Source organism: Meridianimarinicoccus roseus (assembly GCF_003172915.1).
Classification (GTDB): Bacteria; Pseudomonadota; Alphaproteobacteria; order Rhodobacterales; family Rhodobacteraceae; genus Meridianimarinicoccus; species Meridianimarinicoccus roseus.
Genome location: NZ_QGKU01000047.1, coordinates 57,522 through 151,977, shown reverse-complemented (window position 1 = coordinate 151,977; position 94,456 = coordinate 57,522). Strand labels below are relative to the sequence as shown.

Sequence of the window (94,456 nt, the reverse complement as noted above, 5' to 3'; positions counted from 1 at the left end):
CATTTCGCACAGGGGCGGGTGTGATGACGAGGTTCTCAACTGAGAACCGACCTTGGTCCGGTGAGGCGCGGCACCATGGGCGCGTGACGGGGGCCGTCTGGGCAGTTCCCGCCGCCGCGGCCCGTTCCCGTCACGACCTGGTTTTCAGCTGAGATCCGGCCGAGCGGGGCGGTCGCGATGATGTTCTCAGCTGCGAACATTTCGCACAGGGGCGGGTGTGATGACGAGGTTCTCAACTGAGAACCGAGTTTGAAGCCTGATCTTCTGGAACAGAGTTCGCAACTGCGAACCGCGCGCCGGAAGATGACAGGCAAGCCTTTCCCTGTCCGATCCCTTCGCCGTTCGCGGGTACCAACGGCGTTTATACTGTCCGGCGTTCGAGGTCGTCGGGATCGAGTGGGTGTGGCGCAACGACGGCGCCGGGATCTGGACGCTGGTTCAGCTGCTCGGTGCGGATCTCGAGCATGAGATGTTCGAGAAGGATGATCCGAGAGGGCGGGTCACGGACCTCTAAATCAGACAACCAACAAGGTGACGCCGAAAGGGTGTGTGTAGCAAAAGCGGGAGCAAAGTGTGTAGCAAATGAGGCGCCCCGCATGTCTAAAATGAACGAAGCCCTTTGTTTTATTGAAGAATAATCCGACATTGAGGGGGTTTTGTGGTGCCCAGGAGAGGACTCGAACCTCCACGTCCATTCGGACACTAGCACCTGAAGCTAGCGCGTCTACCAATTCCGCCACCTGGGCCGGTGTCGTGAGGAGGGCGTGTATCGGCAGGCCGAAGGGGTGTCAACACGGTTTGCGCGCATTTTTCGCCGCGACGTGATGCGCCTTGTTCGGGGCTGGCCGGACCGTTATCAGCAGCACAGGTAAAGCGGAGGCCGTGATGTCGAAACTAGTCACCATCTTTGGCGGGTCCGGGTTCATCGGTCGCTACATCGCACGCCGCATGGCGAAAGAAGGCTGGCGGGTTCGGGTGGCCGTGCGCCGCCCCCACGAGGCAGGATTCGTGCGCCCCTACGGCGTCGTGGGCCAGGTTGAGCCGGTGTTCTGCAACATCCGGGACGACGCGTCGGTGCGCGGCGTTTTGGGGGGGGCGGACGCGGTGGTGAATTGCGTCGGCATCCTGAACGAATTCGGCAAGAACAGCTTCGAGGCGGTGCAGGCTTCCGGCGCAGAGCGCGTGGCGCGCCTGGCCGCAGAGGCGGGCATCACCCGCATGGTGCAGATCTCGGCCATCGGGGCGGATGCAGACAGCCGCAGTGCCTATGCAAGGACGAAGGCTGCGGGTGAGGCGGCGGTGCTGCGGCACCAGCCGGACGCGGTGATCTTGCGTCCGTCCATCGTGTTCGGCGCCGAGGACGAGTTTTTCAACCGTTTCGCGGCGATGTCGCGTCTTGGACCGGTGCTGCCGGTGGTCGGAGCGGACACGAAGTTCCAGCCGGTCTATGTGGACAACGTGGCCGAAGCAGCAGTGAAGGGCGTGCTGGGGCAGGCCGCTCCGGGCATCTACGAACTGGGTGGCCCCGACGTTATGAGCTTCCGCGCGCTGATGGCGATGATGTTGCAGGTGATCCGGCGCCGCAAACTGGTGCTGAACGTGCCATTCCCGGTCGCGCGTCTGATGGGTGGCGGGTTCGACCTGCTGCAGAAACTGTCGCTCGGGCTGATCGAAAACAAGATGATCACACGCGATCAGGTCGCCAACCTGCGCAACGACAATATCGTGGCCGAAGGGACGGCAGGCCTGTCCGATCTCGGGATCAGTCCGGTGTCGATGGGTGCTGTCCTGCCCGACTACCTGTGGCGGTTCCGCCCCGGCGGTCAGTACGCGGAAATGACCGAGTCGGCGCGGAACCTGCGCGGCTGAGGCCGCTGCCGCGCCGCACTAGAAATAGGCGACGCCAAGCAGGATAACGCCCAGCACCACGCGGTATATCACGTAGGGCGTGAAGCTGACCGACCGCAGCAGGCGCATCATGAGCGCCAGCGCCAGCAGGGCGGACACGAAGGCGAAGGCAGCAGCGATCAGTCCGTCCCGCGCCGCTCCTGCGTCGGCGTTGCCGATCACGTCCGCGCCCAGCAGTAGCCCGGCCATGGCGATGGTCGGGATCGACATCAGCATGGAAAGCCGCGCCGCGCCGTCCCGGCCATAGCCGAGCAGCCGCGCACCGGTGATGGTGATGCCCGATCTCGAGGTGCCGGGGATCAGCGCGATCACCTGCCAAAGCCCCATGATGATGGCGTGTTTCAGCGTCCAGTCGGTTGCGGCGCGGGTGTCCGCTCCGCGCTGGTCGGCGACATAGAGCACGATCCCGAACAGCAGCATCGTCCAGCCGATAACGGCGGTGGAGCGCATCGCCTCGTCGAGGCCGGACAGCTTCAGCGCCAGCCCCGCGATCACCACGGGCACCGTTGCCGCGATCAGGCACAGTGCAAGGAAAGCCCCCCGGGTATCGACTCGGCCCCGCAACAGGCGCAGGCTTCCGGCGGCGGCGTCGCGGACGTCAGACCAGAAATAGATCACCACCGCGAACAGCGTACCGACATGCACGGCGACGTCGATCACAAGGCCCTGGTCGGCCATGCCGGTGAGATTCGGCAGCAGGATAAGGTGGCCGGAGGAGGAGATTGGAAGAAACTCCGTGATTCCTTGAATCACGGCAACAAGAAACAGGTGGAACAGTGGCATTCTTGGGGGTCTCGAGGCTGGAAAGAAGAGGGATTTCGGTTGGTTGCGCATATTAAGTCAGTAATAGTTACCTTTTATTGCGCAGCTGCAGCATTGGCGGGATGAAAAAGGCAGGCAAACGCACAATATAGGTCATACTTTATGACTTTTCATTTCGGTCAGACGGCTCTACAAGGCGACAACCTGATTTGGAGGCGGAAATGGCCAAGCAGAAGATGCTTCAGTTCGTGTCTGTAGCACGGGAAATGCCGGACAAGCGTGCGCCCAATCTACGCAACACCGATTTCCACGAGATTTACGCCGAGTTCGCCCGCGAGAAGGCCGCGGAGCAGGCGGGCCGTTGCAGCCAGTGCGGCGTGCCCTATTGCCAAACGCACTGCCCGCTGCACAACAACATTCCCGACTGGCTGAACATGACGGCCACCGGCCGCCTGCGCGAAGCCTACGAGATCAGCCAGGAAACCAACACGTTCCCGGAAATCTGTGGCCGCATCTGCCCGCAGGACCGCCTTTGCGAAGGCAATTGCGTCATCGAGCAGTCGGGCCACGGCACCGTGACCATTGGTGCGGTGGAGAAATACATCACCGACACCGCGTTCGAGGAGGGCTGGGTCCAGCCGATCCGTCCCACGCAGGAGCGAGAGGAAAGCGTAGGCATCATCGGCGCGGGCCCTGGCGGGCTGGCGGCTGCGGATATGCTGCGCCGTGCGGGCATTCAGGTCACTGTCTATGACCGCTATGACCGCGGCGGCGGGCTTCTGACCTACGGCATCCCCGGCTTCAAGCTGGAGAAGGACGTCGTCATGAAGCGCATGGACCAGCTTGAGGATGGCGGCGTCCAGTTCCGGCTGAACTGCACCGTGGGCGAGGATATCAGCTTCTCGGCGATCCGGGGCGCACATGATGCTGTGCTGATCGCCACGGGCGTCTACAAAACCCGCGATCTTCAGGGGCCGGGCAGCGGCGCGGCCGGCATCGTGCGCGCCATCGATTACCTGACCGCAAGCAACCGCGTCGGATTCGGCGACACGGTGGCCGAGTTCGAAAGCGGCGAACTGAACGCGGCGGGCAAGAACGTCGTCGTGATCGGCGGCGGCGACACCGCGATGGACTGCGTGCGCACTGCCGTGCGGCAGGGCGCGGACAGCGTGAAGTGCCTGTATCGCCGCGACCGCGCCAACATGCCCGGCAGTCAGCGCGAGGTCGCCAATGCCGAGGAGGAGGGCGTCGAGTTCGTATGGCTGTCCGCACCCAAGGGCTTCACCGGCGACGCGGTGGACGGTGTGATCGTGCAGAAGATGCGCCTTGGCCAGCCCGATGCTACCGGTCGGCAGGTGCCCGAACTGATCGAGGGGTCGGACTACACCGAGAAGGCGGATCTTGTGATCAAGGCGTTGGGCTTCGAGCCGGAAGACCTGCCGGCGCTGTGGGGCGAACCGGAGCTGGAAGTGACCCGCTGGGGCACCATCAAGGCCGATTTCCGCACCCATGCCACCAGCATGGACGGGGTATATGCCGCGGGCGATATCGTGCGCGGCGCGTCGCTGGTGGTTTGGGCCATCCGTGACGGGCGCGAGGCTGCGCAGGCAATGCTGGAGCGGTTCGAAGCGCGCAGCGGCGCGATGGTGGCCGCCGAATAGACCGCAGGGTTCTTGTGAGAGTCCGGACCGGTCACCTGGGGCGGGGCATATGAGATGGGGGTCAGCACAGCTGGCCCTTCCGCAAGGATCGAAGGGAGCAAGAAATGGGAAGACCCCTTGTCGGACTGTTCGTCGCGGCTGCGCTGGCCGGCCCTGTGGCCGCCAGCGATGCCCCCTATGCCGGTCAGCAAACCCGCGGCATCGCCGCACTGAGCGACGCAGACATCGCCGCGATCGAGGCGGGCGAGGGCTGGGGCCTTGCGTTGCCCGCCGAACTGAACGGCTGGCCTGGCCCGGCGCATGTGCTGGAGATGGCAAGCGATCTGGCGCTGACCGAGCATCAGCACGCGGTCGTCACCCGCATTTTCGGGATCATGCGCGACGAGGCGCGCCGCGTCGGCGCGCGCTATATCGAGACGGAGCGCGCGCTTGACGCCGCATTCGAGGACCCGAGTTTCGACCCGGTGACACTGGCGGGGTTGACCGCGGCCTCGGCGAACGCGCTGGGAGAGCTTCGGACGATCCATCTGGCCGCGCATATCGAGACGCGGCAGGTGCTGAACCGGCACCAGATCATGACCTACAACACGCTGCGCGGCTACGCGGGCGACGGAGCGCATGGCGGCCATTCAAGCCACGGCGCGCAGTGAAAGGAACCAGCGACATGACAAAGTACGACGCGGCCTGGGTGGCCGAACATGAAGCACAGCGCGCCCTTCTGGCAGAACGCGGCCTTTACAGCCCCGAGGACGAACATTCGTCCTGCGGCGTGGGGTTGGTGGTGTCGATCGACGGCACCCCGTCGCGGAAGGTCGTGGAGTCCGGGATCACTGCGCTGAAGGCGATCTGGCACCGCGGCGCGGTCGATGCCGATGGCAAGACCGGCGACGGCGCGGGCATCCACGTTCAGATCCCGGTGCAGTTCTTCTATGATCAGGTGCGGCGCACCGGGCACGAGCCCGCGATGGACCAGATGATGGCCGTGGGCCAAGTCTTTCTGCCGCGCACCAATTTCGGCGCGCAGGAGACCTGCCGGACCATCGTGGAGGCCGAGGTCCTGCGCATGGGCTATTACATCTATGGCTGGCGGCACGTGCCGGTGGACATCTCGTGTCTGGGCGAGAAGGCCAATGCGACCCGCCCCGAGATCGAGCAGATCATCATCGCCAACAACAAGGGCGTGGACGAGGAGACGTTCGAGCGCGAGCTTTATGTCATTCGGCGCCGGATCGAGAAGGCGGCGACGCAGGCCAATGTTGCCGGGCTCTATATCTGTTCGCTGTCCTGCCGGTCGATCATCTACAAGGGGATGATGCTGGCCGAACAGGTCGCCGAGTTCTATCCCGACCTTACCGACGAGCGGTTCGAAAGCACCTTCGCGATCTACCATCAGCGTTATTCCACCAACACCTTCCCGCAGTGGTGGTTGGCGCAGCCGTTCCGGATGTTGGCCCATAACGGCGAGATCAACACGCTCAAGGGCAATATCAACTGGATGAAGTCCCACGAGATCCGCATGGCGCATTCGGCCTTCGGCGATCTCGCCGAGGACATCAAGCCGATCGTGCCGGGCGGGTCTTCGGACAGTGCTGCGCTGGATTCGGTGTTCGAGGTGCTGGTGCGCGCAGGACGTAACGCGCCGATGGCCAAGACCATGCTGGTGCCGGAATCCTGGTCCAAGCAGGCCGTGGAACTGCCGCCCGCGTGGCGCGACATGTATTCTTACTGCAATTCCGTGATGGAGCCATGGGACGGGCCCGCCGCGCTGGCGATGACAGACGGGCGCTGGGTGTGCGCCGGGCTCGACCGCAACGGGCTGCGCCCGATGCGCTATGTCGTGACGGGCGACGGGCTTCTGATCGCCGGGTCCGAGGCCGGGATGGTCCCGGTCAACGAGTCCGCCGTGGTCGAAAAGGGCGCGCTGGGTCCGGGGCAGATGATCGCCGTGGACACCAAGGAGGGCAAGCTGTTCCACGACGTGGAGATCAAGGACAAGCTCGCGGCGAGCCAGCCATTCGGCGAGTGGGTCGGCAAGATCAACGATCTGAACGAGGCGCTGGAGCGCTCCGAGGAAGTGGCGGGATACACCGGCGGAGAGTTGCGCAAGCGGCAGATCGCGGCGGGCTACACGCTGGAGGATCTGGAGCAGATCCTCGCGCCGATGGCGGAGGACGGCAAAGAGGCGATCGCGTCCATGGGCGATGACACGCCGTCGGCCGTGCTGTCCGAGAAGTACCGCCCGCTGAGCCATTTCTTCCGCCAGAACTTCAGCCAGGTGACCAACCCGCCGATCGACAGCCTGCGCGAGTTCCGCGTGATGAGCCTGAAGACACGGTTCGGCAACCTGAAGAACGTGCTGGACGAGGACAGCAGCCAGACCGAGATCCTGGTTCTGGACAGCCCGTTCCTGGGTAACGCCCAGTTCGAGGAGCTGAAGAAGCACTTCAACGCCCCGGTGGTGGAGATCGACTGCACCTTCGCCGTGGGCGCCGGACCCGACGCACTGAGCCGCGGGCTGCACCGTATCCGCGACGAGGCGGAGGATGCCGTAAGGTCGGGCGCGGGGCACCTGATCCTCTCGGACACGTCGCAGGGCGAGGACCGCGTGGCGATGCCGATGATCCTTGCGACCAGCGCGGTGCATTCGTGGCTCACGCGCAAGGGGCTGCGGACGTTCACGTCGCTGTGCGTGCGGTCGGCGGAATGCATCGACCCGCACTACTTCGCCGTTCTGATCGGCGCGGGCGCGACCGTGGTGAACGCCTATCTGGCCGAGGACAGCCTTGCCGACCGGATCGAGCGGGGTCTGCTGGACTGCACCCTGTCCGAGGCTGTGGCGCGCTATCGTGCCGCGATCGACGCGGGCCTTCTGAAGATCATGGCGAAGATGGGCATCTCGGTGATCAGCAGCTATCGCGGCGGGCTGAATTTCGAGGCCGTGGGCCTGAGCCGCGCGATGTGCGCGGAATACTTCCCCGGCATGCCAAGCCGGATCAGCGGCATCGGTGTGACAGGCATCCAGCGCAAGCTGGAGCAGGTGCACGAAGCGGGCTGGCGCGGCGGCAAGGACGTTCTGCCCATCGGCGGCTTCTACAAGGCGCGCCGGTCGGGCGAGACTCATGCCTGGGAAGCGCAGGCGATGCACATGATGCAGGCCGCCTGCGATCGCGCGTCCTTCGAGATGTGGAAGCAGTACAGCGCCAAGATGCGGTCGGCCCCGCCGATCCACCTGCGCGACCTGCTGGACATCAAGCCGATGGGACCCGCGATCCCGCTGGAGGAGGTGGAAAGCATCACCTCCATCCGCAAGCGGTTCGTCACGCCGGGCATGAGCCTTGGCGCGCTGAGCCCCGAGGCGCACAAGACCCTGAACGTCGCCATGAACCGCATCGGCGCGAAATCCGATAGCGGCGAAGGCGGCGAGGATCCGAAGCATTTCGTGCCCGAACCGAACGGCGACAATCCGTCGGCGAAGATCAAGCAGGTCGCATCGGGTAGGTTCGGCGTTACGGCCGAATACCTCAACCAGTGCGAAGAACTTGAGATCAAGGTCGCACAGGGTGCCAAGCCTGGCGAAGGCGGCCAGCTTCCCGGCATGAAGGTGACCGAACTGATCGCGAAGCTGCGCCATTCGACGCCGGGTGTGATGCTGATCAGCCCGCCGCCGCACCACGACATCTATTCGATCGAGGACCTCGCGCAGCTGATCTACGACCTCAAGCAGATCAACCCGCGCGCCAAGGTCACGGTGAAGCTGGTGGCGCAGTCGGGCGTCGGGACCATCGCGGCGGGCGTGGCCAAGGCCAAGGCCGACGTCATCCTGATCTCGGGCCACAATGGCGGCACCGGCGCATCGCCAGCGACCTCGATCAAGTATGCCGGCCTGCCCTGGGAAATGGGCCTGACCGAGGCGCACCAGGTGCTTTCGATGAACAATCTGCGCGATCGGGTCACGCTGCGCACCGACGGCGGGTTGCGCACCGGGCGCGACATCGTCATCGCCGCGATGATGGGGGCCGAGGAATACGGCATCGGTACCGCTGCGCTCATCGCGATGGGCTGCATCATGGTCCGCCAGTGCCAATCCAACACCTGCCCGGTGGGCGTGTGTACCCAAGACGAGAAGCTTCGCGACAAGTTCACCGGCACGGCGGACAAGGTGGTCAACCTCATCACCTTCTACGCGCAGGAAGTGCGCGAGATCATGGCGGGCATGGGGGTACGGTCGCTGGACGAGATCATCGGTCGGGCCGACCTGCTGAGCCAGGTCAGCCGCGGATCGTCGCATCTGGACGATCTGGACCTGAACCCGCTGCTCATCACCGTGGATGGCGCGAAGAATGTCCATTACGACCGCAACAAGGCGCGTAACCCGGTGCCCGATACCCTGGACGCCGAGATCGTCAAGGACGCCGCGCGCTTCCTGAAGGACGGCGAGAAAATGCAGCTGTCCTACGCGGTGCAGAACACCCTGCGCACCATCGGCACGCGCACGTCGAGCCACCTGGTCAAGGCGTTCGGCATGCGCAACAGCCTTCAGCCCGACCACCTCACGGTCAAGCTGACCGGCAGTGCGGGCCAGTCTCTGGGTGCGTTCCTCGCGCCCGGGATCAAGCTGGAAGTATCGGGTGACGCCAACGACTATGTCGGCAAGGGCCTTTCGGGTGGCACCATCGTGGTACGCCCACCGCAGGTCAGCCCTCTGAAGGCGGCGGAGAACACGATCATCGGCAACACCGTTCTCTACGGTGCGACCGAAGGGTTCCTGTTCGCCGCCGGACGCGCGGGAGAGCGGTTCGCGGTACGCAACTCGGGCGCCCATGTGGTCATCGAAGGCTGCGGGTCCAACGGCTGTGAATACATGACCGGCGGGGTCGCCGTGATCCTTGGCAGTGTCGGCGCGAATTTCGGCGCGGGCATGACCGGCGGGATGGCTTATCTTTACGACCCGGACGGTGCGGCGTGGAACATGATGAACCTGGAGACGCTGGTCACCTGCCCTGTGAGCGTGGCTCACTGGGAGGCGCAGTTGCATGGACTGATCGAACGGCACGCCGCCGAAACCGGCAGCCGCCGCGCTGCCGACATCCTGCAGAACTGGGAAGATGAGAAGGCGAACTTCCTTCAGATCTGTCCGAAGGAGATGCTGGACAAGCTGTCCCATCCGATCGGGATCGAGGACGCACGCGTTCCGGCAGAGTGACGGTTGGTCGCGGGGTGACCGGTCATGGTGCTGGGGCATGTCGCGCTCTACGGCAGCTTGCGGCGGGCGGTGTTTTCGCCCGCCGCACCATCACTTGACGGACTCGCCCGCCATGTGGGTGACTGCACGCTATGGGGTCGGCTGGTCGATCACGGCCCCTATCCGGGGTTCTTTCTCACCGGGCCGGACGACGGCGGGCCGGTCGTTGCCGACCTCGCCGAAATCCTGCATCCCGGCTTCTTCGCTGTGTTCGATGCACTCGAGGGCTTCGAGGAAGACGATCCGGATGGTTCGCTCTATCTGCGGCAGCGCACCGTTCTGGTCGCCCCGCGCATGGAAGTCTGGGTCTATGTGTCCAACCACCGGCCCGACGACCCCGAGATCGTGCATGGCGACTGGGCACGCCATGTCGGTGGGCGCGCGCCTTGGTAGGCGCGCCGCCCGGTTTCAGACCTTGCGGCGCAGGCGCAGGAGGCCGGCCAGACCAAGCGCACCGGCCATAAGCGGAAGCGATGCCGGCACAGGGATGGCGGCGGTCGGCGAAAACGCCGTTATCAGCCGTGTCCAGTCGCCCGGCGAGGTTGCCTGCCAGTCGATGTTCACGGAATTGCCATTGAACACCGTAAGGTCGGTGCCTTCCAGCCCGCGCGCTGTGAAGTCATTGTAATCGAGACCGGGAAGACCCAACGCCGCATCGCTGTCGAACATGTTCTGATCCGCCGTCATGAAGGCGAAGACTTGGCTGTCAAGTGTGATCGTCGCTGTCACCCTGCGCCCGTTCGGGGTCGGGTCCCACTGGATATAATGGCTCGATACCACTGTGCCCGCCTTGATGAAGAAGTCACCCCCCGGTGCTGCCATCACGAAACTCGCCAGCGGGTCAAACACCCGGTCCACTCTCAGGTCGGACAGCAGCGTGAAGTTCTGTACCTCGTTCCACGCCAGCAGGACGCCGTCGTTCGGGTCGCGTGCCACCGGGTTGGGCGGTGTCGTCGTGATGGTGCAGGCCACGGCGCTGCTGCCGCAATTGGTGATCTCGACAAGCGTGGCATGGGCAGGTGCTGCAACGGCAAGGGCCATTGCGGCGGCGACTGCGATACGGGTGAAATGTTTCATCCAACGACTCCTAGTTAACGCATGGGTAACCTTAGCGATTCGCGGTGCGCGAGTCACGCCCTGCACCGCCGGTCGGGGCCCCGCTGCGTGAATTTCAACTGCCGATTGCGGCCCGGTGCCGGGCGATTGACCGGCCCTGCGCGGCATGGTTGATAGCGGCATGGCGCGCCGCACCTCCACATCCCGACCCTCGGTGGCCCCCGCGCGCCGCTGGCGTCCGCGCCTCTGGCTGCGCCGGGGCCTCGGGCTGGCAGCGTTGCTTGTGGTGCTGTGGATCGGTGTGCTGGCCGTGCTTCCGGTGCCTGTGACCCCCTACATGCTGGCGGAACGTGCGCGCCACGGCACGCTGGCCTATGACTGGGCGGGGATGGAGCGCATCTCTCCGGCGATGCAGCGCGCGGCGGTCGCGGCGGAGGACGCCAATTTCTGCGGGCACTGGGGCTTCGACATCGCGGCCCTGCGCAGCGCGATCGAGGGTGGGGCGCTGCGCGGCGGGTCCACCATCAGCCAGCAGACCGTGAAAAACGTCTTCCTGTGGCATGGGCGGAGCTGGCCGCGCAAGGCGCTGGAGGCCGTGCTGACCCCAGTCGTGGAACTGGTCTGGCCCAAGCGTCGCATCCTGGAGGTCTATCTGAACGTGGCCGAGTTCGACACTGGCGTCTTCGGCGTGCAGGCGGCGGCGCGGCACTATTTCGGGGTGGATGCGGCGGACCTTTCCGGGGTTCAGGCGGCGCGGCTGGCTGCGATCCTGCCCAGCCCCAAGACACGGTCGGCCAGCCGCCCCGGAGATTTCACCCGCCGCCGCGCCGCCGCGATCAAGGACGGTGCTGAAACCATCCGACGGGATGGACGCGCGGACTGTTTCGGGCCGAGCTGAGGTCCGCGCCCCGTTGCAACGCGTCGCGCTTCGCGGCAAGACGAGGCAAGCCAACCGGAAGCCGCCATGACCGTTCTCTATCACGCCCCGCTGTCCCCGTTCTGCCGCAAGGTGCGCCTGACCCTTTCGGAAAAGCGCATCGATACCGACCTGCAAGAGGAACGGTACTGGGAAAAGTCGCCAGACTTCCTGCGCCGCAACCCGCTGGGCAAGGTGCCGGTGCTGCGCATCGACGGGCTGGTGATGTCGGAAAGCCAGGCGATCTGCGAATACCTTGAGGACGTCTATCCGACACCGTCGCTGCTGCCGACCGATCCGCGCGAACGCTACGAGGTGCGGCGCATCGTGGGGTATTTCGACGATACTTTTCACCGCGAGGTGACGGTCAAGGTGCTGGGCGAGCGGATCACCAAGAAACTGACCGGCGCGGGCTATCCCGACAGCCGCCTCGTCAAGGAGGGGGTGACCCGGATCAAGGTGCATCTCGATTATATGGCGCATCTGCTGGACCATCGCCGCTGGCTGGCGGGCGACGTGATGACGCTGGCCGATTTCGCCGCCGCCGCGCAGCTTTCGGTGCTGGACTACAGTTCCGACGTGGACTGGCACCGCCAGCCCGGCGTGAAGGACTGGTATGCCAAGATCAAGTCGCGTCCCGCCTTCCGGGGCCTGCTGGCCGACCAGGTGGTGGGCTTCCCGCCGCCGCCGCATTATGCCGACCTTGATTTCTGAGCGGCGGTCGCCGCGCCCGGCGCGGGCGCCCCGGCCCGGAAAGGTGCGCGCGCGATGCGGTCGACCGACCAGCTGAAGGCTGCCCTGGCGGCTCAGGCCGACGCAGAGGGGTTCGCCGCCACCGGCGTGTGCCGTCCGGACGCGGTACCGGACCTCGCGGCACGGCTGGCCGATTTCGTGGCGCAAGGTCGTCACGGGCAGATGGGCTGGATGGCCGAGCGGATGGGCTGGCGCGGCGATCCATCGGCGCTGTGGCCGCAGGCGCGCAGCGTGGTGATGCTGGCCGAACCCTACACGCCAGACCATGACCCGCTGGAGGTGCTTGGTCAGCGCGACCGGGCGGCAATCAGCGTCTATGCGCAGAACCGGGACTACCACGACCTCGTCAAGAAGCGGCTCAAGCGGGTGGGGCGCTGGCTGCTGGACCAGTCCGAGGCAGAGGGGCACGCGATCAAGGTGTTCGTGGACACCGCGCCGGTGATGGAAAAGCCGCTGGCCGCCGCCGCGGGGTTGGGCTGGCAGGGCAAGCACACCAACCTGTTGGGGCGCGATCTGGGCAACTGGTTCTTCCTCGGCGCGATCTTCACCACGCTGGCGCTGCCGCCCGACACGCCAGGGGTGGAGCGTTGCGGCAGTTGCACCGCCTGCCTCGACATTTGCCCGACCGATGCGTTTCCCGCCCCGTTCCAGCTGGATGCGCGCCGCTGCATTTCCTACCTGACGATCGAGCATCGCGGCCCGGTGGACGAGGATCTGCGCGCACGGATGGGCAACCGGATCTACGGCTGTGACGACTGCCTTGCAGTGTGCCCGTGGAACAAGTTCGCCGCCGGGGCGCGCGAGGTGCGCTATGCCGCGCGGGACGATCTGCGCGCGCCACCCTTGGCCGAGCTTGCCGCGTTGGACGATGCGGCTTTCCGCGCGCGATTCTCGGGATCGCCGATCAAGCGGATCGGGCGTGACCGGTTCGTGCGCAACGTGCTGTATGCCATCGGCAACAGCGCGGACCCGACGCTGGCGTCGGCGGCACGGGCGCTGCTGGGCGATCAGGATGCAGCGGTCGCGGATGCCGCGGCCTGGGCGCTGGCACGACTGGTGCCGGGCTAGGGGTTTTCAGGCGCGCCGCGCGTTCCCATGTCAGAAGCGTGGGAGTGTGCTACACTTCCCGTCCGAACCGACCACAGAGGAGGACAGACCATGACACGCCATATTCTCGACGATCCGCGCAAGCAGACGAAATCGGGCATGAAGCTGACCATGTCGCGCATCGCGCTGGACCGGATGCCACGCGCCGAAACGCTGGCGCTGCAGCGCCGCCCGGTCGGTCGTCCGGCGGGAGCGCGGCTTCGCGAATTCGCCCGGATCGAGCGCGGCCACTACGCCTGAAGCGCGGCAAAGCGGCGGGCCAGCGCGTCCGCCGCCTCGGCCAGACCCCATGGCGGGTTGACGACGAAGACCCCGCTGCCCCTCATGCCGTGACCGGCGCGGGCGGGCGGGAAGCAGACGCGGGAATGCAGCGCGCCCGCGATGCCGAGAGCGTCCAGTGCCTTTGCCATTTCATCCTCGGCCCCCGAGGCGAGGATCGGATACCACAGCATCAGCACGCCCACGCCCCAACGGCGATGCAGTTTGGCCAACAGCCGGGGCATCTGGGCGAATTCCGTTTTCAATTCATAAGACGGATCGATCAGCATCGCGCCCCGGCGCGGTATTGGCGGGACCATTGCCAGTGCCATTGAAGGCCCGTCTTCGCCCCGCAGGTCGGCTCCGGGCAAGGCGCTTTCCAGCGCGGCACGTTCGCGCGGGTGCAGTTCGGCCAGCGTCATCCGGTCGCCGTCTCGCAGCAAGGTCTGCGCGATCAGCGGAGAGCCGGGATAGGCGTCCGGCCCGCCCCGGGTGCGTGCGGCAGCCAGAGCACGGGCATAGGGGTGATCGTCGGCGAACCAGCCCGCCATACGGGCGACGCCCGCCGCCGCCTCGCCGGTCTTGCGGGCTTCTGTGCCGGACAGGTCGTACAACGCCCGCCCGGCATGGGTTTCGATATAACTGAGCGGCTTGGGCTTGCGCGCCATATAGTCGAGGGTCGCGGCCAGAAGCGCATGCTTGTGCACGTCGGCCGCGTTCCCCGCATGGTAAGCGTGCTGGTAGGACAGCATCGCTCGGTCAGGTGCGGACCAGCTTCTCGTAGGCGTCCGAAATGTCGCGCGCCATCGCGCCGACCTCGAAATTGTAGTCGCCGATCTGGCCCACGGGCGTCACCTCGGCCGCGGTGCCGGTCAGCCAGCATTGCTGGAAGCCTTCCAGTTCCTCCGGCATAATGTGCCGCTCGTGCACGGCGATCTGCCGGTCGCGCAGCATCTGCACGACGGTCTGCCGGGTGATACCGTTCAGGAAGCAGTCGGGCAGGGGCGTGTGAACTTCGCCGTCTTTCACGAAAAAGATGTTGGCGCCGGTCGCTTCGGCAACGTAGCCGCGATAGTCGAACATCATCGCGTCTGAGCAGCCCTTCGCTTCGGCCGTGTGCTTGGACATCGTACAGATCATGTAGAGCCCGGCCGCCTTGGCGTGACAGGGGATGGTGTCGGGTGCGGGGCGTTTCCATTTCGACACGTCGAGCTTTGCGCCGCGGGTCTTCGCCTCGCCGTAGTAGTTGCCCCAGGTCCAGGCGGCGACGGCCATGCGCACCGGGTTGCGCGCGGATGCGACGCCCATGTCCTCGCCAGCGCCGCGCCAAGCGATGGCGCGCACATAGGCATCCGACAGCCCGTTGGCCTTCATCACCTCGTACTTCGCCGCTTCGATCTCGTCCACGGTGTAAGGGATTTCGAAGTCGATCATCTTTGCCGAGGCGCGCAGCCTCTCGGAATGCTTGCGCGATTCGAAGATAGTGCCGCCATAGGCGCGCTCTCCTTCGAACACCGAACTGGCGTAGTGCATCGCATGGGTCAGGATATGCACGTTGGCGCTGCGCCACGGCACCATTTCGCCGTCCAGCCAGATCATCCCGTCGCGATCGTCGTAGCCACCCGCCATCGTGTTTCCTTTCTGCCGGTCGGATTTCCGAAAGTTGCGCGAAAAATGGCCGCTTCGGACCATTTGTTGCCAAAAATCTCAGCGTGGGTACCCGTTGAGTCTTGGAAAGTCAACAAGGCTGACGTAAGTTGCCGCAAACCGTGAACATAGCTTCGAAAACCGGGGCGGGAGGGGACGGATGGACGGACATGGCGGCGAGAAACTGCTGTTCCTGACGGACGAGCAGCTGCGGCAGGGCATAGAGGCGATGTTTTTCGCCTATCGTGGCTTCACGTCGGACCCTGACAGGATTCTCGACGATTACGCCTATGGTCGCGCGCATCACCGGGCGCTGCATTTCATCAACCGCAGTCCCGGGACCACGGTGAACAACCTTCTGTCGATCCTCGGGGTGACCAAGCAGTCGCTCAACCGCGTGCTGCGGACGCTGATCGAGGACGGTCTGGTTGAGGCGCGGGTCGGCGACCGCGACAGGCGCGAGCGGCACCTGCATCTGACCGCGACGGGCCGCGCGCTGGAGGCCAAGCTGTCGGACGCCCAGCAGACCCGGATGCGGCAGGCGTATCGCACCGCCGGGCCGGAAGCGGTGGCGGGGTTTCGCCGGGTTCTGGAGGCGATGATGGACCCCGAGATCCGCCGACACTATGCCGGTCTGGCGGAGTGAGCCGATGAGTGCGCTGCCCGATACCCACCTGCTGGTCGTGGACGATGACGAACGGATCCGCGGACTTTTGCAGAAGTTCCTAAAGCGGCACGGCTTCTGGGTCAGTGCGGCGCGGGACGCGGCCCATGCGCGGCGGCTGCTGGACGGGCTGGAATTCGACCTGATCGTGCTTGATGTGATGATGCCGGGCGAGGACGGGATCGCGTTGACCCGCAGCCTTCGCGAGGACATCGCGACGCCGATCCTGCTGCTGACCGCCAAGGGCGAGACGTCCGACCGTATCGCCGGGCTGGAGGCGGGCGCGGACGACTACCTAGCCAAACCGTTCGAGCCGAAGGAACTGCTGCTTCGGATCAACGCGATCCTGCGCCGGATGCCGCCGGCGGATGCCGCGACCGGTGATGCGGCAATGCTGACGCTGGGCGAGGTACGTTATGACCTCGACCGGGGGGAGCTGTGGTCCGGCGCCGAGGTGGTGCGCCTGACGGCGACGGAACACCAGCTGATGCGGATCTTCTCGAGTCGGCTTGGCGAGCCGCTGAGCCGCACGCAGCTTGTTGAGGAACTGGGCCGCGACGGTGGCCAGGCGCAGGAGCGCGCCGTGGACGTGCAGATCACCCGGCTGCGCCGCAAGATCGAGGCCGACCCCAAGCAGCCGCGCTACCTGCAGACGGTGCGGGGCGCGGGATACATGCTGGTCGGCGACTGACCTGCCGGATTGCGCCGCGTGCCGCGGCATGCCTCTTGTCCCCACCCCCGCCTGCGCGGGGACGGGTCCCCGCCCGTGGCAGCGCGACGCATTTGTCATGAGCCTTGCCGCGTGGCGGTCATTGCGCCGCGGCGGCGCGCGCGGTTAGGGTGCGCCATGACCACGATCCTCTACTCTCATCCCGACGCCGCACGCCATGTTATGCCGGACGGCCATCCCGAACAGGTGGCGCGCTATCACGCGGTGATGGGGGCGCTGACCGCACCGCAATTCGCCGCGCTGGATAGGCGCGAGGCGCCGCTTGTCCGGGACGAGGCGCTGTTGCGCTGCCATCCCGAAGCCTATCTTCAGCGGGTGGCACGCGCCGCTCCTGCGCAAGGCTGGCGGCAGCTTGATGCCGACACGCACGTGATGGCGGCCTCTGAAACGGCGGCGCGACGGGCGGCCGGTGCGGCTTGCGCCGCGGTGGACGCGGTGCTGGATGGCGAAAGCGTGAACGCGTTCTGCGCGCTGCGCCCACCCGGTCACCATGCCGAGCGGGAGACCGCGATGGGGTTCTGCCTGTTCGGCACCGTGGCCGTCGCCGCGCTGCATGCGCTGGAGGTGCACGGGCTGTCCCGCGTCGCCGTGATGGATTTCGATGTGCACCACGGGAACGGCACGCAGGACCTTCTGTGGACGGAGCCACGGGCCTGTTTCGTGTCCACCCACCAGTCGCCGCTCTATCCGGGCAGCGGCGCGATGGACGAACGCGGCGCGCATGGGCAGATCGTGAACCTGCCCCTGCCGCCGGGAACGGACGGCGCCGCATATCGCGCGGTTTTCTCTGCCCGCGTGTTGCCCGCGTTGCGCGCTGCCCGACCCGAGTTGATCCTTGTCTCCGCGGGGTTCGACGCGCATCGCGACGACCCGCTGGCACAACTGGAGCTGGAAACCGCCGATTTCGCCTGGATCACCGAACGGATATGCGATGTGGCGGACGAGACCTGCGGCGGACGGCTGGTGTCGGTGCTGGAAGGCGGCTATGACCTGCAGGCGCTGGCCGCAGGGGCGGCGGCCCATGTGGCCGTGCTTCTGGAGCGGGGCGCAGGGCAGAAGGAGACGCGCGATGACCGAAACCCCGGTTGAGAAGATGAGCTTCGAAGCGGCGATGGCCGAACTGGAGCAGGTGGTCGGCCGTCTCGAGGCCGGCGAGGTCGCGCTGGACGAGTCGATCGCGCTGTACGAACGTGGCGCGCGCCTGAAGGCGCATTGCGAGGCGCGACTGAAGGCGGCGGAAGAGAAGGTCGCGACCATAACCCTCGATGAAAACGGGCAGCCCAAGGGCGCCGTGCCGACCGACGCGAGCTGATGTTCGACGCGGCGCTTGCGGCGGCAGCCGCGCGGGTGCAGGCCTGTTTCGATGACGTGTTGTCGGGGCAGGCGGCGCTGCCGGTGGTCGAGGGCATGGCCTATGCTACACGCGGCGGCAAGCGGCTGCGCGGCTTCCTGGTGCTGGAAGGCGCGGCGCTGCATGGGATCCACGCCGATGTGGCGGTCTGGCCCGCCACGGCGATCGAGGCGCTGCACGCCTATTCGCTGGTGCATGACGACTTGCCCTGTATGGATGACGACGATCTGCGTCGCGGTCAGCCCACAGTGCACCGCCGCTGGGACGAGGGCACCGCGGTGCTGGTGGGCGATGCGCTGCAGACCCTGGCGTTCGAGTTGCTGACCCGCCCGGACGGGCTGGACCCGGGTCGGCGGCTCGATCTTGTGTCAAGTCTTGCGGCGGCGTCGGGGATGGGGGGCATGGTGCTGGGCCAGGCGCAGGACATTGCCGCCGAAAGCGCCGTGGCGCCGCTGACGCTGGACCAGATCACCGACTTGCAGGCGAACAAGACCGGCGCGCTGATCCGCTGGTCGGCGGAGGCGGGCGCACGGATGGCCGGGGCCGACCCGGCGCCCCTGACGGCTTACGCAACGGCGCTGGGGCTTGCCTTCCAGATCGCGGACGACATCCTTGACGTCGAGGGTGACGCAACCGCGGCCGGCAAGCGCCTACGCAAGGACGACGCGGCGGGCAAGGCGACCTTCGTGTCGCTGCTGGGTCTGGATGCGGCGCGCGCGCGTGCCTCTGCCCTGGTGGACGAGGCCTGCACGGCGCTGGCCCCTTACGGCGCGGGGGCCGAAACCTTGCGGCAGGCGGCCCGTTTCGTTATCTCGCGCCAATACTGACCGGCCCCCGGGCCCGTCCGAACGGGGAGGAGCCCGAGATGACCGACCGACCGACCACGCCGCTGCTGGACCGCGTCACCACGCCCGCCGACATGAAGGGATTGAGCGACGCGCAGCTGCACCAGCTGGCGGCCGAGTTGCGGGCCGAGACGATCAGCGCCGTATCGGTCACCGGCGGTCACCTGGGCGCAGGGCTGGGCGTGGTCGAATTGACCGTTGCGCTGCATGCGGTTTTCGACACGCCCCGCGACAAGCTGATCTGGGACGTGGGCCATCAGTGCTATCCGCACAAGATACTGACGGGACGGCGCGAGCGTATCCGCACCCTGCGCCAGAAGGGCGGGCTGTCGGGGTTCACCAAGCGGGCCGAGTCCCCCTACGATCCGTTCGGGGCGGCGCATTCCTCCACCTCGATCTCGGCTGCGCTTGGGTTTGCCGTGGCGCGGGATCTGGGCGCCGCACCGCCCGAAGGCGCGGGGGATGCCATCGCGGTGATCGGCGACGGGGCGATGTCGGCCGGTATGGCTTTCGAGGCGCTGAACAACGCCGGGCACCTGAAACGCCGCCTTATCGTGATCCTGAACGACAACGAGATGTCCATCGCGCCGCCGGTGGGGGCGCTGTCCTCCTACCTGTCGCGCCTCTATGCCGGGGCGCCGTTCCAAGAGTTCAAGTCCGCCGCGAAGGGGGCTGTCAGCCTGTTGCCGCCACCGTTCCAGGAGGGTGCGCGCCGGGCCAAGGACATGCTGAAGCACCTGACCGTCGGCGGCACCATGTTCGAGGAGTTGGGCTTTTCCTATGTCGGGCCGATCGACGGGCACGACATGGACCAGCTTCTGCCGGTTCTGCGGACCGTGAAGGCGCGTGCCACGGGGCCGATCCTGATTCATGCCATCACCCGGAAGGGCAAGGGATATGCCCCTGCCGAGGGGCGTGCCGACAAGGGCCACGCCACAGCCAAGTTCGACGTGGTGACCGGCACCCAGAAGAAGGCACCGTCGAACGCGCCAAGCTATACTCGCGTCTTCGCAGAGGCGCTGCTGGCCGAAGCCGCTGACGACGACCGCATTACCGCCGTCACCGCTGCGATGCCGGACGGCACCGGCTTGAACCTGTTCGCCGAACGCTACCCGTCGCGCTGCTTCGACGTTGGCATCGCCGAACAGCATGGCGTGACCTTCGCCGCCGGGCTTGCAGCGGGCGGGCTCAAGCCGTTCTGTGCGATCTATTCGACTTTTCTGCAGCGCGGGTATGATCAGGTGGTGCATGACGTGGCGATCCAGCGCCTTCCGGTGCGCTTCGCCATAGACCGTGCCGGGCTGGTGGGTGCGGATGGGCCGACCCATGCGGGCGCGTTCGACATCGCATATCTTGCCAACCTGCCAGGTTTCGTCGTTATGGCCGCCGCGGACGAGGCGGAACTGGTCCATATGGTCGCCACCGCCGCCGCCTATGAGGACGGCCCCAGCGCCTTCCGGTTCCCGCGCGGTGAGGGAGTTGGCGTGGAGATGCCGGAACGCGGGCGCCCGCTGGAGATCGGCCGCGGTCGGATGATCCGCGAGGGCAAGGGCGTCGCCATCCTGTCCTTCGGCGCGCGGCTGTCCGAGGTGGAGCGCGCGGCCGAGGCACTGGCAGCGCGCGGCATCACCCCAACGGTGGCCGACGCGCGTTTCGCCAAGCCGCTTGACCGCGACCTCATCCTGCGGCTGGCGACTGATCACGAGGCGCTGATCACCGTGGAGGAAGGTGCCATCGGCGGCTTCGGCAGCCATGTCGCGCAGCTTCTGGCCGAGGAAGGGGTGTTCGACAACGGGCTGAAATACCGCTCCATGGTGCTGCCCGACACCTTCATAGACCAGGCGAGCCCCGCCGACATGTACGCTGTGGCCGGCATGAACGCCGAGGACATCGAGGCTAAGGTGCTTGACGTTCTGGGTGTGGAGCGGCTGGACGCTGCGCGCGGCTGACCTGCGGCGCTGCCCGTGCGCGGGCCGACACGGTCGCCGCCAGGCACGTGTCGCGGGTGCGGCGCTTTCATCGGGCCGCCGCATGCTTGCCGCGAAAACATCCACGCGTCTCGGGCGCATCAATGCACAAGCTGCAAGTCTGTGAAAGGGGAGATACCAGCATAGCCCTGCGGGCATTTGGCGATCTGGTCGGAGTGAGAGGATTCGAACCTCCGGCCCCTGCCTCCCGAAGACAGTGCTCTACCAGGCTGAGCTACACTCCGACCGTGTCGCGCGGGGTAATGCCTTTGGCGGGGATTTGCAAGCGCACAAATGCAGTGCGCGCGAGGCCCGTCAGTCGTCGTCGATCAGGGTGCTGACACGCGGATAGGTCCCCGTCTCGTGGCGGGTCCGCGTGCTCAGAACCGGCTGGTTGTCGGTCGCGCGCGCGCCGCTTTCTCGGGCGACGATATACATTCCGCTTGCGATCACGATCCCCGCGCCAAGCAGCGTCGGCAGGTCTGGCACCTCGGCGAAGATCAGCCAGCCGAAGAGCGTCGCCCAGACGATCTGGGAATATTGCATCGGCGCCACCACCGCGGCCTCGCCGGTACGGTAGGCGAAAATGATGAAGCTGGTCGCGATGATCGACAACACCGCGATCGCGGCGAGCGCGCCCAGATGCTCCAGCGGCATCGGTTTGTAGACGGCAGGCAGCAGTGCGCCCATGACGAGCACGTTGCCGAGCAGCGGATAGAGGATCAGCACCGAGCTGCGTTCCTCCTGTCCGATCTTGCGCACGATGATCGACGCGGTGGCCGACCCTGCCGCGGCCATGAGCCCCGCCAGGTGCCCTGCCGACAGCGGCACTGCGTTGGGCCGCAGCACCACAAGGACACCGCACAAGCCCACCACGACCGCCGCCCAGCGGTGCACGCCCACCTTCTCGCCCAGCACAGGGATCGACAGGACGGTGATCAGCAGCGGGGTGGCGAACAGCAGCGCGTAGGTCTGCGCCAGCGGCAACAGCGAGAACGCGGTGAAGGCGCAGAACCCGGTCACGATGGCGGCGATGGCCCGCGCGAGGCTCCACCACGGATGGCGCGGGCGCAGGTGGCCATGGGTCCGGCTGCGCGCGAGGATCAGGGTCAGCACCGGAAAGCTGAACAGCACGCTGAAGAATACGATCTGAATCGGCGAATAGCTGCCCCCAAGCAACTTTACCAGCACGTCGTGGCTGGAAAACACGGCGAAGGCGCCAAGGGCGAGCAAGGCGCCGCGCGCATTGGGGGAAAGTCGGCGCAAGGGCATGGCAGGGTCCGGATCAGGTGCGACCGGGTTACCGCTACCATGCCGTGCGATCAAGGGGGCCCCGCGCTCAGGGCCCGCCGCGTCCGCTGTCAGAGAGAGCCGTCGAGCGCGGCCAGAACCGCGTCCCCCATGCCCGAGGTCGAGACCGGGCTGCCACCGTCGCTTTGCATCAGGTCTGCCGTGCGCACCCCATCGGCCAGCACCTTTTCGACGGCGGCTTCCAGCCGGTCCGCCTCGGCACCTTGGTCGAAAGAATACCGCAGTGCCATCGCGAAGCTGAGAATGCAGGCGATCGGATTGGCCTTGCCCTGCCCCGCGATGTCGGGGGCCGATCCGTGTACCGGTTCGTAAAGCGCCTTGGGTCGCCCGTTCGCCATCGGCGCACCCAGGCTGGCCGACGGCAGCATCCCGAGGCTGCCGGTCAGCATCGCCGCCGCATCCGACAGAAGGTCGCCGAACAGGTTGTCGGTGACGATCACGTCGAACTGCTTGGGCCAGCGGCACAGCTGCATCGCGCCGGCATCCGCGTACATGTGCGACAGTTCGACATCCGGGTATTCCGTCTCGCCGATCTTCGTGACGACCTCGCGCCACAGCACACCCGATTCCATCACGTTGGCCTTCTCCATGGAGCAGACCTTGTTTCCACGGCGGCGGGCAAGTTCGAAGGCGGACCGGGCCACGCGCTCGATCTCGCTTTCCGTGTAGCGCTGGGTGTTGATGCCGACGCGTTCGTTACCTTCGTGAATGATGCCGCGCGGTTCGCCGAAATAGATCCCCGAGGTCAGTTCGCGCACGATCATGATGTCGAGTCCGGCGACTACGTCGCGCTTCAGTGACGAGAAGTCGGCCAGCGCGTCGAAGCATTGTGCCGGGCGCAGGTTGGCGAACAGATCCATTTCCTTGCGCAGGCGCAGCAGGCCGCGTTCGGGCTTCACGCTGAAGTCGAGCACGTCGTATTTCGGGCCACCCACAGCGCCGAGCAGCACCGCGTCGGCTTCTTGCGCCTTTTCCATCGTCGCATCGGTCAGCGGGGTGCCGTGGGCGTCGTAGGCGGCGCCGCCGACCAGATCTTCACTCACGTCGAAAGCCAGCCCCCGCTTGGCGCCGAACCAGTCGATGATGCGGCGCACCTCGGCCATGACCTCTGGGCCGATACCGTCGCCGGGCAGGATCAGCAGGTTTGGGTTGGTCATGGCAGGCATCCTTTTTCGCAGGGGTTTGGCCGGTGCCTAGCCGCTCCCCCCGGAAGGGTCAAGAAAGCGCGGCGGACCCTGCGGTAGCGCGATATCAACCCAGACTGGCCGGTGGCGCGAGGCGCCGCGCCCGTCCTCGCCCAGAAGGGCCGCAGCTGGATCGTCCGGCGCGGGCCAGGCCACACCGGCGCCCGTTACGGTCAGCCGCGCGTCGGGCAGCACGTAATCCACCCGCAGGTTCCCGGGCTCCCCTTCCGCGTCCCAGGCGACGGTGTCGGCAGCGGCAAGTTCGGGTTCGCGGAACCCGCCAGCGGCGGCGCCCGGGCTGGTAGGGCGCGGATCCTGAAGCCCGGGATGCGCCAGAAGCTCCGCCATCGCGGCGCGGCGCCCGTCACCGCCCGCGGGATCGAGGTTGGAATTTCCCATCACCACGACCGGCCCAGTGGGCGGTGGCAGGCCGAGCGGAGTATCCAGAGCGCCGTCCAGCAGCAGCGACCAGAAGCGTGTCTCGTCGCGGTTGCGCAGGCCGTTGCGATCTTCCGGGCCGTCGAAAACCGGGGGAGTCGCGTGGTAGATCAGGAGGTTGAGACGCTCGCCCCCCGGCAGCAGCAGCGGCACCTCCCAATGCCCGGTGGAGGACAGGCGCTGCGCCGACTGGGCCGCCGCGCTTGGAAATGGCTTGGCGTTCATGGCGGGCAGTTCCGCGCCGGGCAAATCGGCCCACCGCAGGGCCGAGAAGTCCCGCACCGCGGCCGTGTCGATGGGCAAGCGCGACAGGATCGCCATTCCGTTGTGCCCCGAGAACAGCCCGTAGCCCTGTGCGTCGCGCGGCCCGCGCAACCGCCCGTCACCGTCAAGATCGACGTCGGTCATCAACCCTGAATTGGGCCTTAGTGAAAATAGATGTTTTAAATCAGTGCCTTCCGCAGAGATCAGGTCCGCGAACGCACCAAGGGCAAGCAATTGCGCGTCATAGTCGAAGCGCAGCAACACCAGAACGTCGGGCGCGAGGCTTGCCACTAGTCGCGCGGCGGCGGCTGCCTGCGGGTCGCCGCGCTGGATATCGCGCAGCAGGAGGCCCGGCCCCCTGCGATCGAGTTCCACCGTATAGACCATGAGGCGCAGACTGTCCGCCGCGGCGGGCAGACAGGCCGCGAGCGCGGAAAACACCAGCAGGGCAAGACGATGCAGCATCCCGCCACTAGAACGCAGCAAGGTTAAGGCGCGGTTAGCCCCGCGCCTTTCGGTCTTGCTGGATCACACCCAGGGGCGTTCGGCCGCGGCCTTGGCCTCGAAGGCGTCGATCGCCGCGGCCTTTTCAAGGGTCAGGCCGATATCGTCCAACCCGTTGAGAAGGCAGTGTTTCCGGAACGGATCCACGTCGAACGAGATGGTGCCGCCATCGGGCCCGCTGATTGTCTGCTCTTCCAGATCGACGGTAACGGTGGCGTTCGACCCGCGCGCGGCGTCGTCCATCAGCATGTCGACCTGTTCCTGCGGCAGAACTATGGGCAAGATACCGTTTTTAAAGCAGTTATTGTAGAAGATGTCAGCGAAGCTGGGGGCGATCACGACGCGGATGCCGAAATCGAGCAGCGCCCAAGGCGCGTGTTCGCGGGACGATCCGCACCCGAAATTGTCGCCGGACACAAGGATCTGCGCGTTGCGATAGGCCGGCTTGTTCAGAACGAAGTCGCTGATTTCGTTACCGTTATCGTCATAGCGCATCTCGTCGAAGAGGTTCTTTCCGAGGCCGGTGCGCGCGATCGTCTTCAGGAACTGCTTGGGTATGATCATGTCGGTATCGACGTTCATCATCGGCAGCGGAGCCGCGATCCCGGTCAGTTTGGTGAATTTTTCCATCGTATGATTCCCGTATGATAATCATATGACTCGCATATGACTCGTGTCGGACCGGATCAGCGGGTGCCGCCCGTCCCCTGCGATTTCACGAAGAGCGCGAGCACGATCAGCCCCGCGCCGTTGAACAGAAGTTCCACCCCCAGCAGCACGCCCAGAAGCGCGAGCGACGCGGCGCCGAAATTGGCGAGGATATACGCCGCCAGCAGCACCGACAGCGCGCCCGACACCAGCATCGGCCAGTAGAAGCGCGTCTGCTTCATGGACCAGGCCAGCACCAGCCGCAGCACGCCGCTGGCGGCCAGAAGCACCGTCACCAGCAGCGCCAGCGACACGGTCCCGCCCAGCGGATTGACCATGAAGGACAGGCCCAGCAGCAGCGTGACGATGCCGAGCACGAGCGCCCAGACCTTGTGGCCCCCGTCTTCGGCCATCGCGACATAGATCTGTACCCCGCCTGCGAGCGCAAGGAACAGTCCCGTCACCAGCGTCACCGCGATGGAGGCCGCGACCGCGTTGCCGAGCGCGAAGAGCCCGAACACCACCGACACGACCCCGAGGATCAGCCATTTCGTCCAGAGTGCCATGAGTCCGTCCTTTCGGGGTGGGGTGTCAGGCTGGTTCGTTTTCGCGCGTGAGGTCGCGCACGTCGGTCAGCCGCCCGGTGATCGCGGCGGCGGCGGCCATTGCGGGACTCATCAGGTGGGTGCGTCCGCCGCGGCCCTGCCGCCCTTCGAAATTGCGGTTCGACGTGGCTGCGCAGCGTTCACCCGGCGAAAGCTGGTCCGGATTCATGGCGAGGCACATGGAACACCCCGCAAGCCGCCATTCGAAGCCCGCGTCGCGGAAGATGTCGGCCAGCCCCTCTTCCTCGGCCTGGGCACGCACGAGGCCGGAGCCAGGCACCACCATGCCGCGCAGGCCGGGCTTGATCTTGTGGCCCTTCAGCACGGCGGCGGCGGCGCGCAGATCCTCGATCCGGCCATTGGTGCAGGAGCCGATGAACACGGTGTCGATCTCGATCTCGGAGAGCGGCGTGCCGGGTTTCAGCCCCATGTAGTCGAGCGACCGGCGCGCGGCATCGACCTTGCCGCCGGTGAACTGGGCCGGGTCGGGAACGGTGGCGGTGATCGGCAGCACGTCTTCGGGCGAGGTGCCCCAGGTCACGACCGGCGCGATGTCTTCGCCGCGCAGGGTGACAACCTTGTCCCAGTGCGCGTCTTCGTCACTTTGCAGCGTCGCCCACCAGGCCATCGCCTTGTCCCAGTCTTCGCCCTTGGGCGCGTGCGGGCGGCCCTTGACGTAGGCGAAGGTCTTTTCGTCCGGCGCGATCAACCCGGCGCGGGCGCCACCCTCGATCGCCATGTTGCAGACGGTCATGCGGCCTTCCATCGACAGGTCGCGAATCGCTTCGCCGCAGTATTCGATGACATAGCCGGTTCCGCCAGCGGTGCCGGTATGGCCGATCACCGACAGGGTGATGTCCTTGGCGGTCACCCCCGGCGCGAGCTTGCCGGTGATTTCCACCTTCATGTTCTTCGATTTCTTCTGGATCAGCGTCTGCGTCGCCAGCACGTGTTCGACTTCGGACGTGCCGATGCCGTGGGCCAGTGCGCCGAACGCGCCGTGGGTCGCGGTGTGACTGTCGCCGCACACCACCGTCATGCCCGGCAGTGTCCAGCCCTGTTCAGGCCCGACGATGTGCACGATGCCCTGCCGGATGTCGGACACGGGATAGTAGTGGATCCCGAAGTCCTTCGCATTGGTATCGAGCGCCTCGACCTGGATGCGGCTTTCCGGGTTGGTGATGCCGTTCACGCGGTCCTCGGTGGTTGGGACATTGTGGTCCGGCACGGCGATGGTCTTGTGCGGCGCGCGCACGGTCCGGCCCGCCATGCGCAGCCCTTCGAAGGCTTGCGGGCTGGTGACCTCGTGCACGAGGTGCCGGTCGATGTAGAGCAGGCTTGTGCCGTCCTCGGCTTCGTGGGCCAGGTGGGCGTCCCAGATCTTGTCATAGAGTGTCTTCGGGGCGGTCATGAGGGTCCTCTCCCGGTGGTGAAATTGGGTGTCGGTCAGGCGCGCGGCGTCGTCGGCCGCGCGGGGCCGATCATAGGCGGGCGGTCGCCGTCCGGGTCTGACCGTGGAATCGCCACGGCAAGCGGGCGCGGTCACCGATGTCGAACACAGGTTTCATGCGCCGCACTTAACGGCTTGGTGCCGCGCGATCAAGCGCCGCGCCGTCGCGGGGCGGGCGCTGTCGGCGGGCCGAGGCAGGCCGATGCCGGAATTTCGCGGACGGTCACCGGAGAGGGCGACTGCCATTCTGTCGCGGGAACTGATCCGGACAGGCTTGCGTTGCGTAAACAGGGTTCACAGGGAACGGGACCGCGCATGAGCATCGTCAATCACACTACCCATCTCGGCATGGCCGCCTTGCTGCTGGCCGCCGGTGTGGCGGCAGCCACGGAGGCGCGCATGTACAAGGGCTATGAAACCCCGGCCTATGACGTGCTCGAACAGGACGGCGCGATCGAGTTGCGCCGCTATGCGCCCCATGTCGTTGCCGAGGTGCAGGTGGAAGGGTCGCGGCGCGGTGCCGTCGGGCGCGGCTTCCGTACGCTGGCCGGCTACATTTTCGGGGACAATGCCGATGCGCAGAAGGTAGCGATGACGGCGCCGGTGGCGCAGATCTCGGTGCCGGCGGCGGGCGATGCGGCAGGCGGCACGGCGCTCCCCGGCCCGGTGTGGACCGTTCGCTTCACCATGCCGTCGGATTACGACGTGGGCACCCTGCCGGTTCCGGCTGATAGCGCCATCCGCCTGACCCGCACCGCGCCGCAGACGCAGGCGGTGATCCGGTTCTCCGGCTTCTGGTCAGACCGCAGTTTGAACGCCAAGGCCGATGCGTTGCAGGCCTGGGCCGAGGCGCGGGGCCTGACGCTGGAGGGAAGCCCGCGTTATTACTTCTACGACGATCCGTTCACGCTGCCGTTCAACCGCCGCAACGAGGTCGCCTTCGTGGTGCGCTGAGCGGGGCTCCGCCGGCGGCACGGGCGGCGTGGGTGCGCCAAGCATTGAGAATTGCCCGGCCCGGTGCTATATTTACCGCATCGTGCCCGCGTTGCGGGCATCCCACAACGGAGGACATCGTCCTGTCTCACTCAGCCCAGGCGGTCTCGGTCGGGGCCGCACCCACGGCAGCCGGTCACGGCCTGCCCGACCAAGCGCAAAGCGACGACACGCTTGCGCGTATCCTTTCTTCCCTTTCAGATAACAAAGCCGAGGACGTCGTTTCCATCGACCTGCGGGGCCGGACGGAAATGGCGGATTTCATGGTGATCGCGACGGGGCGCTCGTCCCGGCAGGTCGGTGCCATGGCGGAGAAACTTCTGGAGCGGCTCAAGCAGGACTTCGGCATTACGTGCAAGGTCGAAGGCAAGGAGCAGGGCGACTGGGTGCTGATCGATGCCGGCGACGCGGTGGTGCATCTGTTCCGGCCCGAGGTGCGCGATTTCTACCAGCTTGAGAAGATGTGGCAGCAGCCGGATGCCGTGCGGCGCTGAGCCGCCGGTTCCGCTGTCCCCATGAAGCTGACGATCTGTGCGGTGGGCCGCCTGCGGGGAGGGCCCGAGGCGGCTCTTTTCGACGATTACAGGACGCGTTTCGACCGTACCGGGCGGGGGCTTGGTCTTGGCCCGCTTGCCGTGAGCGAGGTCGAGGCGAAGAAGGGCGGCGGCGCGACCGAGGAGGCGCGGCTGCTGGAACGCGCGGCGCCAGGCGGCGCGGTGCGTCTGGCGCTGGACGAACGCGGCAGAATGATGAGTTCACCCGAATTCGCGGACCTGCTGGCCGAATGGCGCGATGCCGGACGGTCGGAACTGGCGATCTTCATCGGCGGGGCGGACGGCTTCGACCCGGCCTTCCGGCACGGCTGCGACAGATGGATGTCCTTTGGGCCGATGGTGTGGCCGCACATGCTGGTGCGGGTGATGCTGGCCGAACAGCTTTACCGCGCGGCGAGCATTCTGGCAGGTAGCCCGTATCACCGGGAATGACGGCGACGACGTGCGGCGCAGTCGTGGGGGCGTGCGTCAGGTCCAGAACGCGCCGCGCCAGACGGTCTTGCCGCCCATCGCTTCGCTGATCTCGGGGGGCAGTTCGGTGCAATGGTGCAGCGTGAATGACCGCCACCAGGTATACATCTCGTCCTCGGGCTGAAGGATGTGGGGACGCACGAGATAGCACTCCTTCAGGCGGGTCTTGCGGCCCATCTGGTCATTGGTGTCCTGTTCCCAGTTGATGTGAAGCGCCTTGGTCGGGCTGGGGTCGTAATCGATGCGGAACCACTGGCGCTTGGTCCGGTCTTCATAGCCGATGACGAATCCGAGGTTCTTCATGTGCTCGGTGTTCTTGGTGCCCCAGAGGGGACTGGAGTAATCCCCCGGGTGGTCCGCCTTGACCTGCGCAATCGCCGGCCCGAGGGCGGTGAACTTTCCAGGATTGGTGATTTCGCCCATCTTCAGTTCCTTTTTCGCGGTCTTCAAGAAGTGTGAGCGCGGGCGCCGGTTCGGGAAAGTAGGACAAACCCGAAGAAGTACGAACCGGAACGGCCGCCTTCGGGCGCCGTGGCGGGGCGTGCGCCGCAAGGGCGGCGGGGTTGCACCGGGCGCGGGGCTGGCGCAGGGTCGCGCCATGACGCCGCCGCATCTTTTTTCCTTCGGACACGGGTATTCTGCGCAGGCGCTGGCGCGGCGTCTGCTGCCGCAGGGCTGGATCGTCACCGGCACCACGCGCAGTGCCGAGAAGGCGAGCACGCTTGCGCGGGAGGGCATCGCGGTGCTGCGGCCCGGCGATGACCCGGCCCCTGCGCTGCGCCGCGCCACGCATCTGCTGATCTCGGCCGGGCCGACGGAGGAAGGCGACCCGGCCATCGCCGCGCTGACCCCCCTGCTGCAGGAGGTCGCCCCGGCCCTGACCTGGGCGGGCTATCTCTCCACGACGGGCGTTTACGGCGATCACGGCGGCGGCTGGGTTGACGAGGCGACGCCGCTGACACCGGCCACCCGGCGCGGCCGCCTGCGGGTCCTGGCCGAGCAGCAGTGGCGCGACCTGGCCGCCGCGACCGGCCTGCCGCTGCACATCTTCCGGCTGGCCGGAATCTATGGGCCGGGACGCGGCCCTTTCGCCAAGGTGCGCGCGGGCACGGCGCGGCAGATCATCAAGCCGGGGCAGGTCTTCAGCCGCATCCACGTGGAGGACATCGCACAGGTTCTCGCGGCGTCGATCGCGCGGCCCAATCCCGGGGCGGTCTACAACGTCTGCGACAATGACCCGGCCCCGCCGCAGGACGTGCTGGCCCATGCTGCCGCGCTGCTGGGCCTGCCCGAGCCGCCGCGCGAGGATTTCGACACCGCCGAGATGACGCCGATGGCGCGCAGCTTTTATGCCGAGAGCAAGAAGGTCCGCAACGACCGGATGCTGCGCGACTTGGATGTCCAGCTGAAATACCCCGACTACCGGACCGGACTGGCCGCGCTTCTGGCGGAAGAGGAGGGCGGCGCGGACTGAACCGCCCCGCAGCCCGGTCAGGCCGTCCGCCCGCCGCGCGGTGCCAGCCGGTCCACCCCGGCCTGCGCCGCGCGCAGCAAAGCGATGAACACCAGTCCGGAGGCCCATGTCGCGCCATAGAAGCCCAGCCGTGCGCCGAGCCCCATGTCGTTGAGGAAAGGGTAGGGCAGCCCTGCCGTGACCGTGCCCACCGGCCCGTCATTGAGCGGCGCGACGATCAGTTCCGCCCAGCCGAGATAGGCCAGAACCAGCACCCCGAGCCAGAGCGCCACAGCGCCCATGCGCCGGAAGCCACGCTTGATCGACAGCACGTCGATCCACTGCAGCAGCGGCCCGGCGAGGTGCAGGTAGTATTCGCGCAGCGGCACGATGGCGTTCTCGCCATTCACGAGCGCGGGATCGTCGAAATAGAGCCGCCAGTAGGACACGACGACGATCATGTTCAACACCGCAACGACCGACACGAACACCGCGCCGCGCGCATCCGGCGCCCCGAAGCGCGGGGTGAGCATCAGCGCGGCGGCGACAAGGCTGCCGGTCAGCGCCCAGATCGTCAGGTAGCGGAACTGCCACCCGAAATCCGAAAGGTCGGTGAAATCCTCGGTCAGGGCGCGATCGACGAAGAACGCGGCGGCGAGAAGCAGGACGAGCCAGCGGTAGGTCCGGACGGAGGGAGGCATGGTGGCGGCGCTTTCACGATCGTTCCTCGGGACGATGGCAGCAGGGCGGCGGCGCTGTCCAGCCGCTTTGCCCGGAACGGGCCGGTGTGCTAGCCGGTGGGCATGACTCTTTCTCCGTTGCTCACAGCCCCGCCGCCCATCCCCGCCCATGCGCTGCTGGCGCTTGCGGCGTTCATAGGGGGGACCGTCCAGATGCTGCTGCCGAAGGGCACGGCGCCGCATCGGTGGTTGGGCCGTGCCTGGGTCGGCGCGATGGCGGTGGTGGCCACGTCGGGGCTGTTCATCCACACGATCCGGTTGGTCGGCCCGTTCAGCCCGATCCACATCCTGTCGGTGGTCACACTTGTCGCGTTGGTCGATGCCGTGCGGCGCGCACGGCGCGGCGACATTGCGGGACACCAGCGCGGGATGATCCTGCTCTACGCGCTGGCGCTGGTGTTGACGGGAGCGTTCACGCTGCTGCCCGGGCGGGTGATGCACGCCGTGATATTCGGCTGAGCCGTGGGGGCCGACCCCCCGCCCAATGGCGGGGACGAGCGACCATGACGGGCGACAGGCGCGTGCGGGCGGCGTCAGTCGGCAGTGCCGCGCTCAAGCGCGTCGAGCCGGGCCTTCAGCGCCTCGTTCTCTTCGCGGGCCTTCTGGGCCATCGCGCGAACGGCGTCGAATTCCTCGCGGGTGACGAAGTCGCGGTCGGCGAGCCAGCGGTCGAGCATGCCCTTGAGCGCCGTTTCCGCCTCTTCGCGCGCGCCCTGGGCCACGCCCATCGCGTTGGTCATCAGTTGCGACAGGTCGTCGAGGATCTTGTTCTGGGACTGCATGTCTGGCTCCATCCTTGGCTGAGGGACATATGGCGCGGCAGGGGGCAAACCTCAAGGTTGACTTCCCGCCGCACCGCTTGCCATCTGCCGCCATGAACCTCGCGATCCCCTTTCCGGATATCGGCCCGACGCTTGTCGCGTTCGAGATCGGTGGCCTGACGCTGGCGCTGCGCTGGTACGCGCTGGCCTATATCGCCGGGCTGCTGATCGGGCTGTGGCTGGTGCGGCGGGCGCTGGCCCGTCCTGCGCTGTGGCCCGGCGGTGCCGCGCCGATGACCCGCGAACAGGCCGAGTCGCTGCTGACATGGGTGGTTCTGGGCGTGGTGATCGGTGGACGGCTGGGGTTCGTTTTCCTTTATCAGCCGGGGTATTACCTGGCCAACCCGCAGGATATCGTGAAGGTCTGGCAGGGGGGCATGGCGTTTCACGGTGGGCTTGCCGGGGTGATCGTGGCGGGGGCGCTGTTCTGCCGTGTGCACCGTCTGCCAGCGGCACAGGTGGCCGACGCGATGGCGCTGGCCACGCCGCCGGGGCTGCTGCTGGGCCGGATTGCCAATTTCATCAACGCGGAGCTTTGGGGCCGCCCGACGACGCTGCCCTGGGGCGTGATCTTTCCCGGCGAGGCTGCGCAGGCCTGCGGTCCGGGCTGGCCCGTGCCCTGCGCGCGCCATCCCTCGCAGCTTTACGAGGCTGGGCTGGAGGGGCTGGTGCTGGGCACGGTGCTTCTGTGGCTGGTCTTCGCGCGGGGCGCGCTGAAGGTGCCGGGGCAGGTTACGGGCGTGTTTCTGACCGGGTACGGGCTGGCCCGCGTCGTGGTCGAGCATTTCCGGCAGGCCGACGCCCAATTCATCACGCCGGACAACCCGTGGGGTCATGTGCTTCGGCTTGGCGAGGCGGGTCTGACGATGGGGCAGCTTCTGTCGTTGCCGATGGTGGCGGCGGGGCTGCTGGTGCTGAGCCTCGCGTGGCGGCGCGGGACGGCATGACCCCGCTCGATGCGCTGTTGCGTCGGCGGATCGCGGTCGGTGGGCCGATCACCCTGGCCGATTACATGGCCGAATGCCTGCTGCATCCGGAGCACGGCTATTACACGGGGCGCGATCCGTTGGGTGCAGAGGGTGATTTCACCACGGCGCCCGAGATCAGCCAGATGTTCGGCGAACTGGTCGGGCTCGCGCTGGGGCAGGCCTGGCTGGACCAGGGTGCGCCCGCGCCGGTTGCGTTGGCCGAGCTTGGGCCGGGACGCGGCACGCTGATGGCCGACATCCTGCGCGCCGCGCGGGCCGTGCCCGGCCTTCCCGAGGCGGTGCAGGTGCACCTGGTGGAGGCCTCTCCTGTGCTGCGCCGGCGGCAGGCTGCGGCGCTGCCGGACGCGGCGCCGACCTGGCATGACAGCGCGGACACGCTGCCGGACCTGCCGCTCCTGCTGGTGGCGAACGAATTCTTCGATGCGCTGCCGATCCGCCAGTTCCAGCGCAGCGGGCGGGGATGGGCGGAACGGCAGGTCACGGTGGGCGAGGCGGGACTGGCCGCGGGCCTGACGCCGGCCGCACCGTTGGCGGCGCTGGCGCACCGGCTGGCCGATACCGCCGACGGCGAGGTGGTGGAGACCCGTCCCGCCGCCGCCGCCATCGCGGCCGGGCTTGCCGGGCGCATCGCGGCGCATGGTGGCGCGGCACTGATCGTCGACTACGGCGACTGGCGGTCGTCGGGCGATACGTTCCAGGCGCTGGAGGCGCACCGGATGGTCGATCCGTTCGCGCGGCCAGGCTGCGCCGACCTGACCGCCCATGTGGATTTCGAGGCACTGGCGGACGCGGCGGCGGCGCAGGGTGTGGCCGTCAGCCCGATGGTGCCGCAGGGCGTGTTCCTTGAACGGCTGGGGATCACTGCGCGCGCGACGTCACTGGCGGCGCGGATGGACGGCGCGGCGCGCGAGGCGCATGTCGCCGCACATCGCCGCTTGACCCACCCGGGCGAAATGGGATCACTCTTCAAGTGCATGGCTTTCACGCCGAAGGCCGCGCCGCCGTTCCCGGGATTGACGCCATGACGCTGGAGATCATCACCGCCGACGCGCTGGCCCCCTTGCGCCACGGGTTCTTCACCCGGCGCGGCGGAGCATCGTCCGGGGTGTTCGAGGGTCTGAACTGCGGACGCGGATCGTCGGATCAGTCCGAGGTGGTCACCATCAACCGTACCCGCGTCGCGCAGGCGATGGACGCAGGGCTGGGCGATCTGCGCGGCCTGCACCAGGTGCATTCCGCCGTTGCGGTAACGGCCAGCGCCGAGAAACCCGGCGCGCCGCCGCAGGCAGATGCCATCGTGACCGACCGGCCCGGGCTCGTGCTTGCTGTCCTGACCGCCGATTGTGCGCCGGTGCTGTTCGCCGACCATGCTGCCGGGGTCATCGGCGCCGCCCACGCCGGTTGGAAGGGCGCGCTTGGCGGTGTGCTGGAGGCGACGCTGGACGCGATGGAGGCGCTTGGCGCCGATCGCGCCGCGACCGTGGCGGTGATCGGGCCCACGATATCGCAGGCCTCCTACGAGGTCGGGCCGGAGTTTTTCGAGCAGTTCATGGACGAGGATCCGGCGCTGTCGCGGTTCTTCGCAGGCGGGGCGGACGACCGGATGCATTTCGATCTGCCCGGTTTCGCCTTGTGGCGGATGCGAGAGGCGGGGATCGGTACGGCGGAGTGGCTTCGCCATTGCACCTACGCGAATCCGGCGATGTTTTACTCTTTCCGACGCAGCGTGCACGAAAAACAGGCAGACTACGGCAGATTGGTGTCAACAATTAGGCTTTGACGGGCGAAAGTCCGCCGACGACGCTGCGATGCAGAAAAAACGTCTTACAGTTGTCACATCAATTCGCTACCTACGGAAGCACGGGAAACACACGGTCCGAAGTATGTAGGAGAGTGTGTGTGTTAATGAGTGGTTGCCGAGTTAGGCCTGTGACTGCGCTACGGTTTGTGAACTTACCGGCATGATTTCGGGGCTTTCCGACCGCCGTCGGATGGCCCCATTTCATTTACGGGTTCTTGATCCGAACGCTTCTTTCGCCGGTTCGCCTCCGGCGTCCACGCCGGGATCACGCGCTTCGGCTAAGGCGGCTTTCCAGCACTTCGAACGGCACCCCGGCCTCGTCCTTTGCCGTGCGGATCACCAGCGACGTCTTCACGCTTGCGACGTTGTCGGCCGCTGTCAGTTCGCCCGTCAGGAAGCTCTGGAAGCTGCTCAGGTCGGGGGCGACGCATTTCAGCACGAAATCCACTTCGCCGTTCAGCATGTGGCATTCGCGGACCAGCGGCCATTCGTTGCAACGCGCCTCGAAGGCGGACAAGTCGGATTCGGCCTGGCTGCGAAGACCGACCATGGCGAAGACCTGCACCTCGAAGCCCAGTTCGCGGCTGTCCACCTGCGCGTGGTAGCCGCGGATGAAACCGGCCTCTTCAAGCGTGCGCATGCGGCGCAGGCAGGGCGGCGCCGAAATCCCGACCCTCTTGGCCAGTTCCACATTCGTCATCCGGCCATCGGCCTGAAGCTCGGCAAGTATCTTGCGGTCGATCGGGTCAAGCTTCGTGACAGCCATTCTGTGCCTCTCCTTATTGCGGCGACCGTAGTCAATCCCGCTGAAAGGCGCAATATTCTTTCGCTACGGCAACGTTGGCCTTTTCGAAAATTCATCGCGACGGGCGGCACGGGGCGCTTCCGGTTTCCGCCTTTTCCCTCCGCCGCGAACTGCCTATATGCACGCAGTCGCAAGCGAAGGGAAAGACAGATGGCCGAGACCAAACACACGCGCGTCCTCATCATCGGGTCCGGGCCCGCCGGCTATACTGCGGCCGTCTATGCCTCGCGGGCGATGCTGAACCCGGTGCTGGTGCAGGGCATCCAGCCGGGCGGGCAGCTGACCATCACCACCGACGTCGAGAACTGGCCCGGCGACGCCAGCGTCATGGGGCCCGACCTGATGGTCCGCATGGAAGCCCATGCGCGCGATGTCGGCACCGAGATCATCGGCGACATCATCACGTCGGTGGACCTGTCGCGCCGCCCGTTCACGGCGCAAGGCGACAGCGGCACGACCTACACCGCCGATGCGCTGATCCTTGCGACCGGCGCGCAGGCGAAATGGCTGGGCCTGCCGTCCGAGGAGAAGTTCCAGGGATTCGGCGTCTCGGCCTGTGCGACCTGCGACGGGTTCTTCTACCGCGGGCAATCGGTCGTGGTGGTCGGAGGCGGCAACACCGCGGTCGAGGAGGCGCTTTTCCTGACCAATTTCGCCGAGAAGGTGACGCTCATCCATCGGCGCGATTCGCTGCGGGCCGAGAAAATTCTGCAGGACCGATTGTTCAAGCATCCCAAGGTGGAGGTGCTGTGGGACCATGCGGTGGACGAGATCACCGGCACTGACGAACCGCTTGGCGTCGAAGCGGTGCGCGCGCGCCACGTGACCAGCGGTGCGATCACCGAGGTGCCTTGCAAAGGCGTATTCATCGCCATCGGGCACGCGCCCGCGTCGGAATTGGTGGCTGACAAGCTGGAAACCCATTCCGGCGGGTATGTGGTGACCAAGCCCGACAGCACGGCCACGTCGATCCCGGGGGTGTTTGCCGCAGGCGACCTGACCGACCACGTCTATCGGCAGGCCGTCACCAGTGCCGGGATGGGCTGCATGGCAGCGCTGGAGGCGGAACGCTTCCTCGCCGGCGAGAACGCCTGATGCAGCGTCCCCGAGCCGTGTCGGCCGGGTCTTGATTTGACTTCCGCGCGCAGCGGGATGTACCGCTGCGTCATGACCGGGCCCTTACGCACTTTGCGCCGCGAACTCGCTGCCTTGTTCCGGGCTATGATCGTTTCCGGTGCCGCCGTGCTGTCGCCCGGGCCCGGCGGCGTTTCCGGCGCGTCGCTATTGCCGGATGAGGCCGCCTGCAAAGTCGACTGCGCCTCGGTTGATCAGATCGCCCCGGCGCATGATGGTGCGGCTGCGGGCCCTGACGCGCTGGTCCCGCGCGCAGATCCTGCACGGGATTTTCTTGGGGATTACCTTGAGCCGACGCTGCCGCTGGACGCGGTCCTTCCGGTCGGGACGATGCCCGCTACAGAAACGCCGGAAGCGCCGCGCCGCTAGGCGCAGCGCCGCTGTCAGTGCACGTGTACAGGTTTCATGTCGTTCTGGCGCGCCAGCACGAAGGCCAGCTTCCGGCCGTTCACCAACGCCAGCCGATCGCCGTTGGCGGCGTGGACGGCATAGATGTCGCGCACGCCATCGATCTGGGCGCGAACCTGTTCCGGCAGATCGGCCACGTCAACCGGGCGGACGTATACGATGCGGTCCTGCGTGTCGTCGCCGACAAAATCCTGAGGGGTATCCATCACGAAACTCCTTTGCTGATCTCGATCCGCTGAAGCACTGTGTCGGGTGCGGCGCGGTGCAGGTCGATGTGCAACAGGCCGTTTTCCATCGATGCGCCCTGCACTTCGACCGCGTCAGCCAGCACGAAACTGCGCTGAAACTGGCGGGCCGCGATGCCGCGGTGCAAGAACGTTCGCTCGCTGCCATCGTCGCGCTGTCGGCCACGGATCACAAGTTGACGGTTCTCAACGGTGATCGACAGGTCGTCCTCGGCGAAACCGGCCACGGCCAGCGTTATCCGATAGGACCGTTCCGAGGTCTGTTCGATGTTGTAGGGAGGATAGCCGTCATTTCCGGTCTTGGCCGTATGTTCGACCAGCCGTTCCAGTTGCTCGAACCCGAGCAGGAAGGGGTGCGTCCCCAAAGTGAGTTTTGTCATCGACACGTCCTTGAGAAAGCGACAGTGCATCGGCCCCGAACCTTCGGCGGCTTGGCGTAGATATGGGCACCTCGCGACGGTGTTGCAAGAACGGCCCGCGCGACAAGGCTTTTCAGGCGCGGCTTTTTTGGATAGCGTTTGAACTCTGGGCAGGGCGACGAGGCGCGTGCATGAACGCTTTCGGACAGATGACGCATAACGACGTGCTGCGGGTGAAGCTGGAAGTGCTGCGCCGCGAGCATCGCGATCTGGATGACGCCATCCACGCGCTAGAGGAATCGGCGCGCGGCGATCACCTGACCCTGCGCCGCCTGAAGAAGCAGAAACTGCAACTGAAGGACCGCATCAGCGCGATCGAGGACCAGTTGCTGCCCGACATCATCGCCTGATCCGCTCCCCCCGAAGCGGACGCCGCCGGACACGATGCCCCGACGCGATTGCAGCCGTGGACCGACCCTGTATAGATGCAGCCCTGGACCGGAAGAGGCAGGAGCGCAATGACGCAGGCAGTTGTAGGGATCATCATGGGCAGCCAGTCGGACTGGCCGACCATGCGGCATGCCGCCGACATCCTGGACACGCTTGGCGTGCCCTACGAGACGCGGATCGTATCGGCGCACCGCACGCCGGACCGGCTGTGGGATTATGGCCGCGGCGCGGTGGCGCGCGGACTGAAGGTGATCGTCGCGGGCGCGGGTGGTGCGGCGCACCTGCCCGGCATGATGGCCTCCAAGACGCGCGTGCCGGTGGTGGGCGTCCCGATCCAGACCAAGGCCCTCGGGGGTGTCGACTCGCTCTATTCCATCGTGCAGATGCCACGCGGCTTCCCGGTTGCCACCATGGCGATCGGCGTGGCGGGTGCGGTCAACGCCGGGCTGATGGCGGCGGGAATACTTGCGACACAGGACCCGGCGCTGGCCGAACGGCTCGATGCGTGGCGCGCCGATCTTGCCGCGTCCATTCCCGAGGTGCCGGAAGATGACTGACGCCCTGCCCCCCGGATCGACCATCGGCATTCTGGGCGGCGGGCAGCTGGGCCGGATGCTTGCGCTGGCCGCCGCGCGGCTTGGTCTGCGCGCGCATGTCTATGACCCCGCGCCGGACGGACCCGCGCAGCAGGTTTGCGCTGCTGCCACAATCGCGGCGTGGGACGATGTGGAGGCGCTGGACCGCTTCGCGCAGGCCGTCGACGTGGTCACCTACGAATTCGAGAACATCCCGACAGCGGCGCTTGACCGGCTGGAGGGGCACCGTCCGATCCGGCCCGGTCGGAGGGCGCTGGCCGTGTCACAGGACCGGCTGACGGAAAAGCGCTTCCTCAATGATCTGGGGCTGGCGACCGCACCTTTCCGCGATGTGACCGGGCAGGACGATCTGGCCGCCGCGCTGAAGGAGATCGGTGCGCCTGCGATCCTGAAGACCCGGCGCTTCGGGTATGACGGCAAGGGACAGGCGCGCATCATGCCCGGCGACGACGCTGGCGCGGCGCTCGAAAGCCTCAAGGGCGCCCCCGCGATCCTCGAGGGCTTCGTCGATTTTTCACACGAGGTGTCCGTGATCGGCGCGCGCGGCCTTGGCGGGCAGGTCGCATGTTTCGACCCCGGCGAGAACCTGCATGAGGACGGCATCCTGCGCACGACCACCGTTCCCGCGCGGTTGTCCACCGCACAGCGCACCGACGCGGTTCTGCTGGCGGCGCGCATACTGAACGCGCTTGATTATGTCGGCGTCATCGGAGTGGAACTGTTCGTGACCCGCGCCGGGCTGGTGGTGAATGAGATCGCGCCGCGGGTGCACAATTCCGGGCACTGGACGCAGAATGCCTGCGTCGTCGACCAGTTCGAACAACATGTCCGCGCTGTGGCGGGCTGGCCGCTAGGCGACGGAACGCGCCATGCCGACGCGGTGATGGAGAACCTGATCGGCCATGACGCGAACCAATGGCCCGATCTTGCCGCAACGCCGGGCAGTGCGGTGCATCTTTACGGCAAGGCCGAGGCGCGGGACGGCCGCAAGATGGGCCATGTAAACCGGGTCACGCCGCTGCGCTAGGCTATCAGGCGTTCGGCCAGCGGTGTGGCGAGGTAGGTGAACCGCCCGCCTGCCATAGTGCCGCCGATCCGGCCCGTGTCCGCCTTGAGGATCACCAGATCGGCCCGTAGCCCTTCGGCGATCCGGCCCCGGTCGGTCAGCCCCATCAGCCGCGCCGGTCCTTCCGACACCAGCCGCCACGCCTGCACGACATCGCAGATCCCGGCTTCGGTCAGGGCCCGGACGGCGAGGCGCGGCGCGGGGTAGTGGTAGTCCGAGGCCAGCGCATCGCACAGCCCGGCGGCCACCACCTCGCGCGCGCTGACCTTGCCCGCATGGCTGGCGCCGCGCACCACGTTGGGCGCACCCATCACGATCCCGTCGCCTGCCGCGCGGGCCGCGCCTGCGACCTCCAGCGTTTCTGGAAATTCGGACAGGTGCGCCCCGATGGCCCGGTACCACGCGCGGTCCGCAGGGGTGCGGTCGTCATGGCTGCCGATCCGCACACCGCGTTTCAGAAGTCGCGCCGCAAGCGCGGTCACGGCCTGCGGCACCTCGGCGCTGCGTGCCTCGAGGCCGCGCAGCAGCGCGAGATGCGCCTCCGGGCTGCGGCCGCTTTTCAGCGCCTGCCCGGTCAGCCGCGGCGGCGTGCGCCCGGCCGCCAGCCGGTCATGCGGCAGATGATCGTTGAACACCACATGGCCGATTCCGCCCTCTTCGATCAGCGCCTCGGCCTGCGGGAAATCGTCGATCACGTGGGTTTCCAGCCGTAACTGGAGTCGCAGGTCGGTGGCCACGCGGGGCGACGCCGCCTGCCATGCGGCGACAAGGCGAGCGGCGAAGTCCGGTCCGCGCATCCCGCCTTCCCAGCTGAAGAACTGCGCCAGAAGCGCGGTGGTGATTCCGTTGGCGGCCAGCTCTGCTTCGGTGGCCAGCACGCCCTCGTCCATCGCAGGCAGCGCGCCGCGCCGCACGGCCACGTGCCTCTCGAAGCCGTCGCCGTGGATGTCCACGATACCGGGGCAGATCGTCCATCCGGTCAGGTCCACGCGGCGGCCGCCCGAGGCGCCTTCCACGATGCGGCCGTCCGCGACGCAAAGCGGCGCGTGGTCCAGCCCGTCCGGGCGCAGTACGGCGGCGCCGTGGAAATCAAGATCAAGGCCGGGAGTCATGACCGCGATGTGCCCGCTCGGCGCTGGTTGCGCAAGCCTTGTCGCACCTTCATAGATGGCCCATGCGACCGACCCGACCCCGCCTTGCCGTGCGCGCCGTCCTTCTGCACGAAGGGCAGCTTCTGCTGGTCAACGCCTATCCGGACGGGCGCAGCGACCTGTGGTGCGCACCGGGCGGCGGGGTGGAGCCCGGCGCATCTCTGGCCGACAACCTGCGCCGCGAGGTGGCCGAGGAAACCGGCCTTGCCATAGCGCCCGGCCCGCTGTGCCATGTCGCGCAGTTCCACGACCCAGAGAGCGGGTTCCACCAGGTGGAGCTGTTCCTGCTGGCCCGGATCACCGGCGGCGTGCTCGATCCGAAATGGCGCGATCCCGAAGGGATTGTGACCGAGCGGCGGTTCTTCTCGCCGGCCGCGCTGCGCGAGGTGCGCTTCAAGCCCGACTGCCTGCCGGATCTGGCCTTCGGTACGCCGCCCCTGCTCAGCCCCGGCGCGTTCGAACGGATGGCGAGATGACGGCGATGCCCACCCCGCCCAGCACCAGCGCAGCGGCAATGGCGAAGCGCAGCGTCAGCACCTCGCCGAGGAACAGCATTCCGCCCGCCATGGCGATGATAGGTACCGTCAGTTGCAGCACCGCTGCAGCGCTTGACGGTAGCGAAGGCAGCAGCCTGTACCACAGCGCGTAGCCCAGACCTGACGTCACCCCGCCTGACAGCACTGCCAGCAGCGCGCCGGGCGGCGTGATCCCGTCCAGCCCGGTCAGCGCCAGCACCGCGAGCCCTGCTGGCAGCGCCAGGACGAAGCTGCCTGCGGTCACCGCTAGCGGGTCGGTCCCGCCCCGGCCCATCAGCGAGAAAAGTCCCCAGCCCACCGCCGCGAAGGCCATGAGCGCGGCCCCTGCCGGTGAAGGCGCGGCGCCGCCCGCGGGCCAGAGCAGCCAGGCCAGCCCCGCGAAGGCCAGCGCGGCGCCGATCCAGTGGCGCGGCGGTACCGCTTCTTCCATCCACAGCCCGCCGGCGAACATGGTGATCTGCACCCCGCCGAACAGGATCAGCGCGCCGAGCCCGGCATCGAGCGAGACATAGGCGAAGGAAAACCCCAGCACGTAGACTGCTAGCGCGGCGGCGTTGCGCCAGCGCAGACTGCCCGCCAGCCGCGCACGGCCGCCCCGCGCCCGCAGCACCAAAAGCCCGAGCACCACCGCGCCCGAGGCAAGGCGCAGCGCGGCGAAGCTGGCAGGGCCGGTATCCCAGGTGATAAGTGCCATGCGGTTCAGCACGGAATTCGCGGCGAAGGCCAGCATCGTGACCCCGCAGGCAAGGGCCAGTCCCGGCGCGGACACGGGAGGGCGGGTCATACGGTGTCGAACGGTTCCGGATAGACCAGCGTCAGCTGTGCCTTCGCGGTGTCGGGCCGGATCGGAAACAGCCCGGTGAATTCGCTTGGATAGGGCGATGTCAGTTGTGCCGGGCCTTGAAACACGAAGCCGTGTCGCGAATAGAAGTTCTTGTCGCCGACGACGACCACCGCCGCGAAATGGCGCTGCCGGGCCTGATCGAGCGCGTAGGTCACAAGCTGGCTGCCGATTCCCTTGCGCTGGTCTTCGTTGCGCACGCAGACCGGGGCGAGCGCGAGCCAGCCTTCCGGCGCATCGAGCCGGGACAGGCAGATATAGCCCACCAGCCCGTCCTCGCCGACCGCCACAAGTTCGAGCGCGGTGCGTTGCGCCTGCCGCAGGGCACGCACCAGCATCAACTCGTTCGCCTGACCGAAGGTCGAAACGAGAAGCACCGAAAGATCGGTTTCATCGGCGTCGCTGAGCAATCGGATCTTCAACATGGGCCTTTCACCAGACATTCGTATTCAAGGCCAAGCGCACGCGCGGTTCAACCGTAACTGCGACTCGGGGCGCTGACTTCTGGCGCGGCTAATCGCGCGGGGCAAGCGCGGTCGCGCGTGCGAAGACCGGGGCGCTGACCGCGCCAAGGCCGAGGAACACCAGCACCACCCACGCGAGCCAGCCCAGCACGGGGAGCAGCGCCACCAGCCCGGCGACGGCCGCGCCCAGCACCGCAAGGCCTGCCTTGTGCAGCGTCGCCTCGGGAATCGGCCGTCCGGTGGCGCGCCACAGGCCGACGCCCAGAATATAGCTGCCTGCGACATAGCCCGCGAAGATCATCGCCGCCAGAAGCGCAAGGGCCACCGGGACCAGCAGCAGCCCGATCACCGTGACGGCCAGCACCACGACTGCCCCAACCAGCGCCGACATGGCGACGAACCCGGCCAGCATGCAGCCGAAGGGATGCGCCAGCGCTCGCGCCCGGATCGCCGCCACCCGCTGCGGTGCGATAGCCACGGCGGCGGCGGCGCAGGTGGCCACCACCAGCACGCCAACCGCGAAACCACCGATCGCAGCGACTAGGCTACGCCGTCCGACCTCTTGCATTGCGGCGGGGAGGTCCGTGCGCTCCGCCGCCTCCTCCAGCTCGCGGATGCTCACACGGGCAGGGTCTGCCACCGACGCTGGAACGCTAACGCCGTCTGGATCGTCGGAATAGAGCGTCACTGCGCCGGCCACCCGCGCCTCCGGCCCGAAGCGCAGATCCTCCACCGCCGCGACCAGATCGCCGCCGATCGACGCGTCGAGCATCAGTGTGCCCGCCGCAAGCAGCGCACTTCCGGCGATATCGGCCGTGATCCCGATTTCGGACCCGGTGGCGCGGAGGTTGCCGCCGACCGGTGCCGCCACCGACAGGTCCGCCCCGGCAAGGCTGGCCGAACCACCGATCGATGCGGTGACAGTTACAGCATAGCCTGCGGCATAGGCGTTGCCGTCCACCTGCCCGCCCAGGTCCACGATCCGGCCGGCCATGTGCGCCGAGCCTGCCACCGGCGCGCGCAGGCTGACGCGCTCGCCCGCGGCAAACAGATCGCCGGGCACCGGGTCGGTGGCCATGACATTGCGCCCGCCGGCATAGCTGTCGCCGCCCACCCGGAGCGTCGCGCCGTCATCACCGGACTGCGCGGTCGCGGGAAGCGCAGCGGACAGGAAGAGAATCACGAGGATGGTCAACATGGGGCGCATGGTCAGGACCCGGGGTCAGAGTGGTTTGAGGGGAGCGTCGCAGCCGCGTCCGGCGGCGCCAGAAGCGCGCAGACCAGTTGCGACGGATCAAGCCCGGTGCGGCGCGACAGGTCGGCCAGTCGGGTGCGCTGCGGACGGGGCAGTTGCAGCAGCCGCACCGGCGCGTCCGGCGGTGCGGGGCAGCGCGGTGGCGGCGGCAGCCCATCGCCGTTCAGCGCGGCTGTCAGCATCACGCGCACCGTGTCCATCAGGCGGCGGCCGCGGCTGCGCGCCTGCCGCTGCCGGACATGGCGCAGCACCGGGGCGGACAGGCGGATGGGAAGCGCGCGGCGAGGGTCTTTGCGGGACATAGGGCCAGCCTTTCGGGTGTGGCATAAGCATACGCTGACCTGCCTGCGGCCGCGACAGGGAATCCGGCCCCGCCGGATCAGGGCGCACAAAAAAGGGGCCGCCCGAAGGCGACCCCCTGATCTGTGTGACCGAAGTCACGGGCGATGATTACATCATGCCGCCCATGCCGCCCATGTCGGGCATGCCGCCACCGGCATTCGCGCCTTCCTTCGACGGCTTGTCGGCCACCATCGCTTCGGTGGTGATCAGCAGGCCTGCGACCGAGGATGCATCTTCCAGAGCGGTGCGAACGACCTTCGCGGGGTCGATCACGCCGTAGCTGAACATGTCGCCATATTCTTCGGTCTGCGCGTTGAAGCCGAAGGCCGCGTCGTTGCTTTCGCGGATCTTGCCGGCCACGACGGCGCCGTCGACGCCCGCGTTCTCGGCGATCTGGCGCAGCGGTGCTTCCAGCGCCTTGCGGATGATCGCGATGCCAGCGTTCTGGTCGGAGTTCGCGCCGGTCAGACCTTCGAGAACCTTGCCGGCCTGTACGAGAGCGACGCCACCGCCGACGACGATGCCTTCCTGAACCGCGGCACGGGTTGCGTTCAGCGCGTCATCGACGCGGTCCTTACGCTCTTTCACCTCGGTTTCGGTCATGCCGCCGACGCGGATCACGGCGACACCGCCGGCCAGCTTGGCAACACGTTCCTGCAGCTTCTCGCGGTCGTAGTCCGAGGTGGTTTCCTCGATCTGCTGACGCACCTGGCTGACGCGGGCTTCGATTTCAGCCTTCTCGCCTGCACCATCGACGATGGTCGTCTCGTCCTTGGTGATCGACACTTTCTTGGCCGAGCCGAGCATGTCCATCGTGACATTCTCGAGCTTCATGCCGAGGTCTTCGCTGATGACCTGACCGCCGGTCAGGATCGCGATGTCCTGCAGCATCGCCTTGCGGCGGTCGCCGAAGCCCGGTGCCTTCACGGCTGCGATCTTCAGACCGCCACGCAGCTTGTTGACGACGAGGGTCGCCAGCGCTTCGCCTTCAACGTCTTCAGCGATGATCAGCAGCGGCTTCTGCGACTGGATCACCGACTCGAGCAGCGGAACCATCGGCTGGAGCGAGGACAGCTTCTTCTCGTGCAGCAGGATCAGGCAGTCATCCAGCTCGGCGATCATCTTGTCCGAGTTGGTGACGAAGTAGGGGCTCAGGTAGCCACGGTCGAACTGCATGCCTTCGACAACGTCGGTCTCGGTCACGGTGCCGCGGTTTTCCTCGACGGTGATGACGCCGTCATTGCCGACCTTCTGCATCGCGTCCGCGATCTGACGACCGATTTCGGCTTCGCCGTTCGCCGAGATGGTGCCGACCTGGGCGACTTCCTCGGTGCCGGTCACGTCACGTGCGGCGGCCTTGATCGCGTCGACGACTTTCAGCGTGGCCAGATCGATGCCGCGCTTCAGGTCCATCGGGTTCATGCCGGCGGCAACCGCCTTCATGCCTTCCTTGACGATGGCCTGGGCCAGAACGGTCGCGGTCGTGGTGCCGTCGCCCGCTTCGTCATTGGTGCGGTTGGCCACTTCTTTGACCATCTGGGCGCCCATGTTCTCGAACTTGTCTTCCAGTTCGATTTCCTTGGCGACGCTGACACCGTCCTTGGTGATGCGCGGCGAGCCGAACGACTTGTCGATGACGACGTTACGGCCCTTCGGGCCGAGCGTCACCTTGACGGCATCGGCCAGGATGTTGACGCCCTTGAGCATCCGGTTCCGGGCGTCGATGTCGAATTTCACTTCCTTGGCGGACATGTGATGTGCTCCTTAAATTTTTGGTTTAGGAAAGGGTATGACGCGCGCCGGTAGTCAGGCTGCGGCCGCCGCTGCATCGTCGGTGATCACACCGAGGATGTCGCTTTCCTTCATGATCAGCAGCTCTTCGCCGTCGACCGTGACCTCGGTGCCGGACCACTTGCCGAAGAGAACCTTGTCACCTGCGCTGACAGCCATCTCGATCAGCTCGCCGCTGTCCTTGCGGGCGCCTTCGCCGCACGCGATGACGATGCCTTCGGCCGGCTTTTCCTTGGCGCTGTCGGGGATGATCAGACCGCCCTTTGTTTTCTCGTCGGATTCGACGCGGCGGACCAGAACACGATCGTGAAGCGGTTTGAATGCCATCTTCTGAGACTCCTTAGCTCAGTGTTTCTCCCTCGTTATCACTCAGTCGGTCGAGTGCTAACGAGATGGCAGATAGCCATGCGCGCAGCGGGCGTCAAGCACCGGGTGCGGCGAAAATGTCAGGCATCCGAGTCGAACAGCGCGGCGAACCCGTCAATCGCGTCTTCGGGCGTGGACCAGTCGCAGACAAGTCGCGCGGTCAGCGGCGCGTCGGGGTCGTCGCCATCCAGCGTGCCAGACCACAGATAATAGCTTGCACCGGCCGCATGCAGCCGCTGGTGGATCACGCGGGGCCAGTGCGCGAACAACATGTTCGCCTGCACTGCGTGGTCGGGAAGAATCCCGCGTCCAAGCAGCGCCGCGGCCAGCCGGTCTGCGGCGCCGTTGGCCCGCGCGGCAAGCTCCAGCCACAGATCGTCCGCAAGATAGGCGTGCATCTGCGCGGACAGATATCGATGCTTGGAAAAAAGGTGTGCTGCGCGTTTGCGGCGCAGTTCGAACTCCCACGCCTTCTCGGGATCGAACAGCACGACGGCCTCCACGCCCATCAGCCCGTTCTTGGTGCCGCCGAAGCTCAGCGCGTCGATGCCGACCTTCCACGTCATCTCGGCCGGGGTGCAGCCCAGCCGCACCAGCGCATTGGCGAAGCGTGCCCCGTCCATGTGGACCGGCAGGCCGAAGTCGCGCGCCACGCCGGTCAGCGCGTGCAGTTCGTCAAGGCTGTACACCGTGCCCGCTTCGGTCGCCTGCGTGATCGACACCGGCCCGCGCTGCACCCCGTGCACGCCACGCGACTGTTCGGCGCCGATCGTCGCGCGCAACGCGTCCGGGTCCATCTTGCCGCCCGCGCCGTCCACCAGCGTCAGCTTTGCGCCGCCGGTGTAGAATTCGGGCGCGCCGCACTCGTCCTCCTGGATATGGGCGTGCCGGGCGCAGAACACCGTCTGCCAGGGCTGCGACAGGCATCCCAGAATCAGCGCATTGGCCGCCGTGCCCGTCGCCACGAGGTGCACCGCGGCCTCCGGTGCCTCGAACAGTGCGCGGATGCGGGCGCGCACGGCATCCATCAGCGGGTCAGCGCCATAGGGCGCGGCATAGCCTTCGTTGGCCTCGGCCAACGCGGCCATCACGCGCGGGTGCACGGGGCCGGTATTGTCGGACGCGAACTGCATCACTGGTCCTCGATGATATGGTCTTCCCAGTCTTCTTCCGGCACCTCGTATTCCGGCACCGTCCAGCCCTGCACAGACACACCCGCGTCGTGGACACTGTCCGGCGTGCCCGACAGCAGTGGATGCCACGCATAAAGCTTGCGGCCCTCGTGCAGAAGTTTGTAGGCGCAGGTCCTCGGCAGCCAGTAGGCGACCTCGTGCAGCGTGGATGGCTTCAGCACAACGCATTCCGGCACGAACTGGCGCCGCGTCTCGTACTGACCGCACCGGCAGGTCTCGTCGTCCAGAAGACGGCAGGCGACCCGGGTGAAGAACACCTCACCGGTATCGGCGTCCTCCAGTTTGTTCAGGCAACACTTGCCGCAGCCGTCGCACAGCGCTTCCCACTCGCGTTCGGTCAGTTTGTGCAGTGGGAATCGTTCCCAGAAGCGCGGGCGCAGGCCGTCCCGGTCGATCGGATCATCTGCCATCATCGCCCTCCCGCTCCGGCGCCTCACAGCGCCGCGAGTATCTCGCGTGCGCGGGTGCTGTCACGGTCCATCTGCGCGATCAACCCGTCCACTCCGTCGAATGTCATCTCTGGGCGCAGGAAGTCGACCAGTGCCACCGACACGGGCGCGCCGTAGAGATCGCCGCCGAAATCGAACAGGAATGTTTCAAGGTTCGCGGTGTTCACACCGAACATGGGCCGCACGCCAAGAGAAGCCACCCCGTGATAGCTGCCGCGATGCGGCCCCTCCAGCACGTCGACCAGCACGGCATAGACCCCGAAGGCCGGCGGGTGCAGCCCGTCCAGCGACATGTTCGCGGTTGGATAGCCGAGCGTTCGCCCGCGCTTCTCGCCGTGCAGGACAGGCCCTTCGATCCTGTGCCAGTGCCCCAGCATCGCGGCCGCGTCGCGGGGGCGCCCGGCGCTCAGCGCGGCGCGTATGCGTGTTGAGGACACAGGATCGCCGGTTTCGAAACTCTGCAGGTCCGCTACCGTCACTCCGAAGCCGAGTTCAGCGCCAAAGCGCACCAGATCGTCCGCCGTGCCAAGCCGCCCTTTGCCGAAGCAGAAATCGGCCCCCACGACCACGTGCGCGAGCCCGAGGCCCTGCGCCACCACGTCGCGCGCGAAGGCTACGGCGCTCAACTGCGACAAGGCTGCGTCGAAGGGCAGCGAAAAAAGCAGGTCAACGCCGATCTTGTCCAGCCGGTGTGCCTTGGCTCCCGGCGTCATCAGCCGGAAGGCCGGGGTGTCGGGGCGGAAGAATTCGCGTGGGTGCGGGTCGAAGGTGACCACCCCCAGAGGCGCGCCCAGCCGCGTGGCGGCCTCGCGCGCCAAACCGATCACCGCCAGGTGGCCCAGGTGCACGCCGTCGAAATTGCCGATAGCGGCACTGGCACCGCGGGCGTCGTCCGGCAGGTCGGTATGGCGTGTGAAGCTCCGCATCGGCGGTGGCGTATCCTATCCCCGGGTCGGTGCCAACACCGTCGCGTCGCCGCGCACCACGATCTTTTCGCCGATCCGCGCTTCGCACTGGAACGATACGCGCTTCTTCTCGGCGATGATCTCGGCGACCGTTACGGTTGCCGTCACCTCGGCACCCAGCGGAACCGGGGCGAGAAATTTCAGGTTCTGGCCAAGATAGATCGTCCCGTGACCGGGCAGGCGTTCGCCCAGCAATGCAGAGAACAGGCTGCCCACCAGCATCCCGTGTGCGATGCGCTGCCCGAAGATTGACGCCGCTCCGGCCATGTCGTCCAGATGGATCGGATTGCGATCCTCGCTGACCTCCGCGAAGGCCCGCACCGTCGTATCGTCGATCACCTTTGTCAGGCTGCGGGACATGCCCACTTCAAGGTCCTCCAGAAAGACCGTGCCTATCTTGTCTTCGCTCATTTTCGTTCCCTCCCCAGATTGGTCGCGCATCATTATTGCGTGGCTGCTGCGCCAGCCACGCGGCCTCTCACCGCAGGTGGCCGATGGAATAGCGCGCGGCAAGGCGTTCTTGCTTCAGGTAGGCGTCAAGGCGCGCGGGTTCCGGTTGTGTACGCGTGCCGGTCTGCTCGGCCACAAGCCCGCCGGTAACGAACAGGAAATCCAGATCCTCACCCATCGCGCCGGCAAGGTCGGTGCCCGGCCCGTCCCCGATGGCAAGGATGCGGGCGTCCTGTACCGGGGCAAGCGCGGCAAGCCGGCGGCGCGCCAGATCGTAGATCGGCGGGTGCGGCTTGCCAAAATAGAGGCTCTCGCCGCCCATCTCGGTGTAAAGCTGTGCTAGCGCCCCCGCGCAGTAGATCCGCGTGTCGCCCTTGTCCACGACGATGTCCGGGTTGGCGCAGAGCAGCTTCAGTCCCTTGGTCTTGGCCAGCAGAAGCTGCGCCCTGTAGTCGTCCGGCGTCTCGGTGGAATCGTCCAGCAGGCCGGTGCAGGCGATGCCCTCGGCCTCGTCCAGCGGCACGAGCGTGAAGTCCGGTTCGGGCAGGTCGTCCGCGAGATCGGTGAAGAAGGTCAGGTCGCGCTCCGGACCGAGGTGAAAGACCTTCTTGCCGACGATGCCGCGCAGCAGCGCCGCCTGTGCGCTGTCGCCCGAGGTGACGATGTCGTCCCAGCAGTCACGCGGCGCGCCCAGCATGTCGAGCTGCTCTGCCACCTGTCCGCGCGGTCGCGGCGCGTTGGTCAGAAGCATGACCTTTCCCCCGTCTCGCCGGAACTTCTGAAGCGCGCGGACCGCGTCGGGGAATACTGCCACGCCATTGTGCAGGCATCCCCAGAGATCGCAGAAGACGGCGTCATACTCGGCGGAAATCTCGGACAACGTCTCGACGATGCGGGTCATGGGAACCTCGGGTTTGGGAACCCGACAGGGCCGGGCCGGAAAACGGAAATCAGAAGACGGCGGCGCGCAAGCAAGTGGCCCTCCGCCGTCTCTATGCCAAAGACCGCCCGTGCTGACCAGCCGTGCCGCGTGTGCAGGCCCGACTGGCCAGCGACGGGCGCACTGTTTGCCACGCGGCGGCGGGCGAGCGCGGGCAGCCGGGCCGCACCGGATCCCGCCGCTCCCTTCGCCAGGCGCTTGCACGGTTTTGTCAACGGCCGCGCCGGACCCGCGTGCTACCCTTCCCCCATCGACTTGAAACGGAGCGCGACATGACCATTCCCACGCGGCGCAAGGCCAGCGATTTCGATCCCCGGATTCTCGAGATTTTCGACGGCTACGTGCATGGCCGAATGACCAAGCGGGAGTTCATCTCGCAGGCCGGCAAATACGCCGCCGCGGGGGTGACAGGCGCCATGATCCTCGACCAGCTTTCGCCGAACTACGCGTTCGCGCAGCAGGTGGCCCCCGATGACCCGGCGATCGAAACTTCGATCGAAAGCTATGAAAGCCCGGACGGGCACGGCACGATCCGCGGCCTGATGGCCCGGCCCGCAGGCGCCGACGGGCCGCTGCCGGCCGTGCTGGTCGTGCACGAGAACCGGGGCCTCAACCCCTATATCGAGGATGTGGTGCGCCGCGCGGCAAAGGCCGGTTATCTCGCCTTCGGGCCCGACGGGCTCAGCCCGCTGGGCGGCTATCCCGGCACCGACGAGGAGGGCCGCGAAATGCAGCGAAGCCTCGACGGCGCAAGGCTTATGGAGGATTTCTTCGCCGCCTTCGAACACCTGCGCGACCATCCGGGCAGCACCGGGCGCGTCGGCGCGGTGGGTTTTTGTTACGGCGGCGGGGTCTGCAATGCGCTCGCGGTGGCGTATCCCGACCTCGCCGCCTCGGTGCCGTTCTACGGGCGTCAACCGTCGGCCGAGGACGTCCCATCGATCGAGGCGCCGCTGATGATCCACTATGCCGGGCTGGACGAACGGATCAACGCGGGTTGGGATGCCTATTCCGACGCGCTGAAGTCCAACCAGAAGCAGTTCAGCGTTCATTTCTACCCGGATGTGAACCACGGGTTCCACAACGACACGACCCCCCGCTACGACGAGGCGGCGGCGATGCTGGCCTGGGACCGGACGCTGAACTTCTTCGCCAACACGCTGACCTGACACCGTGTGCGGCGGGGTCGGCAGCGGCGCCGCGCGCAATGGCGCCGGGACAGCACGGGACGGTGGCGGGGCCCGGCGTCAGCGCCGGGCGAGGAAACTCAGACGCATCAGCGCGCGTTCGATCATCGCGCCCTGCGGTGCTGTCGCCCCGCCGGACCGCAGTGCGAGGTCGGTGTCCAGCAGGGTTGCCAGCGCGTCCTCCAGCCGGGCGCGCCCCCATTGCCCGGCCTGCCGCTGCATCCGGTCCCGGCGCGGGCCGTAAACCGGCGGTCTCAGCACACCTATGCCCTGTGAAGGTCCGCCGGGATGGGACGCGATGGCGTGCAGCGTGCGGAAATGCCGGGTCGCGCCGATCGCCATCGTCACCGGCGCGATGCCCTGCGCCTGCAGCCGGTTCAACGTCGGGCCAAGCTGGTCCGGGCGGCCTTCGGCCACAGCGTTCAGCATCTCGTCCAGTTCCGCCTCCACCGAAAGTGGGGCCACGGCGGCGATGTCGTCCGCACTGACCGGTTCGGGGTCGTCCAGCTTGTAAAGCGCGAGCTTCTCGACCGTGCGGGCGAAATCGCCGGGATCGAGCGTCTGCGCCAGCGCGGTCAGGTCGGCCAGCGCCGGGGCAGGCAGGTCGCGGAGCCCGATGCGGGCGATCACCGCCTCGATCTCGGCCCGGCTGGGCGGGTCCGCATAAACGGCGGCGGCGACCGCGTTGCGGTGCCCCTCGAACAGCTTGCGCAGCGCGTTGCCCTTGGTCAGGTTTCCGGCCGTCAGGACAAGCTGCGCATCGCCGGGCTGCCAGTCGTCCAGAACCGCGGCAGCGGGTTTCGCGGCGGCCTCGGTCGCTTCTTCGACGAAGACGACGCGCGGCCCGGGGAAGAAACCCTGCGCGCGCACCGCGTCGGACAGCGCGGCCGGATCGCCGCGCAGGTCCTGCGGCGCAAGCCGGGTCAGGCGCATTTCGGCGGGCCCGTCGGGGCCGATCAGTGCTGCGATGACCTGCTCGCGGCGCAGCGCGCAGCGCATCGGGTCCGGGCCGTAGATCAGGATGCCGGCGCGGCCCGGATCCGGCTTGCCGAAGAACGCCGCGGCATCGCGGGCCGACAGCTTCACCGCGCGAGCTCCGGTGCCACAAGCAAGTCCGCAACGATCTTGTCCGCGAGGATGACCATCAGGCGTTCATAGGCGTCTTCCTCGGCGGCACCGGTGGCAAGCGCTGTGCCGATGGCGGAATAGCTATTGAACCCGTCCACCCGGCCGGTGGCGGCGGGCTGGCCCGTCGCTGCGTCGGCCAGAGTGTAGGCCACGGTGCCGATCAGGTTGAACCGGTTGGTGGACTGCGCCGTGGTGATCGCGACCCGTTCGGATGTGACACCCAGCACCGTTGTCAGCCGGTAGCGGGCATTGCTGCCGGGCGCGCCCAGCCGGTCCTGAAGCGCCTCGGTCAGCGTAAACCCGAGGCTGCCGCCGGATTGTACCACCTCCACAGTGCCGTCGAGCGCGGCGCCTGTGCTGCCGGGCGCGTAGACCGGGGTAAAGCCGCAGCCCGCAAGAGACGCTGCCGCAAAGCTGACGAGGCCGACCAGAAGGGCGCGTCGGCCACGACGCGCAGGCCGACCGGAGCGCGAGACGCGCGGGGTCTGCGGGTCAGACCACGACATTGACGATGCGGCCCGGCACCACGATCAGCTTTTTCGGCGCACCGCCTGCCAGCGCCTTCTGCACGGCGACATCGGCAAGCGCGAGCTTCTCGATCTCGGCCTTCGGCATATCCTTCGCGACCGTCAGTTCCGACCGGCGCTTGCCGTTGACCTGAATGGGCAGGGTCACGGTGTCGTCCACCAGCAGAGCCGGGTCGGCCTCGGGCCAGGGCAGGCGGGCCAACAGGCCGGTGCCGCCCAGCATCGTCCAGACCTCTTCGGCGAGATGCGGGGTCATCGGCGCCATCAGGCGGGCGAGGATGCGCAGCGCGGCGGCGCGGTCGCTGGCGGGGGCGGCCGATTTCTGGATCGCGGCGGTGAACGCATAGAGCTTGGCCACCGAGGTGTTGAAGGCGAAGCCTTCGATGCCCTGCGTCACGTCGTGGATCGTGCGCGCCGCCAGCCGGGCCAGCGCCGCATCGGAGACCCCTTTCGGGGCCGCCTCCGCGCTGCTCTCGCCCGCCTGTGGCAGGCTCGGGGCCAGTTCGGATGCCATGCGCCAGACGCGGGCGAGGTGCTTGTGGGCGGCTTCGGCCCCTGCGTCGGTCCACTCCACGTCGCGTTCGGGCGGGCTGTCGGACAGCATGAACCAGCGCGCGGTATCGGCGCCGAAGCGGTTCACGATTCCCACCGGATCGACCACGTTCTTCTTGGACTTGGACATCTTGGCGGAAGGGACTGTTTCCACTGCCGTCCCGTCGGCAAGCCTGCCATCGGTCACGTCGGAAGGCAGATGATATACCGGGCGCCCCTGCGCATCGCGGGTCTGGTAGATCTCGTGCGTCACCATTCCCTGCGTGAACAGCGCGTCGAAGGGTTCCGCCGCCGTGCCCGGCAAGTGCCCGCAGATCGCCATCGCGCGGGCGAAGAATCGCGAATACAGCAGGTGCAGGATCGCGTGCTCCACCCCGCCGATATACTGGTCCACGTTCATCCAGTAGTCCGCCTCGGCCCGGTCGGTGGGCGTGGCCGCGCCGGGCGAGGTGAATCGCGCGAAATACCATGACGAGTCGACGAAGGTATCCATCGTGTCCGTCTCACGCTTTGCGGGCGCGCCGCAGGCCGGGCAGGGCACGTTGCGCCACGCGTCGTGCCGGTCGAGCGGATTGCCGGGACGGTCGAAGCTCACCTCTTCCGGCAGCTTGACCGGCAGGTTTTCCTTCTTCTCGGGCACCACTCCGCACGAATCGCAATGCACCACGGGGATCGGACAGCCCCAGTAGCGTTGCCGCGACAGGCCCCAGTCGCGCAGGCGGTACTGCGTGACGCCGGTGCCCCAGCCTTCGGTCTCGGCCTTGGCGATCGTGGCGGCGATCGCCTCGTCGCCCGTTGCTTCCGTCAGGCCGGTAAAGTGGTTGATCCAGCGGACCTTTTCGGATTTTGGCAGCACCAGCGCGGTGTCGGCGATCGGCTGAGGGTCGGTCAGCGCCTCGAAGGTCGCTGTCACCGGCAGGTCGTATTTCCGCGCGAAATCAAGGTCGCGCTGGTCGTGGGCGGGGCAGGCGAAGATCGCGCCGGTGCCGTAGTCCATCAGGATGAAATTGGCGATCCAGACCGGCAGGTGCCAATCCGGGTTCAGCGGGTGACGCACGCGCAGGCCGGTGTCCATCCCGCGTTTCTCGGCTTTTTCAAGCGCTTCTTCGGACGTGCCGGTGCGGCGGCAGTCGGCGCAGAAGGCGGCGAGGTCGGGGTTGTCCTTCTCCAGCGCCTTGGTCAGCGGATGGTCCGGCGACAGGCCGACGAAGGACGCGCCCATCAGAGTGTCCGGGCGGGTGGTGAACACCTCGATCCGGTCATGGTCGTGCGCGGGAGTTTCGAGCGCGAAACCGAAGCGCAGGCCGCGGCTCTGGCCGATCCAGTTCGCCTGCATCGTGCGGACCTTGTCGGGCCAGTTCTCGAGTCCGTCCAGAGCGGACAGAAGTTCTTGGGAAAAATCGGAAATCCGGAAGAACCACTGGGTCAGTTCGCGCCGTTCCACCAGCGCGCCCGAGCGCCAGCCGCGGCCGTCCTCGACCTGTTCGTTGGCCAGCACGGTCATGTCCACTGGATCCCAGTTGACCACGGCGGCCTTGCGGTAGACCAGACCTTTCTCAAGGAAATCAAGGAACAAGGCCTGCTGCTGGCCGTAATATTCGGGATCGCAGGTGGCGAATTCGCGGGACCAGTCGAGCGACAGACCGAGGCTGCGAAACTGCGCCTTCATGTTGGCGATATTGGCGTAAGTCCATGATCCGGGGTGGATTTTTCGTTCCATCGCGGCGTTTTCGGCGGGCAGGCCGAAAGCATCCCAGCCCATCGGGTGCAGCACGTTGAACCCGCAGGCCGCCTTGTAGCGCGCCACCACGTCGCCCATCGCGTAGTTGCGCACGTGGCCCATGTGCAGGTTGCCCGAAGGATAGGGAAACATTTCAAGCACATAGTACTTGGGGCGGGCCGGGTCGGCCTTGGCCTTGAAGACCTCTTCGGTGTCCCAGTGCTGTTGCCATTTGGCTTCGATGGCGGCGGGGTCGTAGCGGGACATGGGCGGGTTTCCTGTGTGGTCGGGCGTGTCGGGATCGTGTCGGAATCCAATATGAATCTCATATGAATCCCGTAGGACTCCGGCGCCGCCATCGGGCGCCGGGCGGTGCGGTCAGAGTTGTCCGTCGGCGAGGCGCAATTGCCTGGCGCGGGTCAGGATCGCGTCCTCGACCGCGCGGGTGGTTTCGGCGGCGGCGGGTCCGCTGCGCGTGGCGAGCGAGACGTTCAACGCGCGGGCATCGAGCGACGGGTCGCGCACGAACACGGTTGCGCGATAGGCGCGCCCGCCGCCCGGCGGCGTGCCGTAGCCGTAGACCAGCAGTCCGGTGAAAGGATCGGCGCGTTCCAGCGGCAGGAAGGACAGCACATCCTGCGCGGCGGTCCAGATGTAGCGGTTCACTTCCAGCGTGACGTTGGGATCGTCCCGGTTGTCGAACAGATCGAACAGAGAGGAGCCCGTTTCGGCCTCGGCCGGGATCGTGCTGTCGCTGGCGGGCACGCCGCCACAGCCAGAAAGGGCCAGCGCGGTGGCGGTCACGGCGGTCACGGCGGCGAGCCTTGCGGGCTTGGGTCGTGTCATGTCTGTCTTTCCCTGACGGTTCGCCGCAATCCCTAGCCTGCACGGCGCGCGCGGACAAGCGCAAGGCGCGGCGCGGCGGGTGCGGGGCGCCAGGGCAGGGGCGAGTATGGAGACGGAGGCTGCGCTGCACCGGGCGCCGCGCGGCCCGCAGGCTGAGGGGCGCGACCCGCCAGACAGGACTGTGGCAAACCTGCACCAATTTTAAGCCGTCGATGCCACAGGTTTTCCGCAATGCTTGTTTTGCCCGACCGAACGGTGGAATTAGGCTGCAACTCAAACGGGGTGGCCCGCTTGAGGATCACCTTAAATCCTACGAGGGAAACCACATGAAAAAGATTCTCCTTGCCTCGACCGCTCTGATCGTGTCGGCAGGCTTCGCATCGGCAGAAGTCGTCATCGGCGGCGACGGCTACATGGGTGTCGCATACGGCGACAACGGCAACCCGATCTTCGCAACGACCGACACCTCGGCCGATCAGGTTCCGGCCGGTTCGGGCAACAACTTCTCGAACTACAGCTTCGTCTATGACCTCGACGTCGACTTCAAAGCGTCGGGCACCTCGGACAGCGGCCTGACCTTCGGCGCAGCGGGCGACTTCGACGACCTCGGCGCATCGCAGGGTGCACGTGGCTGGGACAACTCGATCTTCATCTCGGGCGACTTCGGCACCCTGACCATGGGTGACATCGACGGCGCGGCAGAGAACGTGATCGGCGACCTCGCAGGCGTTGGCCTCTCGGGCCTCGGCGACTTCAACGAGAACATCTTCCTGATCGGCGCTGGCGCACAGCCCGCAGGCCCGGTTGCTCGTTACGACTACGCGATCTCCGGTCTGACCCTGTCGCTCGGCCTGTCTGACGACTCGGGCTACAACATCGGTGCAAGCTACGCGACCGACCTGTTCTCGGTTGGCCTGGCCTACGAAGATGTTGCTGATGGCGCGACCGTCACGCTGTTCGACATCGACGCTCTGGGCTCCACCGGCAGCACCGCGATCACCGCGACCGCACCGAACGGCGCATCGCAGATCATCGGCGCCGCATCGGTGACCTTCGCCAACGTGACCCTGAAGGGCGTGTACGGCCAGATCGACGTCGATGGCACCACCGTCGACACCTTCGACCAGTACGGTGTGTCCGCAGCGGCAGCCTTCGGCGCAGCATCGGTTTCGGCCTTCTACCGTGCCGTCACCACCGACTTCAAAGTTGCCGGCACCCCGGACAACGACTTTGAAGCCTACGGTCTGGGCGTTGCCTACGACCTCGGCGGTGGCCTGGCTCTGGAAGCCGGCGTCGCACAGGCAGACAGCGACCGGGCAGCGAACGCTCTGACCGTTGCAGACTTCGGTGTGTCGATCGACTTCTGATCCCAGCGATCACGGTTGAACGGAAAGAGCGGGCTTCGGCCCGCTCTTTTCTTTTGTGCGGGGGCATGGTTGAACCCGGCGCAGCAGAGCGGGAGGCGGAACATGGGACTGGACGAGATCAAGGCGCGCATCGCGGCGGCGGAGGCGGAGGCCGACCGCCCCGCTGGATCGGTGCAACTGATCGCCGTGTCCAAGGTGCAGCCGCTTGAACGCGTCGTGTCGGTGCTGGAGGCCGGGCACCGCCTGTTCGGCGAGAACAAGGTGCAGGAAGCGCAGGGCAAGTGGCCTGAGCTGATGGGGCGGTTCGACGGGGTGTCGGTCCATCTGCTGGGGCCGCTTCAAACCAACAAGGCCAAGGCGGCGGTGGAATTGTTCGGTGCGATCCATTCGCTCGACCGCGAGAAGCTTGCGCGGAAGCTGGCGGACCTCGCGCAGGCGCGCGGGGCGTGCCCCGAGCTGTTCGTGCAGGTCAATACAGGCGAGGAACCGCAGAAGGCCGGTGTGATGCCTGACGTTGCGGACGCGTTCGTCGCCTCCTGCCGGGCGATGGATCTGCCGCTGGCCGGGCTGATGTGCATCCCGCCGGTGGACGAGGCGCCAAGCCTGCATTTCGGGCTGCTGCGCAAGATCGCTGAGCGCAACGGGCTTTCCGGCCTGTCGATGGGCATGAGCGATGATTTCGAGCAGGCGGTCGCGCTGGGCGCGACGCATGTGCGCGTCGGATCGGCGATCTTCGGGGCGCGCGATTACGGCTGAAAGCGGTGCGCGCCGGTCAGTCCCGGATGACGACCCGTGTGTCGAGCCGGATGCGCGGAATCAGCCAGCGCAGGTCATCGCGCGAAAACGCGATGCAGCCTTCCGTGGGGCGGTGCGGCCCGCGCCACTGGTGAATGAAGATCGCAGATCCGCGCCCGGCTTCGGCGCGCGGCCAGTTCCAGTCGGTGATCAGAACCGTGTCATAAAGCGGGTCGGCGCGGCGCAGCCTTTCGTGGCTGCGGGCATAGGGCGCGCGGACCATCAGGTTATAGTGGTCTGGGTCCTTCGGGTCGTCCGACCACAGGTCGGACGGGCCGATCGGCAGCGCCCAGTCCGCCGGGCGCGCCAGACGGTCGGGCCGGTAGAGCAGCCCGACGATGCGGTGGGTGCCCACCGGGGTCGCGCCGTCGCCTTCATGCTTGTCGTGGGTCAGCCCGCCGCGCCCGATGACGCAGGGCAGGCGTCGGTTCAGGAAGCGCGCGCCCTGGCGCGTGACGACGATGTCGGTTGGGCGTATCACAGCAGGTGGCCGGATTTCGCGGCCTTCGTGTCGAGATAGGCGGTGTTGTGCGCGCCGCGCCCGACCCGGAGCGGCACGCGTTCCACGACCTCGATCCCGTTGCGGTCGAGCATGGCCACCTTGCGCGGGTTGTTGGTCAGCAGCCTTGCGCGGCTGAAGCCGAGCCTCCGCAGCAGCGCGGCGCCGATGCGGAAGTCCCGCTCGTCGTCCTCGAAGCCGAGGCGGTGGTTCGCCTCCACCGTGTCGAAGCCCTGGTCCTGGAGCGAATAGGCGCGCATCTTGTTGGCCAGCCCGATGCCGCGCCCCTCCTGGTTGAGATACAGCAGCACGCCCGCGCCCTCGGCGCCCATCTGCGCCAGTGCGCCGCGCAACTGCGGGCCGCAGTCGCATTTCAGCGAGCCCATGACGTCGCCGGTGAAGCAGGCGGAATGCAGGCGCGCCAACACGGGCGCGGCGCGGTCCGGCTCGCCGACCTCGATGGCGTAATGTTCCTCGCCGCCGTTCTCGGGGCGGAAGACGTGCAGGCGGCCGGCGTCGGACACCTCCATCGGCAGGCGTGCATCGATCACGCCGTTCAGCGGGCTGGCGGCCAGCGACAGGCGTTCGACCTCGGGGGCGGGCAGCAGCGTCAGCCCGGACCCGTGAGCCAGCCCCGCGGCGTCGGGCACCCGCACCACAAGCGCCGCGGGCAGCAGGCGCGCGGCCTTGCAGAGCCGGATCGCGGCGCGATGCAGTCCGGCATCCCCGCCGCGTTCGCTGGCCAGCGGGCCCTTCATCGGCGTGGCGAGATCGCCCGCCGGATCGGCCAGCGCGGTCACCCAGCCCAGCCCGGCATCGGCGGGCAGCAACACGCGCGCCACGTCGCCGTCATAGGCGCGGGCCTTCAGCGTCTCGGCCCGGCGCGCGGTCAGCGCGACAACCGGCGCGCCCAGCGTCCGTGCGGCGGCGAGCCGGGCTGCGGTCAGCGTCTCGGCGGAGAACACCAGCGCGCCGCCATCCGGGCCGACCAGAACGACGCCGAGCCCCATGCGCAGGTCCGCGCGGGCCCGGGCCATCAGTTCGATCGTGTTGGGTTGCAGCGTCACGCCGGACCGTCCTTTCGCGCCGACCGCCCTGTGCGGCCCCTTTTCTGTAACATCTCTCGCGGCTTCACACGTCCGCGTGAGACAGTTGCCACATATCTTGTCGGACGGTTCCGGCAAGCGCAACTTGATCACAGACATGAGGTTGGAAGTGATGGAGCGGACGCGATGGCCCAGTTGAAGAGAATCCTGCTGGTGGATGACGATGAGGACCTGCGCGAGGCCCTGTCGGAACAACTGGTGATGACCGAGGAGTTCGACGTGTTCGAGGCGGGCAACGGTGCCGAGGGCATGAAGCGCGCCAAGGAGGCGGCCTATGACCTCGTGATCCTCGACGTGGGCCTGCCCGACACCGATGGGCGCGAACTGTGCCGCCTGATGCGCAAGCAGGGCGTGAAGTGCCCGGTACTGATGCTGACCGGCCATGACAGCGACAGCGACACGATCCTCGGGCTGGACGCGGGCGCGAACGACTATGTCACCAAGCCGTTCAAGTTCCCGGTGCTGCTGGCCCGCATCCGCGCGCAACTGCGCCAGCACGAACAGAGCGAAGATGCCGTTTTCCAGCTTGGACCCTACACGTTCAAGCCGTCGATGAAGATGCTGATCGACGAGGATGACCGCAAGATCCGTCTGACCGAGAAGGAAACCAACATTCTGAAATTCCTTTACCGTGCGACCGAAGGGGTCGTGGCGCGGGACGTGCTGCTGCACGAGGTGTGGGGCTACAATGCCGGCGTGACCACCCACACGCTGGAGACGCATATCTACCGGCTGCGGCAGAAGATCGAACCCGACCCGTCCAATGCGCGCCTTCTGGTGACGGAAAGCGGCGGCTATCGATTGGTCAACTGACCGGCCAGATGGCGGATGCGGGGTTTCCTGACCTTACCGTAAGGTCGCATTGCCCGCCCGCCATGCATGTGGCACGATCGTTGCAGATTGAAGGTATCCCGCGCACCGGGGTTATGGTGCACCTCCCTGTTGGACTGGCCCCCGCCTTGGCGGGGGCCTTTTTTGTTTATGTGCAAGGGTATCGCGCGGATTGCCGCAAAGAACGACGCTCCGGCTTCGGCTGGACTGTGCAGCGCTGCTGTCAGGTTTTCGTCAGGTGCGGCGCAAACGCGTCAGCGCGATGCCGCCAAGCGCCGTGGCGAGCAGCGCCGCGGGTGCCGGTAACGGGATTGCCGGTGTGATCGATCCCTCGTAGGCGATCATTTACCTGCCGTTCACGCTGACAAGCGGCATTCCGCCCAAGACCGAATTCGTCGCCCCGTAAACCAATCACGTGACGCCCGATGTCAGGGGGCGGATGCGACTTCCGGTGTCGTCAGGAAGCCCGAGCCGATCGAAGCGCTGCCCAGCCGCATGCCGCTGCCGAGTGCAGTCAGCAGGTCATTGGCGATGCTGTTGAAGCTGCCCCCGACGCCCGAGTTCTCGCCGAGGATCAGCAGCGCGCCGCCGTTCGTTTCGAAGGCCGAAAGGGCTGCGGCTTCCGACGCCGAGAAACCGCTCGACCGGGCCGAAATGTAAAGGTCGATCCCGGCGAGACTGGAAGCGGTCACCGTTGTCGGGACCGTTTCGAGCGTCGCAGACACGCCGGCGAGACCATCGAAGAACTGGACCATGGTCACCTGGGCCGTGTTTCGGCTTAGAGTTGCCACGCTGCCCTGGATCAGGACACGGGAACCGCCGCCGAGCATGTTCTGGAAGAGAGCCTGGTTGGACGTGCTGGTCGGGGCGGCGCTGGACCCGTCAAGCGGGTTGGTGATGTTGAGGTGGCCCGATACGACGACAAGCGCCGAGGCTGGCCCGGAAAGAACAAATGCCGCGGCGGCGGCGATAAGGGCTTTCGCATTTCGAAACCCTCCCGTGTGACAGGTTAACCTTTGTACACAGTGCTGTAACGCAAGGGAAACCTTTTGGGCCGGGAGAAGCCTCACAGGACGGGCGGTACAGTTGCCGGACCGAGCTTTCGGGGTCAGCGTTCCCGCAGCCGCGCCTCGCAGGCCGCTGTCAAGTCGTCGATCAGACCGGAGAGACGCGTACAGGCCGCGTCGAATTCCGCCTCACTCATGCGCTTTTCCGGCATGAACCCGTCGCCGACCGCGAGCACGCCGCGTGACCAGGGCAGTGGCACGACGAAGCCGTCCCATGTCTTCAGGCGGATGCTGCGGCTGACCGCATAGCTGCAGGGCGCGGCCTGAACGCCCGCGAGGCCCGCGATCACGAGTGCCCCGCGCTTGGCGACGCGCGGCGGGCCGAACGGGCCGTCCACCGTGATGCCGAGCGAGTTGCCTGCGCGCACGGTTTTCACCGCCTCCTTCAGCGCGGCGGAATTGTCGCCGGACGTGGCAAGTTCGATCAGCCCGATCCCGCGTTCGACAAGGTTCGCGCTGGCGATGCGCGCGTCGGCGTGCTGGCTGGCCATTACCGTCAGCTTGTGGTCGGACCAGTCGCGCAGGTAGGGGGTGAAGAACAGCCGTTCGTGCCAGCAGCACAGCACCCGAGGGATGCCGCGCGCGATGTCCGCCTCGTAGCTTTCGAAGCCGATACGTTCCCAGCGGATGGTGCGGAAGGTGAAGTTCACATAGGCCGAGAACAGCTTCCTGAGCGCGTTCTGGACGCGGCGGCTTTTCTGCATCCTGATTTCAAGATCACGCCAGCGGCGCTTTAGCCGGTTCACGGTTGGCACCTCGTTTCCGTTTCGTGCGTTAGACGATCCGGGGCGCGCGCTCCAGTCCGGCGAGGGGCCGGGAAGGTGCGGCGGTGCCGCGGGCGCGCAGGTGATGCAGATTTGCAACGCGGCGGGCTGCTGCAGGTGGAACGACGAACGCGTCGGGGGCTTTCGCGCCGTGCGTCGCGGCGCTAGGTAGGCGGCGCAGCAACGAGAAGGCCCACCGCATGACCCTGACGCTTGCCACCTGGAACATCAATTCCGTCCGCCTGCGCGAGGCGCTGGTACAGCGCCTGCTGCGCGAGGAGGCCCCGGACATCCTGTGCCTGCAGGAATGCAAGAGTCCGGTGGAGAAGATCCCGACCGAAGGCTTCGCCGCGCTTGGGTATGGCCACATGGTTGCGCGCGGGCAGAAGGGATACAACGGCGTCGCGATCCTGTCGAAGCGCCCGCTGGAGGATGCCGGGCACCGCGATTTCGTCGGCCGGGGCGATGCGCGTCATGTGGCGGCGCGGCTGGAGGATGGCACGCTGATCCACAACCTTTACATCCCGGCGGGCGGCGACGTGCCCGACCGCGACGTGAACGACAAGTTCGGTCACAAACTGGATTTCCTGACCGAATTGCGGGACTGGTTCCGGGCAGAGCGCCCGGAGCGGTCAGTGCTGGTGGGCGATCTGAACATCGCCCCGCGCGAGGACGACGTGTGGTCGCACAAGCAGCTTCTCAAGGTGGTCAGCCACACCCCGATCGAGGTGGCGCATCTGTCGGACGCGCAGCAGGCCGGCGGCTGGGTCGATGTCACGCGCGCCGATATTCCCGAGGGGCCACTGTATTCGTGGTGGTCCTATCGCGCGAAGGACTGGTCCGCCGCCGACAAGGGCCGCCGGCTGGACCACATCTGGGCGACGCCCGATCTTGCGTCGGGGGCGGGCGGCAGCCGGGTACTGCGCGCTGCGCGCGGCTGGGATGGCCCCAGCGACCATGCGCCGGTGTTTGCCAGCTTCGATCTGTGAGCCGCCCCTTGGCCTTTTGCCGCCGCTCCCTCATATAAGCGGTGTATCACACCAGACGGGGACATACCGATGCTGAACCTTGGCGCAAACCCGACCCAGCCCGCGGCGGGAGCGGGCGACCTGATCAAGGACGGCTCCGAAGCCACCTTCATGGCCGATGTCATCGAGGCAAGCCAGACGGTGCCGGTGATCGTCGATTTCTGGGCGCCCTGGTGCGGCCCGTGCAAGACGCTTGGCCCGGCGCTGGAAGCGGCGGTCACCGCGGCCAAGGGCGCGGTGAAGATGGTCAAGCTGGACGTGGACCAGAACCAGGGGATCGCGGGGCAGCTTCGTATCCAGTCGATCCCCACGGTCTACGCGTTCTGGCAGGGCCAGCCGGTGGACGGCTTCCAGGGCGCCCTGTCCGGGTCGGAAGTGAAGGCCTTCGTGGACCGCGTGATCCAGGCTGCGGGCGGTGAAGCGGGCGGCGACGGCCTGGCCGAGGCGCTGGCCGCGGCCGAAGAGATGCTGGGCGAGGGCGCGGTTGTCGATGCCGCGCAGACTTTCGCCGCGATCCTTGGCGAGGACCCGGCGAACGCGGCGGCCCTGGGCGGGCTGGCGCGCGCGCATATCGCGCTGGGTGAACTCGACCAGGCGGAGGCGCTGCTGAACAACACGCCGCCCGAGCTTGCGGGCAAGCCTGAGATCGAAGCCGCCCGCGCCCAGCTTGACCTTGCGCGCCAGGCGGCGGAGGCGGGGCCGGTGGCCGAGTTGCGCGCCGCCGTGGAAGCGGATCCGGCTGATCACCAGGCGCGCTTCGATCTGGCCAAGGCGCTTTACGCGGGCGGCGACGTGCAGGGCGCGGTGGACGAACTGCTGGAGCTTTTCCGCCGCGACCGCGAGTGGAACGACGGCGCGGCCAAGGCGCAGCTGTTCACGATCTTCGACGCGTTGAAACCGCAGGACCCGATCGTTCTGTCCGGGCGGCGCAAGCTGTCGTCGATGATATTTGCCTGACCGCCGCGTCGGGCTAGACTGATGGGCATGACAGCACCTGCCGACCTGCCGGCTACCATCCCGGTCTTTCCGCTGCCCGGTGCGCTTCTGCTGCCCCGGGCCCGCCTGCCGTTGCACATCTTCGAGCCGCGCTATCTTGCCATGCTCGACGATGCGCTCAAGACGGAGCATCGGCTGATCGGCATGGTCCAGCCGCGCAGCGTGCCCGGACAGGAGGCCAAGCGCCTGCAGGGCATCGGTTGTGCGGGCCGCGTCACAGGTTTTTCCGAAACCGAGGACGGGCGCTACATGATCACCCTGTCGGGCATGTCGCGCTACCGGGTGTCGCGCGAGGTGTCGGGCTTTGCCCCGTATCTGAAGGCGGATGTGTCCTGGGCCGGGTTCGAGCGCGATCTTGGCGGCGCTGAAACCGACCCGTCCTTCGACCGGCCCGCCTTCCTCGACCTGCTTGGCCGCTTCTTCGAGGCGCGCAACCTGTCAACCGATTGGGACAGCCTGAAGGACGCCGAGGACGAGTTGCTGATCAACTCGCTTTCGATGCTTTGTCCGTTCGAACCGGAAGACAAGCAGGCCCTGCTGGAAGCGCCGTCGCTGGCCACCCGGCGCGAGACGCTGGTCACGCTGATCGAGTTCGCACTGCTGGGCGGCGACCGGGACGAGCTGATGCAATGACGGCGGAGCCGCTGTTCGACCGGCGGATGCTGGAGGCGCTGACTTGTCCGCAGACGCAGGAGACGCTGCACTACGACGCTGCCCGGCAGGAACTGATCTCGCGCCAGGCCGGGCTGGCCTACCCGATCCGGGAGGGCATCCCGGTCATGCTGCCGGACGAGGCGCGCAGACTGGACGACTGACGCGCTGGCGCTTCACAGCGGCGCGCCGGTCAGCAGTCTTGGCAGATCGCCGGTCAGCCCGGCCGCCTCGCGCATGAAGGCGCGGCGCAGGCTCGGCGCGGCGTTCACCAGCCCCAGACCAAGGTCGCGGCCTGCTCGAAGAAGCGGGTTGTCGTTGGAAAACAGCCGGTTGAACGTGTCGGTCGCGAAGGCCAACGTCGCGGTATCAAAGCGCCGCCAGCCCGCATAGAGCGCCAGCACGTCGGGCGCTCCGATGTCTTGTCCGCGGCGATGGGCCAGCGCGACCACCTCGGCCAGCGCGGCCACGTCGCGCAGCCCCGCGTTCAACCCCTGTCCGGCGATCGGATGCACCCCGCGCGCCGCATCGCCCACCAGCGCCAGTCGCGGCGCGGTGAAGCTTGAGGCCAGCGTCATGTTCAGCGGATAGGTGTAGCGCGCGCCCGCCAGCCGGATCTCGCCCAGGAAACTGCCGAAGCGCGGCCGCAGCACCGTGAGGTAGCCGTCATCGTCCATCGCCTGTACGGCGGCGGCCTGCGCGGCGCTTTCGCTCCAGACGATGGAGGATCGGTTGCCGGTCAGAGGCAGGATTGCCAGAGGCCCCGGCGGCATGAAGAACTGGTGCGCGACGCCGTGGTGCGGCCTGTCGTGTTCGATGGCGCAGACCAGCGCGGTCTGGCGGTAATCGGTCACGCGGCGGCGGATGCCCGCGCGCCCGGCGGTCGGGCCGGTGCGCCCGTCCGCGCCGACCAGCAGCGGCGCGCGCAGCACCGATCCGTCGTCAAGAGTGATCTCGGCCCGTCCGCCTACGACCGCCTGCGCGGCGACCCGCGTGCCGGGCAGATGGGTGACGTTCGGTTCGGCGTCGATCGCGGCCAGCAGGGCAGGGCGCAGGTGCCGGTCCTCGACCATGTGGCCCATCGGGCCTTCTTCCAGTTCCGCATGGTCGAAATGCAGCGTGCAGGGCGCGGGCCCTTCACCGGCGCGCCCGTCGCTGACCTTGATGTCGAGGATCGGCTGCGCACCCTGTGCCAGCGTGTCCCACAGCCCCAGAGCTCGCAGCATCCGCACGGAAGCGAGCGCCATCGCGTAGCAGCGCCCGTCGAATTCCGCGCTGGCCTGGGTGGCGCGCGGCAGCGCGTCGATCACGGTCGCCCGCAGTCCTGCCCGCCCCAGCGCGAGCGCGAGCGCGGCGCCGTTCAGGCTGCCGCCGATAATCAGGACGTCGGTGCTTTGGAGCGTATCGGTCATGGCCGTGAATATGGCCGAGCGGGCGGGATTGTCCACGTCGCAGCGCCGCTTTAGCGTGGCTGCGACACTTGGCAGGGGGCAGGCATGGCGCAGGACTGGCGGCAGATGGGCGCGGCGGCGCTGGGGCGTGGCATCGCGGCGGGGCGGATCGACCCGGTGGCGCTGTGCGAGGCATATCTGGACGCGGCGGCGGCCGAAGACCCGAAGCAGCTGATCTATGCGAGGATGCTGCCGGACCGGGCGCGGGCACAGGCCGCGGCGGCTGCAGGCCGGGCGCGGGCAGGCTGCCTGCGCGGCCCGCTGGACGGCGTGCCGATCAGCTGGAAAGACCTGTTCGACATCGCCGGGGCGGGCTGCGAGGCCGGTTCGCGCCTGCTGACGGGCCGGGTTCCCGACCGCGATGCCGAGGTTGTGCGCCGGGCCGAGGCGGCGGGCGCGGTCAGCCTTGGCAAGACGCATCTGTCGGAACTGGCCTTTTCGGGGCTGGGCTACAATCCGATGACGGCGACGCCGCCGCACAGGTCTGGGCCGGACCGTGTGCCGGGCGGGTCGTCATCGGGAGCGGCGGCGTCGCTGGCCTTCGGCCTTGCGGCGGGGGCCATCGGGTCCGACACCGGCGGGTCGGTCCGGGTGCCGGCGGGCTGGAACGACCTTGTCGGGCTGAAGACCACGGGCGGCCGGGTGCCGCTGGACGGTGTGGTGCCGCTCTGCGCGCGGTTCGACACGGTGGGCCCGCTGGCGCGCTGCGTGGAGGACGCCGCGCTGCTGCTGGCGCTGCTGGAGGGAGGGCGGGCGCCTGATCTGCGCGGCGCGCGGCTTTCGGGGGCGCGGCTGGCGGTGCTGGAGACTGTCGCGCTGGACGATCTCGACCCGGCGCAGGCCGCCGGTTTCGACGCCGCGCTGGGCCGGCTGGAACGCGCGGGCGCCCGGTTGACCCGGCTGGCGGCGCCTGATCTGCCCGAAGCGATGGCGCTGGCGCCGACCCTCTACCCCGCAGAAGCCTGGGGCACGTGGGGCGACAGGATCGCCGCCGCGCCGGAGCGGATGTACGACCGCGTGCGCGAGCGGTTCGAGGGCGGGCGCGGCGTCACCGGGCCGGATTTCGTGGCGGCGTGGCGGCGGCTCGATGAGCTGCGCGTAGGGTGGGCGGCAGCGGTCGCGGGCCATGACGCTGTGATATTGCCCACCACGGCGAACCTGCCGCCCGAGACGGCACACATCGCGGCGGATGCGGACGCCTATGTGGCCCAGAACCTGCTGGCGCTGCGCAACACCCGCATCGGGAACCTGATGGGCGGCTGCGCGCTGACGCTGCCCACCGGCGCGCCCTGCTGCGGGCTGATGCTGATGGCGCCGCCCCTGGCCGAGGCAAGATTGTTGCGTCTGGGTGCCGCTGCCGAGGCCGCTCTGGTCTGACGCGCCCTTTCGCTGGACCGGGCGGGCGATTTCGCGCTACCCTGCCGACAACGGGGCGCCATGACCCCGACGAGCCGAGGCACCATGCAAGAACCAGAGCGGTTTTCCGATCTGCCGCCTTACGCGTTTCCGCGTCTGCGCGCGCTTCTCGACGTCCACCCGCCGGGGGGCGACCCGCTGGCCATGTCCATCGGCGAGCCGAAGCACGCCTTCCCGGCTTGGGTGACGGACGAGATCACGGCCCATGCCCATGAATTCAACCGCTACCCGGTGAACGAGGGGCGACCCGAACTTCTGACGGCGATCTGTGACTGGCTGGGACACCGCTATGGAGTGGTGGTGCAGCCCGAGCGGGTGATGGCGCTGAACGGAACGCGCGAGGGTCTTTACAACGTTGCCCATGCGCTTTGCCCGGAAACGAAACGCGGCGCGCGGCCGGTGGTGCTTGTGCCCAACCCGTTCTACCAGGTCTATGCCGTGGCCGCCCTGTCGGTCGGGGCGGAGCCTGTCTTCGTGCCCGCCACCGCCGCGACGGGGTTCCTGCCCGACTACGCCGCGCTGCCCGCCGAAGTTCTGGACCGGACCGCGCTGGCCTATGTCTGCTCGCCCTCCAACCCGCAGGGCGCGGTGGCCGATCGCGGCTATTGGGCGGACCTTATGGCGCTGGCCGAGAAGCACGATTTCCGCATCGTCGCCGACGAATGTTATTCCGAGATCTACCGCGACGCGCCGCCGCCCGGCGCGCTGGAGGTCGCGGCGGAACGCGGGACCGACCCGGAGCGCGTGCTGGCCTTTCATTCGCTGTCCAAGCGGTCGAACCTGCCGGGCCTGCGGTCCGGCTTCGTGGCGGGCGGGCCGGGCGCCATTTCCCGCATCCGGCAGTTGCGCAACTACGCGGGTGCGCCGCTGCCGATGCCGTTGCAGGCTGCTGCCGCGAAGGTCTGGGCCGACGAGGCGCATGTGGTCGAGAACCGCCGTCTCTATGCCGCGAAGTTCGACCTGGCAGATCGGCTCATGTCGGGCGTGCCCGGTTATGTCTCGCCGCAGGCGGGGTTCTTCCTGTGGCTGCCCGTGCCCGACGGCGAGGCCGCGGCGCTGAAACTGTGGCGCGAGACCGGCGTGCGGGTGCTGCCCGGCGCGTATCTGGGCCGCGCAGCTGGAGGGGCCAATCCCGGTGCGGGCTTCATCCGCGTCGCGCTGGTCGCCCCCCCGACCGAGACCGAAGCCGGGCTGACTGCCCTGCGCGATTGTCTGTATTGATAGGAAACTGACCGATGGCTTTCCAGACCCGTTCCCGTGACCCGCTGTTTGACGAAGCGACCCAGGCCATCCTGGAACGGCGCGCCTGGGAACTGGCCGGGCTGGCCCTGCTGGCCGTGGCTGTGGTGCTGGGCCTTGCGCTCGGTTCCTATGCGCCGACCGATCCCAGCTTCCTTGGCACCTCGTCCAGCGCACCGCAGAACTGGCTGGGCACGTTCGGGGCCTATGTCGCGGCGCCGCTCTACGTGATCCTCGGGGCGGGGTCCTGGGCGCTGGTGGCGACGGCGGGCGCCTGGGGGCTGCGCTTCGTGCTGCACCGGGGCGAGGAGCGCGCGTTCGGTCGGCTTGTGTTTGCGCCGCTGTGGGTGGCGGTGGCGTCGCTCTATGCCGCGACGGTGCCGCCGGGGCCTGACTGGACCCACAGTTTCGGGCTGGGCGGGCTGTTTGGCGATACCGGGCTGGGCGTTCTTCTGGGGCTGGTGCCGATGTCGCCCGCCTATGGGCTGATCGCGGCGTCGGCGGGGCTGGCGCTGGGGCTGCTGGCCATGGGCCTGTTCGTTCTGGGCGCGACGCGCGCCGAAACCGGCGGTGCGCTTCGGTTCCTCGGGCTGGGCGTCCTGTTCGCCTTCGACCAGTTGGTGCGCGGGGCGGGCGACCGGGCGGGCCGGGCACGCGACGGGCTTGCCGCGCGCCGCGAGGCCCGGCGCGCCGCCCGCGCCGAAGCGGCCCTGGCCGCGCCCGCCGCCGCCACCGCTGAGCCGCGCGTTGCCCGCGCCGACACCGGGCGCGACCTGTTCGGCGAGGCGTCGGACGATCCCGTGTTCGACGATGACGACGATTTCGACGCGCCCGAGATCACATTGCCGCCCGAACCGAAGCTGGGCCTGATCGCCCGCACGCTGGGCCGCCCGCAGCCGCGCCTTGCCGCGCCGCCCGCGTCGGAGCCCTTCGACGATATCGACGACGAGGACGATCTGCCGTTCGACCCCGAAGGCGGGCAGGATCGTGTGCGTGCAAAGATCACGGACGCAATTCGCACGCGGCTGCGCACCGACCGCGCACGCGCCGCCGAAACCCGCGCCCGTCGCGAGCCCGTCCTGACTCGCCCCGCGTCGGCGCCCGAGGCGGCGGGGCAGGCGTTCGGTCCGGCTGACGATGCCGCCGAAGCCGATGATTTCGCCGCTGATGCCGCGTTCTACGATCTGCCGGAGGCTGACCTGCCTGCGATCGACCCGGCCTCCGACATGGACATGCCCGAGGAGCCGGCGCCCGCCGCGATCCCGCGCGCAGCGCCGAAAGCGCCGGTCGTGCAGCACGCCGCCGTCCGGCGCCCTGCGCCCTCTGCGCGCGCGCAGGCCGAAAGCCAGCCGCCATTGCAGTTCACGCCGCCGGCCGAGGACGATTACGACCCGCCGCCGCTGTCGCTGCTGCGCGATCCGGCGACGGTGGAACGGCTCTACCTGTCGGACGAGGCGCTGGAAGAAAATGCGCGGATGCTGGAGAACGTGCTGGAGGATTACGGCGTGAAGGGCGACATCGTTTCGGTGCGCCCCGGTCCCGTCGTCACGATGTACGAGCTTGAACCGGCGCCGGGCCTGAAGGCCAGCCGGGTGATCGGGCTGGCGGACGACATCGCGCGGTCCATGTCGGCGCTGTCGGCGCGGGTGTCTACCGTGCCGGGCCGGTCCGTCATCGGGATCGAGCTTCCCAATGACAACCGCGAGATGGTGCTGCTGCGCGAGATCCTGAGCGCGCGGGATTTCGGCGACAGCAAGCTGCGCCTGCCGCTGGCGCTCGGCAAGGATATCGGCGGGGAAAGCATCGTGGCGAACCTTGCCAAGATGCCTCATCTGCTGATCGCGGGGACCACCGGGTCGGGCAAGTCGGTGGCGATCAATACGATGATCCTGTCGCTGCTCTACAAGCTGACGCCGGACGAATGCCGACTGATCATGATTGACCCGAAGATGCTGGAGCTGTCGGTTTACGATGACATTCCGCATCTGCTGTCCCCCGTGGTCACGGACCCCAAGAAGGCCGTCGTGGCCCTGAAATGGGTCGTGGCCGAGATGGAGGACCGCTATCGCAAGATGTCCAAGATGGGCGTGCGCAATATCGAAGGGTATAACGGCAAGGTCCGCGCGACGCTGGAGAAGGGCGAGATGTTCTCGCGCACGGTGCAGACCGGGTTCGACGACGAGACGGGCGATCCGGTCTTCGAGACCGAGCAGTTCGCGCCCGAGACGCTGCCCTATATCGTCGTGATCGTTGACGAGATGGCCGACCTGATGATGGTCGCGGGCAAGGAGATCGAGGCCTGCATCCAGCGGCTGGCGCAGATGGCGCGGGCGAGCGGCATCCACCTGATCATGGCCACGCAGCGCCCGTCGGTGGACGTTATCACCGGCACGATCAAGGCAAACTTCCCCACCCGGATCAGCTTCCAGGTCACCTCGAAGATCGACAGCCGCACGATCCTGGGCGAGCAGGGAGCGGAGCAGCTTCTGGGCATGGGGGATATGCTTTACATGGCCGGTGGCGGGCGGATCACCCGCATCCACGCTCCCTTCGTCAGCGACGAAGAGGTCGAGGAAGTCGTCAACCATCTGAAATCGTACGGCCCTCCCTCCTATGTCGGCGGTGTCGCGGACGGGCCCGAGGATGACCGCGAGGCCGAGATCGATGCGGTGCTGGGCCTTGGCGGCAACACCGGGGGCGAGGACGCGCTCTACGATCAGGCGGTGCAGGTGGTCATCAACGATCGCAAATGTTCCACCAGCTACATCCAGCGGAAGCTGGCGATCGGTTACAACAAGGCCGCGAGGCTGGTCGAACAGATGGAGGACGCGGGCCTTGTCAGCCCCGCCAACCATGTCGGCAAGCGCGAGGTCCTGGTGCCGGAGCGGGAGCGCGACTGACGCCGCCCGTTCCAGTCCGCGCCGGTCCTTCCCACCCGACCCCGTTCTTTTCCGCACTTTTCACGGTATCGCGGAATGGCGGCACGCGGGCGTGTGCGGTGCCGCCGAAAGCCTGCCAATGCGCCGCGGGATTGTTGTGGGCGTCGCGTGGGCGCCCCTTTGTTGCGTGATGATCGCCTTCGGCACGCGTTCGTGACCTTGCAAGGGGGATGCAACCCGGGCGCGGGGCGCGTATATCTGACGCCATGATGTCACGTCTTCGCAGCGCCGCCGCGCTTGCCGCCCTCGCCTTTGGTTCGACCTTTGCCGCCCTGCCCGCCGCGGCGGAACGGCTGTCGCTGCCGGTGCTGTCCGATTACCTCGGCGATATCGGCGCGGCCGAAGCGCGGTTCACGCAGATCAATGCCGATGGCTCGCGGCTGGGCGGGACGCTCTACATCAAGCGGCCTGGGCGCATCCGCTTCGAATACGACCCGCCGCAGCAGGACACGCTGGTGCTTGCCAGTGGCGGGCAGATCGCGGTGTTCGACGGACGCGGCAGCGGCGCGCCGGAGCAATACCCGCTGCGCAGCACGCCGCTGGCGATCATCCTTGACCGTAATGTCGATCTGACGCGGGCACGCATGGTCACGGGGCACGGCGAGCAGAACGGGCGCACTATCGTGCAGGCGCAAGATCCGGACAATCCGGAGTATGGGCGCATCTACCTCTATTTCGAGAACGATCCGATCCGGCTGGCGGAATGGATGATCATTTCGGAAAGCGGCGAGCAGACCCGCACGTTGCTGGGGCCGCTGCAGCCGCGGGCCGAGCTGTCAGATTTTCTGTTCAGCATCCCGTTCGAAACCGAAAAGCGCCAGTAGCGACTGGTCAGATCTTGCCGCAGGCTTTCAGTTGCCGGTCGTACATGTAGGCGCGGTCCTGCACCCGTCCGGCAACCCGGACCAGCCAGCTTTTCCGGGTATAGCTGCCCCGAGCATAGCCGCCGTGGCCTTCGTGGTAGGCGAGATACTGGTTGCGCGCGTCCGACTTGGAAATGCCATTCCGGCGCTGGGTCTCGTTCATGTACCAGCCCATGAAATCGGTCGCGTCGTGAATGTTCGACCGGCTGGCGCGCCAGCGGCCCTGCGCCCTCTTGTAATCCTCCCACGTGCCGTCGAGGGCCTGGGAATAACCGAAGGCGGAAGACTGGCGGCCCATCGGGATCACGCCAAGCGCGTAGCGGTGCGGGGTGCGCGCGTCGCCGTCGAACTTGCTTTCCTGATGGATCACGGCCATCTGCACGGGGACGGGCACGCCCCATTTCGATTCCGTGCGCTTGAAGGCGCGAAGGTAACTGGGGCGTTGATCGACTATGCTGCACGCATTGTCGAGGTTGCGGGGCGGGGATTTGGACCCGCCACACGCGCTGAGAAGCGCGACCAGGGCCAGCGCGGCAAGACGACTGCTCATTTCTGCCTCACGCATTTTATTTTGCGTCAGTCTATCGAAAAGCCTGCCAAACTGAAACGCAAAAACGAGGTTGCGCCAGGGCGCGCCTAGAGCACGGCGGCGAGCACGCCGGGCAGCGCGACCACCGCCATCAGTGTGGAGGTGACGACAAGACCCGCCACCGCGTCGGCATCGGCGCCGTACTTCTCGGCGAGCATGTAGGAGGTCACTGCGACCGGCGTGCCGACCTGGAGAACCAGCACCCCGAAGGCGACCGGATCGAGCGTGAACTGCTGGCCGATCACCCAGGCGAGGCCCACGCAGATCACCAGCTTCAGCGCCGACAGCACGACCGACAGGCCCAGCCGCCCCGGATGCAGGCGCGCCACCGCGACGCCCAGCGTGATCAGCATGACGGGAATCGCGATCTGCCCTACCAGCTCCAGCGCGTTTGTCAGGAACCGCGGTGTTTCCCAGCCCTGCCACAGGAACAGGGCGCCGAGCAGCGTCGCCGCGACCATCGGTTCGCGCAGCACTTTGAGAAGTGAGCCGCCCCCCGACACCACCCAGACGCCGAAGGTGAAGGACCACACCGCCATCACCGCGAACACGACCACCGCGTAGCCCAGCCCGGTTTCCCCGAAGGCGAACAGCGCCAGCGGCAGCCCCAGATTGCCGGTATTGCCGAAGATCAGCGGCGGCAGGAAAGTCCGCATGTCCAGGCTGAACACCCGCACCAACACCGCCGTGACCGCCGTGACCGCGCCGTATGCCAGCACGGCGGCCAGCGACAGATCGGCCAGCGCCTTCGGGTCGATGTCGGTCTGCATCAGGGCGGTGAAGATCAGGCAGGGAACCGACAGTGTCATCGCCAGTTGGGTGACGAACTGCAGCCGGTATTCGAAGCCGAGCTTGATCCAGGCGAAGCCGACGGCCCCCAGAATGAAGACGGGTGCCACGATTTCAAGGACGGTCAGGGCGAGGTTCACGTTCACTAATTCCTCAGGTGCGTCGGCCCGTGCATGGACACGACCCCTGTTTGTGGCATATTGGGGCAGGCGAAAGGTTGCAATTTGATGTTAAAGACTCGTGCCAAATACCGCCTCGGGCAGGTCGTCCGTCACAAGAAGCACCCGTTTCGCGGGGTGGTGTTCGATGTCGACGCGGTGTTTTCGAACACCGAGGAATGGTATGACGCCATTCCCGAGGACAGCCGCCCGTCGAAGGATCAGCCGTTCTACCACCTGCTGGCGGAGAACGAACAAAGCTACTACGTCGCCTATGTCTCGGAGCAGAACCTTCTGCCGGACATGAGCGGAGAGCCGATCGAGCATCCCGATCTCGAGGACATGTTCGGCGAACCCGAGAACGGGGTCTACCCGCTTCAGGCGCAGCTGAACTGAGGGCGGGCGCGCCGGACTGGCGCGCCGGACCGGTTCAGTAGCCAAGCGCACAGCCATCCTTGCGCGGGTCGGATCCGCCTTGCAGGACGCCGCTCTCCGGGTCGATCCGGATCGCCTGCGCGCCGCCGATGGGCGTGTCGGGCACCACGACGCGGTGACCCATCTCGGCCAGTTCGGCGCGGACCGCGTCCGCGTAGCCGCGTTCGACCTTCAGGTCGCCCGCGTCCCAGAAGCTGCGCGGCGCGTCGATGGCGTCCTGCGGGTCCATCCCGTAATCCACCGTGTTGGTCAGGAAGCGCGCATGCCCGTTCGCCTGATAGGCGCCGCCCATTACGCCGAAGGGCAGGGTGATGCGTCCGCCCTCGCGCAGCATGGCGGGAATGATCGTGTGCATCGGTCGCTTGCCGCCCGCCGCCTCGTTCGGGTGGCCGGGCACAAGGCTGAAGCCCGCGCCGCGGTTGTGCAGCAGGATGCCGTGGCGCGGCGTGGCGATGCCGCTCCCGAAGCCGTGGAAGATGGAATAGATCAGCGACACCGCCATGCGGTCCCGGTCCACCACGGTGATGTATATCGTCTCGCGGTGCACCGTTTCAGCCGCGTGGCCAGGGTCTGGCATGGCGCGCCGCGGGTCGATCAGCGCGGCGAGGCGCGCGGCGGTGTCATTGGACAGCAGATGCGCCATCCGCGTCATGTGAGCGGGATCGGCGACGAAACGGTTGCGCGCGTCATAGGCCAGCTTGGCGGCCTCGGCCTCGATATGGGCGCGCTGCGCGCCGAACGGGTCGAGCGACGGCAGGTCGAACTGCGCAAGGATGTTGGCCATCAGGATCGCAGCGACACCCTGCCCGTTCGGCGGATGCTCCAGCAGGTCGGTGTCCTTGTAGGTGCCGGTTACGGGTGAGTCCCAAGTCGCTTCGACGGCGGCGAAGTCGGCTTCGGTGTGCACGCCGCCTGCGGCGCGCAGGGTCCGGGTCATCTCGGCCGCGATCTCGCCCTCGTAGAAGGCCGCGCGTCCGTCCCGCGCGATGCGGCGCAGCACCTCGGCCTGGCCGGGTGCGCGGAATACCTGCCCCGGCCGTGGCACCGCGCCGTCCAGAAGGAAATGGGTGCGCGCGTCGCCCTGCAGGCTGGCCGCGTCGGAGGCCCAGTCGAACGCCACGCGCGGCGCGACGGGTATGCCCTGGTCGGCATAGCGGATCGCGGGGGCGAGCGTGCGGTCCAGCCCTAGCGTGCCCATCTTCTCGGACAGGCGGCAGAACGCGTCGACCGCGCCGGGCAGTGTGACGGCGGCGGCCTCGCGCAGTGGCATGGCGCTATGACCCGCCTCGCGCAACGTATCCGCGCTTAGCGCGGCGGGGGCGCGGCCCGATCCGTTCAGTGCGATCACCTCCTCGCTGCCGGCGGGTTTGACCAGCGCGAAGCAGTCGCCGCCAAGGCCGGTCATCTGCGGCTCGGCGATGCCCAGTAGAACGGCGGCGCCGATCGCGGCATCCACCGCGTTGCCGCCCTGTTGCAGCAGGTCGATGGCGGTTTTCGCGGCCAGTGGGTGCGAGGTCGCGCACATTCCGTTGGTTGCGTAGACCGCCGACCTGCCCGGAAAATGGAAATCGCGCATGTGGCCCCCCGTTTTGTGGTTTTGCGTCACGATAGGCAAAGCGGGTGCGGGTGCAAGCGCGTTCGGGCGGTTCGCCGCGCCGGAGGCCGGGTACGGGCGCGAGCACGCCCGCCGGATAGAAGGTCGGCAGTTTGGCCCCCTGTGCCCCGCCGAATTCCGGGCCTCATGGCGGCAGCCGCAGGGCCTTCTCACGCCCCGCGGGACCGCGCGGGTGCGATGGCGAGCAGGTCGCGGCGCCGCCGCGCAAGAGGGGCCGCAGCGCGCCGGTTCAGATCAGTTCCGGCAGCGGTACGCGGAAATTCAGGTGGTTCTCGCCCCCGGCGCGGCGATAGGTCAGATCTTCGGTCAGCGTGCGGATCAGCGCCCAGCCGAAGCCGCCCTCGGGAAGATCCTCCATTCCCACATCGAGTCGGTGCGGCGCGCCTTCCGGCAGAGTGCCGCCGGGCATCGCCGCCCCGGTGTCGCGGGCATGCACAGACAGCCCGCCGCCACCCCGGCACACCCGAAGCCGCAGTTCGAGCTGCGCCCCGCTGCATCCGGCATAGGCATGTTCCACGATGTTGTTCATCACCTCGGCCAGCACCATTTCCGCCGTGCCGACATCGTCGGGCGCCAGCCCGGCCGCCGTCAGATCGCGCCGCAGGCGGATCAGCGCCTCTCGCACCCCTTGCGGCGTGGCGGTGACAGCCAATGATACATCGCCCGCCGCCCCCGCGCCGCCACAGTCCGCGGCGGCACGAAGCGCGGCATCATCCATGGCTTACCGCCGCCCCGAGGGCGGCGTCCACGCTGTCGTGGATCGGGAACACCGTGTCCATTCGGGTCAGACGGAACACCTTGGCCACGTTCGGAGTCAGCGCGGCGAGTTCCAGCCGGGAACCCTGGCCCAGTTGTTTCATGGCCGCGACGATGGCGCCCAGCCCGCTGCTGTCCACAAAATCGACCTGCCCGAGATCCAGCACGATCCGGTCGCCCGCCGTGGCGGACATTTCGCGCATCCGGTCCTTGAACTGGATCGCGACCGCCGCATCGATGCGGCGGTCGGCCGGTGTGATCACCAGCACGTCTCCCTTCACTTCGTGGTCTAGGTTCATCCTGCCGCTCCCTTCCATCGCGTTTTGACAGGCTAGGGCCGAGGTCTTACCAAGTGGTTTCCACATCCCCGCAATGGCACAGGAACGGAGACGGCATGGGCACAGTGATCTGCGGTGCGGCGCGCACCGCGATGGGTGGTCTGATGGGCGGTCTGGCCCCTCTGGAGGCCCCTCAGCTGGGCGGCGCGGCCATCGCCGCCGCGCTGGCCGGGGCAGGGGCACGGCCCGATGCGGTCGACGGCTGCGTGATGGGCTGCGTGCTGCCCGCAGGTCAGGGTCAGGCGCCCGCGCGGCAGGCCGGATATGCCGGCGGGTTGGGTGACGCGACGCCCGCGATCACGGTGAACAAGATGTGCGGATCGGGCATGGCGGCGGTCATGCAGGCCGACGACGCGCTGGCGCTGGGCCGCGCCGGGCTGATCGTCGCGGGCGGCATGGAAAGCATGTCGGGCGCCCCCTACCTGCTGCCGAAGATGCGCGGCGGCGCGCGGCTGGGCCATGTCGGCGCGGTGGACAGCATGTTCCTGGACGGTCTGGAGGACGCCTATGACAAGGGCCGCCTGATGGGCACCTTCGCCGAGGATTGCGCGGCGCACTACCAGTTCACGCGGGACATGCAGGACGCCTATGCTGTGGCGTCCCTCGAACGGGCGCTGGCGGCGCAGACCGGCGGCGCGTTCGACGCCGAGATCGCCCTGGTCGCGGTACCGCATCGCAAGGGCGCGCAGGTCGTGGACCGGGACGAACAGCCCGGACTGGCGCAGCCCGGGAAGATCCCGCAACTGAAACCGGCCTTCCGCGAGGGCGGCACGGTTACGGCGGCCAATGCCTCGTCGATCTCGGACGGGGCGGCGGCGCTGCTGCTGGCGCGCGCCGACGTCGCCGGGGCGCAGGGCCTGCCGGTGCGTGCACGGATCGCAGGGCAGGCCGGGCACGCGCAGGCGCCGGGCTGGTTCACCACTGCGCCTGTTCCGGCCGCGCGCAAGCTTCTGGACCGGGTTGGCTGGCGGGTGTCCGATGTGGACTTGTGGGAGGTGAACGAGGCCTTCGCCGTGGTGCCGATGGCCTTCATGCAGGACATGGGCCTGCCGCATGACGTGGTCAACGTGCATGGCGGGGCCTGCGCGCTGGGCCATCCGATCGGCGCGTCGGGTGCACGCATACTTGTGACGCTGCTGCACGCGCTGGAACGGCACGACCTCAAGCGCGGGGTCGCCGCCATCTGCATCGGCGGGGGCGAGGCGACGGCTGTCGCCATCGAGCGGCCATGAGCCGGACCGATTACCCGGCACTCGCCGCCCGCTGCGCCGCGCTGACCGAGGGCGAAGACGACATTGTCGCACTCATGGCGACGCTGGCTTGCGAGATTCATCACAGCGATGACCGCTTTGACTGGACAGGTTTTTACCGAAATGTCGGCGGCGAGGTGCTGAAGATCGGCCCCTACCAGGGCGGGCACGGCTGTCTCGTGATTCCGTTCTCGCGCGGGGTCTGCGGGGCGGCGGCGCGCAGCGGGCAGGTGCAGATCGTGCCAGACGTGGACGCCTTTCCCGGCCATATCGCCTGCGCGTCCTCCACCCGGTCCGAAATCGTGCTGCCGGTCTGGCGCGGTGGCACGCTGCTGGGCGTGCTGGACATCGACAGCGACCGGCCGGACGCGTTCGACCAGGCCGACGCGGATGCGCTGGCCTCGATCCTGCGCGCCACCTTCGGGCCATGAGCAGGATGGAGAACGCGGTCTACGATCCGCCAGACACGCCGCTGGAGGTGATTCACGAGGATCATGCGCTGCTGGCGGTAAACAAGCCGCCGGGCCTTTTGTCGGTGCCGGGCAAGGGCGCGCATCTTGCCGATTGCCTGATCGCTCGCGTGCAGGCGGCCTTTCCTACCGCGCTGCTGGTGCACAGGCTGGATCGGGACACGTCGGGCGTGATGATCTTCGCGCTGACCCCGGCGGCGCAGCGCCACCTCGGGCTGCAGTTCGAGAAGCGGCAGACGAAGAAGACCTATGCCGCCCGCGTCTGGGGCGAGATGACGGAGCGGCGCGGCACGGTCGACCTGCCGCTCTGCGTGGACTGGCCGAATCGTCCGCGCCAGATGGTCGATCCCGAGAACGGCCGCGCTGCGGTGACGGACTGGCGGGTGCAGAGGGTGGAAGACGGCACGACGCGGGTGCGGTTGATGCCGAAGACCGGGCGCAGTCACCAGCTTCGGGTGCACATGCTGGCGTTGGGGCATCCCATCCTCGGTGATCCTTTTTATGCGGAAGGCCCGGCGCGGGAATTTCCGCGCCTTATGCTCCATGCAGAGGAGCTGCGCCTGCGCCACCCAGATGGAGGGCGGGGCATGGCATTCCGGGTGCCCGTGCCGTTCTGACGCGTGAACGGGCAGTGGCCAGTTGCGCAGTTGCCCCTGCGTAACTATGGTTAACGCATCGGAACGGCAGCACCGGAGCCCAGCCATGAAAGCCATTTCAGCATCGGTTTTTTCCTGTCTTGCCGCCATGGCGGCGACGTTTGCACCCGCGCCTCCCGCAGGCGCTGTGCAGATCGCACCGGGCGACGGGTTCGCCACCCCCACTGTTGTCACGGATGTCTCGACGACCGACCTTGGCGGGGTCGTTATCTATGACCAACTGACCGCCTTCGTCACCGACCAGTTCATCCCGGCAAACCCGGTTCTGGGTATCCCGGCTCAGGGCGGGCGGATCGAGGGCAATGTCCAGAGCCGCGTTGTGCGGTCGGACAACACCGGCAACCTCGTGTTCAGTTTCCGGTTCCGCGACCTCGTGTTCACCGATCCGGTTCCCGGCCCCAAGGGCAGCAGCGAAAACTTCATAGAACTGATCAGCTGGAGCGGTTTCACGGGCTTCTTCCCGTTGGGCGCCTTCGTGCTGGATCGCAGCCAGTCGGAGGGGCAGGACATGCTGACCTCGGTCGATTTCGTGGACACGGCGGCGGGCCTCTTGCAGTTCTTCAGCTTTCTGACGGAACCGGACGGCACCACCTTTTTCGCGGTCGAGACGACGGCGCAAAATTTCACCACCGGGCGGTTTCTGAGCTTCGAGCATTCGGTGCCCGGCGATGGCGCGGCGTCTTTGTTGTCGACGACCGTAGGCGGCATCGCGGTGCCTACCACCGGGATGCTGCCGCTCCCGCCGGCCCCGGTGCCGCTGCCGGGCGGCTTGGCGCTGTTGCTGGGCGGCCTCGGCATGTGCTGGGCCATGCGATACCGAAGCGCCTGACGGTTTGGCGGGCCGATGGCGGTGTCGCTGCAATGCAGCAGACGCAGGGCGGGGTTGCCCGGATGGCGGTGGCGGGGCTTTTGCGGGCTGTCTAGATGACAGGCTTCCTTGAAGCAGACCCGCAGGACACCCGTTCCATGGCCTATATTGCCGCCCCGACCCATATCGCCACTCCGATCCGCAGCCTTGGCGCGCTTCTGGCTGCGCCTTTCATCGCACTCTATCGCGCGATGGTCCGCCTGGCCGAAGCGGACCCGCGCTATAAGGAAATGTGTCGCCTGTGCGCGCTGAGCGACGAAGACCTTGCCCGCATCGGGCTGAGCCGCGAGTCCATCGCCACCCATGTGCTGCGCGGCCGCGCCATCTGACGACCGCACGCTTCAGCATGGGAAAGGCCGCCGCTGCATCGCAGTCGGCGGCGTTTTTCGTTCCGGGGATCCCCGTGTTCCGATATCAGCCGGGATAGGCGGTCTTGCGCAGGTAGGGGAAGATTTCCTCCACCGCGCCGTATTTCTCGCGTGCTGCCTCGGTGCTGACGCTGGTCGGCACGATCACGTCCTGCCCCATTTCCCAGTTCGCCGGCATCGCCACGCCCAGCTTCGCCGACGCCTGCAGAGCATCCAGCGCACGAAGCACCTCGGCGAAGTTGCGGCCTACGGTCATCGGGTAGGTCATCGACAGCTTCAACTGCTTGTCCGGCCCGATGATGAACACCGCGCGCACCGTGGCGCTGTCTGCGGGGGTGCGCCCGTCGGGCAGGTAGGCTTCGGCGGGCAGCATGTCGAACGCCTTTGAAATCTTCAGCCCGTCATCGGCAATGATCGGGAAGTCCACGTCGGCCCCGGCATAGCTTTCGATGTCGCCGATCCATTTCATGTGCTCGTCCACGCCATCGACGGACACACCGATCACCTTGGTGCCGCGTTTCTTCCATTCCTCAGACAGTTGCGCGACGGCGCCGAATTCAGTGGTGCAGACCGGGGTGAAGTCCTTGGGGTGGCTGAACAGGATCGCCCAGCTGTCGCCGATCCAGTCGTGGAAGCTGATGTCGCCCTGGCTGGTGCGGGCGGTGAAGTCGGGGACGGTGTCGTTGATTCGCAGGGCCATTGAAGCCTCCGTTCAGAAATGCGTCTGATAGCTATCTGGACCCGCCGCATCCAAAAGTCAGCCCCTTTCGGTGCGGGAAAGAACCGTGTCTTGCGCAGGCCCCGCCGGGGTGAAACGATGTTCGCGAACGAAGGGAGATCGCATGACGCAGCACCGGAACTTCTATATCGGCGGGGCGTGGGTCGCCCCCCGCGACGGGCGCGACTGCCCGGTCCACGATCCGTCCACCGAAGAGGTCGTGACGACGATCAGTCTTGGCGGGCAGGCCGACACCGATGCCGCCGTGGCTGCCGCGCAGGCCGCCTTCCTGGACTGGTCGCAAAGGCCGGTGGCCGATCGGCTGGCCCTTTTCGGTCGCATCGCAGCCGCCTATGAAGCGCGGTCGGACGACATGGCGCGGGCGATCAGCACCGAGATGGGCGCGCCGATCGATTGGGCGCGCGGCCCGCAGGTGGGCGCAGGGGCGGCGCATATCCGCGATGCCGCCGCCGCTTTGGAAGCCTGCGTGTTCGAGGCCCCGCTGGGCGGCACGCCCGGCACGCTGATCCGCCGCGAGCCGGTGGGCGTGTGCGCGCTGATCACGCCGTGGAACTGGCCGATGAACCAGATCACGCTGAAGGTGCTGCCGGCGCTGGCGGCGGGCTGCACGATGGTGCTGAAACCGTCCGAGGTCGCGCCGCTGTCCGCCCTCGTCTTCGCCGAGATCATGGACGAGGCGGGCACGCCGCCGGGCGTGTTCAACATGCTCAACGGAGACGGGGCCGGGGTCGGCACCCAGTTGTCCGCGCATCCGGGCATCGACATGGTGTCCTTCACCGGATCGTCCCGCGCGGGGCGCGCGATCAGCCGGGCGGCGGCGGAGACGCTCAAGCGCGTGGCGCTGGAACTGGGCGGCAAGGGCGCCAACATCATCTTCGACGACGCGCCGGACCGGGCGATCCAGATGGGCGCGCGGCGCTGTTTCAACAATACCGGCCAGTCCTGCAACGCACCGACGCGGATGCTGGTCAGCCGCGCGCGGTATGACAGTGCTGTTGAGATCGCCGTGCAGGCGGCGGAGACGACGTCGGTCGGCCCGGCTTCCGAGCCCGGGCGGCATATCGGGCCGCTGGTCAGCGCGGCGCAATGGGACAAGGTGCAGGGCCTGATCGAGACCGGCATCGCCGAGGGCGCGCGGCTGGTGGCGGGCGGTCCGGGGCGGCCCGAGGGGCTGAACCGTGGCTGGTTCGCCCGCCCGACCGTGTTCGCCGATGTGACGAACGACATGACCATCGCCCGGGAGGAGATCTTCGGGCCGGTGCTCTCGATCATCGCCTACGACGACGAGGACGACGCGATCCGCATCGCCAACGACACGCCCTATGGGCTGACCAACTATGTGCAGACCGAGGATCCGGCGCGCCTGCGCCGTGTGGGCCGTGCGCTGCGGTCCGGCATGGTGGAGATGAATGCGAAGGGCTTCGGGCCGGGCTTCCCGTTCGGCGGCATGAAGCAATCCGGCCACGGCCGCGAGGGCGGCGCCTTCGGTCTGGAGGAATTCCTGGAAGTAAAGGCGATCAGCGGGTGGCCTGCGGGCTGACTGCCCCCGCGATCTTCATCGCGCCCGGGGAAGGGAAATCCCGGCCGGGTGAGCGGCCGGGGTCTGTGATGCGCGAGGCCTGAACCGCGCAGGGGCGCACGAGGCCTGAACTGGGCGGAGCGCGCAGCTTACGCCGCGCGGCGCCGTGCGGTCGCGGCCAGCCCTGCCAGCCCCGCCAGCAGCGCCCATCCTGCGGCAGGCAGGGGCACCGGCGTCAGCGCCGCGCGGGCGGCGTCGGCCAGCGCGGCATGAACCGGCCCGGTCGGGTGTATCTCGTCGAAGAAGACATACGACGCCGGGTCGGCACAGACCCCGGTGATGGTCGGATTTCCAAGCCCGTCCACGCCGAAGGACAGGCAACTGTCGGTGGTGTTGCTCAGCCCGTAGGCGCCCGGATCGGCGATCACGTCGCCCAGTGCCGAGAACACGTTGACCTGTGTGACGCTGATGCCGGGTTGCAGGCCCGGGATCCCGCCCGCCAGCGCGGCGTTGAATTGCAGCGAGGCGGCGGTGGCAAGTGCCCGGACCGGGGCTGGCTGCCCGTTCAGGCGGGGTGTCTGGGCGAAATCGGGCAAGGTGAGCACGACGAAGTCGCGCACCCCGGCAAGCGCAAGTCCGCCCATCGCGTCCAGCACCTGCTGGGCGGCATTGGCTGCGGCCGCGACAGGGTCGCCGCCCAAGGCAAGTGTACCGAGGATGTCATTGGAACCGAAGAAGAGCGACACCAGCGGGCGCAGGCCGAACTGCCCGGCGCGGCTTGTCAACCCGGCCTGCCCGTCTGCGTAAATCGGGAACGGCGCGAAGGCCTGCGCGGCGAGGTCCGGGATCAGGTCGCCATCCGTCGCCGCAAGCGCTCCGGCAAAGGCGAGGTTGCCCGTCGGTTTGCCTTGGGCCGCAAAATCAGCGGCGATGTATTCGGCATAGGTCGGTCCACTGGACACGCGGCCATTGAAATAGGGCGGGCTGGGGATTGCGCCGGGGGCAACTGCGAACACGTTGCCGTTGTCGGTCAGGCTGTCTCCGAGGGCCCAGAAGCTGGTGAACGGGTCTACATGGGGCGCCGCGTGAACGGGACCAGCGGCGAGCGCCCCGGCCAGAAGGCCGGCGGCCAGAAAAGCGTGGGTCATGGTCTCTCCCTTTGTTGCGCGTCTGCCGGGCCGGTCTGCGACCGCGGCCGCGCGCGCTGAAAGGTTAATGCCGACACCGCGGGTCCGGTCAAGCGCGCTGGCTGGTCCTGCCGGATGACGTTGCGGCGTGCGCGATAACCGGTCGCGGACCGCGACTGCGCCGCTGCGAAGGCCAGACAAAAAAAGGCCCCGGGTCCGACCCGGGGCCTTCTGTCCTGCTGCGCGCAAGCCGATCACTCGGCCTGTTCGTCTTCCTTCGCGGGTTCGCCGGTGGACTGGTCCACGACCTTCATCGACAGGCGGACCTTGCCGCGATCGTCGAAGCCCAGCAGCTTGACCCAGACCTCCTGGCCTTCCTTCAGAACGTCCGACGGATGGTTCAGGCGGCGGTTTTCGATCTGGCTGACATGCACCAGTCCGTCGCGCTTGCCGAAGAAGTTCACAAAGGCGCCAAAATCGACCAGCTTCACGACCTTGCCCTTGTAGATCTTGCCCTCTTCGGGCTCGGCCACGATGGAATAGATCATATCGTAGGCGCGCTTGATCGCCTCCGCATCGCTGGACGCGATCTTGATGATGCCGTCGTCGTTGATGTCGACCTTGGCGCCCGAGGTTTCCACGATCTCGCGGATCACCTTGCCGCCCGATCCGATCACTTCCCGGATCTTGTCCACCGGGATCTGCATGGTTTCGATCTTCGGGGCGTATTCACTGAAGCCGGACGGGGCTGTCAGCGCCTTGTTCATCTCTCCCAGGATGTGAAGCCGGCCGGCCTTGGCCTGCTCCAGCGCCTTTTCCATGATCTGCGGCGTGATGCCCGCGACTTTGATGTCCATCTGCAGCGAGGTGATGCCCTTCTCGGTCCCGGCGACCTTGAAGTCCATGTCGCCAAGGTGGTCCTCGTCGCCGAGGATGTCGGTCAGCACCGCGTACTGCCCGTCATCTTCAAGGATAAGGCCCATCGCCACACCGGCCACGGCGGCCTTGAGCGGCACACCCGCATCCATCATCGACAGCGAACCGCCGCAGACCGACGCCATGGAGGACGAGCCGTTCGATTCGGTGATCTCGGACACGATGCGGATCGTGTAGGGGAAGTCGGTCGCCGCCGGCAGAACTGCCTGCAACGCGCGCCATGCCAGCTTGCCGTGGCCGATCTCGCGACGGCCCGGAGGGCCCACGCGGCCCGCTTCGCCAACCGAGTAGGGCGGGAAGTTGTAGTGCAGCAGGAAATTCGATTTCGACGTGCCGTGCAGCGCGTCGATGAACTGCTCGTCGTCGCCGGTGCCCAGCGTGGTGATCACAAGGCCCTGCGTCTCGCCGCGCGTGAACAGCGCCGAGCCGTGGGTGCGGGGAAGGATGCCGACTTCGGACACGATCGGACGCACCTGGTCCAGCGCGCGGCCATCGATCCGCTTGCCGGTCCGCACCACGTCGCCGCGCAGGATGGAGGCTTCAAGTTTCTTCAGTGCGGAGCCGAGATTGGCGTCCTCGCGCTGCTCATCGCTCAGGCCAGCGAGGATCGCGTCGCGCGCGGCGGCCACGGCCGAGGTGCGGGCCTGCTTGTCGGTGATCGCGAAGGCGTCGCGCATCTGCGTCTCACCCAGCGATTTGACCGCGTCGTAAAGCGCGCTGTAATCCGGCGGCTGGAAGTCGAACGGGTCTTTCGCGGCCTCTTCGGCCAGCGCCACGATCAGGTCGACCACCGGCTTGATCTGTTCATGCGCGAAGGTGACCGCACCCAGCATCTCTTCCTCGGTCAGCTCGTAAGCCTCCGATTCGACCATCATCACGGCGTCCCGGGTACCGGCGACGACGAGATCGAGCCGCTGCTCCGGCTTGGAGCGCAGGTCCTGCATGTCATCGAGTTCGGGATTGAGGATGTATTCCCCGCCTTCGAAGCCGACGCGGCAGCCAGCGATCGGGCCCATGAACGGCACACCGGAAATGGTCAGCGCGGCCGACGCGGCGATCATCGCCACGATGTCGGGATCGTTGACCAGATCGTGCGAGAGCACCGTGCACATCACCAGCACTTCATGCTTGAAGCCGGGGACGAACAGGGGACGGATCGGACGGTCGATCAGGCGGGCCGTCAGCGTCTCCTTCTCGGAGGGGCGCGCCTCGCGCTTGAAGAAGCCGCCGGGCACCTTGCCCGCGGCGTAGTATTTTTCCTGGTAATGGACGGTCAGCGGAAAGAAGTCCTGGCCCGGCTTGGCTTGCTTGGCGAAGGTCACGTTCGCCATGACGCTGGTCTCTCCAAGCGTCGCGATCACGGAGCCGTCCGCCTGACGGGCTACCTTGCCGGTTTCGAGGGTGAGGGTTTCCTCCCCCCATTGCATCGATTTCGTTTTAACGTCGAACATGTGCGTTCCTATGCTGACCGAGGGACCCTCCCCCGGTCTGGTTGCGTACGGGCGTCCGGCCCGTGGCCCCGGTCGTCATCTGCGTCCCCCGTGAGGCCCGGCGGGGTGCCTTGTGCACGTCTCGTGCACCGTCTTCGTCTTCTGCACGTTTTGTGCGTTGTCTTCGGCGTCTCCGCGGGCGCGGCGATCGGCGCCTGGCGCCCCCGGAAAAGGAAAACGCGCCCGTCGGGGCGCGTCCACCTGTGTCAGCGGCGGATGCCGAGACGCTTGATCAGGTCCTGGTACCGGCCCGCGTCCTTCGCGTTCAGGTAGTCCAGCAGCTTGCGCCGTTGTGCGACCAGCTTGAGCAGGCCGCGGCGCGAGTGGTTGTCCTTCTTGTGCGTCTTGAAATGCTCTGTCAGTGTCGAGATGCGCGAGGTCAGAATGGCCACCTGCACCTCGGGGGAGCCGGTGTCGCCTTCCTTCGTCGCGAATTCCTTCAGCAGACGCTGCTTTTCTTCAACCGTGATCGACATCGGGGTCTCCTTGCGTTGGATGTGATGGCGCAAGCCGGGATGTCGTCCAGCAGGGCCCTTGGAGAATACCCGGCCCAAGGCCGGATGGGTGCACATAGGGGAAAATCGCCCTTTTGGAAAGGGGGCGATTGCAGCGCGCGCGGCGGTGTCACGGGGCGGGCCAGGGCTCCGGGCCGCAGGTATAGGCGATGTAGAGCGGATGCTTCGGGTGGCCGGCCTTGCTCAGCCCCAGGTGGAACGGCGTGACACCCGCCGCGCGGATCAGCGCGGCGACCTCGGGTCCGCGCCCCAGATGCGCGCCATGCGTGCCCCAGGCGCAGATCACCGTGTCGGCCCAGGCGCAGCCATCGCGGATCGCGGCGTCGTTCAGCGGCCCGACCGGGTCGGCCTGCGCGCGCATCAACTTGGGGTCGGTCGCCCGCCACGCGAAGATGTTGCATACCCGGAACGCGCCGAAGCCCAGCGTCCGCGCCCGCCGCTCGCAGCGTTCCACCGTGGGGTCGTTCTGCACTTCGGTCGCGGTGGACGGGTTCAGCATTACGAACAGCGCGCGCCGACCGGCTTCGTCCCAGACCCGTGTGAGGCTGTAGCGATAGCGCTCGCAGGGGGAATAGACGGCGACCGAGGCGGCATCGCCCTTCAGATGCGTGCGCCGCACCGTGGCCTCCGGAAAAGTGGACTCATCGGTGGGAGCGACCGTGGCGGCGCCGGGGGGCACGGTGGGCGGGGTCATTGCGGCAGGTTGAACACCCGGCTGGGGTGCAGCGTGCCTGCCTTGTAGATGCCCACCGCGACCGGCTGGCCCATGTACGAGGCCCAGGCCTCGTCGCCGTATTCCGCCTCGGACGACAGCACGAGGCCGGGATTGCCGTTTCGCAGCCGCGTGGCGCCATCGGCAGAACAGGGCAGTTCCGGCAGATCCGCCAGCCCCACCTGCAACGGCGCCAGCAGCGCATCGAGCGCGCCGACGTCGCCCGCCAGTTCCTCGATCCGAGCAAGGCTTACGCCGTCTTCCGCCTCGAAAGGGCCGGACCAGACCCGGCGCAATTCGCGCACATGGCCGTGACAGCCCAGCGCCGCACCCAGATCCCGCGCGATGGACCGCACGTAGCCGCCCTTGCCGCAGATCATCTCGAGCGTGACATGGTCGGCGTCCGGGCGGTCCACCATCTCGAGGCTCTCGACGAACAGGTCGCGCGCGGCGAGCTCCAGGTCCTCGCCGTCGCGGGCCAGCTTGTAGGCGCGCTGCCCATCGATCTTCACCGCGGAAAATTGCGGCGGCACCTGCCGAATGTCGCCCACGAAGGCGGGCAGCGCCGCCGCGATCGCCGCGTCGTCGGGGCGTGCGTCGCTTTGCGCAATGACCTCGCCCTCGGCATCGTCGGTGTTGGTCGCCTGCCCCAGCCGAACGGTGAACCGGTAGGCCTTCAGCGCGTCGGTGACGTAGGGCACCGTCTTGGTCGCCTCGCCCAGCGCGATGGCCAGAACGCCGGTCGCTTCCGGATCGAGCGTGCCGGCATGGCCCGCCTTCTTCGCCCCGAAGGCCCAGCGCACCTTGTTGACCACAGCGTTCGACGTGATCCCGGCGGCCTTGTCGATCACCAGCCAACCCGAAACGTCGCGACCCTTGCGTCCCCGTCCCACGGCTCAGCCTTCGTCGTCGTCGGGCGCATCAAGGTCGCGCTTCACGTCCGGCCGGTCGAACAGGCGGCGCGTGTCGTCCAGCCGGTCGAACGTGTCGTCGATGGCGAACCTCAGCTCAGGGGCGAATTTCAGCGTCATGTCCTTGGCCACGGCGCGGCGCAGTTCCGCCTTGTTGCGGCGCAGCGCGGCCAGCGCCTCGTCGGCGCCCTGCCCACCCAGTGGCAGCACGAACGCGGTCGCGATCTTCAGGTCGGGCGAGGTGCGGACCTCGCCGACGGTGATCGACATGCGGTTCAGGTCCGGGTCGTGGATGTCGCCGCGCAGCAGCACGTCCGACAGCGTGCGGCGGATCAACTCGCCCACCCTCAGCTGCCGCTGCGACGGGCCCGCGCCCTCGGAATGATGATGTTTCGCCATGCGCCGCATCTAGGGGAACATGGCGCGCGCCGCAACAGGCTTTGCCAAGCGCGGCGCGCTGGCTTAGGAACCGGGGCGCAAGGCAAGGCAAGGGGCAGACGCATGGCGGACAAGGTCGGAATCGTGGTCACGGGCGTCTCCGGGCGCATGGGCAGAACGCTGGTGGGGTTGTTGGCCGATCACCCCCAAGCGCGACTTTCCGGCGCGCTGGAACGGCCGGGCCATGACTGGGTCGGCCGCGATCTCGGGACCGCGCTGGGCGGCGCGGCAAGCGGCGTGACAGTGACAGACGATCCGCAGGGTGCGCTGGACGGCGCAGCGGCGCTGATCGACTTCACCGCACCGGCGGCGACGGTCGGCTTCGCTGCGATGGCCGCCGAACGGGGGATCGTGCACGTGATCGGCACCACCGGCATGACCGATGCCGACATCGCCGCGATCGGGTCACATGCGGATCGCGCCGTGATCGTCCGCGCGGGCAACATGAGCCTCGGGGTGAACCTGCTGGTGCAGCTGACCCGGCAGGTCGCCGCTGCGCTCGATGCCGACTACGACATCGAGGTGATCGAGGCGCACCATCGCCACAAGGTCGATGCGCCGTCGGGCACCGCTCTGATGCTGGGCGAGGCGGCAGCAGCCGGGCGCGGCGCGGCACTGGCGGACGTGGCCGACCGGGGCCGGGACGGGATCACCGGGGCACGGACGCGCGGCGCGATCGGCTTCTCGGCGATCCGCGGCGGCGACATCGTGGGCGAACACGACGTGATGTTTGCCGCCGATGGCGAACGGATCGTGCTGCGCCATGTCGCTTCCGACCGGTCGGTGTTTGCGCGCGGCGCGCTGAAAGCCGCGCTTTGGGGGCAGGGGCGCGCGCCCGGGCACTATTCCATGCTGGACGTGTTGGGCCTGTCATGATCCGGTAACGGTTGCGCGGCGTATATGGTAGGATCCCATCAAGGAGGATACCATGCGCCTGCCCCCGTTTTTCGCCGCGACCGCCTGCGCCGCCGTACTTGCGGGCGGGGCCGCGCAGGCCGACTACGAACCGATCACTGACCGGGCCGAGTTTCTTGGCGTTGTCACGCAGGGCGCGCTGACACGGCTCGGCATCTCAGTACGGGTGACCCCCGATGGCGGGATCACCGGGCGCGCCTTTGGCTCTCCGGTTACGGGAAGCTGGTCGTGGGACGGAGGATACTTCTGCCGCGATCTCGCCTGGGGCGGGGATGATCTGGGGTACAACTGCCAGAAAGTGGAACGCGACGGACGTTCGGTGCGGTTCACGTCAGACAAGGGCAAAGGGCGCTCCGCCAGCTTGACGCTGGAATGACGTGCCACTGCGGCGTCCGGGCCGGAACCGAAGCCGGGCTGCGGCGTGATCAGAAGTCGATCGCGATGCCCTTCTTCTCCCAGTCGCCGTAGCGCACGGGTTCGGGCCCGTCGCGCCCGCCCAGTTCGGTTGGAAGCTCCACGGCAGCGGCCTTGCGGCGCCGCTCCTCGGCTTCCTGCAGGGCGCGGCGGGCGGCGGGCGGCAGATCCATGCCATGTGCGCTGGTGTCGGCGGGCAAGCTGTCGGCGTCGGGGCCGGCATCGTCGGTGTTCGGCGTGTCGGGCATGGCGGCAGGCTCCTGACTTGTGGCGCGCGTGGCTGTGATATACCCCGCGCGGGCCGCGTGGCAAGCGGCGGGCGGGTTCGGTGACGGACCATCGGAGGTGACGGGTGCCACAGGCAGGCAAAAGCGGAACGGGCAGCGGCGGCAGCGCGCAGGGGGGCAGCACGCCGCGCGAAGGGCTCGGTGCGCGCGCCGCGGCGCTGCGGCTGCTCATGGCGGTCTGGCAGGACGGCGAGATGCTGGCCGGTCTCGTCGACGCGCCGGACGGTCCGCTGGAGCGGCTGGAGCCGTCGGAACGCGCCCGCGCGCAGCGCCTCGCGCTGGCCACCCTGCGCGGCACCGCCGCTGCAGATACGCTGCTCGGGCCGTTTCTGCGCAAGGCGCCTCCGCCGCGGGTGCGCGCGATCCTGCGCCTCGCCACGGTGGAACTGGCGCAGGGCGGCGCGGCGCACGGAGTGGTGGACGGCGCGGTCGCGCTGGCGCGGCAGGACCGCAAGACGGGGCATCTGTCCGGGCTGGTCAACGCGGTGCTGCGGCAGGTGGCCACCACCGCGCCCGAACGCTGGCCGGATCTGCCGCCGCAGCGCCTGCCGGGCTGGTTGCGCGGGCGGCTGCAATCGGCCTGGGGCGGCAAGGTCACAGCCGCGATAGAGGCGGTGCAGGCCGCTGCCCCGCCGCTGGACCTGACGCCGCGCGCGATGTCGGTGGACGAGGCCGCGGCACTGGCCGCCGAGGCGGATGGCACGGTTCTGCCCACAGGTAGCGTGCGGCTGCCCGGTGGCGCGCAAGTGTCGGCCCTGCCAGGCTACGGCGAGGGGACGTTCTGGGTGCAGGACGCCGCCGCTGCGCTGCCCGCCCGCGTATTGGCCCCGCGGCCGGGCGAACGCGTGCTCGACATGTGCGCCGCGCCGGGTGGCAAGACGCTGCAACTGGCCGCCGCCGGGGCGCGTGTCACCGCGCTCGACATCTCGGGGCCGCGGCTGGCGCGCCTGCATGAGAACCTCGCTCGGGCCGAACTGGAGGCCGAAGTCGTCACTGGCGATGCGCTGCACTACGCAGGCATCCCCGGCGGCTTCGACGCCGTGCTGCTGGACGCGCCCTGCAGCGCCACCGGAACGATCCGCCGCCACCCCGAGCTGCCCTTCGTGCGCGCTGCCGCCGACATCAAGCCGCTGGTTGCGCTGCAGGCGGAGATGATCGACCACGCGCTGACGTTGCTGCGCCCCGGCGGGCGGCTGGTGTTCTGCACATGCTCGCTGCTGCCCGACGAGGGCGAGGCGCAGGCCCGTGCCGCGCTGGCCCGCCATCCGGCGCTGGTGGCTGATCCGGCCGCGCTGGACTTGCCCGGGGTCGCGCCGGACTGGCGCGGGCCGGACGGACTGCGCCTGCGCCCCGACCACTGGGCCGATCGCGGCGGCATGGACGGGTTCTTCGTGGCCGCTTTCCGCAACGGGGCGGGCGATGCGGCCTGACCCGGTGACAGCCCGCCCGCGCCTGCCTAGACTGTGCGCAGGCAGCAGGGCGGGCAGGGGCAGCGCGTGACGGGCAGTTTCGGGGCCGGGCTTCACCCGGTGACATGGCGCGACCGCTGGAGCGCGCGCAGCGCGGGGGCCTCGGCCCGGCGCGCGCGACTGGCCGTGCCGCCGCCGCCTCCGGTCACCGGCGACGCGGCGCGCGGCGCGGCGCTGGTGGCGGGACAGGTGTCGCTTGGACATTCGCGCAGCGTGGCCGCGGAAGGCCGGTCGATCTGGGCGCTGACCGCTCCCACCCGCGCGTTCGAGGCCGCGCGCCAGGGCTTCGGGTGGCTCGACGATCTGGCCGCGCTGGGCACTGCGCCCGCGCGCGACGCCGCCCGTGCCTGGGTGGCCGAATGGTTCACTGCACAGGGGCACGGCAAGGGGCCGGGCTGGTCGCTGCCACTGGTCGCGGCCCGGCTCGACCGGCTTGTGGCCCATGCGGGTTGGCTGACCTCGGGCAGCGAGGGGCTGCCCGCCGCGCGGCTGGAACGGGCGCTGGCCCGCCACCGCCGGGTCGCGCTGGCCCGCTTCGCCGCGTTGCCGCATGGGCCCGAAGGGCTGGCAGTGGCGGCGCGGCTGGTCGGCGCGGCGGCGCGCCTCGACGGGTCGGACCCGCTGCTGGCGCGAGCGCAGGACGCCCTTGATCGCGGGGCGCGCGTGGTCATCGACGAGGCCGGCGGCGTGGTCGACCGCGCACCCGAAACGCTGGCCGAAGCGGTCTGCCACCTGGCCGAGGCCGCCCACGCTCTGGCCGAGGCCGGGCTTGGCCCGCATCCCGAACACGCCCGCGCGCTGGCCCGCGCGGCGCCGGTACT

101 protein-coding genes and 2 tRNA genes (1 of these 103 running past the window's edge) are annotated in these 94,456 nt (G+C 67.6%); 51 read left to right on the top strand and 52 right to left on the bottom strand.

Annotation, left to right across the window (positions count from 1 at the left end):
- Nucleotides 1-659: 659 nt before the first annotated feature.
- Nucleotides 660-746 (bottom strand) — tRNA-Leu (locus DKT77_RS15140).
- 139 nt (nt 747-885) lie between these two features.
- Between DKT77_RS15140 and DKT77_RS15135 the strand changes: the two genes are divergently transcribed.
- The gene (locus DKT77_RS15135; RefSeq protein WP_109812501.1) at nt 886-1,869 is read left to right on the top strand and encodes a complex I NDUFA9 subunit family protein; all 984 of its coding nucleotides are present in this window, start codon (nt 886-888) and stop codon (nt 1,867-1,869) included.
- An 18-nt stretch (nt 1,870-1,887) separates the two neighbouring features.
- Here DKT77_RS15135 and DKT77_RS15130 read toward each other — a convergent pair whose 3' ends face one another.
- Nucleotides 1,888-2,691 carry an undecaprenyl-diphosphate phosphatase gene (locus tag DKT77_RS15130; RefSeq protein ID WP_109812500.1) on the bottom strand — a complete coding sequence of 268 codons (804 nt, stop codon included), beginning with the start codon at nt 2,689-2,691 and terminating at the stop codon, nt 1,888-1,890.
- Nucleotides 2,692-2,891: 200 nt separating this feature from the next.
- Between DKT77_RS15130 and DKT77_RS15125 the strand changes: the two genes are divergently transcribed.
- The 4 genes from DKT77_RS15125 (at nt 2,892) to DKT77_RS15110 (ending at nt 9,966) form a co-directional block, all read left to right on the top strand.
- On the top strand, nt 2,892-4,331 hold the full coding sequence (locus DKT77_RS15125) for an NAD(P)-dependent oxidoreductase (RefSeq protein ID WP_109812499.1): 1,440 nt from the start codon (nt 2,892-2,894) through the stop codon (nt 4,329-4,331).
- Nucleotides 4,332-4,435: 104 nt separating this feature from the next.
- A complete protein-coding gene (locus tag DKT77_RS15120; RefSeq protein ID WP_109812498.1) occupies nt 4,436-4,981 on the top strand; it encodes a hypothetical protein in 546 nt (181 codons plus the stop codon).
- A gap of 14 nt (nt 4,982-4,995) precedes the next feature.
- The gene (gltB, locus tag DKT77_RS15115; RefSeq protein ID WP_109812497.1) at nt 4,996-9,534 is read left to right on the top strand and encodes a glutamate synthase large subunit; all 4,539 of its coding nucleotides are present in this window, start codon (nt 4,996-4,998) and stop codon (nt 9,532-9,534) included.
- Between the two features lie 24 nt (nt 9,535-9,558).
- The gene (locus DKT77_RS15110; protein WP_109812496.1) at nt 9,559-9,966 is read left to right on the top strand and encodes a gamma-glutamylcyclotransferase family protein; all 408 of its coding nucleotides are present in this window, start codon (nt 9,559-9,561) and stop codon (nt 9,964-9,966) included.
- Nucleotides 9,967-9,981: 15 nt separating this feature from the next.
- Here DKT77_RS15110 and DKT77_RS15105 read toward each other — a convergent pair whose 3' ends face one another.
- Nucleotides 9,982-10,650, bottom strand: a complete 669-nt coding sequence (locus tag DKT77_RS15105) for a hypothetical protein (protein ID WP_109812495.1) — start codon at nt 10,648-10,650, stop codon at nt 9,982-9,984.
- A gap of 160 nt (nt 10,651-10,810) precedes the next feature.
- Between DKT77_RS15105 and mtgA the strand changes: the two genes are divergently transcribed.
- The 4 genes from mtgA to DKT77_RS15085 all read left to right on the top strand — a co-directional run bounded on the left by mtgA (nt 10,811) and on the right by DKT77_RS15085 (nt 13,645).
- Nucleotides 10,811-11,527: a monofunctional biosynthetic peptidoglycan transglycosylase gene (mtgA, locus tag DKT77_RS15100; protein WP_238547928.1), complete on the top strand. Its 717-nt coding sequence runs from the start codon at nt 10,811-10,813 to the stop codon at nt 11,525-11,527.
- Between the two features lie 66 nt (nt 11,528-11,593).
- A complete protein-coding gene (fzlA, locus tag DKT77_RS15095; RefSeq protein WP_109812493.1) occupies nt 11,594-12,259 on the top strand; it encodes an FtsZ-binding protein FzlA in 666 nt (221 codons plus the stop codon).
- A 54-nt stretch (nt 12,260-12,313) separates the two neighbouring features.
- The gene (gene queG / locus DKT77_RS15090) at nt 12,314-13,366 is read left to right on the top strand and encodes a tRNA epoxyqueuosine(34) reductase QueG (RefSeq protein WP_109812492.1); all 1,053 of its coding nucleotides are present in this window, start codon (nt 12,314-12,316) and stop codon (nt 13,364-13,366) included.
- Nucleotides 13,367-13,456: 90 nt separating this feature from the next.
- Nucleotides 13,457-13,645, top strand: coding sequence for a hypothetical protein (locus tag DKT77_RS15085; RefSeq protein WP_109812491.1), 189 nt, complete (start codon nt 13,457-13,459; stop codon nt 13,643-13,645).
- Here DKT77_RS15085 and DKT77_RS15080 read toward each other — a convergent pair.
- Nucleotides 13,636-14,415: a 23S rRNA (adenine(2030)-N(6))-methyltransferase RlmJ gene (locus DKT77_RS15080; RefSeq protein WP_109812490.1), complete on the bottom strand. Its 780-nt coding sequence runs from the start codon at nt 14,413-14,415 to the stop codon at nt 13,636-13,638. The genes DKT77_RS15085 and DKT77_RS15080 overlap by 10 nt on opposite strands.
- A 7-nt stretch (nt 14,416-14,422) precedes the next feature.
- Nucleotides 14,423-15,292 (bottom strand): branched-chain amino acid aminotransferase, encoded by an 870-nt coding sequence (locus DKT77_RS15075; RefSeq protein WP_109812489.1) that lies wholly within the window; start codon nt 15,290-15,292, stop codon nt 14,423-14,425.
- A 178-nt stretch (nt 15,293-15,470) separates the two neighbouring features.
- On the opposite strand from DKT77_RS15075, the gene DKT77_RS15070 reads away from it, so the two are divergent.
- The 6 genes from DKT77_RS15070 to dxs all read left to right on the top strand — a co-directional run bounded on the left by DKT77_RS15070 (nt 15,471) and on the right by dxs (nt 20,849).
- Nucleotides 15,471-15,956 (top strand): MarR family winged helix-turn-helix transcriptional regulator, encoded by a 486-nt coding sequence (locus DKT77_RS15070; protein WP_109812488.1) that lies wholly within the window; start codon nt 15,471-15,473, stop codon nt 15,954-15,956.
- A gap of 4 nt (nt 15,957-15,960) precedes the next feature.
- Nucleotides 15,961-16,665: a response regulator gene (locus DKT77_RS15065; protein WP_109812487.1), complete on the top strand. Its 705-nt coding sequence runs from the start codon at nt 15,961-15,963 to the stop codon at nt 16,663-16,665.
- 156 nt (nt 16,666-16,821) lie between these two features.
- On the top strand, nt 16,822-17,793 hold the full coding sequence (locus DKT77_RS15060) for a histone deacetylase family protein (RefSeq protein WP_109812486.1): 972 nt from the start codon (nt 16,822-16,824) through the stop codon (nt 17,791-17,793).
- On the top strand, nt 17,774-18,016 hold the full coding sequence (locus tag DKT77_RS15055; protein ID WP_109812485.1) for an exodeoxyribonuclease VII small subunit: 243 nt from the start codon (nt 17,774-17,776) through the stop codon (nt 18,014-18,016). Before DKT77_RS15060 ends, DKT77_RS15055 begins: the two co-directional genes overlap by 20 nt.
- The gene (locus tag DKT77_RS15050) at nt 18,016-18,882 is read left to right on the top strand and encodes a polyprenyl synthetase family protein (protein ID WP_109812484.1); all 867 of its coding nucleotides are present in this window, start codon (nt 18,016-18,018) and stop codon (nt 18,880-18,882) included. The genes DKT77_RS15055 and DKT77_RS15050 overlap by 1 nt, the downstream gene beginning before the upstream one ends.
- 38 nt (nt 18,883-18,920) lie before the next feature.
- The gene (dxs, locus tag DKT77_RS15045) at nt 18,921-20,849 is read left to right on the top strand and encodes a 1-deoxy-D-xylulose-5-phosphate synthase (RefSeq protein WP_109812483.1); all 1,929 of its coding nucleotides are present in this window, start codon (nt 18,921-18,923) and stop codon (nt 20,847-20,849) included.
- A 186-nt stretch (nt 20,850-21,035) separates the two neighbouring features.
- On the opposite strand, the gene DKT77_RS15040 is transcribed toward dxs, so the two are convergent.
- From DKT77_RS15040 to leuC, 7 genes are all read right to left on the bottom strand, one after another.
- Nucleotides 21,036-21,112: transfer RNA gene (locus DKT77_RS15040), tRNA-Pro, on the bottom strand.
- 70 nt (nt 21,113-21,182) lie between these two features.
- Nucleotides 21,183-22,139: a DMT family transporter gene (locus DKT77_RS15035; RefSeq protein ID WP_109812482.1), complete on the bottom strand. Its 957-nt coding sequence runs from the start codon at nt 22,137-22,139 to the stop codon at nt 21,183-21,185.
- A gap of 89 nt (nt 22,140-22,228) precedes the next feature.
- Nucleotides 22,229-23,335 carry a 3-isopropylmalate dehydrogenase gene (gene leuB, locus DKT77_RS15030; RefSeq protein ID WP_109812481.1) on the bottom strand — a complete coding sequence of 369 codons (1,107 nt, stop codon included), beginning with the start codon at nt 23,333-23,335 and terminating at the stop codon, nt 22,229-22,231.
- Between the two features lie 36 nt (nt 23,336-23,371).
- Entirely contained in the window at nt 23,372-24,529 is a 1,158-nt protein-coding gene (locus tag DKT77_RS15025) for an endonuclease/exonuclease/phosphatase family protein (protein WP_238547927.1), read from the bottom strand.
- Between the two features lie 63 nt (nt 24,530-24,592).
- Nucleotides 24,593-25,198, bottom strand: a complete 606-nt coding sequence (leuD, locus tag DKT77_RS15020; RefSeq protein WP_109812480.1) for a 3-isopropylmalate dehydratase small subunit — start codon at nt 25,196-25,198, stop codon at nt 24,593-24,595.
- 56 nt (nt 25,199-25,254) lie between these two features.
- Nucleotides 25,255-25,782: an HdeD family acid-resistance protein gene (locus tag DKT77_RS15015; protein ID WP_109812479.1), complete on the bottom strand. Its 528-nt coding sequence runs from the start codon at nt 25,780-25,782 to the stop codon at nt 25,255-25,257.
- Between the two features lie 25 nt (nt 25,783-25,807).
- Complete coding sequence (gene leuC, locus DKT77_RS15010) at nt 25,808-27,232, bottom strand: 3-isopropylmalate dehydratase large subunit (RefSeq protein WP_109812478.1); 1,425 nt, start codon at nt 27,230-27,232, stop codon at nt 25,808-25,810.
- Between the two features lie 354 nt (nt 27,233-27,586).
- Between leuC and DKT77_RS15005 the strand changes: the two genes are divergently transcribed.
- The 3 genes from DKT77_RS15005 (at nt 27,587) to rlmH (ending at nt 29,250) form a co-directional block, all read left to right on the top strand.
- Nucleotides 27,587-28,225 (top strand): SOUL family heme-binding protein, encoded by a 639-nt coding sequence (locus DKT77_RS15005; RefSeq protein ID WP_238547926.1) that lies wholly within the window; start codon nt 27,587-27,589, stop codon nt 28,223-28,225.
- A 182-nt stretch (nt 28,226-28,407) separates the two neighbouring features.
- Nucleotides 28,408-28,758, top strand: a complete 351-nt coding sequence (gene rsfS / locus DKT77_RS15000; RefSeq protein WP_338016082.1) for a ribosome silencing factor — start codon at nt 28,408-28,410, stop codon at nt 28,756-28,758.
- Nucleotides 28,759-28,779: 21 nt separating this feature from the next.
- Nucleotides 28,780-29,250 carry a 23S rRNA (pseudouridine(1915)-N(3))-methyltransferase RlmH gene (gene rlmH, locus DKT77_RS14995; RefSeq protein ID WP_109812476.1) on the top strand — a complete coding sequence of 157 codons (471 nt, stop codon included), beginning with the start codon at nt 28,780-28,782 and terminating at the stop codon, nt 29,248-29,250.
- 36 nt (nt 29,251-29,286) lie between these two features.
- Here the strand turns inward: rlmH and DKT77_RS14990 are convergent, their stop codons facing one another.
- A complete protein-coding gene (locus DKT77_RS14990) occupies nt 29,287-29,712 on the bottom strand; it encodes a hypothetical protein (RefSeq protein WP_109812475.1) in 426 nt (141 codons plus the stop codon).
- Nucleotides 29,713-29,887: 175 nt separating this feature from the next.
- Between DKT77_RS14990 and DKT77_RS14985 the strand changes: the two genes are divergently transcribed.
- Nucleotides 29,888-30,763: an SDR family oxidoreductase gene (locus tag DKT77_RS14985; RefSeq protein WP_109812517.1), complete on the top strand. Its 876-nt coding sequence runs from the start codon at nt 29,888-29,890 to the stop codon at nt 30,761-30,763.
- Nucleotides 30,764-30,780: 17 nt separating this feature from the next.
- On the opposite strand, the gene DKT77_RS14980 is transcribed toward DKT77_RS14985, so the two are convergent.
- Entirely contained in the window at nt 30,781-31,443 is a 663-nt protein-coding gene (locus DKT77_RS14980) for an androgen-induced gene 1 family protein (protein ID WP_238547925.1), read from the bottom strand.
- Nucleotides 31,444-31,545: 102 nt separating this feature from the next.
- Here DKT77_RS14980 and DKT77_RS14975 point away from each other — a divergent pair, with 102 nt between their 5' ends.
- Entirely contained in the window at nt 31,546-31,941 is a 396-nt protein-coding gene (locus DKT77_RS14975) for a DUF2306 domain-containing protein (RefSeq protein WP_109812473.1), read from the top strand.
- Between the two features lie 74 nt (nt 31,942-32,015).
- On the opposite strand, the gene DKT77_RS14970 is transcribed toward DKT77_RS14975, so the two are convergent.
- On the bottom strand, nt 32,016-32,264 hold the full coding sequence (locus tag DKT77_RS14970; protein WP_109812472.1) for an accessory factor UbiK family protein: 249 nt from the start codon (nt 32,262-32,264) through the stop codon (nt 32,016-32,018).
- Between the two features lie 92 nt (nt 32,265-32,356).
- Between DKT77_RS14970 and lgt the strand changes: the two genes are divergently transcribed.
- From lgt to pgeF, 3 genes are read left to right on the top strand one after another with little or no spacing between them, the layout of a single operon-like run.
- Entirely contained in the window at nt 32,357-33,250 is an 894-nt protein-coding gene (gene lgt, locus DKT77_RS14965; RefSeq protein WP_109812515.1) for a prolipoprotein diacylglyceryl transferase, read from the top strand.
- On the top strand, nt 33,247-34,317 hold the full coding sequence (locus DKT77_RS14960) for a class I SAM-dependent methyltransferase (protein WP_109812516.1): 1,071 nt from the start codon (nt 33,247-33,249) through the stop codon (nt 34,315-34,317). The genes lgt and DKT77_RS14960 overlap by 4 nt, the downstream gene beginning before the upstream one ends.
- Complete coding sequence (gene pgeF, locus DKT77_RS14955) at nt 34,314-35,072, top strand: peptidoglycan editing factor PgeF (protein WP_109812471.1); 759 nt, start codon at nt 34,314-34,316, stop codon at nt 35,070-35,072. The genes DKT77_RS14960 and pgeF overlap by 4 nt, the downstream gene beginning before the upstream one ends.
- 286 nt (nt 35,073-35,358) lie before the next feature.
- On the opposite strand, the gene DKT77_RS14950 is transcribed toward pgeF, so the two are convergent.
- On the bottom strand, nt 35,359-35,859 hold the full coding sequence (locus DKT77_RS14950) for an Lrp/AsnC family transcriptional regulator (protein ID WP_109812470.1): 501 nt from the start codon (nt 35,857-35,859) through the stop codon (nt 35,359-35,361).
- A gap of 189 nt (nt 35,860-36,048) precedes the next feature.
- Here DKT77_RS14950 and trxB point away from each other — a divergent pair, with 189 nt between their 5' ends.
- A complete protein-coding gene (gene trxB / locus DKT77_RS14945; protein WP_109812469.1) occupies nt 36,049-36,993 on the top strand; it encodes a thioredoxin-disulfide reductase in 945 nt (314 codons plus the stop codon).
- 422 nt (nt 36,994-37,415) lie between these two features.
- Here the strand turns inward: trxB and DKT77_RS14935 are convergent, their stop codons facing one another.
- Together DKT77_RS14935 and DKT77_RS14930 are read right to left on the bottom strand one after the other, a co-directional pair.
- On the bottom strand, nt 37,416-37,646 hold the full coding sequence (locus DKT77_RS14935; protein ID WP_109812467.1) for a DUF1150 family protein: 231 nt from the start codon (nt 37,644-37,646) through the stop codon (nt 37,416-37,418).
- Nucleotides 37,646-38,065 (bottom strand): Hsp20 family protein, encoded by a 420-nt coding sequence (locus DKT77_RS14930; RefSeq protein WP_109812466.1) that lies wholly within the window; start codon nt 38,063-38,065, stop codon nt 37,646-37,648. The genes DKT77_RS14935 and DKT77_RS14930 overlap by 1 nt, the downstream gene beginning before the upstream one ends.
- A gap of 170 nt (nt 38,066-38,235) precedes the next feature.
- On the opposite strand from DKT77_RS14930, the gene DKT77_RS14925 reads away from it, so the two are divergent.
- The 3 genes from DKT77_RS14925 to DKT77_RS14915 all read left to right on the top strand — a co-directional run bounded on the left by DKT77_RS14925 (nt 38,236) and on the right by DKT77_RS14915 (nt 40,117).
- A complete protein-coding gene (locus DKT77_RS14925) occupies nt 38,236-38,454 on the top strand; it encodes a YdcH family protein (RefSeq protein WP_109812465.1) in 219 nt (72 codons plus the stop codon).
- 108 nt (nt 38,455-38,562) lie between these two features.
- The gene (gene purE, locus DKT77_RS14920; protein ID WP_109812464.1) at nt 38,563-39,051 is read left to right on the top strand and encodes a 5-(carboxyamino)imidazole ribonucleotide mutase; all 489 of its coding nucleotides are present in this window, start codon (nt 38,563-38,565) and stop codon (nt 39,049-39,051) included.
- Nucleotides 39,044-40,117, top strand: a complete 1,074-nt coding sequence (locus DKT77_RS14915) for a 5-(carboxyamino)imidazole ribonucleotide synthase (protein WP_109812463.1) — start codon at nt 39,044-39,046, stop codon at nt 40,115-40,117. The genes purE and DKT77_RS14915 overlap by 8 nt, the downstream gene beginning before the upstream one ends.
- On the opposite strand, the gene DKT77_RS14910 is transcribed toward DKT77_RS14915, so the two are convergent.
- Nucleotides 40,114-41,268 carry an alpha-D-ribose 1-methylphosphonate 5-triphosphate diphosphatase gene (locus DKT77_RS14910; protein WP_109812462.1) on the bottom strand — a complete coding sequence of 385 codons (1,155 nt, stop codon included), beginning with the start codon at nt 41,266-41,268 and terminating at the stop codon, nt 40,114-40,116. The genes DKT77_RS14915 and DKT77_RS14910 overlap by 4 nt on opposite strands.
- A gap of 62 nt (nt 41,269-41,330) precedes the next feature.
- Here DKT77_RS14910 and DKT77_RS14905 point away from each other — a divergent pair, with 62 nt between their 5' ends.
- Complete coding sequence (locus tag DKT77_RS14905) at nt 41,331-41,783, top strand: NUDIX domain-containing protein (RefSeq protein WP_109812461.1); 453 nt, start codon at nt 41,331-41,333, stop codon at nt 41,781-41,783.
- Here the strand turns inward: DKT77_RS14905 and DKT77_RS14900 are convergent.
- From DKT77_RS14900 to DKT77_RS14850, 11 genes are all read right to left on the bottom strand, one after another.
- Nucleotides 41,749-42,627 (bottom strand): DMT family transporter, encoded by an 879-nt coding sequence (locus tag DKT77_RS14900; RefSeq protein WP_109812460.1) that lies wholly within the window; start codon nt 42,625-42,627, stop codon nt 41,749-41,751. The two genes, DKT77_RS14905 and DKT77_RS14900, sit on opposite strands and share 35 nt — an antisense overlap.
- On the bottom strand, nt 42,624-43,109 hold the full coding sequence (locus DKT77_RS14895; RefSeq protein WP_238547924.1) for a GNAT family N-acetyltransferase: 486 nt from the start codon (nt 43,107-43,109) through the stop codon (nt 42,624-42,626). Before DKT77_RS14895 ends, DKT77_RS14900 begins: the two co-directional genes overlap by 4 nt.
- An 88-nt stretch (nt 43,110-43,197) precedes the next feature.
- Nucleotides 43,198-44,355, bottom strand: coding sequence for a DUF8173 domain-containing protein (locus DKT77_RS14890; protein ID WP_109812458.1), 1,158 nt, complete (start codon nt 44,353-44,355; stop codon nt 43,198-43,200).
- 2 nt (nt 44,356-44,357) lie between these two features.
- Nucleotides 44,358-44,705, bottom strand: coding sequence for a hypothetical protein (locus DKT77_RS14885; RefSeq protein WP_109812457.1), 348 nt, complete (start codon nt 44,703-44,705; stop codon nt 44,358-44,360).
- Nucleotides 44,706-44,853: 148 nt separating this feature from the next.
- Nucleotides 44,854-46,497 carry a chaperonin GroEL gene (gene groL / locus DKT77_RS14880; protein ID WP_109812456.1) on the bottom strand — a complete coding sequence of 548 codons (1,644 nt, stop codon included), beginning with the start codon at nt 46,495-46,497 and terminating at the stop codon, nt 44,854-44,856.
- Between the two features lie 54 nt (nt 46,498-46,551).
- Complete coding sequence (locus DKT77_RS14875; protein WP_109812455.1) at nt 46,552-46,863, bottom strand: co-chaperone GroES; 312 nt, start codon at nt 46,861-46,863, stop codon at nt 46,552-46,554.
- 119 nt (nt 46,864-46,982) lie between these two features.
- A complete protein-coding gene (locus tag DKT77_RS14870) occupies nt 46,983-48,035 on the bottom strand; it encodes a threonine aldolase family protein (protein ID WP_109812454.1) in 1,053 nt (350 codons plus the stop codon).
- Complete coding sequence (locus DKT77_RS14865) at nt 48,035-48,505, bottom strand: YcgN family cysteine cluster protein (protein ID WP_109812514.1); 471 nt, start codon at nt 48,503-48,505, stop codon at nt 48,035-48,037. Before DKT77_RS14865 ends, DKT77_RS14870 begins: the two co-directional genes overlap by 1 nt.
- Before the next feature lie 23 nt (nt 48,506-48,528).
- Nucleotides 48,529-49,470 carry a bifunctional riboflavin kinase/FAD synthetase gene (locus DKT77_RS14860; protein ID WP_109812453.1) on the bottom strand — a complete coding sequence of 314 codons (942 nt, stop codon included), beginning with the start codon at nt 49,468-49,470 and terminating at the stop codon, nt 48,529-48,531.
- A gap of 15 nt (nt 49,471-49,485) precedes the next feature.
- Nucleotides 49,486-49,920, bottom strand: coding sequence for a MaoC family dehydratase (locus tag DKT77_RS14855; RefSeq protein WP_109812452.1), 435 nt, complete (start codon nt 49,918-49,920; stop codon nt 49,486-49,488).
- A 67-nt stretch (nt 49,921-49,987) separates the two neighbouring features.
- Complete coding sequence (locus tag DKT77_RS14850) at nt 49,988-50,860, bottom strand: TIGR01459 family HAD-type hydrolase (protein WP_109812451.1); 873 nt, start codon at nt 50,858-50,860, stop codon at nt 49,988-49,990.
- Nucleotides 50,861-51,171: 311 nt separating this feature from the next.
- Here DKT77_RS14850 and yghX point away from each other — a divergent pair, with 311 nt between their 5' ends.
- The gene (gene yghX, locus DKT77_RS14845; RefSeq protein ID WP_238547923.1) at nt 51,172-52,068 is read left to right on the top strand and encodes a YghX family hydrolase; all 897 of its coding nucleotides are present in this window, start codon (nt 51,172-51,174) and stop codon (nt 52,066-52,068) included.
- A 78-nt stretch (nt 52,069-52,146) separates the two neighbouring features.
- Here yghX and holA read toward each other — a convergent pair whose 3' ends face one another.
- The 4 genes from holA to DKT77_RS14825 form a co-directional block, all read right to left on the bottom strand.
- Nucleotides 52,147-53,172: a DNA polymerase III subunit delta gene (gene holA / locus DKT77_RS14840; protein ID WP_109812450.1), complete on the bottom strand. Its 1,026-nt coding sequence runs from the start codon at nt 53,170-53,172 to the stop codon at nt 52,147-52,149.
- Nucleotides 53,169-53,720 carry an LPS assembly lipoprotein LptE gene (lptE, locus tag DKT77_RS14835; RefSeq protein WP_109812449.1) on the bottom strand — a complete coding sequence of 184 codons (552 nt, stop codon included), beginning with the start codon at nt 53,718-53,720 and terminating at the stop codon, nt 53,169-53,171. Before lptE ends, holA begins: the two co-directional genes overlap by 4 nt.
- A complete protein-coding gene (leuS, locus tag DKT77_RS14830) occupies nt 53,707-56,280 on the bottom strand; it encodes a leucine--tRNA ligase (RefSeq protein ID WP_109812448.1) in 2,574 nt (857 codons plus the stop codon). The genes lptE and leuS overlap by 14 nt, the downstream gene beginning before the upstream one ends.
- 111 nt (nt 56,281-56,391) lie before the next feature.
- The gene (locus tag DKT77_RS14825; RefSeq protein WP_109812447.1) at nt 56,392-56,859 is read right to left on the bottom strand and encodes a DUF3576 domain-containing protein; all 468 of its coding nucleotides are present in this window, start codon (nt 56,857-56,859) and stop codon (nt 56,392-56,394) included.
- A 326-nt stretch (nt 56,860-57,185) separates the two neighbouring features.
- Between DKT77_RS14825 and DKT77_RS14820 the strand changes: the two genes are divergently transcribed.
- On the top strand, nt 57,186-58,226 hold the full coding sequence (locus tag DKT77_RS14820; RefSeq protein ID WP_238547922.1) for a porin: 1,041 nt from the start codon (nt 57,186-57,188) through the stop codon (nt 58,224-58,226).
- 102 nt (nt 58,227-58,328) lie between these two features.
- The gene (locus DKT77_RS14815; protein WP_109812445.1) at nt 58,329-58,982 is read left to right on the top strand and encodes a YggS family pyridoxal phosphate-dependent enzyme; all 654 of its coding nucleotides are present in this window, start codon (nt 58,329-58,331) and stop codon (nt 58,980-58,982) included.
- Between the two features lie 16 nt (nt 58,983-58,998).
- On the opposite strand, the gene DKT77_RS14810 is transcribed toward DKT77_RS14815, so the two are convergent.
- Together DKT77_RS14810 and ribA are read right to left on the bottom strand one after the other, a co-directional pair.
- Nucleotides 58,999-59,499: a L,D-transpeptidase family protein gene (locus tag DKT77_RS14810; protein WP_109812512.1), complete on the bottom strand. Its 501-nt coding sequence runs from the start codon at nt 59,497-59,499 to the stop codon at nt 58,999-59,001.
- Nucleotides 59,499-60,587, bottom strand: coding sequence for a GTP cyclohydrolase II (ribA, locus tag DKT77_RS14805; protein ID WP_109812444.1), 1,089 nt, complete (start codon nt 60,585-60,587; stop codon nt 59,499-59,501). The genes DKT77_RS14810 and ribA overlap by 1 nt, the downstream gene beginning before the upstream one ends.
- A 165-nt stretch (nt 60,588-60,752) precedes the next feature.
- Between ribA and DKT77_RS14800 the strand changes: the two genes are divergently transcribed.
- The gene (locus DKT77_RS14800) at nt 60,753-61,439 is read left to right on the top strand and encodes a response regulator transcription factor (RefSeq protein WP_109812443.1); all 687 of its coding nucleotides are present in this window, start codon (nt 60,753-60,755) and stop codon (nt 61,437-61,439) included.
- Between the two features lie 446 nt (nt 61,440-61,885).
- On the opposite strand, the gene DKT77_RS14795 is transcribed toward DKT77_RS14800, so the two are convergent.
- Both DKT77_RS14795 and DKT77_RS14790 read right to left on the bottom strand, forming a co-directional pair.
- Nucleotides 61,886-62,212: a hypothetical protein gene (locus DKT77_RS14795; protein ID WP_146205015.1), complete on the bottom strand. Its 327-nt coding sequence runs from the start codon at nt 62,210-62,212 to the stop codon at nt 61,886-61,888.
- Nucleotides 62,213-62,565: 353 nt separating this feature from the next.
- Nucleotides 62,566-63,270, bottom strand: a complete 705-nt coding sequence (locus tag DKT77_RS14790) for a lysophospholipid acyltransferase family protein (RefSeq protein ID WP_238547921.1) — start codon at nt 63,268-63,270, stop codon at nt 62,566-62,568.
- A gap of 218 nt (nt 63,271-63,488) precedes the next feature.
- On the opposite strand from DKT77_RS14790, the gene DKT77_RS14785 reads away from it, so the two are divergent.
- The 4 genes from DKT77_RS14785 to DKT77_RS14770 all read left to right on the top strand — a co-directional run bounded on the left by DKT77_RS14785 (nt 63,489) and on the right by DKT77_RS14770 (nt 66,127).
- Nucleotides 63,489-64,277, top strand: coding sequence for an exodeoxyribonuclease III (locus DKT77_RS14785; RefSeq protein ID WP_109812440.1), 789 nt, complete (start codon nt 63,489-63,491; stop codon nt 64,275-64,277).
- Nucleotides 64,278-64,346: 69 nt separating this feature from the next.
- Entirely contained in the window at nt 64,347-65,273 is a 927-nt protein-coding gene (locus DKT77_RS14780) for a thioredoxin family protein (RefSeq protein ID WP_109812439.1), read from the top strand.
- Between the two features lie 27 nt (nt 65,274-65,300).
- Nucleotides 65,301-65,945: an LON peptidase substrate-binding domain-containing protein gene (locus tag DKT77_RS14775; protein ID WP_109812438.1), complete on the top strand. Its 645-nt coding sequence runs from the start codon at nt 65,301-65,303 to the stop codon at nt 65,943-65,945.
- Nucleotides 65,942-66,127 carry a Trm112 family protein gene (locus tag DKT77_RS14770; RefSeq protein WP_109812437.1) on the top strand — a complete coding sequence of 62 codons (186 nt, stop codon included), beginning with the start codon at nt 65,942-65,944 and terminating at the stop codon, nt 66,125-66,127. Before DKT77_RS14775 ends, DKT77_RS14770 begins: the two co-directional genes overlap by 4 nt.
- A 12-nt stretch (nt 66,128-66,139) precedes the next feature.
- Here DKT77_RS14770 and DKT77_RS14765 read toward each other — a convergent pair whose 3' ends face one another.
- The gene (locus DKT77_RS14765) at nt 66,140-67,411 is read right to left on the bottom strand and encodes an FAD-dependent monooxygenase (RefSeq protein WP_420798323.1); all 1,272 of its coding nucleotides are present in this window, start codon (nt 67,409-67,411) and stop codon (nt 66,140-66,142) included.
- 48 nt (nt 67,412-67,459) lie between these two features.
- On the opposite strand from DKT77_RS14765, the gene DKT77_RS14760 reads away from it, so the two are divergent.
- The 4 genes from DKT77_RS14760 to DKT77_RS14745 all read left to right on the top strand — a co-directional run bounded on the left by DKT77_RS14760 (nt 67,460) and on the right by DKT77_RS14745 (nt 73,832).
- Nucleotides 67,460-68,791, top strand: a complete 1,332-nt coding sequence (locus tag DKT77_RS14760) for an amidase (protein ID WP_238547920.1) — start codon at nt 67,460-67,462, stop codon at nt 68,789-68,791.
- An 84-nt stretch (nt 68,792-68,875) separates the two neighbouring features.
- Nucleotides 68,876-70,051 (top strand): aminotransferase class I/II-fold pyridoxal phosphate-dependent enzyme, encoded by a 1,176-nt coding sequence (locus DKT77_RS14755; protein WP_109812436.1) that lies wholly within the window; start codon nt 68,876-68,878, stop codon nt 70,049-70,051.
- Nucleotides 70,052-70,065: 14 nt separating this feature from the next.
- The gene (locus DKT77_RS14750) at nt 70,066-72,969 is read left to right on the top strand and encodes a DNA translocase FtsK (protein WP_109812435.1); all 2,904 of its coding nucleotides are present in this window, start codon (nt 70,066-70,068) and stop codon (nt 72,967-72,969) included.
- Between the two features lie 248 nt (nt 72,970-73,217).
- Nucleotides 73,218-73,832, top strand: coding sequence for a LolA family protein (locus DKT77_RS14745; RefSeq protein ID WP_109812509.1), 615 nt, complete (start codon nt 73,218-73,220; stop codon nt 73,830-73,832).
- A 7-nt stretch (nt 73,833-73,839) separates the two neighbouring features.
- On the opposite strand, the gene DKT77_RS14740 is transcribed toward DKT77_RS14745, so the two are convergent.
- Nucleotides 73,840-74,421, bottom strand: a complete 582-nt coding sequence (locus DKT77_RS14740) for a transglycosylase SLT domain-containing protein (protein WP_109812434.1) — start codon at nt 74,419-74,421, stop codon at nt 73,840-73,842.
- Nucleotides 74,422-74,507: 86 nt separating this feature from the next.
- Complete coding sequence (locus tag DKT77_RS14735) at nt 74,508-75,389, bottom strand: AEC family transporter (RefSeq protein WP_109812508.1); 882 nt, start codon at nt 75,387-75,389, stop codon at nt 74,508-74,510.
- 87 nt (nt 75,390-75,476) lie between these two features.
- Here DKT77_RS14735 and hspQ point away from each other — a divergent pair, with 87 nt between their 5' ends.
- A complete protein-coding gene (gene hspQ, locus DKT77_RS14730; protein ID WP_109812433.1) occupies nt 75,477-75,803 on the top strand; it encodes a heat shock protein HspQ in 327 nt (108 codons plus the stop codon).
- Nucleotides 75,804-75,837: 34 nt separating this feature from the next.
- Here hspQ and DKT77_RS14725 read toward each other — a convergent pair whose 3' ends face one another.
- The 3 genes from DKT77_RS14725 to DKT77_RS14715 all read right to left on the bottom strand — a co-directional run bounded on the left by DKT77_RS14725 (nt 75,838) and on the right by DKT77_RS14715 (nt 78,512).
- Nucleotides 75,838-77,418, bottom strand: coding sequence for a gamma-glutamyltransferase family protein (locus tag DKT77_RS14725; protein ID WP_109812432.1), 1,581 nt, complete (start codon nt 77,416-77,418; stop codon nt 75,838-75,840).
- Between the two features lie 268 nt (nt 77,419-77,686).
- Nucleotides 77,687-78,175, bottom strand: a complete 489-nt coding sequence (locus DKT77_RS14720; protein ID WP_109812431.1) for an ATP-binding protein — start codon at nt 78,173-78,175, stop codon at nt 77,687-77,689.
- Nucleotides 78,168-78,512: an STAS domain-containing protein gene (locus tag DKT77_RS14715; protein WP_109812430.1), complete on the bottom strand. Its 345-nt coding sequence runs from the start codon at nt 78,510-78,512 to the stop codon at nt 78,168-78,170. Before DKT77_RS14715 ends, DKT77_RS14720 begins: the two co-directional genes overlap by 8 nt.
- Before the next feature lie 95 nt (nt 78,513-78,607).
- Between DKT77_RS14715 and DKT77_RS14710 the strand changes: the two genes are divergently transcribed.
- The 5 genes from DKT77_RS14710 to DKT77_RS14690 all read left to right on the top strand — a co-directional run bounded on the left by DKT77_RS14710 (nt 78,608) and on the right by DKT77_RS14690 (nt 82,124).
- A complete protein-coding gene (locus DKT77_RS14710) occupies nt 78,608-79,783 on the top strand; it encodes an acetyl-CoA C-acyltransferase (RefSeq protein ID WP_109812429.1) in 1,176 nt (391 codons plus the stop codon).
- A complete protein-coding gene (locus tag DKT77_RS14705) occupies nt 79,780-80,232 on the top strand; it encodes a GAF domain-containing protein (protein ID WP_109812428.1) in 453 nt (150 codons plus the stop codon). Before DKT77_RS14710 ends, DKT77_RS14705 begins: the two co-directional genes overlap by 4 nt.
- A 5-nt stretch (nt 80,233-80,237) precedes the next feature.
- Nucleotides 80,238-80,888, top strand: a complete 651-nt coding sequence (locus DKT77_RS14700) for a pseudouridine synthase (RefSeq protein ID WP_109812427.1) — start codon at nt 80,238-80,240, stop codon at nt 80,886-80,888.
- 85 nt (nt 80,889-80,973) lie between these two features.
- On the top strand, nt 80,974-81,756 hold the full coding sequence (locus DKT77_RS14695) for a hypothetical protein (RefSeq protein WP_109812426.1): 783 nt from the start codon (nt 80,974-80,976) through the stop codon (nt 81,754-81,756).
- 95 nt (nt 81,757-81,851) lie between these two features.
- Nucleotides 81,852-82,124 (top strand): hypothetical protein, encoded by a 273-nt coding sequence (locus tag DKT77_RS14690; protein WP_146205014.1) that lies wholly within the window; start codon nt 81,852-81,854, stop codon nt 82,122-82,124.
- An 85-nt stretch (nt 82,125-82,209) separates the two neighbouring features.
- Here DKT77_RS14690 and DKT77_RS14685 read toward each other — a convergent pair whose 3' ends face one another.
- Nucleotides 82,210-82,863 carry a peroxiredoxin gene (locus DKT77_RS14685; RefSeq protein WP_109812424.1) on the bottom strand — a complete coding sequence of 218 codons (654 nt, stop codon included), beginning with the start codon at nt 82,861-82,863 and terminating at the stop codon, nt 82,210-82,212.
- Nucleotides 82,864-83,005: 142 nt separating this feature from the next.
- Between DKT77_RS14685 and DKT77_RS14680 the strand changes: the two genes are divergently transcribed.
- A complete protein-coding gene (locus DKT77_RS14680) occupies nt 83,006-84,442 on the top strand; it encodes an aldehyde dehydrogenase family protein (protein ID WP_109812423.1) in 1,437 nt (478 codons plus the stop codon).
- A 128-nt stretch (nt 84,443-84,570) separates the two neighbouring features.
- On the opposite strand, the gene DKT77_RS14675 is transcribed toward DKT77_RS14680, so the two are convergent.
- The 6 genes from DKT77_RS14675 to rbfA all read right to left on the bottom strand — a co-directional run bounded on the left by DKT77_RS14675 (nt 84,571) and on the right by rbfA (nt 90,511).
- The gene (locus tag DKT77_RS14675) at nt 84,571-85,569 is read right to left on the bottom strand and encodes an SGNH/GDSL hydrolase family protein (protein WP_109812422.1); all 999 of its coding nucleotides are present in this window, start codon (nt 85,567-85,569) and stop codon (nt 84,571-84,573) included.
- A gap of 233 nt (nt 85,570-85,802) precedes the next feature.
- Entirely contained in the window at nt 85,803-87,935 is a 2,133-nt protein-coding gene (gene pnp / locus DKT77_RS14670; RefSeq protein WP_109812421.1) for a polyribonucleotide nucleotidyltransferase, read from the bottom strand.
- A gap of 245 nt (nt 87,936-88,180) precedes the next feature.
- Complete coding sequence (rpsO, locus tag DKT77_RS14665; RefSeq protein WP_109812420.1) at nt 88,181-88,450, bottom strand: 30S ribosomal protein S15; 270 nt, start codon at nt 88,448-88,450, stop codon at nt 88,181-88,183.
- A gap of 148 nt (nt 88,451-88,598) precedes the next feature.
- Nucleotides 88,599-89,183: a DUF1643 domain-containing protein gene (locus DKT77_RS14660; protein ID WP_109812419.1), complete on the bottom strand. Its 585-nt coding sequence runs from the start codon at nt 89,181-89,183 to the stop codon at nt 88,599-88,601.
- Entirely contained in the window at nt 89,180-90,094 is a 915-nt protein-coding gene (gene truB / locus DKT77_RS14655) for a tRNA pseudouridine(55) synthase TruB (protein WP_109812418.1), read from the bottom strand. The genes DKT77_RS14660 and truB overlap by 4 nt, the downstream gene beginning before the upstream one ends.
- Before the next feature lie 3 nt (nt 90,095-90,097).
- Complete coding sequence (rbfA, locus tag DKT77_RS14650) at nt 90,098-90,511, bottom strand: 30S ribosome-binding factor RbfA (protein WP_109812417.1); 414 nt, start codon at nt 90,509-90,511, stop codon at nt 90,098-90,100.
- Between the two features lie 102 nt (nt 90,512-90,613).
- Here rbfA and dapB point away from each other — a divergent pair, with 102 nt between their 5' ends.
- Nucleotides 90,614-91,426 (top strand): 4-hydroxy-tetrahydrodipicolinate reductase, encoded by an 813-nt coding sequence (dapB, locus tag DKT77_RS14645; RefSeq protein WP_109812416.1) that lies wholly within the window; start codon nt 90,614-90,616, stop codon nt 91,424-91,426.
- Nucleotides 91,427-91,478: 52 nt separating this feature from the next.
- Nucleotides 91,479-91,841 carry a dihydrodipicolinate reductase gene (locus DKT77_RS14640; RefSeq protein WP_109812415.1) on the top strand — a complete coding sequence of 121 codons (363 nt, stop codon included), beginning with the start codon at nt 91,479-91,481 and terminating at the stop codon, nt 91,839-91,841.
- 49 nt (nt 91,842-91,890) lie between these two features.
- Here DKT77_RS14640 and DKT77_RS14635 read toward each other — a convergent pair whose 3' ends face one another.
- Nucleotides 91,891-92,052 (bottom strand): DUF1674 domain-containing protein, encoded by a 162-nt coding sequence (locus tag DKT77_RS14635; protein ID WP_238547930.1) that lies wholly within the window; start codon nt 92,050-92,052, stop codon nt 91,891-91,893.
- A gap of 179 nt (nt 92,053-92,231) precedes the next feature.
- On the opposite strand from DKT77_RS14635, the gene DKT77_RS14630 reads away from it, so the two are divergent.
- Entirely contained in the window at nt 92,232-93,596 is a 1,365-nt protein-coding gene (locus DKT77_RS14630) for an RsmB/NOP family class I SAM-dependent RNA methyltransferase (RefSeq protein ID WP_274520095.1), read from the top strand.
- Between the two features lie 66 nt (nt 93,597-93,662).
- Nucleotides 93,663-94,456, top strand: partial view of a heparinase II/III family protein gene (locus DKT77_RS14625; protein ID WP_109812413.1) — the 5' end (the start) only. Its footprint extends 958 nt past the window's final position; only the first 794 of its 1,752 coding nucleotides appear in the window; its start codon is at nt 93,663-93,665; its stop codon lies beyond the right edge, outside the window.

Excerpts from the sequence above, each read along its gene's own strand:
- gltB (WP_109812497.1), top strand. The coding sequence starts at position 4,996 with ATGACAAAGTACGACGCGGCCTGGGTGGCCGAACATGAAGCACAGCGC.
- DKT77_RS14870 (WP_109812454.1), bottom strand. The coding sequence starts at position 48,035 with ATGCAGTTCGCGTCCGACAATACCGGCCCCGTGCACCCGCGCGTGATG.
- DKT77_RS14725 (WP_109812432.1), bottom strand. The coding sequence starts at position 77,418 with ATGCGCGATTTCCATTTTCCGGGCAGGTCGGCGGTCTACGCAACCAAC.
- fzlA (WP_109812493.1), top strand. The coding sequence starts at position 11,594 with ATGACCGTTCTCTATCACGCCCCGCTGTCCCCGTTCTGCCGCAAGGTG.
- DKT77_RS14720 (WP_109812431.1), bottom strand. The coding sequence starts at position 78,175 with ATGGATGATGCCGCGCTTCGTGCCGCCGCGGACTGTGGCGGCGCGGGG.
- DKT77_RS15075 (WP_109812489.1), bottom strand. The coding sequence starts at position 15,292 with ATGGCGGGTGGCTACGACGATCGCGACGGGATGATCTGGCTGGACGGC.
- DKT77_RS14860 (WP_109812453.1), bottom strand. The coding sequence starts at position 49,470 with ATGCGGAGCTTCACACGCCATACCGACCTGCCGGACGACGCCCGCGGT.
- rlmH (WP_109812476.1), top strand. The coding sequence starts at position 28,780 with ATGAAGCTGACGATCTGTGCGGTGGGCCGCCTGCGGGGAGGGCCCGAG.
- DKT77_RS15055 (WP_109812485.1), top strand. The coding sequence starts at position 17,774 with ATGACCGAAACCCCGGTTGAGAAGATGAGCTTCGAAGCGGCGATGGCC.
- DKT77_RS14960 (WP_109812516.1), top strand. The coding sequence starts at position 33,247 with ATGACCCCGCTCGATGCGCTGTTGCGTCGGCGGATCGCGGTCGGTGGG.
- lgt (WP_109812515.1), top strand. The coding sequence starts at position 32,357 with ATGAACCTCGCGATCCCCTTTCCGGATATCGGCCCGACGCTTGTCGCG.
- DKT77_RS14745 (WP_109812509.1), top strand. The coding sequence starts at position 73,218 with ATGTCACGTCTTCGCAGCGCCGCCGCGCTTGCCGCCCTCGCCTTTGGT.
- DKT77_RS14865 (WP_109812514.1), bottom strand. The coding sequence starts at position 48,505 with ATGGCAGATGATCCGATCGACCGGGACGGCCTGCGCCCGCGCTTCTGG.
- DKT77_RS14980 (WP_238547925.1), bottom strand. The coding sequence starts at position 31,443 with ATGCCTCCCTCCGTCCGGACCTACCGCTGGCTCGTCCTGCTTCTCGCC.
- DKT77_RS14695 (WP_109812426.1), top strand. The coding sequence starts at position 80,974 with ATGAAAGCCATTTCAGCATCGGTTTTTTCCTGTCTTGCCGCCATGGCG.
- DKT77_RS15070 (WP_109812488.1), top strand. The coding sequence starts at position 15,471 with ATGGACGGACATGGCGGCGAGAAACTGCTGTTCCTGACGGACGAGCAG.
- DKT77_RS15015 (WP_109812479.1), bottom strand. The coding sequence starts at position 25,782 with ATGGCACTCTGGACGAAATGGCTGATCCTCGGGGTCGTGTCGGTGGTG.
- leuS (WP_109812448.1), bottom strand. The coding sequence starts at position 56,280 with ATGTCCCGCTACGACCCCGCCGCCATCGAAGCCAAATGGCAACAGCAC.
- DKT77_RS14740 (WP_109812434.1), bottom strand. The coding sequence starts at position 74,421 with ATGAGCAGTCGTCTTGCCGCGCTGGCCCTGGTCGCGCTTCTCAGCGCG.
- DKT77_RS14660 (WP_109812419.1), bottom strand. The coding sequence starts at position 89,183 with ATGACCCCGCCCACCGTGCCCCCCGGCGCCGCCACGGTCGCTCCCACC.
- rpsO (WP_109812420.1), bottom strand. The coding sequence starts at position 88,450 with ATGTCGATCACGGTTGAAGAAAAGCAGCGTCTGCTGAAGGAATTCGCG.
- DKT77_RS14900 (WP_109812460.1), bottom strand. The coding sequence starts at position 42,627 with ATGACCCGCCCTCCCGTGTCCGCGCCGGGACTGGCCCTTGCCTGCGGG.
- DKT77_RS14915 (WP_109812463.1), top strand. The coding sequence starts at position 39,044 with ATGACTGACGCCCTGCCCCCCGGATCGACCATCGGCATTCTGGGCGGC.
- groL (WP_109812456.1), bottom strand. The coding sequence starts at position 46,497 with ATGTCCGCCAAGGAAGTGAAATTCGACATCGACGCCCGGAACCGGATG.
- DKT77_RS15080 (WP_109812490.1), bottom strand. The coding sequence starts at position 14,415 with ATGCTGTCCTACCAGCACGCTTACCATGCGGGGAACGCGGCCGACGTG.
- DKT77_RS15035 (WP_109812482.1), bottom strand. The coding sequence starts at position 22,139 with ATGCCCTTGCGCCGACTTTCCCCCAATGCGCGCGGCGCCTTGCTCGCC.
- DKT77_RS15135 (WP_109812501.1), top strand. The coding sequence starts at position 886 with ATGTCGAAACTAGTCACCATCTTTGGCGGGTCCGGGTTCATCGGTCGC.
- DKT77_RS15125 (WP_109812499.1), top strand. The coding sequence starts at position 2,892 with ATGGCCAAGCAGAAGATGCTTCAGTTCGTGTCTGTAGCACGGGAAATG.
- DKT77_RS14690 (WP_146205014.1), top strand. The coding sequence starts at position 81,852 with ATGACAGGCTTCCTTGAAGCAGACCCGCAGGACACCCGTTCCATGGCC.
- DKT77_RS14875 (WP_109812455.1), bottom strand. The coding sequence starts at position 46,863 with ATGGCATTCAAACCGCTTCACGATCGTGTTCTGGTCCGCCGCGTCGAA.
- trxB (WP_109812469.1), top strand. The coding sequence starts at position 36,049 with ATGGCCGAGACCAAACACACGCGCGTCCTCATCATCGGGTCCGGGCCC.
- DKT77_RS14755 (WP_109812436.1), top strand. The coding sequence starts at position 68,876 with ATGCAAGAACCAGAGCGGTTTTCCGATCTGCCGCCTTACGCGTTTCCG.
- lptE (WP_109812449.1), bottom strand. The coding sequence starts at position 53,720 with ATGTCGTGGTCTGACCCGCAGACCCCGCGCGTCTCGCGCTCCGGTCGG.
- DKT77_RS15050 (WP_109812484.1), top strand. The coding sequence starts at position 18,016 with ATGTTCGACGCGGCGCTTGCGGCGGCAGCCGCGCGGGTGCAGGCCTGT.
- DKT77_RS15065 (WP_109812487.1), top strand. The coding sequence starts at position 15,961 with ATGAGTGCGCTGCCCGATACCCACCTGCTGGTCGTGGACGATGACGAA.
- DKT77_RS14635 (WP_238547930.1), bottom strand. The coding sequence starts at position 92,052 with ATGGATCTGCCGCCCGCCGCCCGCCGCGCCCTGCAGGAAGCCGAGGAG.
- DKT77_RS14705 (WP_109812428.1), top strand. The coding sequence starts at position 79,780 with ATGAGCCGGACCGATTACCCGGCACTCGCCGCCCGCTGCGCCGCGCTG.
- hspQ (WP_109812433.1), top strand. The coding sequence starts at position 75,477 with ATGTTAAAGACTCGTGCCAAATACCGCCTCGGGCAGGTCGTCCGTCAC.
- DKT77_RS14950 (WP_109812470.1), bottom strand. The coding sequence starts at position 35,859 with ATGGCTGTCACGAAGCTTGACCCGATCGACCGCAAGATACTTGCCGAG.
- DKT77_RS14640 (WP_109812415.1), top strand. The coding sequence starts at position 91,479 with ATGCGCCTGCCCCCGTTTTTCGCCGCGACCGCCTGCGCCGCCGTACTT.
- DKT77_RS15130 (WP_109812500.1), bottom strand. The coding sequence starts at position 2,691 with ATGCCACTGTTCCACCTGTTTCTTGTTGCCGTGATTCAAGGAATCACG.
- DKT77_RS14715 (WP_109812430.1), bottom strand. The coding sequence starts at position 78,512 with ATGAACCTAGACCACGAAGTGAAGGGAGACGTGCTGGTGATCACACCG.
- DKT77_RS14785 (WP_109812440.1), top strand. The coding sequence starts at position 63,489 with ATGACCCTGACGCTTGCCACCTGGAACATCAATTCCGTCCGCCTGCGC.
- DKT77_RS14850 (WP_109812451.1), bottom strand. The coding sequence starts at position 50,860 with ATGACCCGCATCGTCGAGACGTTGTCCGAGATTTCCGCCGAGTATGAC.
- queG (WP_109812492.1), top strand. The coding sequence starts at position 12,314 with ATGCGGTCGACCGACCAGCTGAAGGCTGCCCTGGCGGCTCAGGCCGAC.
- DKT77_RS14760 (WP_238547920.1), top strand. The coding sequence starts at position 67,460 with ATGGCGCAGGACTGGCGGCAGATGGGCGCGGCGGCGCTGGGGCGTGGC.
- DKT77_RS14890 (WP_109812458.1), bottom strand. The coding sequence starts at position 44,355 with ATGCGCCCCATGTTGACCATCCTCGTGATTCTCTTCCTGTCCGCTGCG.
- DKT77_RS14930 (WP_109812466.1), bottom strand. The coding sequence starts at position 38,065 with ATGACAAAACTCACTTTGGGGACGCACCCCTTCCTGCTCGGGTTCGAG.
- DKT77_RS14855 (WP_109812452.1), bottom strand. The coding sequence starts at position 49,920 with ATGAGCGAAGACAAGATAGGCACGGTCTTTCTGGAGGACCTTGAAGTG.
- DKT77_RS14675 (WP_109812422.1), bottom strand. The coding sequence starts at position 85,569 with ATGACCCACGCTTTTCTGGCCGCCGGCCTTCTGGCCGGGGCGCTCGCC.
- DKT77_RS14750 (WP_109812435.1), top strand. The coding sequence starts at position 70,066 with ATGGCTTTCCAGACCCGTTCCCGTGACCCGCTGTTTGACGAAGCGACC.
- DKT77_RS14910 (WP_109812462.1), bottom strand. The coding sequence starts at position 41,268 with ATGACTCCCGGCCTTGATCTTGATTTCCACGGCGCCGCCGTACTGCGC.
- DKT77_RS14925 (WP_109812465.1), top strand. The coding sequence starts at position 38,236 with ATGAACGCTTTCGGACAGATGACGCATAACGACGTGCTGCGGGTGAAG.
- yghX (WP_238547923.1), top strand. The coding sequence starts at position 51,172 with ATGACCATTCCCACGCGGCGCAAGGCCAGCGATTTCGATCCCCGGATT.
- DKT77_RS14990 (WP_109812475.1), bottom strand. The coding sequence starts at position 29,712 with ATGGGCGAAATCACCAATCCTGGAAAGTTCACCGCCCTCGGGCCGGCG.
- DKT77_RS14885 (WP_109812457.1), bottom strand. The coding sequence starts at position 44,705 with ATGTCCCGCAAAGACCCTCGCCGCGCGCTTCCCATCCGCCTGTCCGCC.
- DKT77_RS14710 (WP_109812429.1), top strand. The coding sequence starts at position 78,608 with ATGGGCACAGTGATCTGCGGTGCGGCGCGCACCGCGATGGGTGGTCTG.
- DKT77_RS14775 (WP_109812438.1), top strand. The coding sequence starts at position 65,301 with ATGACAGCACCTGCCGACCTGCCGGCTACCATCCCGGTCTTTCCGCTG.
- pgeF (WP_109812471.1), top strand. The coding sequence starts at position 34,314 with ATGACGCTGGAGATCATCACCGCCGACGCGCTGGCCCCCTTGCGCCAC.
- DKT77_RS14975 (WP_109812473.1), top strand. The coding sequence starts at position 31,546 with ATGACTCTTTCTCCGTTGCTCACAGCCCCGCCGCCCATCCCCGCCCAT.
- DKT77_RS14780 (WP_109812439.1), top strand. The coding sequence starts at position 64,347 with ATGCTGAACCTTGGCGCAAACCCGACCCAGCCCGCGGCGGGAGCGGGC.
- DKT77_RS14770 (WP_109812437.1), top strand. The coding sequence starts at position 65,942 with ATGACGGCGGAGCCGCTGTTCGACCGGCGGATGCTGGAGGCGCTGACT.
- DKT77_RS14795 (WP_146205015.1), bottom strand. The coding sequence starts at position 62,212 with ATGGTCCAGTTCTTCGATGGTCTCGCCGGCGTGTCTGCGACGCTCGAA.
- DKT77_RS15060 (WP_109812486.1), top strand. The coding sequence starts at position 16,822 with ATGACCACGATCCTCTACTCTCATCCCGACGCCGCACGCCATGTTATG.
- DKT77_RS14905 (WP_109812461.1), top strand. The coding sequence starts at position 41,331 with ATGCGACCGACCCGACCCCGCCTTGCCGTGCGCGCCGTCCTTCTGCAC.
- leuD (WP_109812480.1), bottom strand. The coding sequence starts at position 25,198 with ATGGAAAAATTCACCAAACTGACCGGGATCGCGGCTCCGCTGCCGATG.
- DKT77_RS14680 (WP_109812423.1), top strand. The coding sequence starts at position 83,006 with ATGACGCAGCACCGGAACTTCTATATCGGCGGGGCGTGGGTCGCCCCC.
- leuC (WP_109812478.1), bottom strand. The coding sequence starts at position 27,232 with ATGACCGCCCCGAAGACACTCTATGACAAGATCTGGGACGCCCACCTG.
- mtgA (WP_238547928.1), top strand. The coding sequence starts at position 10,811 with ATGGCGCGCCGCACCTCCACATCCCGACCCTCGGTGGCCCCCGCGCGC.
- DKT77_RS15120 (WP_109812498.1), top strand. The coding sequence starts at position 4,436 with ATGGGAAGACCCCTTGTCGGACTGTTCGTCGCGGCTGCGCTGGCCGGC.
- DKT77_RS14800 (WP_109812443.1), top strand. The coding sequence starts at position 60,753 with ATGGCCCAGTTGAAGAGAATCCTGCTGGTGGATGACGATGAGGACCTG.
- DKT77_RS15110 (WP_109812496.1), top strand. The coding sequence starts at position 9,559 with ATGGTGCTGGGGCATGTCGCGCTCTACGGCAGCTTGCGGCGGGCGGTG.
- DKT77_RS14935 (WP_109812467.1), bottom strand. The coding sequence starts at position 37,646 with ATGGATACCCCTCAGGATTTTGTCGGCGACGACACGCAGGACCGCATC.
- DKT77_RS14970 (WP_109812472.1), bottom strand. The coding sequence starts at position 32,264 with ATGCAGTCCCAGAACAAGATCCTCGACGACCTGTCGCAACTGATGACC.
- DKT77_RS15105 (WP_109812495.1), bottom strand. The coding sequence starts at position 10,650 with ATGAAACATTTCACCCGTATCGCAGTCGCCGCCGCAATGGCCCTTGCC.
- DKT77_RS14820 (WP_238547922.1), top strand. The coding sequence starts at position 57,186 with ATGAAAAAGATTCTCCTTGCCTCGACCGCTCTGATCGTGTCGGCAGGC.
- DKT77_RS14985 (WP_109812517.1), top strand. The coding sequence starts at position 29,888 with ATGACGCCGCCGCATCTTTTTTCCTTCGGACACGGGTATTCTGCGCAG.
- pnp (WP_109812421.1), bottom strand. The coding sequence starts at position 87,935 with ATGTTCGACGTTAAAACGAAATCGATGCAATGGGGGGAGGAAACCCTC.
- leuB (WP_109812481.1), bottom strand. The coding sequence starts at position 23,335 with ATGACCAACCCAAACCTGCTGATCCTGCCCGGCGACGGTATCGGCCCA.
- DKT77_RS14700 (WP_109812427.1), top strand. The coding sequence starts at position 80,238 with ATGGAGAACGCGGTCTACGATCCGCCAGACACGCCGCTGGAGGTGATT.
- purE (WP_109812464.1), top strand. The coding sequence starts at position 38,563 with ATGACGCAGGCAGTTGTAGGGATCATCATGGGCAGCCAGTCGGACTGG.
- DKT77_RS14685 (WP_109812424.1), bottom strand. The coding sequence starts at position 82,863 with ATGGCCCTGCGAATCAACGACACCGTCCCCGACTTCACCGCCCGCACC.
- DKT77_RS15085 (WP_109812491.1), top strand. The coding sequence starts at position 13,457 with ATGACACGCCATATTCTCGACGATCCGCGCAAGCAGACGAAATCGGGC.
- DKT77_RS14825 (WP_109812447.1), bottom strand. The coding sequence starts at position 56,859 with ATGACACGACCCAAGCCCGCAAGGCTCGCCGCCGTGACCGCCGTGACC.
- dapB (WP_109812416.1), top strand. The coding sequence starts at position 90,614 with ATGGCGGACAAGGTCGGAATCGTGGTCACGGGCGTCTCCGGGCGCATG.
- DKT77_RS15025 (WP_238547927.1), bottom strand. The coding sequence starts at position 24,529 with ATGCTGCATCGTCTTGCCCTGCTGGTGTTTTCCGCGCTCGCGGCCTGT.
- rbfA (WP_109812417.1), bottom strand. The coding sequence starts at position 90,511 with ATGGCGAAACATCATCATTCCGAGGGCGCGGGCCCGTCGCAGCGGCAG.
- DKT77_RS14895 (WP_238547924.1), bottom strand. The coding sequence starts at position 43,109 with ATGTTGAAGATCCGATTGCTCAGCGACGCCGATGAAACCGATCTTTCG.
- DKT77_RS14815 (WP_109812445.1), top strand. The coding sequence starts at position 58,329 with ATGGGACTGGACGAGATCAAGGCGCGCATCGCGGCGGCGGAGGCGGAG.
- dxs (WP_109812483.1), top strand. The coding sequence starts at position 18,921 with ATGACCGACCGACCGACCACGCCGCTGCTGGACCGCGTCACCACGCCC.
- DKT77_RS15005 (WP_238547926.1), top strand. The coding sequence starts at position 27,587 with ATGAGCATCGTCAATCACACTACCCATCTCGGCATGGCCGCCTTGCTG.